General features: G+C 67.8%; 112 protein-coding genes, 1 pseudogene and 2 riboswitches (1 of these 115 only partly in view). Of the genes and pseudogenes, 56 read left to right on the top strand and 57 right to left on the bottom strand.

What is annotated here, in order from left to right; genetic code table 11:
* Positions 1 to 748 carry the 3' portion of an acetate kinase gene (locus tag ASD37_RS10470; protein WP_056550870.1) on the top strand. 401 nt of this gene lie to the left of the window's left edge, so only the last 748 of its 1,149 coding nucleotides appear in the window; its start codon lies off the left edge, out of view; the stop codon is at positions 746 to 748.
* On the opposite strand, the gene ASD37_RS32680 is transcribed toward ASD37_RS10470, so the two are convergent.
* Both ASD37_RS32680 and ASD37_RS32675 read right to left on the bottom strand, forming a co-directional pair.
* Positions 668 to 1,759, bottom strand: a complete 1,092-nt coding sequence (locus tag ASD37_RS32680; RefSeq protein WP_056550869.1) for an HNH endonuclease signature motif containing protein — start codon at positions 1,757 to 1,759, stop codon at positions 668 to 670. The genes ASD37_RS10470 and ASD37_RS32680 overlap by 81 nt on opposite strands.
* A 4-nt stretch (positions 1,760 to 1,763) precedes the next feature.
* Positions 1,764 to 2,430, bottom strand: a 667-nt coding sequence (locus ASD37_RS32675) for a DUF222 domain-containing protein (RefSeq protein ID WP_370072675.1), incomplete at its 3' end; no start/stop codon positions are given.
* Between the two features lie 198 nt (positions 2,431 to 2,628).
* On the opposite strand from ASD37_RS32675, the gene ASD37_RS10455 reads away from it, so the two are divergent.
* Positions 2,629 to 3,537, top strand: coding sequence for a cytochrome c oxidase assembly protein (locus ASD37_RS10455; protein WP_156720823.1), 909 nt, complete (start codon positions 2,629 to 2,631; stop codon positions 3,535 to 3,537).
* On the opposite strand, the gene ASD37_RS10450 is transcribed toward ASD37_RS10455, so the two are convergent.
* The 3 genes from ASD37_RS10450 to glnX are packed head-to-tail and all read right to left on the bottom strand — an operon-like array spanning position 3,534 to position 8,067.
* The gene (locus tag ASD37_RS10450) at positions 3,534 to 5,783 is read right to left on the bottom strand and encodes a serine/threonine-protein kinase PknG (RefSeq protein WP_056550866.1); all 2,250 of its coding nucleotides are present in this window, start codon (positions 5,781 to 5,783) and stop codon (positions 3,534 to 3,536) included. The genes ASD37_RS10455 and ASD37_RS10450 overlap by 4 nt on opposite strands.
* Positions 5,780 to 6,751: a glutamate ABC transporter substrate-binding protein gene (locus ASD37_RS10445; RefSeq protein ID WP_056550865.1), complete on the bottom strand. Its 972-nt coding sequence runs from the start codon at positions 6,749 to 6,751 to the stop codon at positions 5,780 to 5,782. The genes ASD37_RS10450 and ASD37_RS10445 overlap by 4 nt, the downstream gene beginning before the upstream one ends.
* Entirely contained in the window at positions 6,748 to 8,067 is a 1,320-nt protein-coding gene (gene glnX / locus ASD37_RS10440) for a protein kinase G-activating protein GlnX (protein WP_056550864.1), read from the bottom strand. Before glnX ends, ASD37_RS10445 begins: the two co-directional genes overlap by 4 nt.
* Before the next feature lie 132 nt (positions 8,068 to 8,199).
* Here glnX and ASD37_RS10435 point away from each other — a divergent pair, with 132 nt between their 5' ends.
* The gene (locus tag ASD37_RS10435) at positions 8,200 to 8,697 is read left to right on the top strand and encodes an NUDIX hydrolase (protein ID WP_056550863.1); all 498 of its coding nucleotides are present in this window, start codon (positions 8,200 to 8,202) and stop codon (positions 8,695 to 8,697) included.
* Here ASD37_RS10435 and thiE read toward each other — a convergent pair.
* Positions 8,681 to 9,346, bottom strand: coding sequence for a thiamine phosphate synthase (thiE, locus tag ASD37_RS10430; RefSeq protein ID WP_056550862.1), 666 nt, complete (start codon positions 9,344 to 9,346; stop codon positions 8,681 to 8,683). The genes ASD37_RS10435 and thiE overlap by 17 nt on opposite strands.
* A 33-nt stretch (positions 9,347 to 9,379) precedes the next feature.
* Positions 9,380 to 9,490: riboswitch (TPP riboswitch) on the top strand.
* Here thiE and thiO point away from each other — a divergent pair.
* The 5 genes from thiO to ASD37_RS10405 all read left to right on the top strand — a co-directional run bounded on the left by thiO (position 9,483) and on the right by ASD37_RS10405 (position 12,728).
* Positions 9,483 to 10,490, top strand: coding sequence for a glycine oxidase ThiO (thiO, locus tag ASD37_RS10425; RefSeq protein WP_056550861.1), 1,008 nt, complete (start codon positions 9,483 to 9,485; stop codon positions 10,488 to 10,490). It overlaps the preceding riboswitch by 8 nt.
* Complete coding sequence (gene thiS, locus ASD37_RS10420) at positions 10,487 to 10,684, top strand: sulfur carrier protein ThiS (RefSeq protein ID WP_056550860.1); 198 nt, start codon at positions 10,487 to 10,489, stop codon at positions 10,682 to 10,684. Before thiO ends, thiS begins: the two co-directional genes overlap by 4 nt.
* Positions 10,685 to 10,694: 10 nt before the next feature.
* Positions 10,695 to 11,453 (top strand): thiazole synthase, encoded by a 759-nt coding sequence (locus ASD37_RS10415; RefSeq protein ID WP_056550859.1) that lies wholly within the window; start codon positions 10,695 to 10,697, stop codon positions 11,451 to 11,453.
* 5 nt (positions 11,454 to 11,458) lie between these two features.
* A complete protein-coding gene (locus tag ASD37_RS10410) occupies positions 11,459 to 12,229 on the top strand; it encodes an SGNH/GDSL hydrolase family protein (protein WP_255354838.1) in 771 nt (256 codons plus the stop codon).
* 10 nt (positions 12,230 to 12,239) lie between these two features.
* Positions 12,240 to 12,728, top strand: coding sequence for a MarR family winged helix-turn-helix transcriptional regulator (locus tag ASD37_RS10405; RefSeq protein WP_056550858.1), 489 nt, complete (start codon positions 12,240 to 12,242; stop codon positions 12,726 to 12,728).
* On the opposite strand, the gene ASD37_RS10400 is transcribed toward ASD37_RS10405, so the two are convergent.
* Entirely contained in the window at positions 12,725 to 13,471 is a 747-nt protein-coding gene (locus tag ASD37_RS10400) for an SDR family oxidoreductase (RefSeq protein WP_056550857.1), read from the bottom strand. The two genes, ASD37_RS10405 and ASD37_RS10400, sit on opposite strands and share 4 nt — an antisense overlap.
* A 116-nt stretch (positions 13,472 to 13,587) precedes the next feature.
* Here ASD37_RS10400 and ASD37_RS10395 point away from each other — a divergent pair, with 116 nt between their 5' ends.
* Positions 13,588 to 15,075 (top strand): M28 family metallopeptidase, encoded by a 1,488-nt coding sequence (locus tag ASD37_RS10395; protein WP_056550856.1) that lies wholly within the window; start codon positions 13,588 to 13,590, stop codon positions 15,073 to 15,075.
* A complete protein-coding gene (locus ASD37_RS10390) occupies positions 15,072 to 16,508 on the top strand; it encodes a M28 family peptidase (protein ID WP_056550855.1) in 1,437 nt (478 codons plus the stop codon). The genes ASD37_RS10395 and ASD37_RS10390 overlap by 4 nt, the downstream gene beginning before the upstream one ends.
* 32 nt (positions 16,509 to 16,540) lie before the next feature.
* On the opposite strand, the gene ASD37_RS31410 is transcribed toward ASD37_RS10390, so the two are convergent.
* The 5 genes from ASD37_RS31410 to ASD37_RS10365 form a co-directional block, all read right to left on the bottom strand.
* Positions 16,541 to 16,735, bottom strand: coding sequence for a hypothetical protein (locus tag ASD37_RS31410; RefSeq protein ID WP_156720822.1), 195 nt, complete (start codon positions 16,733 to 16,735; stop codon positions 16,541 to 16,543).
* Positions 16,736 to 16,899: 164 nt separating this feature from the next.
* Complete coding sequence (locus tag ASD37_RS10380) at positions 16,900 to 18,081, bottom strand: SRPBCC family protein (RefSeq protein ID WP_056550853.1); 1,182 nt, start codon at positions 18,079 to 18,081, stop codon at positions 16,900 to 16,902.
* Positions 18,082 to 18,187: 106 nt separating this feature from the next.
* On the bottom strand, positions 18,188 to 19,069 hold the full coding sequence (locus tag ASD37_RS10375; protein WP_056550852.1) for an ABC transporter permease: 882 nt from the start codon (positions 19,067 to 19,069) through the stop codon (positions 18,188 to 18,190).
* Entirely contained in the window at positions 19,066 to 19,968 is a 903-nt protein-coding gene (locus ASD37_RS10370; RefSeq protein WP_235568051.1) for an ABC transporter permease, read from the bottom strand. The genes ASD37_RS10375 and ASD37_RS10370 overlap by 4 nt, the downstream gene beginning before the upstream one ends.
* A gap of 5 nt (positions 19,969 to 19,973) precedes the next feature.
* Positions 19,974 to 21,227, bottom strand: a complete 1,254-nt coding sequence (locus ASD37_RS10365; RefSeq protein WP_056550851.1) for a spermidine/putrescine ABC transporter substrate-binding protein — start codon at positions 21,225 to 21,227, stop codon at positions 19,974 to 19,976.
* 122 nt (positions 21,228 to 21,349) lie between these two features.
* On the opposite strand from ASD37_RS10365, the gene ASD37_RS10360 reads away from it, so the two are divergent.
* Both ASD37_RS10360 and ASD37_RS10355 read left to right on the top strand, forming a co-directional pair.
* A complete protein-coding gene (locus ASD37_RS10360) occupies positions 21,350 to 22,726 on the top strand; it encodes an aspartate aminotransferase family protein (protein ID WP_056550850.1) in 1,377 nt (458 codons plus the stop codon).
* Entirely contained in the window at positions 22,723 to 23,880 is a 1,158-nt protein-coding gene (locus ASD37_RS10355; protein ID WP_056550849.1) for an ABC transporter ATP-binding protein, read from the top strand. The genes ASD37_RS10360 and ASD37_RS10355 overlap by 4 nt, the downstream gene beginning before the upstream one ends.
* On the opposite strand, the gene ASD37_RS10350 is transcribed toward ASD37_RS10355, so the two are convergent.
* Positions 23,861 to 24,520, bottom strand: coding sequence for a TetR/AcrR family transcriptional regulator (locus tag ASD37_RS10350; protein WP_056550848.1), 660 nt, complete (start codon positions 24,518 to 24,520; stop codon positions 23,861 to 23,863). The genes ASD37_RS10355 and ASD37_RS10350 overlap by 20 nt on opposite strands.
* A 116-nt stretch (positions 24,521 to 24,636) precedes the next feature.
* On the opposite strand from ASD37_RS10350, the gene ASD37_RS10345 reads away from it, so the two are divergent.
* Positions 24,637 to 26,280: an NAD(P)/FAD-dependent oxidoreductase gene (locus tag ASD37_RS10345; RefSeq protein WP_056550847.1), complete on the top strand. Its 1,644-nt coding sequence runs from the start codon at positions 24,637 to 24,639 to the stop codon at positions 26,278 to 26,280.
* 11 nt (positions 26,281 to 26,291) lie between these two features.
* Positions 26,292 to 28,334, top strand: coding sequence for an acetate--CoA ligase family protein (locus ASD37_RS10340; protein ID WP_235568050.1), 2,043 nt, complete (start codon positions 26,292 to 26,294; stop codon positions 28,332 to 28,334).
* On the opposite strand, the gene ASD37_RS10335 is transcribed toward ASD37_RS10340, so the two are convergent.
* Entirely contained in the window at positions 28,236 to 29,426 is a 1,191-nt protein-coding gene (locus ASD37_RS10335) for an ROK family transcriptional regulator (RefSeq protein WP_235568049.1), read from the bottom strand. The genes ASD37_RS10340 and ASD37_RS10335 overlap by 99 nt on opposite strands.
* Positions 29,427 to 29,529: 103 nt before the next feature.
* Between ASD37_RS10335 and xylA the strand changes: the two genes are divergently transcribed.
* The 4 genes from xylA to ASD37_RS10315 all read left to right on the top strand — a co-directional run bounded on the left by xylA (position 29,530) and on the right by ASD37_RS10315 (position 34,002).
* On the top strand, positions 29,530 to 30,753 hold the full coding sequence (gene xylA / locus ASD37_RS10330) for a xylose isomerase (protein ID WP_056550846.1): 1,224 nt from the start codon (positions 29,530 to 29,532) through the stop codon (positions 30,751 to 30,753).
* 84 nt (positions 30,754 to 30,837) lie between these two features.
* Entirely contained in the window at positions 30,838 to 31,926 is a 1,089-nt protein-coding gene (locus ASD37_RS10325; RefSeq protein ID WP_056550845.1) for a sugar ABC transporter substrate-binding protein, read from the top strand.
* A 7-nt stretch (positions 31,927 to 31,933) separates the two neighbouring features.
* Positions 31,934 to 32,710 (top strand): ATP-binding cassette domain-containing protein, encoded by a 777-nt coding sequence (locus ASD37_RS10320; RefSeq protein WP_056550844.1) that lies wholly within the window; start codon positions 31,934 to 31,936, stop codon positions 32,708 to 32,710.
* 11 nt (positions 32,711 to 32,721) lie between these two features.
* Complete coding sequence (locus tag ASD37_RS10315; protein WP_056551057.1) at positions 32,722 to 34,002, top strand: sugar ABC transporter permease; 1,281 nt, start codon at positions 32,722 to 32,724, stop codon at positions 34,000 to 34,002.
* A 10-nt stretch (positions 34,003 to 34,012) separates the two neighbouring features.
* Here the strand turns inward: ASD37_RS10315 and ASD37_RS10310 are convergent, their stop codons facing one another.
* Complete coding sequence (locus ASD37_RS10310; RefSeq protein ID WP_056550843.1) at positions 34,013 to 34,348, bottom strand: cupin domain-containing protein; 336 nt, start codon at positions 34,346 to 34,348, stop codon at positions 34,013 to 34,015.
* Positions 34,345 to 35,547, bottom strand: a complete 1,203-nt coding sequence (locus ASD37_RS10305; RefSeq protein ID WP_056550842.1) for an FAD-binding oxidoreductase — start codon at positions 35,545 to 35,547, stop codon at positions 34,345 to 34,347. The genes ASD37_RS10310 and ASD37_RS10305 overlap by 4 nt, the downstream gene beginning before the upstream one ends.
* A gap of 48 nt (positions 35,548 to 35,595) precedes the next feature.
* On the opposite strand from ASD37_RS10305, the gene ASD37_RS10300 reads away from it, so the two are divergent.
* Positions 35,596 to 36,798, top strand: a complete 1,203-nt coding sequence (locus ASD37_RS10300; RefSeq protein WP_235568048.1) for an acyl-CoA dehydrogenase family protein — start codon at positions 35,596 to 35,598, stop codon at positions 36,796 to 36,798.
* On the opposite strand, the gene ASD37_RS10295 is transcribed toward ASD37_RS10300, so the two are convergent.
* The 5 genes from ASD37_RS10295 to ASD37_RS10275 form a co-directional block, all read right to left on the bottom strand.
* A complete protein-coding gene (locus tag ASD37_RS10295) occupies positions 36,771 to 37,031 on the bottom strand; it encodes a hypothetical protein (RefSeq protein WP_056551055.1) in 261 nt (86 codons plus the stop codon). The two genes, ASD37_RS10300 and ASD37_RS10295, sit on opposite strands and share 28 nt — an antisense overlap.
* Positions 37,032 to 37,044: 13 nt before the next feature.
* Positions 37,045 to 38,346: a uracil-xanthine permease family protein gene (locus ASD37_RS10290; protein WP_056550841.1), complete on the bottom strand. Its 1,302-nt coding sequence runs from the start codon at positions 38,344 to 38,346 to the stop codon at positions 37,045 to 37,047.
* 68 nt (positions 38,347 to 38,414) lie between these two features.
* The gene (locus ASD37_RS10285; protein WP_056550840.1) at positions 38,415 to 39,275 is read right to left on the bottom strand and encodes an LLM class F420-dependent oxidoreductase; all 861 of its coding nucleotides are present in this window, start codon (positions 39,273 to 39,275) and stop codon (positions 38,415 to 38,417) included.
* Between the two features lie 19 nt (positions 39,276 to 39,294).
* A complete protein-coding gene (locus tag ASD37_RS10280; protein WP_056550839.1) occupies positions 39,295 to 39,729 on the bottom strand; it encodes a MarR family winged helix-turn-helix transcriptional regulator in 435 nt (144 codons plus the stop codon).
* Positions 39,730 to 39,761: 32 nt separating this feature from the next.
* Positions 39,762 to 40,700 carry a LysR family transcriptional regulator gene (locus tag ASD37_RS10275; RefSeq protein WP_056551054.1) on the bottom strand — a complete coding sequence of 313 codons (939 nt, stop codon included), beginning with the start codon at positions 40,698 to 40,700 and terminating at the stop codon, positions 39,762 to 39,764.
* A gap of 187 nt (positions 40,701 to 40,887) precedes the next feature.
* Here ASD37_RS10275 and ASD37_RS10270 point away from each other — a divergent pair, with 187 nt between their 5' ends.
* A complete protein-coding gene (locus ASD37_RS10270) occupies positions 40,888 to 42,054 on the top strand; it encodes an NAD-dependent formate dehydrogenase (protein ID WP_056550838.1) in 1,167 nt (388 codons plus the stop codon).
* Between the two features lie 78 nt (positions 42,055 to 42,132).
* Positions 42,133 to 42,585 carry a cyanase gene (gene cynS, locus ASD37_RS10265; RefSeq protein ID WP_056550837.1) on the top strand — a complete coding sequence of 151 codons (453 nt, stop codon included), beginning with the start codon at positions 42,133 to 42,135 and terminating at the stop codon, positions 42,583 to 42,585.
* On the opposite strand, the gene ASD37_RS30910 is transcribed toward cynS, so the two are convergent.
* On the bottom strand, positions 42,554 to 42,715 hold the full coding sequence (locus ASD37_RS30910) for a peptide-methionine (S)-S-oxide reductase (RefSeq protein WP_235568047.1): 162 nt from the start codon (positions 42,713 to 42,715) through the stop codon (positions 42,554 to 42,556). The two genes, cynS and ASD37_RS30910, sit on opposite strands and share 32 nt — an antisense overlap.
* A gap of 261 nt (positions 42,716 to 42,976) precedes the next feature.
* On the opposite strand from ASD37_RS30910, the gene msrB reads away from it, so the two are divergent.
* Positions 42,977 to 43,510 (top strand): peptide-methionine (R)-S-oxide reductase MsrB, encoded by a 534-nt coding sequence (gene msrB / locus ASD37_RS10260; RefSeq protein WP_235568046.1) that lies wholly within the window; start codon positions 42,977 to 42,979, stop codon positions 43,508 to 43,510.
* A gap of 3 nt (positions 43,511 to 43,513) precedes the next feature.
* Here the strand turns inward: msrB and ASD37_RS31405 are convergent.
* Positions 43,514 to 43,594, bottom strand: a pseudogene (locus tag ASD37_RS31405) (fasciclin domain-containing protein); the annotation flags it as partial.
* 15 nt (positions 43,595 to 43,609) lie between these two features.
* Positions 43,610 to 43,822, bottom strand: coding sequence for a molybdopterin-binding protein (locus ASD37_RS10255; RefSeq protein WP_056550836.1), 213 nt, complete (start codon positions 43,820 to 43,822; stop codon positions 43,610 to 43,612).
* Between the two features lie 168 nt (positions 43,823 to 43,990).
* On the opposite strand from ASD37_RS10255, the gene ASD37_RS10250 reads away from it, so the two are divergent.
* From ASD37_RS10250 to ASD37_RS10235, 4 genes are read left to right on the top strand one after another with little or no spacing between them, the layout of a single operon-like run.
* Positions 43,991 to 44,395: a molybdopterin-binding protein gene (locus ASD37_RS10250; protein ID WP_056550835.1), complete on the top strand. Its 405-nt coding sequence runs from the start codon at positions 43,991 to 43,993 to the stop codon at positions 44,393 to 44,395.
* Positions 44,392 to 45,162 (top strand): molybdate ABC transporter substrate-binding protein, encoded by a 771-nt coding sequence (gene modA, locus ASD37_RS10245; RefSeq protein WP_056550834.1) that lies wholly within the window; start codon positions 44,392 to 44,394, stop codon positions 45,160 to 45,162. Before ASD37_RS10250 ends, modA begins: the two co-directional genes overlap by 4 nt.
* Complete coding sequence (locus ASD37_RS10240) at positions 45,159 to 45,971, top strand: ABC transporter permease (RefSeq protein ID WP_056550833.1); 813 nt, start codon at positions 45,159 to 45,161, stop codon at positions 45,969 to 45,971. Before modA ends, ASD37_RS10240 begins: the two co-directional genes overlap by 4 nt.
* The gene (locus ASD37_RS10235) at positions 45,968 to 47,050 is read left to right on the top strand and encodes a sulfate/molybdate ABC transporter ATP-binding protein (protein WP_056550832.1); all 1,083 of its coding nucleotides are present in this window, start codon (positions 45,968 to 45,970) and stop codon (positions 47,048 to 47,050) included. The genes ASD37_RS10240 and ASD37_RS10235 overlap by 4 nt, the downstream gene beginning before the upstream one ends.
* On the opposite strand, the gene ASD37_RS10230 is transcribed toward ASD37_RS10235, so the two are convergent.
* Positions 47,044 to 47,814, bottom strand: coding sequence for an SDR family NAD(P)-dependent oxidoreductase (locus ASD37_RS10230; protein ID WP_056550831.1), 771 nt, complete (start codon positions 47,812 to 47,814; stop codon positions 47,044 to 47,046). The genes ASD37_RS10235 and ASD37_RS10230 overlap by 7 nt on opposite strands.
* A gap of 49 nt (positions 47,815 to 47,863) precedes the next feature.
* Positions 47,864 to 48,727, bottom strand: coding sequence for a sugar phosphate isomerase/epimerase (locus tag ASD37_RS10225; RefSeq protein WP_235568067.1), 864 nt, complete (start codon positions 48,725 to 48,727; stop codon positions 47,864 to 47,866).
* A gap of 167 nt (positions 48,728 to 48,894) precedes the next feature.
* Here ASD37_RS10225 and ASD37_RS10220 point away from each other — a divergent pair, with 167 nt between their 5' ends.
* From ASD37_RS10220 to ASD37_RS10205, 4 genes are read left to right on the top strand one after another with little or no spacing between them, the layout of a single operon-like run.
* On the top strand, positions 48,895 to 50,229 hold the full coding sequence (locus tag ASD37_RS10220) for an MFS transporter (protein ID WP_056550829.1): 1,335 nt from the start codon (positions 48,895 to 48,897) through the stop codon (positions 50,227 to 50,229).
* On the top strand, positions 50,229 to 51,071 hold the full coding sequence (locus tag ASD37_RS10215) for a transketolase (protein ID WP_056550828.1): 843 nt from the start codon (positions 50,229 to 50,231) through the stop codon (positions 51,069 to 51,071). The genes ASD37_RS10220 and ASD37_RS10215 overlap by 1 nt, the downstream gene beginning before the upstream one ends.
* A complete protein-coding gene (locus tag ASD37_RS10210; protein WP_056550827.1) occupies positions 51,068 to 52,051 on the top strand; it encodes a transketolase family protein in 984 nt (327 codons plus the stop codon). The genes ASD37_RS10215 and ASD37_RS10210 overlap by 4 nt, the downstream gene beginning before the upstream one ends.
* A gap of 43 nt (positions 52,052 to 52,094) precedes the next feature.
* Complete coding sequence (locus ASD37_RS10205; protein WP_056550826.1) at positions 52,095 to 52,760, top strand: GntR family transcriptional regulator; 666 nt, start codon at positions 52,095 to 52,097, stop codon at positions 52,758 to 52,760.
* A 58-nt stretch (positions 52,761 to 52,818) separates the two neighbouring features.
* On the opposite strand, the gene ASD37_RS10200 is transcribed toward ASD37_RS10205, so the two are convergent.
* From ASD37_RS10200 to thiD, 7 genes are all read right to left on the bottom strand, one after another.
* Positions 52,819 to 54,048, bottom strand: a complete 1,230-nt coding sequence (locus ASD37_RS10200; protein WP_082570057.1) for an APC family permease — start codon at positions 54,046 to 54,048, stop codon at positions 52,819 to 52,821.
* 19 nt (positions 54,049 to 54,067) lie between these two features.
* Complete coding sequence (locus tag ASD37_RS10195; protein WP_235568045.1) at positions 54,068 to 54,943, bottom strand: polysaccharide deacetylase family protein; 876 nt, start codon at positions 54,941 to 54,943, stop codon at positions 54,068 to 54,070.
* A gap of 84 nt (positions 54,944 to 55,027) precedes the next feature.
* Positions 55,028 to 55,297 (bottom strand): hypothetical protein, encoded by a 270-nt coding sequence (locus ASD37_RS10190; protein WP_056550825.1) that lies wholly within the window; start codon positions 55,295 to 55,297, stop codon positions 55,028 to 55,030.
* A gap of 15 nt (positions 55,298 to 55,312) precedes the next feature.
* Positions 55,313 to 56,830: an NAD(P)/FAD-dependent oxidoreductase gene (locus ASD37_RS10185; protein WP_056550824.1), complete on the bottom strand. Its 1,518-nt coding sequence runs from the start codon at positions 56,828 to 56,830 to the stop codon at positions 55,313 to 55,315.
* Positions 56,831 to 56,872: 42 nt separating this feature from the next.
* Positions 56,873 to 57,481 carry a septum formation family protein gene (locus ASD37_RS10180; protein ID WP_056550823.1) on the bottom strand — a complete coding sequence of 203 codons (609 nt, stop codon included), beginning with the start codon at positions 57,479 to 57,481 and terminating at the stop codon, positions 56,873 to 56,875.
* An 18-nt stretch (positions 57,482 to 57,499) separates the two neighbouring features.
* Positions 57,500 to 58,117, bottom strand: coding sequence for an alpha/beta family hydrolase (locus tag ASD37_RS10175; protein WP_056550822.1), 618 nt, complete (start codon positions 58,115 to 58,117; stop codon positions 57,500 to 57,502).
* Complete coding sequence (thiD, locus tag ASD37_RS10170) at positions 58,114 to 58,953, bottom strand: bifunctional hydroxymethylpyrimidine kinase/phosphomethylpyrimidine kinase (protein WP_056550821.1); 840 nt, start codon at positions 58,951 to 58,953, stop codon at positions 58,114 to 58,116. Before thiD ends, ASD37_RS10175 begins: the two co-directional genes overlap by 4 nt.
* An 18-nt stretch (positions 58,954 to 58,971) precedes the next feature.
* Positions 58,972 to 59,084: riboswitch (TPP riboswitch) on the bottom strand.
* Between the two features lie 169 nt (positions 59,085 to 59,253).
* Here thiD and ASD37_RS10165 point away from each other — a divergent pair.
* Entirely contained in the window at positions 59,254 to 61,005 is a 1,752-nt protein-coding gene (locus ASD37_RS10165) for an MFS transporter (protein WP_200959826.1), read from the top strand.
* 8 nt (positions 61,006 to 61,013) lie between these two features.
* Here the strand turns inward: ASD37_RS10165 and ASD37_RS10160 are convergent, their stop codons facing one another.
* Genes ASD37_RS10160 through ASD37_RS10150 form a run of 3 tightly spaced genes read right to left on the bottom strand, consistent with a single transcriptional unit; the run spans position 61,014 to position 63,306 of the window.
* On the bottom strand, positions 61,014 to 61,811 hold the full coding sequence (locus tag ASD37_RS10160) for an exodeoxyribonuclease III (protein WP_056550820.1): 798 nt from the start codon (positions 61,809 to 61,811) through the stop codon (positions 61,014 to 61,016).
* A 4-nt stretch (positions 61,812 to 61,815) separates the two neighbouring features.
* Positions 61,816 to 62,703 (bottom strand): GNAT family N-acetyltransferase, encoded by an 888-nt coding sequence (locus tag ASD37_RS10155; protein WP_056550819.1) that lies wholly within the window; start codon positions 62,701 to 62,703, stop codon positions 61,816 to 61,818.
* Between the two features lie 9 nt (positions 62,704 to 62,712).
* The gene (locus tag ASD37_RS10150) at positions 62,713 to 63,306 is read right to left on the bottom strand and encodes a peptide deformylase (RefSeq protein ID WP_056550818.1); all 594 of its coding nucleotides are present in this window, start codon (positions 63,304 to 63,306) and stop codon (positions 62,713 to 62,715) included.
* 135 nt (positions 63,307 to 63,441) lie between these two features.
* Here ASD37_RS10150 and ASD37_RS10145 point away from each other — a divergent pair, with 135 nt between their 5' ends.
* From ASD37_RS10145 to ASD37_RS10125, 5 genes are read left to right on the top strand one after another with little or no spacing between them, the layout of a single operon-like run.
* Complete coding sequence (locus ASD37_RS10145; RefSeq protein WP_056550817.1) at positions 63,442 to 63,750, top strand: DUF3263 domain-containing protein; 309 nt, start codon at positions 63,442 to 63,444, stop codon at positions 63,748 to 63,750.
* Between the two features lie 52 nt (positions 63,751 to 63,802).
* A complete protein-coding gene (locus tag ASD37_RS10140) occupies positions 63,803 to 64,270 on the top strand; it encodes a LytR C-terminal domain-containing protein (protein ID WP_056550816.1) in 468 nt (155 codons plus the stop codon).
* A gap of 10 nt (positions 64,271 to 64,280) precedes the next feature.
* Complete coding sequence (locus ASD37_RS10135; RefSeq protein ID WP_056550815.1) at positions 64,281 to 64,988, top strand: superoxide dismutase family protein; 708 nt, start codon at positions 64,281 to 64,283, stop codon at positions 64,986 to 64,988.
* Positions 64,969 to 66,120: a glutamate--cysteine ligase gene (locus ASD37_RS10130; RefSeq protein WP_056550814.1), complete on the top strand. Its 1,152-nt coding sequence runs from the start codon at positions 64,969 to 64,971 to the stop codon at positions 66,118 to 66,120. Before ASD37_RS10135 ends, ASD37_RS10130 begins: the two co-directional genes overlap by 20 nt.
* Positions 66,121 to 66,160: 40 nt before the next feature.
* Positions 66,161 to 66,793 (top strand): LON peptidase substrate-binding domain-containing protein, encoded by a 633-nt coding sequence (locus tag ASD37_RS10125; RefSeq protein WP_056550813.1) that lies wholly within the window; start codon positions 66,161 to 66,163, stop codon positions 66,791 to 66,793.
* A gap of 60 nt (positions 66,794 to 66,853) precedes the next feature.
* Here ASD37_RS10125 and ASD37_RS10120 read toward each other — a convergent pair whose 3' ends face one another.
* Genes ASD37_RS10120 through ASD37_RS10090 form a run of 7 tightly spaced genes read right to left on the bottom strand, consistent with a single transcriptional unit; the run spans position 66,854 to position 74,440 of the window.
* Positions 66,854 to 68,305 (bottom strand): DUF222 domain-containing protein, encoded by a 1,452-nt coding sequence (locus tag ASD37_RS10120; RefSeq protein WP_056550812.1) that lies wholly within the window; start codon positions 68,303 to 68,305, stop codon positions 66,854 to 66,856.
* Positions 68,306 to 68,323: 18 nt separating this feature from the next.
* Positions 68,324 to 68,662 carry a monovalent cation/H(+) antiporter subunit G gene (gene mnhG / locus ASD37_RS10115; RefSeq protein ID WP_056550811.1) on the bottom strand — a complete coding sequence of 113 codons (339 nt, stop codon included), beginning with the start codon at positions 68,660 to 68,662 and terminating at the stop codon, positions 68,324 to 68,326.
* Positions 68,659 to 68,940, bottom strand: a complete 282-nt coding sequence (locus ASD37_RS10110) for a monovalent cation/H+ antiporter complex subunit F (protein ID WP_056550810.1) — start codon at positions 68,938 to 68,940, stop codon at positions 68,659 to 68,661. The genes mnhG and ASD37_RS10110 overlap by 4 nt, the downstream gene beginning before the upstream one ends.
* 31 nt (positions 68,941 to 68,971) lie before the next feature.
* The gene (locus ASD37_RS10105) at positions 68,972 to 69,511 is read right to left on the bottom strand and encodes a Na+/H+ antiporter subunit E (protein ID WP_056551049.1); all 540 of its coding nucleotides are present in this window, start codon (positions 69,509 to 69,511) and stop codon (positions 68,972 to 68,974) included.
* The gene (locus ASD37_RS10100) at positions 69,511 to 71,106 is read right to left on the bottom strand and encodes a Na+/H+ antiporter subunit D (protein WP_056550809.1); all 1,596 of its coding nucleotides are present in this window, start codon (positions 71,104 to 71,106) and stop codon (positions 69,511 to 69,513) included. The genes ASD37_RS10105 and ASD37_RS10100 overlap by 1 nt, the downstream gene beginning before the upstream one ends.
* Positions 71,103 to 71,570 (bottom strand): Na(+)/H(+) antiporter subunit C, encoded by a 468-nt coding sequence (locus ASD37_RS10095; protein WP_056550808.1) that lies wholly within the window; start codon positions 71,568 to 71,570, stop codon positions 71,103 to 71,105. Before ASD37_RS10095 ends, ASD37_RS10100 begins: the two co-directional genes overlap by 4 nt.
* Positions 71,567 to 74,440 (bottom strand): Na+/H+ antiporter subunit A, encoded by a 2,874-nt coding sequence (locus ASD37_RS10090; protein ID WP_056550807.1) that lies wholly within the window; start codon positions 74,438 to 74,440, stop codon positions 71,567 to 71,569. Before ASD37_RS10090 ends, ASD37_RS10095 begins: the two co-directional genes overlap by 4 nt.
* 140 nt (positions 74,441 to 74,580) lie before the next feature.
* Between ASD37_RS10090 and ASD37_RS10085 the strand changes: the two genes are divergently transcribed.
* Positions 74,581 to 75,030 carry an SRPBCC family protein gene (locus ASD37_RS10085; protein WP_056550806.1) on the top strand — a complete coding sequence of 150 codons (450 nt, stop codon included), beginning with the start codon at positions 74,581 to 74,583 and terminating at the stop codon, positions 75,028 to 75,030.
* A 2-nt stretch (positions 75,031 to 75,032) separates the two neighbouring features.
* Here the strand turns inward: ASD37_RS10085 and ASD37_RS10080 are convergent, their stop codons facing one another.
* Genes ASD37_RS10080 through ASD37_RS10060 form a run of 5 tightly spaced genes read right to left on the bottom strand, consistent with a single transcriptional unit; the run spans position 75,033 to position 80,950 of the window.
* Entirely contained in the window at positions 75,033 to 77,234 is a 2,202-nt protein-coding gene (locus tag ASD37_RS10080) for an AAA family ATPase (protein WP_056551048.1), read from the bottom strand.
* Between the two features lie 14 nt (positions 77,235 to 77,248).
* Complete coding sequence (locus tag ASD37_RS10075) at positions 77,249 to 78,106, bottom strand: phosphatidylcholine/phosphatidylserine synthase (RefSeq protein WP_056550805.1); 858 nt, start codon at positions 78,104 to 78,106, stop codon at positions 77,249 to 77,251.
* Positions 78,103 to 78,816, bottom strand: a complete 714-nt coding sequence (locus ASD37_RS10070; RefSeq protein ID WP_056550804.1) for a phosphatidylserine decarboxylase — start codon at positions 78,814 to 78,816, stop codon at positions 78,103 to 78,105. The genes ASD37_RS10075 and ASD37_RS10070 overlap by 4 nt, the downstream gene beginning before the upstream one ends.
* 20 nt (positions 78,817 to 78,836) lie before the next feature.
* Positions 78,837 to 80,030: a gephyrin-like molybdotransferase Glp gene (gene glp / locus ASD37_RS10065; protein WP_056550803.1), complete on the bottom strand. Its 1,194-nt coding sequence runs from the start codon at positions 80,028 to 80,030 to the stop codon at positions 78,837 to 78,839.
* Positions 80,027 to 80,950: an SDR family NAD(P)-dependent oxidoreductase gene (locus ASD37_RS10060; RefSeq protein ID WP_056551047.1), complete on the bottom strand. Its 924-nt coding sequence runs from the start codon at positions 80,948 to 80,950 to the stop codon at positions 80,027 to 80,029. The genes glp and ASD37_RS10060 overlap by 4 nt, the downstream gene beginning before the upstream one ends.
* Here ASD37_RS10060 and ASD37_RS10055 point away from each other — a divergent pair.
* The 4 genes from ASD37_RS10055 (at position 80,949) to ASD37_RS10040 (ending at position 85,281) form a co-directional block, all read left to right on the top strand.
* The gene (locus ASD37_RS10055) at positions 80,949 to 81,470 is read left to right on the top strand and encodes a PH domain-containing protein (RefSeq protein ID WP_235568044.1); all 522 of its coding nucleotides are present in this window, start codon (positions 80,949 to 80,951) and stop codon (positions 81,468 to 81,470) included. The two genes, ASD37_RS10060 and ASD37_RS10055, sit on opposite strands and share 2 nt — an antisense overlap.
* Before the next feature lie 38 nt (positions 81,471 to 81,508).
* A complete protein-coding gene (locus ASD37_RS10050; protein ID WP_056551045.1) occupies positions 81,509 to 82,975 on the top strand; it encodes a PH domain-containing protein in 1,467 nt (488 codons plus the stop codon).
* Positions 82,976 to 82,985: 10 nt separating this feature from the next.
* On the top strand, positions 82,986 to 83,798 hold the full coding sequence (locus ASD37_RS10045; protein ID WP_056550802.1) for an HAD-IIA family hydrolase: 813 nt from the start codon (positions 82,986 to 82,988) through the stop codon (positions 83,796 to 83,798).
* 115 nt (positions 83,799 to 83,913) lie between these two features.
* Complete coding sequence (locus tag ASD37_RS10040) at positions 83,914 to 85,281, top strand: NAD(P)/FAD-dependent oxidoreductase (RefSeq protein ID WP_056550801.1); 1,368 nt, start codon at positions 83,914 to 83,916, stop codon at positions 85,279 to 85,281.
* A gap of 1 nt (position 85,282) precedes the next feature.
* Here ASD37_RS10040 and ASD37_RS10035 read toward each other — a convergent pair whose 3' ends face one another.
* Both ASD37_RS10035 and ASD37_RS10030 read right to left on the bottom strand, forming a co-directional pair.
* On the bottom strand, positions 85,283 to 86,389 hold the full coding sequence (locus ASD37_RS10035; RefSeq protein WP_235568043.1) for a helix-turn-helix transcriptional regulator: 1,107 nt from the start codon (positions 86,387 to 86,389) through the stop codon (positions 85,283 to 85,285).
* Between the two features lie 173 nt (positions 86,390 to 86,562).
* A complete protein-coding gene (locus ASD37_RS10030) occupies positions 86,563 to 88,257 on the bottom strand; it encodes a DEAD/DEAH box helicase (RefSeq protein WP_056550800.1) in 1,695 nt (564 codons plus the stop codon).
* Positions 88,258 to 88,519: 262 nt separating this feature from the next.
* Here ASD37_RS10030 and ASD37_RS10025 point away from each other — a divergent pair, with 262 nt between their 5' ends.
* Entirely contained in the window at positions 88,520 to 89,311 is a 792-nt protein-coding gene (locus ASD37_RS10025) for a polysaccharide deacetylase family protein (RefSeq protein WP_056550799.1), read from the top strand.
* A gap of 9 nt (positions 89,312 to 89,320) precedes the next feature.
* Here the strand turns inward: ASD37_RS10025 and ASD37_RS10020 are convergent, their stop codons facing one another.
* Complete coding sequence (locus ASD37_RS10020; RefSeq protein WP_056550798.1) at positions 89,321 to 89,815, bottom strand: cupin domain-containing protein; 495 nt, start codon at positions 89,813 to 89,815, stop codon at positions 89,321 to 89,323.
* Between the two features lie 44 nt (positions 89,816 to 89,859).
* Here ASD37_RS10020 and ASD37_RS10015 point away from each other — a divergent pair, with 44 nt between their 5' ends.
* On the top strand, positions 89,860 to 90,606 hold the full coding sequence (locus ASD37_RS10015) for an acyl-[acyl-carrier-protein] thioesterase (protein ID WP_056550797.1): 747 nt from the start codon (positions 89,860 to 89,862) through the stop codon (positions 90,604 to 90,606).
* 6 nt (positions 90,607 to 90,612) lie between these two features.
* Here ASD37_RS10015 and ASD37_RS10010 read toward each other — a convergent pair whose 3' ends face one another.
* Together ASD37_RS10010 and ASD37_RS10005 are read right to left on the bottom strand one after the other, a co-directional pair.
* Positions 90,613 to 91,509, bottom strand: coding sequence for an SDR family NAD(P)-dependent oxidoreductase (locus ASD37_RS10010; RefSeq protein WP_056550796.1), 897 nt, complete (start codon positions 91,507 to 91,509; stop codon positions 90,613 to 90,615).
* Between the two features lie 36 nt (positions 91,510 to 91,545).
* Positions 91,546 to 92,451 carry an SDR family NAD(P)-dependent oxidoreductase gene (locus tag ASD37_RS10005; RefSeq protein ID WP_056551043.1) on the bottom strand — a complete coding sequence of 302 codons (906 nt, stop codon included), beginning with the start codon at positions 92,449 to 92,451 and terminating at the stop codon, positions 91,546 to 91,548.
* Between the two features lie 93 nt (positions 92,452 to 92,544).
* Between ASD37_RS10005 and ASD37_RS10000 the strand changes: the two genes are divergently transcribed.
* From ASD37_RS10000 to ASD37_RS09990, 3 genes are all read left to right on the top strand, one after another.
* Entirely contained in the window at positions 92,545 to 93,102 is a 558-nt protein-coding gene (locus tag ASD37_RS10000; protein ID WP_056551042.1) for a TetR/AcrR family transcriptional regulator, read from the top strand.
* A gap of 181 nt (positions 93,103 to 93,283) precedes the next feature.
* Positions 93,284 to 94,909 carry a chaperonin GroEL gene (gene groL, locus ASD37_RS09995; RefSeq protein WP_056550795.1) on the top strand — a complete coding sequence of 542 codons (1,626 nt, stop codon included), beginning with the start codon at positions 93,284 to 93,286 and terminating at the stop codon, positions 94,907 to 94,909.
* Positions 94,910 to 95,053: 144 nt separating this feature from the next.
* Positions 95,054 to 95,887, top strand: a complete 834-nt coding sequence (locus ASD37_RS09990) for a DUF559 domain-containing protein (protein ID WP_056550794.1) — start codon at positions 95,054 to 95,056, stop codon at positions 95,885 to 95,887.
* A 63-nt stretch (positions 95,888 to 95,950) separates the two neighbouring features.
* Here the strand turns inward: ASD37_RS09990 and ASD37_RS09985 are convergent, their stop codons facing one another.
* The gene (locus tag ASD37_RS09985) at positions 95,951 to 97,258 is read right to left on the bottom strand and encodes an MFS transporter (RefSeq protein ID WP_056550793.1); all 1,308 of its coding nucleotides are present in this window, start codon (positions 97,256 to 97,258) and stop codon (positions 95,951 to 95,953) included.
* Positions 97,259 to 97,470: 212 nt separating this feature from the next.
* On the opposite strand from ASD37_RS09985, the gene ASD37_RS09980 reads away from it, so the two are divergent.
* Complete coding sequence (locus ASD37_RS09980) at positions 97,471 to 98,859, top strand: hypothetical protein (RefSeq protein ID WP_056550792.1); 1,389 nt, start codon at positions 97,471 to 97,473, stop codon at positions 98,857 to 98,859.
* A 260-nt stretch (positions 98,860 to 99,119) separates the two neighbouring features.
* Entirely contained in the window at positions 99,120 to 100,457 is a 1,338-nt protein-coding gene (locus ASD37_RS09975; RefSeq protein ID WP_056550791.1) for a hypothetical protein, read from the top strand.
* A gap of 98 nt (positions 100,458 to 100,555) precedes the next feature.
* Here the strand turns inward: ASD37_RS09975 and ASD37_RS09970 are convergent, their stop codons facing one another.
* Positions 100,556 to 101,146: a TetR/AcrR family transcriptional regulator gene (locus ASD37_RS09970; protein WP_056550790.1), complete on the bottom strand. Its 591-nt coding sequence runs from the start codon at positions 101,144 to 101,146 to the stop codon at positions 100,556 to 100,558.
* A gap of 128 nt (positions 101,147 to 101,274) precedes the next feature.
* On the opposite strand from ASD37_RS09970, the gene ASD37_RS09965 reads away from it, so the two are divergent.
* Positions 101,275 to 102,777: an APC family permease gene (locus ASD37_RS09965; protein WP_056550789.1), complete on the top strand. Its 1,503-nt coding sequence runs from the start codon at positions 101,275 to 101,277 to the stop codon at positions 102,775 to 102,777.
* Entirely contained in the window at positions 102,777 to 103,739 is a 963-nt protein-coding gene (locus ASD37_RS09960; RefSeq protein WP_082570056.1) for a carbon-nitrogen hydrolase family protein, read from the top strand. The genes ASD37_RS09965 and ASD37_RS09960 overlap by 1 nt, the downstream gene beginning before the upstream one ends.
* Here ASD37_RS09960 and ASD37_RS09955 read toward each other — a convergent pair.
* A complete protein-coding gene (locus tag ASD37_RS09955) occupies positions 103,634 to 105,355 on the bottom strand; it encodes an amidohydrolase family protein (protein WP_056550788.1) in 1,722 nt (573 codons plus the stop codon). The genes ASD37_RS09960 and ASD37_RS09955 overlap by 106 nt on opposite strands.
* Before the next feature lie 47 nt (positions 105,356 to 105,402).
* On the opposite strand from ASD37_RS09955, the gene ASD37_RS09950 reads away from it, so the two are divergent.
* From ASD37_RS09950 to ASD37_RS09925, 6 genes are all read left to right on the top strand, one after another.
* The gene (locus ASD37_RS09950; RefSeq protein WP_056551041.1) at positions 105,403 to 105,786 is read left to right on the top strand and encodes a VOC family protein; all 384 of its coding nucleotides are present in this window, start codon (positions 105,403 to 105,405) and stop codon (positions 105,784 to 105,786) included.
* A 29-nt stretch (positions 105,787 to 105,815) separates the two neighbouring features.
* The gene (locus tag ASD37_RS09945; protein WP_056550787.1) at positions 105,816 to 106,340 is read left to right on the top strand and encodes a mycothiol transferase; all 525 of its coding nucleotides are present in this window, start codon (positions 105,816 to 105,818) and stop codon (positions 106,338 to 106,340) included.
* The gene (locus tag ASD37_RS09940; protein ID WP_056550786.1) at positions 106,337 to 106,915 is read left to right on the top strand and encodes a hypothetical protein; all 579 of its coding nucleotides are present in this window, start codon (positions 106,337 to 106,339) and stop codon (positions 106,913 to 106,915) included. The genes ASD37_RS09945 and ASD37_RS09940 overlap by 4 nt, the downstream gene beginning before the upstream one ends.
* Positions 106,916 to 106,924: 9 nt before the next feature.
* The gene (locus ASD37_RS09935; RefSeq protein WP_056550785.1) at positions 106,925 to 108,436 is read left to right on the top strand and encodes an aldehyde dehydrogenase family protein; all 1,512 of its coding nucleotides are present in this window, start codon (positions 106,925 to 106,927) and stop codon (positions 108,434 to 108,436) included.
* A gap of 69 nt (positions 108,437 to 108,505) precedes the next feature.
* Entirely contained in the window at positions 108,506 to 109,372 is an 867-nt protein-coding gene (gene ppk2, locus ASD37_RS09930; protein WP_056550784.1) for a polyphosphate kinase 2, read from the top strand.
* A gap of 32 nt (positions 109,373 to 109,404) precedes the next feature.
* The gene (locus ASD37_RS09925) at positions 109,405 to 110,259 is read left to right on the top strand and encodes a hypothetical protein (protein WP_056550783.1); all 855 of its coding nucleotides are present in this window, start codon (positions 109,405 to 109,407) and stop codon (positions 110,257 to 110,259) included.
* On the opposite strand, the gene ASD37_RS09920 is transcribed toward ASD37_RS09925, so the two are convergent.
* Positions 110,256 to 112,850: a LuxR C-terminal-related transcriptional regulator gene (locus ASD37_RS09920; RefSeq protein ID WP_056550782.1), complete on the bottom strand. Its 2,595-nt coding sequence runs from the start codon at positions 112,848 to 112,850 to the stop codon at positions 110,256 to 110,258. The two genes, ASD37_RS09925 and ASD37_RS09920, sit on opposite strands and share 4 nt — an antisense overlap.
* Between the last annotated feature and the right edge of the window lie 79 nt (positions 112,851 to 112,929).

Here is a 112,929-nt window from a genome sequence, read left to right as displayed (position 1 = left end):
GTACTTCCATGATCTGCCCGCCGCCGCCGCGCACTACGCCATTCCGCGAGACGTGGCCTCGCAGTGGCACATTCGCCGCTACGGATTCCATGGCACGTCGCACCAGTACGTCAGCGAGCAGGCGGCGGTGTTCCTCGGTGTTCCGTTGGAATCGCTCAACCAGATCGTGCTGCACCTTGGCAACGGCGCGTCGGCGTCGGCGATCGTGGGCGGCCGGCCGCAGGACACGTCCATGGGCTTGACGCCGATGGAGGGGTTGGTGATGGGCACCCGCTCTGGCGACGTCGACCCGGGCGTCATCATGTACCTGAACCGGACGGCGGGCATGAGCATGGCCGACATCGAGACGATGCTCAACCGGCAATCGGGCGTTCTTGGCCTTGGCGGGGAGATCGACTTCCGGCAGCTGCACCGTCTCATCGAGGCCGGCGACACGGATGCCCAATTGGCTTACGAGGTCTACATTCACCGGCTGCGCAAGTACATCGGCTCCTATCTGGCGCTGCTCGGCAACACCGACGTCATCACGTTCACCGCCGGGGTTGGCGAGAACGACGCCGCGGTCCGCCGGGATGCGCTCAGCGGTCTCGCACCGCTCGGCATCGAACTCGACGAGCATCTCAACGACAGCCCGGCGCGCTCACCCCGGCGGATCTCGTTCGAGACGTCACCCACGACGGTCCTCGTCATCCCCACCGACGAGGAGCTGGCCATCGCCAGGGCGTGCGCCGGCGTCGTCGACGGCTAGCTCCTGCTCGTTGAGTTCGCGGTCGCGTTGGATTCGGTTGGCGCGGTCTTCGGCGCGGGTGGTCTTGCGGCGTGGCATGGTCAGCCCGGCGGTGTGACTCACCGGAACACCGCTTGCCTGGACGCTTGCGGTGGGTTTGGACAGTTCGGGGAAGAGCAGGCGGCTGCCCGGTGTGGTGACGTACGTGCGGCCGTCGGGTGCGGTCCACACAATGGTGCCGTCATCGAGTTGCTCGTCGCGCCAACCCCTTTGGCCGCCCCAGAACGTTTTGAGCAAGTGGTGTCTTCGGCATAAACACTTCAGGTTGGACGCCGCCGTGGGCCCGTATGGCCACGGAATCGTATGGTCGACATCACAATTCGTCGCCGGCACGCGGCAGCCCGGGAAGCGGCAGGTCATGTCGCGGCAGCGGACGAAGTCGGCCAGCCTCTTAGAGGGGCGGTAGCGGGGTTCCGGTGGGGCTTGCCCGGGGTGGACGATCGCGGTGATGGTGGCTCCGACAGTGGCGCGGCAGGCGATCGCCCCGGGGAGGAACTGTCCACCCATCAGGGCGGCGGGTCGAAGCTGGGCGAGGCGTCCCGGGGTGGGGGTGAGGGCTTCGGTGAGGGTCAGTTCGCGCAGGGGCTTGGTGAACAGGGCTGGGGGTTCGCCGTCGAGGGCGGTGGGCTCGTTTGACTCCGCCGGTGCCGCGGCCTCATTCGGCTCGTCAGACGTCGGAGGCTCACTGGGTACGTCGGGTGTCGGCGCAGGCGGCGGTGAAGCGGGCGCGGGCCGTTCGTCGAGGGTGTCCGCGCTCGCGATCACGTAGACGACGACTCCGGTCGATGGCGGGTTCTCCCCGGCGGGGCAGTCGTCGCTTTCGCAGAGGCAGGCGAGACGATCAGCCCCGTGAGATATGACTCCGATGGCGTCGGCGCGGCGTTGGTCCTTGGTCCGGGGATCGGCGGGGCACACGGTCTTGGCGATCGCGCTCAACCGCGCGTCGAAGGCCTTCGCGTCGGTGGCGAACAAAGTNGGCGTTGGTCCTTGGTCCGGGGATCGGCGGGGCACACGGTCTTGGCGATCGCGCTCAACCGCGCGTCGAAGGCCTTCGCGTCGGTGGCGAACAAAGTCGCAAACACTGTGGCCATGCCGCTGCCGTCGTCCTCCCCGACGTCCACCGACCGGCCCCGCGCCCGAGTCTCGGTCCGGTGCACAGCCTGCGGGTCGACCTGGGCGACGAACGCATCCACGGTCTTCTCAAGAGTGCCCACCGACATCGGCTCCCGGGTGCTCAGCGCCTCGGACAACAACTTATCGAGTTCGTGCAGGGCTGAGGGGTCGACGACCAAGGCGCCGCGCTGCACCACGATCCGGACCAGTTGATGGGTGATGAGTCCTTCGGCGAACACCGCCGCAACCAGTGGGAACCGTTCGTGCAGTGCCACGGCGATGAGTAGTTGGTTGGACGCGGCGCCATGCGTGATGCGCTGGGCGGCGCCGATGTGGGCGGCTACGGCGTCCCAGTTGTCCAAGCACCACTGGTCGCGGTCCGTGGACCCGTCTACCGCGTAGGCGGCCTGGAGCATGCCGGCCATCGCCGCGACGCGACGGGCGCAGGCGGCAGATTCCACCCGTAACCACGACTCCACCGCACCGGCACCTGAGGTACCGTCCGCAGACGCTGACAGCAAATCGAACATAGTTTCGATTGTAGATCGCACTCTGGACAGAAACCAGGCTGGAGCTGCGGTCCTGTGGATAAACGGCAACCTGTGGACAACCTGCTCGCTAAGGGTGTGAAATGTCGGTGGTGCGTGCTAATTGGTGCCGGATGAATCTGCCTGTGAACAATTCAGCGCCACCGGCTAGTTCCCAGCTTCGAGACATAGCTTCGGCTGGTGCCGTCGCCCGCCCAGACTCCGCTGACCCTCCGGGTGGCGGTCGAGTCGTGGCAGCTGGACCCCGCCGCACTGCTGCTCATCGTCGCTCTCGGCTTCGGCTATGCCTGGTGTCGCCGCGCGGCACCCGCCGAACGCGCCCCCATGTACTGCTTCACCGCGGGCCTCGTCACGTGGGCCGTCGGCACGACCAGTGCGATCGCGGTGTACGCACCCGTCCTGTTCTGGATGCGGGCCGTGCAGGTGCTGGCGTTGTTGTTCGTCGTCCCCTTCCTGCTCGCGCTCGGCAAGCCGGTGACCACGCTGCGGGCGGCGCTGGCCGACGAGGGGCGCAGGCGGCTCGACCAGGTGCTGGCCTCGCGGGCGTGCCGGGTGGCCGCCTCGCCGTTGTGCACGTCGGCGGCGATGCTCGGCCTACCGTGGCTGCTGTACCTGACACCGTGGTACGTGGCGTCGATGGGCGGAGCGATCGGCTCGGCCACACGAATCCTGTTGGTAGTGGTCGGGTTCGGCTATTTCTACGCCAGGGTGCAGAGTGACCCCGTGCCGAGGCGCTATCCGCCTCTGCTGTCCGTCGGCATCAGCGTCGTCGAATCGCTCGGCGACGGCCTGCTGGGCCTGGTGTTGTGGCTCGGTCCGCTGATCGCCCAGTCCTACTACGCTGGTCTGCAACGCAATTGGGGTCCGAGCCTGAGGACCGACCAGTCCGTCGGCGCGGGTGTCCTGTGGGTCGTCGGCGACGTCCTCGGCGTTCCGTTCCTGGCCGTCCTCTTCAAGGGGCTGTCCACTCACGAGAAGAAGCGCGCACGCGAAGTCGACGCCGAAATCCAAGACGTGGAAGACGTGGTCGAACCCACCCTGTGGTGGGAAGCCGATCCTGAATTGAACCAGCGCTTCCGGCGAGGCTAGAACGTGCTCATCGGGCGCACGCTGTTGGCGAGATCGACCAGCGCGTAACGGTGTTCCTGCGTCGGCGCGACGCGCGACAGACCACGTAGGGACGCCTCGACGCCGAGTCGGAGGCCGTGTTCGGTGAAGGGAAAGCCAAGGATGTGATTGGTGCTCGCGGTGTTGTCGGCCAACCAGTCCATCGCCGTGCCCAGCACCAGAGCGCGGATCTGCAACACCCGGGGTTCGGTGTCGGGCAGCACTTCGACTCGTCGTGCGGCATCACGGATTTGCTGCTCGGTGATCTCGCTGCCCGAGCGGCCCGACAGCAGCGTGACGGCGCTGGTAAGCCGTGCCGTGGTGAAGTGCCTCGAGGTGGGCGGCACCTGGTCGAGTGTGGTGACCGCGTCGTCGCGTTGGCCGTCGGCGGACTGCGTGCGGGCGAGGCCGAAGCCGGCCGAGATGATGCCGTTGTCGGTGTTCCACACGGTCTTGTAGAACCGTCGCTCGTCCGCCGCCCCGCACAACTCGGCAGTCGCCGCCAGCGCCAACTTCGGCGCGAGTTCACCTGGCAGGGTGTCGAGCACCTCGGTGAAGTGCTTGGTGGCGGATTCGTAGTCCGCGGAGAGCAATTCGGCGACGGCGCGGAACCACACCAGGCGCCATTGCCACCCCACCCGCTCGCCGAGATCCTCGAGTTTGCGGTTGGCCTTGGCCACGTCTCCAAGGTCGAGCAGGGCCCGCACTTCCATGAGCGGGAGCTCGACGGACTCGGAAAGGTCAACGCCGCCATCGGAATCCAGCGAGCCATAGCGCGCCGCGCGTAGCGAGTCCAGGGTTTGGACCGGCTGGCTGAGCACCGTCGCCGACAACACCGCGGCACCGACGTCGGCGGGGTCGACCAGTGGAACCTGCAGTGCCCTGACGATTTCCTGCGCGGTCAGCTTCTCCGAATGCACCTGACCGTCGAGGTACACGTCGGTGTGCGCGACGAGCAGGTCGACGCCGAACGTCGAACGCGACGGGCTGAACACGGCCGACAGGCCCGGCCGCGGCATCCCCGAGTCCTGGGCGACCACTTCACGCAGCACGCCGATCAGCTGGCCGGACATCTCCTCGGCGCTGGCGAACCTCCGGCGTGGATCCGGGTCGATGGCCCGCTGCAGCAGACGTCCGAACGAATCATATTTGAGCAGAACGGGATCGCCCTCGGGCAAGCCGTCGTCGTAGCGACCGTTGCGGGTGCGCAGGTCCAGCGTCAGGGCGGCCAGGGTGCGGCCGACGGTGTAGATGTCGGTGGCCATCGTCGGCCCCGTCTTGACGATCTCGGGGGCCTGGTATCCCGGTGTGCCGTAGAGGAATCCGTAGGAGTTCAACCGCGACACCGCGCCGAGGTCGATCAGCTTGAGCTGCTCCTCGGTGACCATGATGTTCTCGGGCTTGAGGTCGTTGTAGACCAGGCCGACGGAGTGCAGGTAACCAAGGGCGGGCAGGATCTCGAGCATGTAGGCAATGGCCTGGGCGACCGGAAGCTTGTGTCCCTTGGCCTGTTTGAGCGACGTCCCGCCGACGTACTCCATCACGATGTATCCGACGGGGTCGCCGTTCTTGTCGTCGTGCTCGACGAAGTTGAAGATCTTCACGATCCCCGGATGAGTGACCTCGGCGAGGAACTGGCGTTCGGCCATCGCGATCGACTGAGCTTCGGCGTCACCCGAGTGGACCAAGCCCTTGAGGACCACCGGCCGGTCGTTGACGTTCTTGTCGAACGCAAGGTAGATCCAGCCGAGACCGCCGTGCGCGATGCAGCCCTTGATCTCGTACTGGTCGACCACCATGTCGCCCGGACTCAGCTGCGGCAGAAAGGAGTACGGGCTGCCGCAGTGCGGGCACCAACCCTCGGACAGGGCTTCGCCGTCGGAGGTCGAGCGACCCACCGGCTTGCCGCAGTTCCAGCAGAATCGCTTGACCTCGGCGACGACCGGGTCGGTCATCAACGCTTCCAGCGGATCGCGTTCCGGTACCCGCGGCACCTCCACCAGGCCGCCGCCGAGCCGCCGGATCGGGGACCACTGCCGCGTCATCTGGGTCATCTGTTCGTATGGATCGGTCTCGACGGTGCCCACCGAGAAGCCGTCGGAATCGTCGAAGTTCGGCCGGAACACGGCCTGGGTGGCCATCGGCCGCAGGGTCGCCAGCGAGTCGTAGGCCATGGCGTCGGCGGGCTGAGTGCCCGGGTAGGCCTCGTCCTCTTCTGGGGCGGTCATTCGGACTCATACCTCGGTGAGGGTGGGTAGGGCGCCGGGCCGAGCACCGTCAACCACTTGCGGTACAACGTGTTCCACGTGCCGTCGCGACGTATCCGCTCGAGGGTTCCGTTGACGAACCGCACAAGGCCGGTGTTCTCCTTGTTGATCCCGATTCCGTAGGGCTCCTTGGCCATCGACGGCCCGACGATGTGCAGATACGGGTCCTGGCTCACCAACCCGGCGAGGATGGAGTCATCCGTGCTGACGGCGTCGACTTGACGCTGCTGCAGGGCAACCAGGCAGTCGGCCCACGTCACCACCTCGACGATGACCGGCGGCGGGCTGACCTGCCGAACGCGATCGAGCGACGTGGTCCCCGACACCGCGCACACCCGCTTGCCGGCAAGGTCGGAGGCTTGGCTGATCGGCGAGTCGCGGGGCGCCAGGATGCGCTGGGTCGCCGCGAGGTACTCGGTGGAGAAGTTGACCAGTTCCTTGCGCGCGCAGGTGATGCTCATGGTCTTGACGACGATGTCGACCTGGTTGTTCTGCAGGGCCGCAATGCGATCGGCGGACGACAGGATGCGGTATTCGACCTGCGAGGGCGTCCCGAAGATGTCCCTGGCCACTTCGCCCGCGACGTCGACGTCGAAGCCGGTGATCTCACCGGTGATCGGGTCGCGGAAGCTGAACAGGTTGCTCCCGATGTCGAGGCCGACGATGAGCCTGCCCCGGTTGCGGATGTTGGTGACGGCGTCGTCGGCGTCGGCCTTCGAGGTGAACGGACGCAGGCTCGCCGTGCAGTTGTCGCCGTCGTCGTCGGGGTCGGGAGGCAGCGCGGGCTCCGGCGGGGCTTCCTGCATGCCCGCGGGCGTCGGCGGAGCCAGGGTCACGCTCGGCACGCTGACGACGGGCGCGGTCTGACTGCACCCGGCGACCGTCGTCACAGCCGCGAGTACCGCCAGGACCTTCACGAAAGCGCTCATCGGTACTCACTCAACCTCGGCCACAGCCCCAGCGCCACCGCGATCGCCGCGATGATGCTCAGCACCGCCGCGCCGACCGTCGCGCCGGACAGCACCCGGCGGGCGTTGACGATGTCGTTGCGCAGCTGCTGGCGACTCTCGCCGATGCCCTTCGTCAGCGCGGCGTCGAGCTTGTCGAAGGCCGGCGTCGAATCGTCCTCGCCGGTGCCGAGGGCCACCTGCGTGGCGGCCTGGTAGTTGCCGACCGCGATGTAGGCGTTGATCCGGTCGTCGGCGGCCCGCCAGCGTCTCAGCAGTTGTTCGGCGTCGGCAAGATCGGCCTTGTCGATGGCGTCGTCGCGGCCGAGATAGCCGGCGAGCTGCTGCTGCATCGTGTCGATGCGCTGGTAGTACGACTGCTTGCGGACGCCTTCGTCGCCGCGGCGGATCAGGGACAGCGTCTCGTCCGCGCGCGCCTGCTGCGCGGTAATGGCCATGGTGGTGACGGTCTTGAGGGATTCGGCCGCGGTGCTCTTGGCGCTGCGACTGTCCGCGGTCGAGATCGTCAGCGCGGTACCGACCCACACGATCATGATCAGGACGGCGAGGCCGCCGGCGACGAAGCCGACGTTGACGCGCCTGCGGGTGCGCCTGGCCAGCCACCGGTTCGCGAACGCGCCGAACATCAGGGTCGCGAGCACCACCAGGATGACGGGGGCGGGGATCCTGGTCGATGCGGTCGTCTCGGTGTCGACCTGTTTGCTCGTCTCCTCGTACAACCGCTGGGCGTTGGGGAGGATCTGCGTCTGCATGAGCGACGAGGCCTCCGACAGGTACGACGAGCCGACCGGGTTGCCTGCGCGGTTGTTGGTGCGGGCGGTCTCGACGAGGCCGGTGTAGACCGCGAGTTGGGCGTTGACGCGGCCGAGCAGCCGGACCATCTCGTCGTCGGTCAGGCCGCTCGACGCGCGCGTCACCGCGACGGACGCATCGGTGATGGCCTGCTCGTAACGCTGCCGGACCGCCCGGGGTTCGGCTCCCGAGATGAATGCGGTCGCGGCGGCGGCGTCGGCGACCGACAGGGTCGTGTAGAGCTGACCGGCCGCGAACGCCAGCGGCTCGGTGTGGTCGAGCACGGTGGTGAGCGCCTGCTGGCGGTTGTTGATGGTGGTCGACGTCGCGAAGGCGCACGCGATGACCATCGCGGCGAGGACGAATCCGATCGTGAGGATGCGGCCGGGGGTGGTCCAGAAGAACCACCAGCGTGGGTGCGCTGGTCTGGTTTGCGAGCGCGACGCAAGGGGCTCGGTGGAAGGGTGCGCCAACTCCACGGTCACCTGTGCGTGGACCTCTGCTTTCGGTCTGCTTTCCCGACTGCTCAACTGTAAAGGAATTCTAAGAGGAGGGGGCGGGACGCGCGGAACAATCGCCGACACCCATGTTCGTCGTCCCTTCCCTATCCTGGGTGCGTGCGTGGTGACGGGGACGGTTGGGTCAGTTCGACGGATGGCGCGCACTTCTGGGGCCTGCATGGCGCGGCTGGGCTGCTGCTGCGGGCGCCACGTCCGGACGGAAGCGCCGCCGTCCTGCTTCAGCATCGGGCGCCCTGGAGCCATCAGGGCGGTACGTGGGGCTTGCCGGGTGGAGCCCGAGACAGTCACGAAACCGTCGAGCAGGCCGCCGTCCGCGAAGCGCACGAGGAAGCTGGCCTGTCAGCGGACCAGTTGGTTGTGCGCCGGGAGGTCGTGACCTTCGAGCCGCGGGGCGTGTCCTGGACCTATACGACGGTCATCGCCGACGCGCCGGAGCCGTTGGAGACGGTGCCGAACCGCGAGAGCTCGGAGCTGCGCTGGGTTCCCGAAGACGAGGTGGCCGACATGCCACTGCATCCCGGTTTCGCCGCCAGCTGGGAGCGGTTGCGCACCGAGTCGGCGTCGCTCCCGTTCGAGGTCACCCCAGAGCGTTGAGTAGCGTCCTGGCCGCCGCGGCAGGATCCTCGGCGGCGGTGATGGCGCGCACCACGACGATCCGACGGGCCCCCGCGGCGAGCACCTCGGGCACCCGGTCCAGGTCGATCCCGCCAATGGCGAACCATGGTGTGTCGCCCTCCAGTGCGGCGGCCGTTCGGACCAGGTCGAGCCCCGGTGCCGTGCGTCCCGGTTTGGTCGGGGTCGGCCAGCAGGGGCCGACGCAGAAGTAGTCGACGGCCTCTCGTGTGGCGGCGCCGGCCTGTTCGGCGTCGTGGGTGGACCGCCCGATCAGCGGCTCGGGGCCGATGACGTCTCTGGCGACGGAGAGCGGCAGGTCGTCCTGGCCGAGGTGCAGGATGTCGGCTCCAGCGGCGCGTGCGATGTCGGCCCGGTCGTTGACGGCGAACAGCGCGCCGTGGCGCCGTGCCGCGTCGGCGAGCACCTCGAGGGCGGCGAGCTCGCCGCGCGCCTCCAAGGGGCCGAACTGTTTCTCGCCCGCCGAGCCCTTGTCGCGGAGCTGGATGACGTCGACGCCACCCGCCAGGGCGGCGTCGGCGAACTCGGCGAGATCGCCGCGCTCCCGCCTGGCGTCGGTGCACAAATAGAGCCGGGCGGTCGCGAGTCGCTGACGACGGTCGAAGGACATACCGCGAACGTTAGCGATTGGTGGGTACCCTTGAACACGCGACGCGGGAGTCCCGAGACCGGGGGCTGAGAGTGGGTGCGTTCACCCTTACCGTCACACCTGATCCGGGTCATGCCGGCGTAGGAAGGATGGAACCGTGCGTAGGCACTCTTTGGCGGTCATTGGCGGCGGTGTCATCGGCTTGTCGGTGGCCCGCCGCGCGGCCCTCGACGGCTGGACGGTGCGGGTGCACCGGTCCGACGTCCGCGGCGCCTCCTGGGTAGGTGGTGGCATGATTGCCCCGCTCGGCGAGGGCTGGCCTGGCGAAGAGCGACTGCTGGAGATCGGCCTCGCGTCGCTGGCGATGTGGCACGACGACTTCCTGGACGGGCTGCCGTCGGACGTCGTCACCGCTAGGCAGTCGCTGGTGGTCGCCGTCGACCGCGCCGATGCGACGGACTTGGCCACGATCGGGGAATGGCTTGCCGCCCAAGGGCATCCGGTGACGACGACCAGATCGGCGCGTGATCTCGAACCGCTGCTGGCACAGGGCATCCGGCACGGCTTCGTCGCCGATACCGAACTGGCGGTGGACAATCGGGCGCTGGTGACCGCGTTGGCGGATCAGTGTGAAGGTCTCGGGGTGACGTGGGCGGGCCCGGTGCAGTCGTTGGACGAGGTGCGTGACGCCGACGTCGCGGTGATCGCCAACGGCGTCGACGCGCCGTCGCTGTGGCCCGGTCTGCCGATCCGGCCGGTCAAGGGCGAGGTTCTGCGACTCCGGTGGCGACGCGGTTGTATGCCGCTGCCGCAGAGGGTGATTCGGGCCAGGGTGCACGGTCGACAGGTGTACCTGGTGCCGCGCGCCGACGGCGTTGTGGTGGGGGCGACGCAGTACGAGCACGGCAGGGACACCGCGCCCGCGGTGGCCGGTGTCCGCGAACTCCTCGACGACGCGTGCGAGGTCATGCCGGCGCTTGGCGAGTACGAGCTGGCCGAGTGTGCGGCCGGTTTGCGCCCCATGACCCCCGACAACCTGCCGGTGGTCGCCAGGCTGGACGACCGCACGCTCGTCGCCGCCGGCCACGGCCGCTCGGGTTTTCTGCTGGCTCCGTGGACTGCCGCCACGATTGCGGCCGAGTTGAAAGTTGGTGTGCCCGCATGAAGATTGAGGTCAACGACGAATTCGTCGACGTCGACGACGGAATGAGCGTCGCCGATCTGCTGGTGATGCTTGGCATTCCGGAGAAGGGCATCGCGGTCGCGGTCGACTGGACGGTGGTTCCGCGGTCGGACTGGCACCTCGGACTCGCCGACGGTGCAAAGGTGAAAGTGGTGACGGCGGTGCAAGGTGGTTGAGTCAAGTCCAGTGGTTGAGTCGAAGCTGACCATTGCGGGCCGTAGCTTCGGCTCGCGGCTCATTCTCGGCACGGGCGGCGCGGCCAACCTCGCCGTGTTGGAGGAGGCGCTCGTCGCCTCGGGAACCGAGCTGACCACTGTGGCGATGCGCCGGGTGGACGCCGAAGGGGGCACCGGGGTGCTCGACCTGCTGAACCGCTTGGGCATCACCCCGTTGCCCAACACCGCGGGTTGTCGCGGGGCGGCCGAAGCGGTGTTGACGGCCCAGCTGGCCCGCGAGGCGCTCGGGACCGAGTGGGTCAAGCTCGAGGTCATCGCCGACGAGCGGACGCTGCTGCCCGACGGCATCGAATTGGTCAGGGCCGCAGAGCAACTGGTCGACGACGGCTTCGTCGTGCTGGCCTACACCAACGACGACCCGGTGCTGGCGCGGCGGCTCGAGGACATCGGGTGTGCGGCGGTGATGCCACTGGGGTCGCCGATCGGGACGGGCCTCGGCATCGCCAATCCCCACAACATCGAGATGATCGTCGAGCGGGCGAACGTGCCCGTCGTCCTCGACGCCGGAATCGGCACCGCAAGTGACGCCGCGCAGGCGATGGAACTCGGTTGTGACGCGGTGCTTTTGGCGACCGCCGTCACCAGGGCGGCCGACCCGCCCATGATGGCGGCGGCGATGGCGTCCGCGGTCACGGCGGGCCGACTCGCGCGCCAGGCCGGTCGAATACCGAAGCGGTTCTGGGCGCAGGCGTCGAGCCCGGCCAACTGACGCGGGTGGGCAACCGGTACGTGGCTCTCGGTTCGTCGATGGCGGCAGGCCCGGGGATCAAGCCGAAGGCGGCGGGCGCACCCATGGGTTCGGGCCGGTCCGCGGTCAACTACCCGCACCTCGTCGCGGCGCGGCTGTCCTACGACCTGGTCGACGTGACGTTCTCGGGCGCCACCACGGCCAACGTCCTGTCCGAGCGCCAACGCGGCGCGCCGCCGCAGGTCGACGCACTCGACGGCACCGAGAGTCTGGTCACCATCACCATCGGCGGCAACGACGCAGGCTACGTCCCCCTGCTCTACGCCGCCGGCCTGCCGCGCTGGACCCGGTCGCTTCCGGTTCTGGGCCGGATCGTGCGCGGCCAACTGGACGGCGACGCGCGCGACGCGGCGCTCGCCGCGGTCGGGGACTCGCTGACAGCCGTCGGCGCGGAGGTGCGGCGCCGTGCCCCGGTGGCTCGGGTCATGTTCGTCGACTACCTGACGCTGTTGCCGCCGAAGGGGATACCCGCGGCTCCTCTGTCGGAGGACGACGCCGAGACGGGTCGTCGAATCGCCGACACGCTGGCGCGCTTGACCGCGGAGGCCGCCGCGGCGACCGGCTGCGAACTGGTGCGGGCGGCTGCCGCGAGCCGTGACCATCACCCGTGGTCGGCCGATCCGTGGACGACGAAATTCGGCGTTCCGCTGCCGGGCCGGGCGGCTCCGCTGCATCCCAACGCCGCCGGGATGCGGGCGGTGGCCGATCTGATTTGCGTGAAGTGTCACGGATCGTGATGATGACGGGATGACCGTGTGGTTGTCGCCGTCGCAGGGGCGGACGTGGTTGAGCTACATGAGCGTCTACCACCGGCTGGAATACGAGATGAACCGGCACCTGCAGGCCGAGTGCGGACTCTCGTTCGCCGACTACACGGTGATGAACGCGCTTTCCGTGGCGCCGGGGCGTCGGACGAGGCTTTCCCAGTTGGCCATCACCATCGGGTGGGAGCGCAGCAGGCTGTCGCATCACCTGCAGCGGATGGCCGGGCGCGGCCTGGTCGAGCGCGTGCAGTCCGACACCGACGGCCGGGCCACCGACGCCCTGCTGACCGATGCCGGTCTCAAGACGCTGCGGGTGGCTGCCCCCAAGCACGTCGCGTGGGTGCGCACGGTGTTCTTCTCCGACCTCGACGACGAGCAGGTCGAGGAGATGGGTGATCTCCTCGACCTGGTCTATCGCACGATCCTGCGCGAAGGCACGCTGCCGACGCCGGAGTGGCCCCCCGCGACTTAAGTCTGAACCTCGCCGCCGTCGACGAACATCTCGCTGCCCGTCATGAAGCTGCTCGCCGGAGAGGCGAGGAACACCACGGCCGCGGCGATCTCGGCGGGCTGTCCGATGCGTCCGAGCGTCACGTCGGCGGTCAGGTTCTTCAACAGTTCCTTCTCGCCACCGGCGGGGGCGAGGCCGACGAGTCCCGGGGTCTCCACCGGACCGGGGACCAGGGTGTTGACCCTGATGCCACGCGGCGCCAACTCCGCGGCCCAGGTGCGACCAAACGAGCGGACGGCGGCCTTGGACGCGGCGTAGACGCCAAAGGATGGGATACCCCGCGACGCCGCCGTCGACCCCGACAGGATGACCGACGCGCCCTCGTTGAGCAGTGGCAGCACCTTTTGCACGGTGAACATCGTGCCTGCGACGTTGCGGTTGAAGGTGTCGAGGTAGTGCTCGACGGTCACGTCTTCGAGGGTGGCGAACTCGCCGCCGCCCGCGTTGGTGAACACCGCGTCGAGACCGCCGCCGTGGGCGGTGATCGCGTCGACGACGGCGTCCAGCTGGGCCGGGTCGCTGATGTCGCTGCGGATGCCGGTCGCCGACGATCCGATCGACGCCACTGCGTTGTCGATCGTGTCCTGATTGCGGCCGGTCAGAAAGACGTGTGCACCCGCCTCGGCCAGTGCATGCGCCGCGGCGAGCCCAATGCCCGCGGTGCCGCCGGTGACGAGGGCGTTCTTGCCGTCCAGTGATCCCATGACTTCTCCTCTTGGGTGACTCTCGCGTGGTTCGAGAGTGCGCGTTTTTGCGTGACATGTCAATCAACTGGCATGGCATCGGAGGTATTCCGCCAAGCGTGACTAACGTTGGGGCGATGCGGCGGAGATCACGGACGGTAGGGGCTGCCTTGACGGCGGCGGTGTTGGCGGCGGGTGTCGCGGGATGTGGCAAGGAAGCCGCCGAGCCGGCGGCGACGACACCGTCGGACTTCGCGATCGCGCTGAAGGATCGCGTCTCGACCGACGCGATGATGGCGCACCTCAAGAAGCTGCAGGACATCGCCGACGCCAACGGGGGGAACCGCGCACTCGGCACACCCGGGTACGACGCCAGCGTCGACTATGTCGTCAAGACGTTGCGGGACAAGGGTTTCGACGTGAAGACCGACGACTTCGAGGTCCGCATACCGTTCGCCGACGAGCCCGTCGTGACCGTCGGAGGTCAACGGATCAAGGCCGCGCCGCTGATGTACACGGCAGGCACGCCGAAGGACGGGGTCGCCGGACGCCTGGTGCCCGCCCGTACCGGTCCCCGGCCGGGATGCAAGGCGTCGGACTACGACGGACTCGACGTCGCGGGTGCCGTCGTCCTCGTCGACCGCGGCGCGTGCCCGTTCGGTGACAAGCAGGTCGTCGCCGCCGAACGTGGCGCGGTCGCCGTGATCGTGGTCAACAACGAGGACGGGGACGACATCGGCGGCGGCACGCTGGGGGAGGACACCGAGGTGAAGATCCCGGCCGTCAGCATCTCCAAGGGCGACGGCGCGCGCCTGCGCGACGAGCCCGCCGAGACGAGGATCGCCCTCAACGCCGGTGTTCGCGTCGACCACACCCGCAACGTGATCGCGCAGACCAAGACCGGGGCGACCGACAACGTCGTCATGGCGGGCGCCCACCTCGACAGCGTGCCAGAGGGTCCCGGCATCAACGACAACGGATCCGGTGTGGCAGCAGTGCTGGAAACTGCTGTGCAACTTGGTAGTTCGCCTGACGTCAAGAACGCCGTGCGGTTCGGGTTCTGGGCGGCCGAGGAGGAGGGTCTCGTCGGGTCCACCGAGTACGTCAAGACCCTCGACGTCGAGGCGCTCAAGGACATCGCGCTCTACCTCAACTTCGACATGCTGGCCTCGCCGAACCCCGGCTACTTCACCTACGACGGCGACCAGTCGGCACCCCGCACGCCCGACGTGCCACGGGTCCCGGAGGGATCGGCAGGCATCGAACGCCTGTTGTCCGCCTACCTGGACGAGGCGGGTAAGGAACCGCGGGACACCAGCTTTGACGGACGCTCCGACTACGACGGCTTCACCCAGGCGGGTATCCCCGCGGGTGGGTTGTTCTCCGGCGCCGAGGACAAGATGAGCGCCGACGAAGCCAAGCTCTGGGGCGGTGCGGCCGACGAACCGTTCGACCCGAACTATCACAAGAGCTCCGACACCTACGAACATCTCGACCGCACTTCACTCGACATCCAGGGCAAGGGCGTCGCCTACGCGATCGGCGTCTACGCCAAGGACGACGGCGGGCGCAACGGCGTCCCCGGCCGCGAAGACCGCACCCGTCACGTGGTGTCGGGGTCGTGAAGGCGGTCCTGGTCGCCGCATGCCTGCTGCTGGTGGCCGGCTGCTCGTCGCAGACGACAGCCACTGCACCAGCGGCTCTCTCCGCCCGCGAGCTGGCGGACAAGGTGACCGCCGACGGCATGTACGCGCACCTGGAGAAGTTGTCGGACGTCGCCGCCGCCAACGGGAACAGCAGAGCCGACGGGACGCCTGGCTTCGACGCAAGCGTCGACTACGTCGCTCAGACGCTGCGTGACAAGGGTTTCGACGTCGAAATGCCGGAGTTCGACCGGCTTGCCATGACGTCACCGGGGCGGCCGACCCTGGTCGTCTCGGGCCGCAGCTTCTCCGTAACCCAAGCGTCGCCGTTGGTGACCACTGCGCCGGGCGGGCTCAGCGCCGTCACGCTGCGGCCGGAGAAGGCGTCCGGCTGTACCGCCGCCGCATACGGCTCGGTCGAGGTTCGCGGGGCACTCGCGATCGTCGACGACAAGGGCTGCTCGGTGGTCGACAAGCAGAACGCGGCCGTTGGCCGGGGTGCGGTCGGCGTGCTGGTCGTGAGCGATCCCGACGAAAACGGCAGTCCGGCAGGCTTGTTCACCCCGGGATACTACCAGCAGCTCACGTCGCCGGTCGCGGTCATCGACGAGACTGCCGACGCGGCGCTGCGCCGCACCACTGCGGACGTTCGGCTCACTCTCAACGCCAAGAACGCGGTCGTGAAGTCGCGAAGCGTTGTGGCGCAGACCAAGACCGGTGATCCGCACAACGTCGTCGTGGCGGGAGCGCATCTCGACTCGGCGATGGACAGTCCCGGCCTCAACGACAACGGGTCTGGTGTCGCCGCGGTACTGGAAACCGCGGCGCAACTGGGTAGTTCGCCGACGGTCACCAACGCCGTGCGGTTCGTCTTCTGGGGCGCCCAGCAAACCGGACTTCAGGGGTCGACCAAGTACGTGGCGGGCCTCGGCGACGCCGGGTTGAACGACGTCGCAATGTATTTGGACTTCGACCTGCTCGGCTCGACCAACGCGGGCTACTTCACCCTCGACGGCGACCAGTCCGGCCAACCCAACCCCGACGTTCCGGCCGCGCGGGTGCCCGCAGGATCGGCCGGGGTCGAACGGACGCTGGCCGGATACCTCAACCTCGCTGGTGTGCGGCCCGCCGATCTCCCTCTGGGCCTGGCGAGCGACTACAGCGCGTTCCTGCGCGCCGGAATACCGATCGGCGGCATCACCACCGGGTCGTCACAACGCAAGTCGGCGACTCAGGCGCGGCTGTGGGGTGGAACCGCGGGGGTGGCCTTCGACCCCAACTATCAACGGCGGGGCGACACCATCGCAAACGTCGACAGGGCTACCTTGTCAGTCACCGGTCCCGCGGTGGCCTTTGCAGTTGGCACCTACGCGCAGTCGACCGAGGGTCCGAACGGCGTGCCCGCGCGCGGTTGACAGCAGACGGTACGCCCATCCCCAACCGTGTCTCAGGCGATCTCACAGCTGGCGTGCGTAGGAATGTCGTTCGTGACCAATACTTCTCGACGCCTGAGCGCGACGGTTGGACTGGCGGCTGCGGTCGCCATGGGTGCGCTGACGGTGGCCTGCGGGTCCACCGGCACCACCTCTCCGTCGACCACCGCAACCACCACGACCAGCACCGCCCCGACTACCACCAGCACGACGCATCGCCAACATTCCTCGAGCGGCACTCAAGCGCCCGCCACGGTGACCAACACCGAGACCGACACCCAGACGGTCACCCCGTCGGTGACCCCGTCGGTGAGCACGTCCGTCGAGACCGACACCCAGACCTCGACTCAAACCTCGACTCAGACGGTGACGGTCACGCCGACGCGTCAGCAGCATGACTTCGGCCCTGGTACGAACGGGCAACACGGGTGACGAACTGGTAGACGCCGTCCTCGTCGGGAGCCAGCGGGCCCGGCCTGGCATGCGGTGAGCTCAGGCCGCGTTGGACCGACTCGCATGCGGCCCAGTCCTGTCGGTTGGTCAGATCCCAGAAGTCCACGGCGTAGGACGGATCGAAACCCTCTCGGGCCGCAACGTCCTTCGGGAAGGCCCACGCGCATTCCACGTGGGTGCGGTCGGCCGCGAGCGGAGTCATCAGATGCGTCATGACGTAGTCGGGGTGCAGGCTGACGAGGAGGTTCGGGAATCCGACCAGGTACATCACGGTGCTCAGCTCGTGCTCGGAGAGCCCCGTGATGGCCACGCCACCGCTCTTGCCGGTGAACGACATCGTCTCGGCGCCTTCGATCATCGACATCCAGCCGCCCATCCACGAACCCTCGAAGTGCAGGTTCTCCCCGCTGGTGGGTGGGCTGATCTTGGAGAGCTCGGGATGAATGGTCGAGCAGTGGTAGCACTCCTGGTAGTTCTCGGCGATCACCTTCCAGTTGGTGGCCAGCTCGTAGGAGTGGCGGTCGACGATCACCAGATCCTCGGGCCGGTAGCCACTCACCACGTCTTCGAGGCCGGCGACGTGGTCGGTGAACTCGACGTCGGTACCGCTGGCGTCGACGAACAACCAGCCGTGCCAGTCGACGAGCCGCAGTTCGGTGAGGCCGAATTGGCCGGGGTCGAAGCCGTCGTCGAATCCTGGTGCGCTACGCAGAGTCCCGTCGAGCCGGTATGACCAGGAGTGGTAGGGGCAGACGATGCCGCGCCGCTTCGCGGTGGTGCCGCACGCGAGTAGTTCGTGGCCGCGGTGTCGGCACGTGTTGGCGAAGGCGCGGATACCGCCGTTCTTGGCATGCGGGTCGTCCCCGTGGACCAACAGGATTCCGTCGGCGCCGGACCCGATCGCCCGCTGCGCGCCCGTGCCGGCCATGTCGGCGGCGTGGCCGACGCACTTCCAGCCGGAGAAGACGTTGCGCTGCTCCCACTCGAAGACCGCCGGGTCGACGTACGCCTCGCGGGGCAGCATGCGGGAGGCGCCGAACGGGGCCAGGCTCGCGGCGAGATCGTCGGCCGGAACGGGTGCCGGCTCCTGCTGTTTGAACATACAGTCAGGATACGGTGCCGCGGCCGGTCGGTCTAGCTGTCGGGATTGGCGATTTGTGGAGTCTGAGCAGTGCTGACCGCTGCAAAAGCTCCACAAATCGCGGGGCTCAAGCTTCGCCGGCGAATGCGGCGAGACCGCGGTCGGCGCCCGTGGCGTCGCCGCGCGTCATCCGGCGGTACACCAGGTAGCCGATGACGACGGCGGCCAGAGCGGCCAGCAGCAGCAGGGTGGCCAAAGCGTTGAGCGCAGGCGTCGGAGCGGCACGCGCGGTGTTGTAGATCTTCACCGACACCGGCTCGGTCGACGATCCCGCCGACAGATAGCGCACCAGCACGAAGTCGTCGATGACGTCGGCGAAGACCAGCACGGTGCTCGCGAAGATGGCCGGCATCAGCATCGGCATCGTGACCCGCCACAGTGATCCGAGCGGGGAGGCGCCGAGATCCGTTGCCGCCTCTTCGTATTGCTTGCCGATGGTCGCCAGGCGGGCGCGCACCAGCACCGCGGGATAGGCCACCTGGTAGGTCACCAGACCGACCACCTGCGCCGACGTGCCGAGGCCGATCGGCAGCGCCAGGTTCGTCATCACGAACAGCAGCGCGACGGCCAGCAACACTTCGGGGATGACGAAGGAGATCAGCATCAGCACGTTCGCCCCGGACGGCAGCCTGCCGCGCCAGCGGTCGACGCCGATCGCGAAGAGAACGCCGAGTGGAACGGTGACGAGGGTGGCGATCACGCCGAGCTTCAACGTCTGCAGCAGCGCCGTGTGGAGGCTGGCGTCGTGCCAGACCGACCGGGTCGGGTCGCCCCAGTACCACCGGAACGAGAACCCCTGCCAGTTGGTGCGCGACCGGCCGTCGTTGAAGGAGAACATCACGGCGATCAGCACCGGGAGCAGCGACCACACCAGGTAGAAGACCGTGATGCCGGCGAGAATGCGGGGCTGTCGCCACGGATCGCGGAACCAGCTGACCGGGCCCCTCACGTCCGAACCTCGTCTCCGCGCAGGGTGACTCGGACGTAGTAGAACATCGGGAGAACCGTGGCGAGCAGCACCAGCATCACGAAGGCGCCGGCCTGACCGGTCTGGCCGGGAGCCTGCACGCTGTCGTTGATGAGGTTGCCGACCATGGCGGTCTTCGGCGAGGCGGACAACAGGTCGTTGGTGAAGTAGTCACCGAGCATGGGCAGGCAGGTCAGCAGCACCGCAGCCAGGATCGTCGGCCTGCACAGCGGCAGCGTCACGCGTAGGAACGACGAGATACGGCTCGCGCCGAGGTCGCGGGAGGCCTCCAGCATCGGCTGCGACAGTCGGTCGAGCCCGGCGTACAGCGGCAGGATCATGTATGGGACGTAACCGTAGGCCAGGCCGAGGATCACCACGACGGGCTGCCCGGTGAGCCAGTCGACTGTGACGTCGAAGAGCCCGCCGAAGCCCAGCAGGCGGTTGACGAGTCCGTCGTTCTGAAGGAGGTTGACCCACGCCAACATTCGCATCATGTAGCTGATCCAGAAGGGCGCGATCAGCAACGCGATCAACAGACCCTTGCGCTTGCCGGCCAGACGGGCGACGAAGTAGGCCACCGGAAAGGCGATCGCCAGGCACAGGACGCTGGCCGCGCCGACGTACCCGACGGTGCGGAGCAATGCGGGGAAGTAGACCCCGTCCGGGCTGATCCTCGACAACACGTAGGTGAATTGAGAGGGGTTCCACTCCAACGGGTTCCAGACCGGAACGGCGGTGCGGAACAGCGGGTCGACGCGACCGAAGACGATCGCCAGCACCACGTACAGCGGGGCCAGGAAGAACAGCAGCAGCCAGCCGATACCCGGGGCGGCCAGCGCGGCCCACAGCCGGACGTTGGGTTCGCGCGTTCGCGCCACCGTTCTCAGGATCCCCCGGCGTTGAACGCGTTCCAGACGTTGTGCCACGCGGCGTCGTTGTCCGCGTCGAGTTCGAGCAGGCGATAGCCGCTGTCGAAGTACTCGGGTTTGACGATGGCCGACCGCAGGTTCTCGGGGATGAACTCCTCGGCGATCAAGGAGTCGGCGGTCAGGGTGTTCTGCGGCGGCTGGTAACCGATCGCGGAGAAGTTCTCCTTGGCGACGGCGGGATCCAGCATGTGGTTGAGGAACAGATGCGCCAGCACCGGATTCTTGCCGCCCTTGAGGGTGACCAGCATGTCGTTGTCGACGAGTCCCTTGCCGTCCTGCGGGAACCAGTACTGCAGAACGTCGGTCCCGACTCCCTCGGGCAGATAGGACTGCGCGTTGATGACGTCACCGGACCACATTTGGCACAGTCCGATCTGGCCGGACGGCATGTCGCTGTACATCGTGATGGTGACCTTGGGCGAGGTCGCCTTCACCAACGCGCTGAGCTGTTCGTCGACCATCTTCAGGTCGTCGGCCGACGACGTGTTGACGTCGGTGATGCCTTGCTTCAGCAGCACCATCGCCATGGCGGTGTGCCAGTCGTCGATGATGGCGGTCTTGTCCTTGTAGGCGGTGTCCCACAGTGATTCGTACGGATTCTTCAGCCCACCGATGTCGGCGGGCACTTGGTCACTGCGCCAACCCATTCCGGTGGTGTAGATCGTGTACGGCACGGTGTACTGCCAGCCCTGGTCGTACCAGGGGTTGGTGAAGCTCGGCCACACGTTGGAGATGTTGGGAAGATAGGTGTGATTCAGCGGGCGCAGCAGCCCACCCGTCACCAGCCTGCTCATCTCGGTGTAGTTGGCGTTGTAGATGTCGAAGTCCACTCCGCTGCGGAGTTTGGTGATCGCCTCGTCACCGTCGTTGAAGGTCGAGACCTCGACCGTACAGCCGTGCTCTGCTTCGAAGGCCTTGATGGCCTGGGGGCTGAGATAGTCGGCGTAGTTGTAGATCTTGAGGGTGGCGCCCTTCTCCGGCGCCAGCCCGTCCGCGATGGGTTCATTGCCGCTCGCGATGTCCCACTTGACCGGGTTGTCCGGCTTGGCGATCGTCAGCGTCGGCCCAGAGGAGGGTGGCGCGGACTTGGCGCAGGCGGCCAGGAATGCGCCGAGAGTGGGTGCCGCTGCGGCGAAAAGTGCAGCGCGCTGAAGGAATTGGCGACGATTTGGAGCGGGTCGACCGGGTATCGGCATCTGGGCTGGCATCCGGGCCTCCCGCACTAAGCGTCTTGTCGGTGATAGGACTCTCGCATAGACTGAATGCTCAGTCAACCGCTGATGAGCGCTGGCGCGAAGAAGAGACCAGACAAGCAGAGTGGAGGTGCGCCGTGCCCTCGACGGTGTTGCAGAGTGCGGTGTCCGACGCGGTCGACGATCTCATCGCCGCCGAGGAGCAGGTGTTCCTTGCCCGGCAGCCGCGAAGCTCGGAGATGATCGTCAGGGCGCGCGAGCACCTGGCCGGCGGTGCGACGTCCAATTGGCAGATCGCCGAACCGCAGGCCGTCTGGATGAGCCACGGCGAAGGGTCGAAGGTCTACGACGTCGACGACAACCAATACGTCGACATGCACGGCGGCTACGGCGCTTCCATTGCAGGACACGCACATCCGGCGATCGTCGCCGCGGTGAGCGACCGGGTGCGGCGGGGCACCCACTTCGCCCAGCCGACCGAGGACGCGATCTGGATCGCCGGCGAGTTGGCCCGCCGGTTCGGTCTGCCGCTGTGGCGATTCGCCAATTCCGGCACCGAGGCGACGATGGACGCGATCCACCTGGCGCGCGCACTGACCGGGCGCGACCTCATCATCAAGGTCGAGGGCTGCTATCACGGTCACCACGATTCGGTTCAGGTGTCGGTGCTGCCGGAAGCCGACGAGATCGGCCCCCGCGATCATCCCACCGGAGTGCCCGGCAATTCGGGGATTCCGGCGGCAATTCGGGATCTGGTGGTCGTCGTGCCGTTCAACGACGCCGACGCGGTCGCGAGGGCGCTGTCCGAAAACCGCGATCGGGTGGCCGCGATGATCCTCGAGCCCATCATGATGAACGCCGGCATCATCACCCCGGACGACGGCTACCTCGCGGCGATTCGCGACCTCGTCCACCAGGCCGGGGCCCTGCTCGTCTTCGACGAGGTGAAGACGGGCTTCACCACTGGGCCGGGCGGCGTGACCGCGCTTTCCGGAGTGGTGCCCGACATGGTCTGTCTGGCCAAGGCATTGGGCGGCGGCATCTCGGTGGCGGCGATCGGCGGTACCACCGAGGTGATGTCGGCGATCGCCGACGGCCGCTACGAACAGGTCGGCACCTTCAACGGCAACCCGTTGGCGATGGCCGCGACCAGGGCCACGCTGTCGGAGGTGCTCACCGACGACAACTACCGCCACCTCGACGCGATTGGCGCGCGCATGCGCCGGGGGCTGGAGGCGACCGTCGCCCGGTACGGCTTCGGCTGGCACGTCGTGTCGGTCGGGGCCAAGGGGTGTGTGACGTTCTGCGCCGACCCCGTCCGGGAGTTCCGCGACTTCCTGCGGGTGGACGCGCGTCTCGGCCATCTGCATTGGCTCATTCAGCACAATGGCGGCGTGTTCCTGCCACCGTGGGGAAAGGTGGAGCAATGGCTGCTTTCCGTTCAGCACGACGACTCCGACGTCGACCGGTTCACGACGAACTTCGCCCGGTTGGCTGAGGCCGTGGCGCCGTGACGGGCGGTCACATCGGGCTGCACCAGCTGGCCAAGTCCTTCGACGGCGTTCCCGCCGTCACGGGGATCGACCTCGACATCCCGGCGGGACAGTTCTATTCGCTGCTGGGAGCGTCGGGTTGTGGCAAGACCACGACGCTGCGGATGATCGCCGGCTTCGAGAAACCCGATTCCGGTCGGATCGAACTCGACGGTCGCGACGTGGCGGGCGATCCGCCGCATCGCCGCCCCGTGAACACCGTCTTCCAGACCTATGCGCTCTTCCCCTTCATGTCAGTCGCCGACAACGTCGCGTTCGGCCTGAAGTACCTGAAGACGTCGAAAGAGGACGCCGCGCGTCGGGTTGGGGAAGCCCTCGACCTGGTGCAGATGGGCAGGTTCGCCAAGCGGCGCCCCGCCCAGTTGTCTGGCGGGCAGCAGCAGCGGGTGGCGCTGGCACGGGCGTTGGTGCTGCGGCCGCGGGTGCTGCTGCTCGACGAGCCGCTCGGCGCGCTGGATGCCAAGCTGCGCAGGCAGTTACAACTCGAATTGCGCGCGGTGCAGCGCGAGGTCGGCATCACGTTCGTCTACGTCACCCACGATCAAGAGGAAGCGCTCACCATGAGCGACCAGATCGCGGTACTGGCCGACGGCAGGGTCGAGCAGGTCGGACCGCCGCAGGAGATCTACTCCTCGCCCGCGACGACCTTCGTCGCCGGATTCCTCGGCGCCGCCAACATCTTCGACGCCGACGTGGTCGACGTCTCCGGCACGTCGGCGGTCTGCCTCGCGATCGACACCCGACTCGGCGCGGTGGTCGACCATTCGGTGCCACGGGGCGCGGCTGCCATCGTGATTCGGCCCGAGCGCATCGCGCTTCATGGGGCCGACGAGCCGGTGCCCGCGGGACACAACGCGATCAACGGCACGGTGGCGCAGATCGTGTACCTCGGCGCCCAGACGCAGGTACACGTGGACGTCGGTGCGGCAACGACATTGGTGGTCGAGGTACCCAACGCCGCGGGTCCGACGTCGGTGACCCATCCACCGGGATCCGCGGTGGTCTGCGTCTGTTCGCACGACGCGGTTCGCGTGTTGCGCCGCAGCACGGCCACGCTGAGCACCGACCCGGTGGCGTCGAACGCCGAGGAGGAACTCAGCCCTTCTTCGGCTTGAGCTTCTTCTGGCCCTTCTTTGCCGGGGGCAGGTCCAGTTCGCGCTCACAGAAGCGCATGGCGATCGCGTAGGCCACCTCGGAGTCGACCTCGGGGTCTTCGAGTGCGACTTGAATCGACAGACCGTCCAGCAACGCGCCGAACTCGAGTGCGAACATCCGGGCGTCGACAGTGCCGTCGATCTCGTCGGTGGCTTCCCCGGACTTGACGGCGTCGACGATCATCCGGCGCCAGCGGGCGTCGAGTTCGACTCGGCCCGCCTTGACCTCCTCGTGCCGAAACGCCTGTGCCCACAGGTCGAACCACAACCCCCAGGCGCCGGGAATCTCGTTGTCCGCCTGCGGAATCACCGTCCACTTGATCAGCAGCGACAACCTCTCGCGCGTCGAGGTGACCTCGGCGAGCATCTTCTCGGCCGCTTCGTAGAACGACTCCTCGGAGTGGCGGAGTGCGTCGACCAGAAGTCTGTCGCGGGTGCCGAAGTAGTAGATGACGAGCGCCGAGCTGACCCCGGCCCGCTTGGCCACGTCGGCGATGCGCGTGTCACCGAAGCCGCGCTCGCAGATCAAGCTCGCTGCGGCGTGGAGCATTTCGACGCGACGGCCCTCGTTGTTCTCCGTCGCAGGCGCAGGTTCGGCCATGACCTTCCAAATCCCCCTCAAGTGGCGGCACTGCTACTTGTCGGCAAGCCTAACACTCGATTAGATTGAACAGTCAGTCAGGACGTCCCGCCGCACGACACGGAAGAAGGTCGCTAATGACCAATGCGTATGACGCCATCATCGTCGGCGGTGGGCACAACGGTCTCGTCTCGGCCGCCTACCTGGCCCGCTCCGGCGCGAAGACCTTGGTGCTGGAATCTCGCGGCAGCCTCGGCGGAGCGGCAACCACCGAAGCCCCCTGGAAGGACGCACCCCACCTGCGGGTCACGCGACTGTCCTACGTCGTGAGCCTGATGCCGCCCACCATCGTCCGCGAGCTCGGCCTGGAGCGCCACGGTTACAAGGTGCACCCCATGGGGCCCTACTACCAAGCGTTCCCCGAGGGCGGCTCCCTGACCATCTTCGAAGACGATCCGGCGCGCACTCACGAGCAGATCGCCAAGTTCTCCAAGCGCGACGCCGACGCCTGGCCACGATGGAACGAGTGGCTTGAGGGCATCGCCGAGGTGATGGGTCCGCTGCTCACCCAGGTGCCGCCCAACATCGGCTCGCACAAGCCGTCGGACCTGTTCGATCTCGCCAAGCTGGCGTGGAGCCAGAAGGGCATCACCACCCGGATGACCGCGGACGTCACGCGGCTGTTGACGATGAGCATCGCCGACCTCCTCGACGATTGGTTCGAGTCCCCTCAGATCAAGGGGGCGCTCGCCGTCAACGGCGTGATCGGTACCTGGGCCGGTCCGTTCGAGCCGGGCACGGCATACGTGATGGCACACCACTCGATCGGCGACGTCGGGGACGGGCAGCTCGGAAGCTGGGGCTACCCCGAGGGCGGCATGGGCGGAGTGTCGGACGCGATCGCCCGCTCGGCGCGCGCCTTCGGGGCCGAGATCCGAACCAACGCAAGGGTATCCACGCTCAAGGTGCGCGGCGGCAAGGTCGAGGGCGTCGTCCTCGAGAACGGCGAGGAGATCACCGCACCGCTGGTGGTGACCACGCTGCACCCGCGCACCGCATTCCTCGACCAGATCCCGCGCCACGAGCTGCCCGACGACTTCGTCCGCGACATCGAGCACTGGAAGACCCGCAGCGGCGTCGTGAAGATCAACCTGGCCCTTGCCGAGCTGCCCAACTTCACCGCCGACCCGAGCTCGGGCATCGCCGAGCACCACACCGGATCGGTCGAGATGGCTCCCACGATGGAGTTCATCGAGGCGGCCTTCCAGGACGCCCGCGGCGGCAAGCCGGCGCTGATGCCCTTCAGCGACGGCGTCATCCCCACGACGCTGGACAAGACGCTCAATCCCGATGGCACGCACATCATGTCGTTGTTCACCCAGTGGGTGCCCGCGGAGTGGGCCGACGCCCCGCACGCGCACGAGCTCGACGCCTACGCCGACCGGATGATCGATTTGTACGACCAGGTGGCACCGGGCTTCGCGTCCTCGGTCCTGCATCGCGACGTCGTCGGACCCCACGAGATGGAGCAGGAATACGGGTTGATCGGCGGCAACATCTTCCACGGCGAGCTCTCGCTGGAGCAGCTGTTCCACATGCGGCCCGCGCCGGGCTTCGCCGACTACCGCACGCCCATCGCCGGGCTGTACAACGGCAGTTCGGCAACGCACGCCGGCGGCGGCGTGTGCGGCATCCCGGGCTGGCAAGCCGCGAAGGCCGCACTGGCGGACAAGAAGCGGGCCAACGGGCGGTTGCGGTCCGTCCTGAGTCGCTCGTCGTAGGTCCTGATCCGGTGGGGGAGCAGCGCAAGTCAGCGGTCGCCGCCATGCTCGGAGCCCGATCGGTCGCGGTCGTCGGTGCCAGCGCGCGCCCCGACAGCTTCGGCGCTCGGATGATCGTCGAGGCGCAGCGCGGTTCGGCGCGGATGCACCTGGTCAACCCCCGTTACGACCGCATCGGCGACCTACCTTGCGCGGCCTCGCTTTCCGAGCTCGACGAGCCCGTCGACCTGGTGCTGCTCGGGGTGCCCGACGGTGCGCTGGTCGAGCAGGTGGCCGCTGCCGCAGACGCCGGTGCCCGGTCCGCCGTCGTGTTCGGCGCCGCGCTCGGGGTCCGCGACAAGGTGGCGGCCGTCGCGTCGCAGGCCGGGATGGCACTGTGCGGCGCGGGATGCATGGGCTTCGTCAACAACGCCATTGGTCTTCGCGCACTCGGCTACCTCGAACCCGAGGTGCTGCCCGCGGGCGGGGTCAGCCTGGTCACCCATTCGGGTTCGGCCTTCTCGACGCTGTTGCGGGCACGTCGCGGGTTCGGCTTTCGGCTCGCCGTCTCCTCGGGTCAGGAAATCGTCACCACCACAGCCGATTACGTCGACTACGCACTCGACGATCCCGGCACCGACGTGCTTGCGCTGCTGCTCGAAAGTCCACGCGAGGTGCCCCGACTGCGGCGGGCCTTGCGCCGCGCCCACGACGGGGGCATCCCCGCCGTGGTGCTCCCGGTCGGGGGTTCCCCGACCGGTCAGGCGATGGTCGCCGCCCACTCGGGAGCGCTGGCCGGAGGGGACGCGGCCTGGCAGGCGTTCTGTGACGACGTCGGAGCCGTCCGGGTGCGGGACATGGCCGAATTCGCCGACACCGTCGAGATCTTCAGCATGCGCCGGCGGGCCGGGTCCGGGGGTCGGGTCGCGACCGTGCACGACTCCGGTGCCGAACGCGCCATGATCGCCGACCTGGCACACGAAGTCGGCGTCGAGTTCGCCCAGTTGTCTCCGAGGTCGCTGTCGGCCATTACGGATCTCCTCGACGACGGGCTGATCGCCACCAATCCACTCGACGTGTGGGGGACCGGCGCCGACACCAGGTCGCTGTTCCGTGCCTGTCTGCACGTCATGACCCAGGATCCCGCGGTCGCCGTCACCGCGCTGGCCGTCGACCTGGTTCCCGAATTCGACGGCGACACGGCCTATCCGGACGCGGTGCTCGACGTGGCCGCGGAGACCGATGCCCCGCTGGCCGTGCTGACCTCCCTGCCCGGCGCCGTCGACCGCGACGCGGCAACACGGCTGCGTGACAACGGGATACCCGTCCTCGAAGGCTTTCGCAGCGGGGTGGTGGCGCTGGGTCACCTGGCCCGGTGGCCGCTGCACCTGGAGTCCGGCCCGCCTGCCGTCGACCGCGACCGGCGGCGACGATGGCAGGCGCGGCTGCCGGAATGGGACGGGTTCGAGCTGCTCGCCGACTACGGCATACCGGTCGCCCGGCCGATTCTCGCGCACACCCTCGACCAGGCCCTTGCCGCCGCCGACGAGGCCGGCTATCCCGTCGTAGTGAAAACCGCTGCCGCCGAGCACAAGAGCGACGTCGGCGGTGTCGCCCTCGACCTGGTCGACGCCACCGCGGTTCGAGCGGCGTACGCGGACCTGGCCCAGCGGTTGGGCCCCTCGGTGACGGTGCAACCGATGGTGCCCGGTGGCGTGGAGGTGTCGGTTGGCGTCGTGCGGGACGCCACGTTCGGCCCGCTGGTCGTGGTCGCCGCGGGCGGCACGCTGGTGGAGCTTCTCGCCGACCGTGTGTTGGCGTGCCCGCCGGTGTCCCACGGCGGCGCGATGCGGATGCTGGACGCGCTGCGCGTCCGGCGCCTGCTGGACGGCTGGCGTGGTGCCCCCGCGACCGACGTCGGCGCACTGGCCGACGCGATCGTCGGTTTCTCCGAGCTCGCAACCGAACTGGGCGACTCATTCGAGGCGGTCGAGGCCAACCCGCTGATCGTCTCGGTTTCGGGCGTGGTCGCCGTTGACGCGTTGGTGGTACAGCGCTGCGGGGTTGGCCAGTAGCGGCGCGAAGGCCAGCTCGGCCGCACCGATCATCAGGGTGTCCGCGTCGAGGCTGGCCGGAACTATCCGCAGCATCTCCCCTGGTGCGCGAAAACTGTGCCGCGCGATGGCCTCGTCGAGGGCGGTGGCCGCCACCGAGGGGAAGACCCGTAGGAATCCGCCGAGCACCACCAGTCCGGGGTTGAGCAGGTTGACGACGTTGCCGAGTGCGATGCCGAGGTAGTGCGCCTGGCGTTCGACGGTGCTGGCCCGCACGCTCGAATCCTTCTCGAAGGTCTGTGACTGGCTGACCTCGGTCTCGAGGCATCCCGTTGCCCCGCAATGGCATTGCTTCGCGCCGCCGACGAAGGTGTGGCCGAGCTCGCCGGCGTAGCCCGCCGCACCGTCGAACAGCTGTCCGGCAACCACGACGCCAGCGCCAATGCCACCCGCGCCTCCGTTGACGTACACCATGTGCTCGGCGTTGGCGTGCTGGCCGAAGATGTGCTCGGCGATGGCACCGAGATTCGCGTCGTTGGCGGCGAACGTCGGCAGACCCGTTGCCGCGCCCAGCATTTCGCCGATCCGAGCATCGTGCCAGTCGAGGTGCGGGGCCAGCCGGATGGTGGATCCCGCCGCGTGCACCAGACCGGGGACCGCGACCCCGACGGCGGTGACGGTGCAGTCCGGCTCGAGCCGACTCCGCAACCGGTCGATCATGTCGGCCGCGAGGTCGACGGTCTGCTCCGCGGTGAGGACACCGGGGGTGGCCCGTTTGGTCACCTCGAGAACGTTCCCGCCGAGGGTGACCAGGCCGACGGTCAGCGAGTCGACTTCCGGGTTGACGGCGATGGCCAGCATGCTCGGGTGCGGCCGCACGACGGGGCTGGGCCTGCCGACCTGGGCCGAGGCGGTGGGCCTGGTTTCTTCGATCAGCCGATGTTCCGCCAGTTCCTCGACGAGGTCCTTGACCGTCGACCGCGACAGCCCGGTTCTCCGGGTCAGCTCGGCTCGGCTCATTCCGCGGTGGCGATGGACCAAGGTCAGCACACCGGAGAGGTTGCGCCGACGAACGTCATCGGTGCTGGTCCCGATCCTTGCGGCGCGATTCACGGCTTTCCTCCCCTCGACGATCTGCCCGTTGACAGTGGCGTGGAACACACTATAAGTTCGGCGACTGAACAAATCTACAGTCTGATTCAACCAGGAGGCGGAGATGTCCGTAGCCCAATCCAGTGTCTCGCTCGCCGACGGCGTCACCCCGCAGCCCTCGGACAAGTTTTCCTTCGGATTGTGGACCGTGGGGTGGACCGCATCCGATCCGTTCGGCGTCGACACCCGCCCCGCGGTCGACGCGGTCGAGGCGGTCGAGCGGCTCGCCGAGCTGGGCGCCTACGGTCTGACCTTCCACGACGACGACCTGTTTCCCTTCGGCTCGTCGGACGGCGAGCGGCGACGGGCGGTCGACCGGCTGGTGTCAGCGCTGAAGTCGACCGGCATGGTGGTGCCGATGGTGACCACGAACCTGTTCTCCCAGCCCGTCTTCAAGGATGGTGGGTTCACCAGCAACGACCGCTCGGTGCGGCGCTTCGCCCTGCGCAAGGTGCTTCGGAACATCGACCTGGCTGCCGAGCTCGGCGCCGAGACGTTCGTCATCTGGGGTGGGCGCGAGGGCAGCGAATACGACAGCGCCAAGGACGTCCAGGCCGCCTTCGAGCGCTACCGCGAATCGTTGAACCTGTTGTGCCAGTACGTCCTCGACAACGACTACCCGCTGCGCTTCGCGATCGAGCCCAAGCCGAACGAGCCCAGGGGCGACATCCTGTTGCCGACGGTGGGCCATGCGTTGGCGTTCATCGAGACGCTGGACCACTCCGAGATCGTCGGCGTCAACCCCGAGACCGGTCACGAGCAGATGGCCGGCCTGAACTTCGTCCACGGCATCAGCCAGGCCCTGGACGCGGGCAAGCTGTTCCACATCGACCTCAACGGTCAGCGCGGCATCAAGTTCGACCAGGACCTGGTCTTCGGCCACGGCGACCTGGCCAACGCGTTCTCCCTGGTCGACCTGTTGGAGAACGGCGGCCCCAACGGTGGCCCTAGCTACCTCGGGCCGCGCCACTTCGACTACAAGCCAAGCCGCACCGAGGACGGCGACGGTGTCTGGTTCTCGGCGGCGGCCAACATGCGGATGTACCTGTTGCTCAAGCAGCGTGCCGCGGCCTTCCGTGCTGATCCCGAGGTTGCCGAGGCCCTGGAGATGGCTCAGGTCGCGGAGTTGCGACGGCCCACCCTGAACGCCGGCGAGACCTACCGCGACCTGCTGGCCGACCGGTCGGCAATGGAGGACTTCGACGCCGAATCGTATTTCGGAGCAAAGGGATTCGGCTTCGTGCGGCTCAACCAGTTGGCCATCGAGCATCTGCTGGGCGCGCGCTGACGCTGGCGCAAGCCAATCCCTAGACGTGATGCACGTCACGCTATATGTTGTCGTCAAGAACAAATCGAGAATGGGGAGCAATCCATGAACCGAGTGCCATCAATGGTGTGTGCCGTGCTCGCCGTCGCGGGGCTGGCCCTGTCGGGCTGCAGCAGTAGCGGGAGCGGCGGAAGCGGCGGCGGGGGAGGCGGTGACGCCAAGTCCGAAGGCAAGATCGGCGTGATCCTGCCCGACACCAAGTCGTCGGTCCGGTGGGAATCCAAGGACCGGCCCGCACTCGAGGAGGCCTTCAAGGCCGCAGGCGTGCCGTACACCATTCAGAACGCCGAGGGCTCGACCGACAGCATGGCGACGATCGCCGACGGCATGATCGCCGACGGCGTCACCGTGTTGGCCATCGTGAACCTCGACTCCGACAGTGGCGCCGCGATTCAGCAGAAGGCGACCAGCCAGGGCGTCAAGACCATCGACTACGACCGGCTCACCCTGGGTGGTTCGGCCGACGTCTACGTCTCGTTCGACAACAACACCGTCGGTCAACTCCAGGGTCAGGGTCTGGTCGACTGCCTGGCGGGCAAGCCGTCGAACGTGGTGTTCCTCAACGGTTCTCCCACCGACAACAACGCCACCCTCTTCACCGCCGGTGCGCACTCGGTGGTCGACAAGACCCCGAGCGTCAAGATCGTCGGCGAGCAGTCGGTGCCCGATTGGGACAACGACAAGGCCGTCACCATCTTCGAGCAGATGTACACCGCTGCTGACGGCAGGATCGACGGCGTCTACGCAGCCAACGACGGCCTCGCCGGATCGGTGATTTCGATCCTGGAGAAGAACGGTCGCGCGGGTCAGGTGCCGGTCACCGGTCAGGACGCCACCGTCGAGGGTCTGCAGAACGTGCTCGCCGGCACTCAGTGCATGACGGTCTACAAGTCCGCGAAGGAAGAGGCGGGCGCTCTGGCCAAGGCCGCCATCGCGCTGGCGAAGGGCGAGTCGGTCACCGCGTCGGGAACCTCGCGTGACGACAAGGGAAATCGCGAAGTTCCTTCGGTGCTGCTGACCCCGAAGGCGATCACCAAGAGCAACGTCGACGTCGTGATCAGCGACGGCGGTCAGTCCAAGGACGAGGTGTGTGCCGGGCAGTTCGCCGCTATGTGCAGCGCAGCGGGGCTCTGATCGGCTGATGACCGCGCCCATCCTCGAACTGCGGGGAGTCAACAAGAGCTTCGGCATGGTGCACGTGCTTCGTGACGTCGACTTCGCCGTCCGGCCCGGCGAAGTGACGGCGCTCGTCGGAGACAACGGCGCAGGCAAGTCGACGTTGGTGAAGGCAATCGCCGGAATCCATCCGATCGACAGTGGCGAGTACCTGTTCGAGGGTGAGCGCGTCACCGTGCACGGCCCCAATGACGTTGCCGCCCTTGGCGTCGAGGTGGTCTACCAGGATCTCGCCCTCTGCGAGAACCTGGACATCGTGTCGAACATGTTCCTCGGCCGCGAAATTCGGCAACGGGGGATGCTCGACGAGGCCCGCATGGAGACGATGGCGCGCCAAGCGCTGGCGTCGCTGTCGGTGAAGACGGTCAAGTCCGTGCGCCAGACCGTCTCCAGCCTGTCAGGCGGTCAACGTCAGACCGTCGCAATCGCCAAGTGCGTGCTGTGGAACTCGAAGGTGGTGCTGCTGGACGAACCGACGGCCGCACTCGGGGTGGCGCAGACGCGTCAGGTCATCGATCTGGTGCGGCGCCTGGCCGACCAGGGACTGGGCGTCGTTCTGATTTCGCACAACATGATGGACGTCTTCGAGGTGGCCGACCGGATCTGCGCGCTGTACCTCGGCCGGGTGGCCGCGGAGGTCAAGACCGCCGAGGTCACCCGCGGGCAGGTGGTCGAGCTCATCACCGCCGGGCACTCCGGCGACCTCGGCCTGGCCCCCGCCGACGCCGCCCAGTCGACGTGAAGGATCGCGACATGACAACCACCAACTCGCCGACCGCCAAGGCAGAGCTCGACGACACCGCCTTCGCGGCCGACAGCCACTCGGACGCCACGTTCGCCGACGCGGCCCGCGGCTATCTGCGCAGGGTGCGCGGCGGTGACATGGGCTCGCTGCCAGCCATTCTCGGACTCGTCGTGCTCTTCGTCGTGTTCGGATTGGCCAACGACCGGTTCCTCTCCGCGCTCAACCTGGCCAACCTGGTGACCCAGGCCGGCTCGATCTGCGTGCTCGCCATGGGCCTTGTCTTCGTGCTGCTGCTCGGCGACATCGACCTGTCGGCGGGGGTGGCGGGTGGCGTCTCGGCCTGCGTGATGGCGCTGACGATGACCGGTCAAGGCTGGCCGTGGTGGGCCGGCGTGTTGGGCGGCGTGTTCTGCGGCGCGTTCATCGGGCTCCTGATCGGGCTGCTCCGCGCCAAGCTGGGCATTCCGTCGTTCGTGGTGACGCTGGCGTTCTTCCTTGGCCTGCAAGGCGTCACGCTCAAGCTGATCGGCGAGGGCGGTTCGGTCCGAGTCGACGACCCGGTCATCCGCGGCATCACCATCGCCAATCTCCCGGTGGCCGTGGGATGGGCGTGCGCGCTGCTGATCGTCGTGGCCTTCGCCGGCTTCGAACTGCTCAAGCACCGCAACAAGGTCGCGGCCGGATTGCACCACGCCCCACTGGGAGTCGTGATCGCACGCATCGTCGGCGTGGCCGCGGTGACGCTGGGCGTGACCTTCCTCCTGAGCCTCAACCGCAGCGTCAACCCGAGGGTCGAGATCCGCGGCATCCCCTACGTACTCCCGTTGGTGGTGGTCCTGCTCATCGGCCTCACCTTCGTGCTGACCCGCACCCGCTACGGCCGACACCTCTACGCCGTCGGCGGTAGCGCTGAGGCAGCCCGTCGGGCAGGCATCAACGTCGACCGGATCCGGATTTCGGTGTTCGTGATCGGCTCGTCCCTCGCGGCCGTCAGCGGCATCATCGCTGCGTCCTACGGCGGCAAGGTGTCGGCGTCCTCTGGCGCGGGCAACGTCCTGCTGTACGCCGTCGGCGCAGCCGTCATCGGCGGCACCAGCCTGTTCGGCGGCAAGGGCCGCGCGGTCGACGCGGTGATCGGCGGCGTGGTGGTCGCTACCATCGCCAACGGCCTTGGCCTGCTTAACCAGTCGTCCTACATCAACTTCCTGGTGACCGGCGGCGTCCTGCTGCTCGCCGCCAGCGTCGACGCGATCTCGCGCCGCCGCCGGTCGGCGACCGGCTTGAGTTGACCGGGGTCACTCAGAAGATCGAGTAGACCTTTCGCACGGTCTCGTGGATGTCCCACGTGCCCGTCCAGCCCTTCGGGAACACCGCGACGTCGCCGACGCCGATCTCGGAGGCCTCGCCGCCGTCCGGGGTGACCGTCATCCGGCCTGCCACGAGGTAGATCACCTCGTGCGTCGCCAGCGTCCACCGGGACGGGCCGGGGGCGCACTGCCAGATGCCCGCCGACGAGTCGCCGTCCACCCAGACCTCGAGACCGCTGGTGGCCATCGGAGCTCCGGTGGCCTCGTCGAGGGGTCCCCAATCCTCGAGCTCGGCGTCGGCGGCGTTGGGCAGCATGCTGGTGATCATCGGGAGGCCCTTTCGGGGAACGGTAGTGAAATCGGTTCGGGGGCAACCCGACTGTTGCCGTCGGCGTCGAAGCGGTCGAGGCCTAGGTCGGTGAGGTCGAGCCAGTCGCAGCGGCCCGTCGTGGTCAGGTCGGCCGCCACCTGCGAGACGGCGGGACCCCACATCATGCCGTGGCCGGCAGCGCTGGCCACGACGGTGCCGTCGACCGGGCCGTCGTCGGTGAGCAGCGGACCGAGGATCGGGAGGTGGTCCGGGGTGTAGTCGATGGTCGCCGCCCACGCGCGCCGAAGCCCGAGGCCCTTGACCGCGGGGAACACCTGCTCCATGCGTGTCCGCGCCTTGAGGTAGTACGCCGTGTCGAAGTCGACTGCGGTGCCCGGCGGCTCGTCGGGATTGCTCATGCCCCACAGAAAGCCGCCGGCTTCGCCTGGGCGCCAGTAGATTCCGGAGGGGAGGTCGAAGACCATGGGCAGCTCGCGTACGTCGACGCCGGGTGGTGCGGCGGTGACGACGACCTGGTGACGCGCGCCGCCGGCGTGGATCCGGCCGCCGGCGGTGGTGCCCACCGCCGCGAGCTTGGGCCCGCCGGTCAGGACGACCCGTTCGGTCGCGATCGGTCCGTCGGCCGTGTCGACGCCAACTACCCGGCCTCCCTTGGTGCGCAGGCCGGTGAACGCGCAGTGCTCTCGAACGTCGACGCCGGCGGCCACCAGTGCGGCGGTGTAGGCCAGCACGTTGCGCGGCGCGTCGATGTAACCGTCCCCAGGGGCGTAGGACGCTCCCATCGTCACGCCGGGCGCCAGGCCCGTCGGGCGGGCGTCGAGGTCGTCGCTGCTGAGCCATTCCACGGTGAGGCCGAGGCTCTGCTGAAGCGCGATGCGGGAATGAGCCTGCTGCACTTCGGCTTCGGTGAACGCCGGCATCAGATAACCCTGGGCGACGAAGCCGCAGTCGAGCGGAAAGCGGTCACCGCTGGCGGTATAGAACTCCTGGGCCCGGAGGCCGAGCTTGATCGCGGGTTCGGTGCCGCCCTGGGCGCGGACCATGCCCGCGGCGCGGCTGCTTGCCCCGTCGCCGAGCGTAGCCGCCTCGAGAAGGACGACGTTGGCGACGCCGGATTCGGCGAGAAGCACCGCCGTCCAGGCGCCGACCGTCCCGCCACCGACGACCACCACGTCGGCACGAGTGGAACTAGTCATAGCACTGAACGCTGACATAGACTGAACGCTCAGTCAAGGGCGAGGAGCATGATGTACGGGCTATCCGAGGCCGATCGACTCATCCAGGACGCGGCGCGCGGATTCGTCGACTCGCTGATACCGCTCGAGCTCGAGGCCGAGCTGGCCGGCGGAATGCTGCCGAAGGAGGTGACTGCCGAACACCATTCCCGGGCAATAGAATTGGGTCTCTTCGCGACCAACATGCCGACGTCGGTCGGCGGTCGGGGCTGCTCTGCGCTGCAGCAGGTGCTGGTGCAGGAACAGTGCGGGCGGGCAACCAACGGGCTCGGCTGGGTGATGGCCACGCCGCCGCAGTGGTGGGTCGACGTCACCACCGATTACCAGCGGGAGCGTTGGCTGCTGCCCGCCGTGCGCGGCGAGAAGCACGAGGCGTATGCCATCACCGAGGAGTTCGCCGGGTCGGACGTCTCCGCGCTGACGACCACCGCACGCCGGGACGGCGACGAGTACGTGATCGACGGCGTCAAGTGGCACGTCACGTCCTACAACCTGGCCGACTATTGCTTCGTCCAGGCGGTGCTCGTCGGAGGGGAGTTCGAGGGCGAGCACGTGCTTCTAGTGGTCGACCTACCGTGGCCGGGTGTGGAAGTGGTTCGCACCCCGCACTATTCGCATCACATCGCCGACGAGCATCCGATCGTGGCGTTCAACGGCGTGCGGGTGCCGGTGGCGAACCTCGTCGGCGCGGAGGGGGAGGGGATGACCTTCACCCAGGACTGGTTCCGGTTCGAACGGCTGATGGTCGCCGCCCGCTGCGTCGGTGCGGCGCAGCGGCTACTCGACGACGTGACGGCGTTCGCCAAGGAGCGAGTGGTCGACGGCAAACCGCTCGGCGAGCTTCAACTGGTGGCGGGCATGCTGGCCGACTGCGCGACCGAACTCTTCGCCGCGCGCACCATGCTCTACGAGGTGGCCCGCTCGATCGACGGCGGCGCCGACCGAAAGACGTTGCACGCGCAGGCGTCCATGGCGAAGCTGTACTGCTCGGAGATGGCGGGCCGGGTGGCCGACCGCAGCGTGCAGATCTTCGGTGGCCGTGGCTACATGCGCGAGAACGTCGCCGAGCGGATGTACCGCGAACTCCGCGTCGAGCGGATCTGGGAGGGCGCCAGCGAGATTCAGCGCCTCATCGTGGCCCGCCAGCTGATGAACCGGGGTCCGTCAGCGGTGTTGGAGGGACGTCAGCAGGGGTCGCCGGGAGGCGTGTAGTAGGGCACTCCCTCGACGGTGTAGCAGGGCACCTCGCCCCAGACGTACGGGGTGTCGGCAGAGGCAATCGCCACGCCGCGCGCCACGTCACCCGCGACGTTGGTGCACCCGCCAACGGCCACGTGCCGCCCGCCTGCGCCCGCGCAGATGTCGGCCTGAGCCGCCGGCGCCATCGCAAACGGCAAAGCCCCCATCGCCGCAGACGTCAACAGCACTGCTGCAAGCTTCTTCATGTCGTGCATCCCCTCATTTGGCCGACTCGCCGTCATTGTCACGCACGTCAACCCGGGCGGACGGGGTTTCGTCGTTTTGGTTCGTGCGGAAGCCCAGCAAACGCATGCCGTGGTAGACGACGAGGGCGGCGATGGAGCCAAGGGAGATGCCGGTGAAGATCAACGATCCGGGTTGCCAGGTGAAGTCGGCGATGCCGATGATCAGCGGAATGGCGGCCGTCATCTGGTTGACCGGAAGGCCGAAGTCGACGTGGTTGGTCAGCCAGATGCGCACGCCGAGGATGCCGACCAGCCCGTAGAGGACGACGGTCGCGCCGCCAAGCACGCCGGGCGGGATGGCGGAGATGGTCGCACCGACTTTGGGGCACATGGCGAGAACGATCGCCACTGCGGCGGCGATCCAATAGGCCGCCGTGGAGTACACCCGGGTCGCGGCCATCACGCCGATGTTCTCGGCGTAGGTCGTCGTGGCCGATCCGCCGCCGAAGCCCGCAAGTGTGGTGGCGACGCCGTCCGCGGCGATGGCCCGGCCCATGACGGGGTTGGTGTCGGTTTCGGTCATCTGGCCGACCGACTTCACGTGGCCGATGTTCTCGGCCACCAGTGCAATCACCGCGGGCAGGAACAGAGGGAGAACGGACAGGCTGAAGGTCGGCGCCTGGAAGTCGGGCAGGCCGATCCACGGCGCGGCCGCGATCGCGGAGGTGTCGACGTCGCCGAGGGCCAGCGCCACCAGATATCCGATGACGACGGCGAGGAAGATCGCGAGCCTGCCGATGATGCCGCGGAAGAACGCCAGGATCCCGACGAGCAGCACCAGGGTGACGAGGCCGACGACCGGGCCCTTCTCGAAGTTGTTCTTGGCGGCGGGCGCGAGGTTGAACCCGATCAGCGCGACGATGGCGCCCGTCACCACCGGCGGCAGCGTTGCGTCGAGCCAGCCGGTGCCGACGACGTGGACGATTGCGCCGATGAGGATCAGCAACAGGCCCACCGCGACCAGGCCGCCAAGTGCGCTGCCGGTGCCGTTGGACGCCACCGCCGCGGTGACCGGCGCGATGACCGAGAAGCTCGAGCCCAGATAGCTGGGCAGCCGGTTGCCCGTGATGATCAGGAACAGCACCGTGCCGACACCGGAGAACAACAGCGTGGTGGCGGGCGGGAAGCCCGTCAGCACGGGCACCAGGAACGTCGCGCCGAACATCGCCACCACGTGCTGGGCGCCGATGCCGATTGTCCGCGGCCAACTCAGCCGCTCGTCCGGAGCGACGACGTCGGCGTCGGATGCGACGGGCTTCCAGTGCAGTGAGATCACGGTTGTCGACTACACACCATCGGCGGGCGTCGCGCGACTCAACCGCCGAACCCGGCGGGGGTGGGCTCCTAGTGGGGAAGCCGCGGGATGACCTCGTCGCCAAGCCGCGTCACCCAGCCCGCGGGATCGGGGTTGCCGGGCCACGGACCCGTGTTGACCGTGTCGAAGCCGAGTGCGGCGTACCGGTCGAGGGTGCGTAGGTAGGAGTCGACGTCGGCGAACGGGTCGTCGAAGTAACCGGCGGTCAGCCGGATCTCGGCGACGTCACGCCCGACCGCATCGCAGTGTGCTCGCAACACGTCGAGCTTGTGGGGGAGCTCGTCGAGCGTCGACGACGCGTTCCACACGTCGGCGTACTGCGCGACCATGCGCAACGTCTTCTTCTCGCCCGAGCCGCCGATGAGGATCGGTGGCCGGCGGATCGGCTGCGGTTGGCAGATGGTCTCGGCGAGCCGGTAGTGCTTCCCCTCGTAGGGCCCGTCGTCGTCGCTCCACATCTGCTGACAGATCTGCAGTGTCTCCTCGAGCATCTCGAACCTGTCCTTCAAGGTTGGGTAGGGGATGCCCAGCGCGTGGTGTTCGCGGTCGTACCAGGCCGCGCCGATGCCGAACATCGAACGGCCGCCGCTCAACACGTCGAGGGTGGTCATGGTCTTCGCAAGCACGCCGGGATGGCGATAGGTGACGCCGGTGACCAGCATCGTCAAGGTGATGCGGTCGGTCAGCGCGGCCAGATAGCCCATCGTGGTGTAGCCCTCGAGGAAGGGGTCCTCGGCGCGACCGAAGTTCTCCATCTGGAAGAAGTGGTCGGCGAGGGTGAACATGTCGACGCCACTCCCCTCGGCCGCCCTGACGGTCGCGGCGAGGGTCGGGGCGAGTCTCTCCGGCGCACCGGGGAGGAAGTCGATGTAGTGAACGGCCAATTTCATTGTGAGTCAGTACCCTTCGCTAGTCGGTGAGCCGGGTCAGCAGCGTCAGCGCCTCATTGACGACGCGGCGTTCCGGTTCGGTGTAGCGGTCCTGCAAGGCGCGCACCAGCCACTCCTCGCGCACCTTGCGGTCGTTCTCGCCGTGCCTGCGCCCGAGTGCGGTCAGGTCGACGAGTTGACGGCGTCCGTCATCGGGATCCGGTGTGCGCGCGATCATTCCATGACGTTCCAGGCCGGCGAGCGTGGTGGCCATGGATTGCGGGCGCACGCGTTCGGCGCCGGCCAGTTGGCTGGTCGACGCGGGGCCGTCCTTGACGAGTCGGATAAGGACCGCGGTCTGGGACGGGGTGAGGTCGTCGGCTGTCGCGACTTCGAGCAGTCGCCTGCGCAGCCTGCTGAAGAGCACGCGGAGATCCTGCGCTGCCACGACCGCCGACTCACTGACCCGTTCCATTTCAACAGCCTAAACTGAACAGTTGAAACTGTCTACATGGGCAGCCAACCGTCGAAGGCGCCCCGCAGAACGCCCGCGAAGTCCACGCCAGTCGCCGCCGTCACCAGTGCTTGGGCCACGATGGATTTGGGTTCGCGGTCCAGGACGATCAGACCGACCGCTGGGCCGTCCCCGGTTCGCGCCATGGGACGAGCCGTCAGCCCGCGCGGCACACCGAACGCATACAGCCAGGTGTGAGAGGCCACCGTCGCGAGTTGCCGTCCAGCAAGGTGGGCGAACAAGGCTCCGACGGTGTCGGCTTCGACGGCGGGCCGAAAGCGCGCGCCGTCGGCCGCCATGTTGGCGTCGATGATCCGACGGTTCCGCATCGTCGGTGTCAGCGCGCACAGCCGGAGCTTGGCGGCTTCTGACCACCGCACTTCGTCCTGGGCCATGATCGGTTCGTCGGCTGGCGCGAGCAGGACGAACTGTTCGCGGTAGAGTTCGAAACGCTTTGTGCCAGGAGGTGTTTCGCTGTCGATGTAGGTAAGTCCGGCATCGATTTCGAACTCCGCGAGGCGCACCGCGATCTCACGCGACGAGAGCGCTTCGATGCGCACCGAGGCCGCGGGGTTGTCACGCAGGAAGCGGTCGGTGAGGAGCGGACTGGCGGGCACCGACGTCGGAATCGCACCGACCCGCGCCATGGCGCTCAATCGCCCCTGCATGCGTTCCACGTCGGCCAGTAGTTCGTCACGCTCGGCCAGGATTCGGTGCGCCCACGTCACGACCCGGCTGCCCTCTTCGGTGAAACCCTCGAACCGATGCCCGCGTCGGACGATGACGACACCCAACTCGCTCTCCAAACGCCTGATCGCCACCGACAACGTCGGCTGACTGACGTTGCACGAGCGGGCGGCGCGGCCGAAGTGTCTGTCTCGTGCCAAGGCGACCAGGTATTCGAGTTGCTGGATGAGCACGTCACCGTGCATGTTCACACCCCCGCGTCATCTCGATAGGTTCAGACTATCGAAGCATGTCAGATCGCAAAGAAGAAACCCTTGTCCGCCATCGAGCGACGGCGCTACGGTCGAAATCGTCGACGACCGGCACCGTCCGCAGCCTGATCAGATGCGGGTGCACACGTCCCATCAATCACCTCGATGAGAGAAGACCACCATGGCCAAGATCCTCTGCGTTCTCTACGACGATCCCGTGACCGGCTACCCGAAGACCTACGCACGCGACGGCCTGCCGAAACTCGAGCGTTACGGCGACGGGCAGACCCTGCCCACCCCGTCGGCGATCGACTTCACCCCTGGTGAGTTGCTCGGCAGCGTCTCCGGCGAGCTCGGACTGCGTACGTACCTGGAGGGCCTTGGCCACGAACTGATCGTCACCTCCGACAAGGACGGCGACGGTTCGGTCTTCGACCAGCACCTGCCCGACGCCGAGATCGTCATCTCGCAGCCGTTCTTTCCCGCCTACCTGACCGCCGAACGAATCGCCAAGGCGCCCAACCTCAAACTGGCCGTCACCGCTGGAATCGGTTCGGACCACGTCGATCTCGACGCCGCGATCGAGGCGGGAGTCACGGTCGCCGAGGTGACCTTCTGCAACAGCATCAGCGTGGCCGAGCACGTCGTGATGATGATTCTGTCGCAGGTTCGCAACTACCTGCCGTCGCACCAGCAGGTGCTCGACGGTGGCTGGAACATCGCCGATTGCGTGGAACGTTCCTACGATTTGGAGGGCATGCAGGTCGGCACGGTGGCGGCCGGGCGCATCGGGCTGGCCGTAATGCGCCGGCTCGCACCCTTTGACGTGGGTCTGCACTACTACGACAAGCACCGCCTGCCGTCAGAGGTCGAGGCCGAACTGAACCTGACGCATCACGAGTCGGTTCAGGAGATGGTGCCGCACCTCGACGTCGTGACGATCAACGCGCCGCTGCACCCGGAGACGCGGGGACTGTTCGACGACGACCTGCTCTCGACGATGAAGCGTGGCGCATACCTGATCAACACTGCCCGTGCTCTCATCGTCGACCGCGACGCCGTGGTCCGCGCCTTGGAGAGTGGGCAACTCGCCGGATACGCCGGCGACGTCTGGTATCCGCAGCCAGCACCGGCGGACCACCCGTGGCGCACGATGCCGTATCACGGCATGACACCGCACATCTCGGGCTCGTCGTTGTCGGCCCAGACCCGCTACGCCGCCGGTACCCGGGAGATCTTGGAGAGCTACTTCGAGGGATCGCCCATCCGGGACGAGTATCTGATCGTGGACGGAGGCGCGCTGGCCGGCACCGGGGCACGTTCCTACACCGCCACCGCCAAGAGCTAGCAACCAGAACCTGCGTGCCCGGTTCGTCGACCGCGACGGACCGGGTGCGCCGCGCATCCCACCGATCCAGGAGTACCCATGTCTCGCAACGGAATCGACAAAGTCGCCGCCGGACAGATCGTCGACGAAGCACGCTTGGCGAAGGGCCTGAGCTGGCGTCACATCGCCGAACGCATCGACAAACCCCTCGTCTGGACGGTCGCCGCTCTGCTCGGCAAGCACCCGGTCCCGCGAGAATCCGCCGAACTCGTCGCCGAGACGCTCGACCTCGACCCCGACGTCAGCGTCGCCCTTCAGCGCCAGCCCTACCGGATCGCCGACGCCGGATTGGCCACCGACCCCACTGTGTACCGCTTCCACGAAGCGATCGACGTATACGGGCAAGCCTTGAAGGAACTGATCCACGAAGAGTTCGGTGACGGCATCATGAGCGCGATCAACTTCAACGTGGACTTCGCCAAACACGAAGATCCGCAGGGTGATCGGGTCGTCGTCACCTTCAGTGGGAAGTTCCTGCCCTACCAATGGTGACGGGAAACCGAAGACCCGTTGCCTCGCGAATCACCGCGGTGACGCATGGGACGGACTGCGCGAAGATCGCCGAGCGGTACTGCGTGCCGGTGTCGGGTCCTTGGCGATCTAGCTGGCTGGGGTCCTGCACCACGGAGAAGTAGATCTGCGGGAGTTCGCCGTAGGTGATGCGAACGGCCCCGCGCGTCCGGTGTCGCCGGTACTGACGGCCAAAGTCGCTGTCTCGCTATATAATTCGGTAGGCTACCAGTGCCAGCGTGAAGGCCAGGGTCCACCCATCTACGACCTGGCATCTTGCAGTGTCCTCTCGTTGCGGCCGTTGACGGCCCTGGAAGGCAGCGGTCACACAATGGTCAGCCCGGTTGGCGCCCCGCGGCAGTACCGTCGAAGGATGACCGCACAGTCGTCGCATCAGCCGCCGTCGATGTTGACCCGACGACACCTACTGCTCGGTACCGCTTTGGTCGGGGTGCTCGCCGGGTGCGGCACACTGCGCGGCGTCGCAGGGGCCGAACCCCCCAACGCGTCGACCGAGACCTTCGAGGTCTCCCACACCGACGCGGAATGGCGCAAACTCCTGACCCCCGAGCAGTACGACGTCCTGCGCAACGCCGGCACTGAAGCGCCCTACAGCAGTCCGCTCAACGACGAGCACCGTGCTGGTGTATTCGGTTGTGTGGGTTGCGCTCTGGACCTGTTCTCGTCGACCACCAAGTTCGACAGTGGTACTGGCTGGCCGAGTTTCTACCAACCGATGGACAATGCCGTCGACCAGCGGGAAGACGGAGGTCTCGGCATGGCGCGCACCGAGGTGCACTGCCGCCGCTGTGGCGGACACCTCGGCCACGTCTTCACCGACGGACCCCAACCGACCGGGTTGCGCTACTGCATGGACGGCTTAGCGCTGACCTTCCGGCCGACCTGACACCTACGCCGGCGGCATCATGACGGTGTCGACCATGTTGACCGTCGCGTTGGCAGTCTTGACGCCACCGCAGACGAGGCCGGACCCGGCTGAGTGTTTCTACTCGACGGCGAGGGTTACCTCGGTCGACTTCACCAACACCGTCGTGGGAGAGCCGACGGCCAGGCCCAGGTCTTCCACGGCCTCCTTGGTGATGGACGCCGTGATGATCTGGTCGCCTCCGTCGAGGCGCACCTTGACCGTGGCCATGACGCCGCCGACGTTTACTTCGGTGACGACGCCTGGCAGCTGATTACGAGTGGACAAACGCATTGAAAGCCCTTCCTTTTGTGCGATAACGACTTTCAGACGATACGCGGCCGTAGTGAAGACGGTGCATTGCGGTCTTTGCGGGAAGATTGGCGCGTACCACCCGCAAGAAGTCGTCGATTAGGCTAGTTTTGCCGCATACGCGGAGCAACGAGATAGAGGTGATGTGCCGTGCCGGCGATCCGGATCAGAGACGCGGCCGTGCTGCTCGGGGTCAGTGACGACACGGTGCGCCGCTGGATCGACGGCGGCAGCCTCGCCGCCCACAAGGACGACGCTGGTCGCAAGGTGATCGCCGGTGACGTGCTGGCCGCGTTCGCCCGTGATCATGCGACGCCTCCACCTGATCCGCTCGGCGGCTCGAGTTCCGCGCGCAATCGGTTCGTCGGCTTGGTCACCAAGGTGACGGTGGATCACGTGATGGCCGAGGTGCAGATGCAGTGCGGACCGTTCACCGTCGTCTCGCTGATGAGCAGTTCATCGGCGACCGAACTCGGCCTGGAGCCGGGTGTCGTCGCGGTGGCCGTCGTCAAGGCGACGACCGTGATCATCGAAACTGCAGGAGGAACCTCGTGAAATCGATTCTTGGCGTCGCCGTGGCCGCACTGAGCGCCGCGACTCTGATCGCCGGCTGCGCGTCGTCGAAGACCGACACCCCCGCGTCGTCGACCGATGACATCACGGTGTTCGCGGCGGCGTCGCTCAAGTCGACGTTCACCGAACTGGGAGAACAGTTCCAGAAGGACAACGCGGGCACCAAGGTCACCTTCAGCTTCGCGGGTTCCTCCGATCTGGTCACCCAGTTGACCCAGGGAGCTCCCGCGGACGTGTTCGCCTCCGCCGACGAGAAGAACATGACCAAGGCGACGGATGCGGGCATCGTCTCGGGCCAGCCGGTCGACTTCGCCACCAACACGCTGACGATCGTCACGCCTCCGGGAAACCCCAAGGGCATCAAAACCTTTGCAGACCTGGCCAAGCCGGGGACTCAAGTAGTGGTGTGTGCGCCGCAGGTTCCGTGCGGTTCCGCGACCGAGAAGGTCGAGAAGGCGACCGGGGTAGCGCTGGCGCCGGTCAGTGAGGAATCGGCCGTCACCGACGTGCTTGGAAAGATCACCTCCGGCCAAGCCGACGCGGGACTGGTGTACGTCACCGACGCCGCCGGAGCCGGGGACAAGGTCACTTCGGTTCCGTTTCCTGAGTCGAGCGGCGCCGTGAACACCTACCCGATCGCTCTGCTGAAGGACTCGAAGAACACCGCCGCCGCGCAGAAGTTCATCGATCTGGTAACCGGTCCAGAGGGCCAAAAGGTGCTCGGCGCAGCAGGTTTCGCTGCGCCGTGACAGCAAGGCGGCGGCCGGGAGGCCTGGTTCGAGCCGGTCTGCCGACCTGGATCTACGTGCCTGCCGCCGCCGGGGCACTATTCGTCATCGTCCCGCTGGTGGCGATCCTGCTCAAGATCGACTGGGTTCACTTCATTCCACTCGTCACCTCGGAATCATCCAGGGCAGCACTACTTCTGAGCCTGAAGACCGCGGCCGCAAGCACGGTGGTGTGCACCGTGCTCGGGGTGCCGATGGCATTGGTACTCGCCCGTGGACACTTCCCAGGCCAGTCGATCCTGCGAGCGCTGGTACTGCTACCGCTGGTGCTTCCTCCGGTCGTCGGCGGAATCGCCCTGCTGTACACCTTTGGCAGACAAGGGCTTCTCGGACAGCAACTCGAGGTTCTCGGTATCCGGATAGCGTTCTCCACCGCCGCGGTGGTTCTCGCCCAGTCGTTCGTGTCGTTGCCATTCCTCGTCGTCAGCCTCGAGGGTGCGCTGCGTAGCGCCGGTGAGGGATACGAGGGCATCGCCGTCACGCTCGGCGCACGCCCCACCACCGTGCTGCGCAGAGTGACTCTGCCGCTTGTCGTTCCGGGGCTGGTGTCTGGAGCCGTCCTCGCGTTCGCGAGGTCGCTCGGCGAGTTTGGGGCGACGTTGACCTTCGCGGGATCACTGCAGGGTGTCACCCGAACGTTGCCTCTCGAAATCTACCTGCAGCGCGAAACCGATCCCGACGCCGCCGTCGCACTGTCACTGCTGCTGATCGTCGTCGCCGCACTCATCGTCGTCGCCTCGGCGAGTCGGCGCCTGTCGGGTGCGTTGTGAGCAGCGTTCACGTGCAGGCGCGCCTCGAACAGCGTGACGTCGAGTTCGACCTCAGCCTCGACGACGGCAAGGTACTCGCCGTCCTCGGCCCCAACGGTGCCGGAAAGTCCAGCTTGCTGTTGCTGATCGCCGGCCTCCTGCGACCCGACGGCGGCAGGATCGCCCTGGGTGATCGGGTCGTCACCGACACCAGTGCAGGCGTCTTCGTTCCCCCGCACGACCGCGGCGTCGCCATGCTCTCTCAGCAGGCACTGTTGTTCCCGCACATGACGGTTGCCGCCAACGTCGCCTTCGCTCCTCGGTGTAGGGGCCACAGCCGCTCTGATTCCCGTGCGATGGCGCAGCGGTGGCTCGAAGCCGTCGACGCCGCCGCCTTCGCCGACCGACGTCCCGCCCAGCTCTCCGGCGGGCAGGCCCAGCGTGTCGCGGTCGCCCGCGCACTCGCCGCGGAACCGCACGTGCTGCTCCTCGACGAACCGATGGCCGCACTCGACGTCACCGCGGCACCCGCTCTCCGACGGTTGCTGCGCGACATCCTGCGCGACTCGCACCGCACCGCCGTCATCGTCACCCACGACCTGCTCGACGCCCTCGCCATCGCCGACGAGGTGATCGTGGTCGACGGCGGGCGCATCGTGGAAAGCGGTCCGGTCCGCCAGGTTCTGGCGTCCCCGCGCAGTGGCTTCGCCGCCCGGATTGCCGGGGTCAACCTCGTAGCGGGTGTCATCAGCGAACCCGGGGTCCTTCAGACTGCTTGGGCGGCAAGCATTGCCGGCATCGGTGGTCCGCCCCAGGGGGCCGCCGCGGTCGCCTTGTTCCGGCCGACGGCCGTGGCGGTCCACCGGACCGCACCGCACGGCAGTCCACGCAACGTGATTCCGGTGACCATCGCCGAAATGGACCTCCACGGCACCACGGTTCGGATCCGAGGTACCGACCAGGCGGACGGCGCTCCCGGCCTGGCCGCCGACATCACTGCTGCCGCTGCCGCGGATCTCGACCTCGCCCCTGGCCAGGACCTGTTCTTCGTCGTCAAGGCCCTCGAGGTCGAGTTGCTCCCGGCACTTGCGGCTCAGTGAATGTGGCTGCCGCCGTTGATGTCCACGGTGGTCCCGGTGAGGTAGCTGGCGTCCTCGCTCGACAGGAAGGTGATCACGGCGGCCACTTCCTCGGTGGTGGCGGTGCGTCCGACCGGGATCCCCGCGGCCAGGGCCGCCTCGGATTCGTCGGTGGCGCCGACCCGGATGTTGGTGTCGACGGCCCCGGGGGTGACGGCGTTGACGGTGACGCCGGTGTCGGCGATCTCGCGGGCCAGCGACTTGGTGAATCCGAGGATCGCGGCCTTCGCCGACGAGTAGGGCACCTTGCCGAACACGCCGCCGCCGCGCTGCGCGGACACCGACGACATGTTGACGATGCGTCCCCAGCCGTTGTCGATCATGGCGGGGAGGAAGGCCTTCGTCACCAGGTAGGTGCCGGTGGCGTTGACCGCCATGACCTTGTTCCAGATGTCGAGGGTGGTCTCGAGGAACGGCACGGGGCTGGTGATGCCGGCGATGTTGGCGAGCGCGCCGACGGGTGGCAGGTTGCCCGATGCGACCTCCGCGGCGACCGCGGCCTCGGCGGTCGTCACCGACTCCTCGGAGGTGACGTCGACGGCGTATCCGAAGGCAGGCACGGCGAATTGGTTGCCGATGTCCGCGGCGACCTTGGCGGACTTCTCGCCGTCCAGGTCAAGGATGACGACGGCCCAGCCCTCGCGGGCATACCGCTGGGCGAGGGTCATGCCGATGCCGCGGTCGGAGGTCGCTCCGGTGACGACGGCGGTGCGGGTGGTTGCCATGAGTGGTGCCTTTCGATGACGGGCGGGCGGAGCTGGGTGGGAGGTCGGGTCAGATGAGGTTGCTGATGACGTCGCCGGCCTTGGCGGCGGCCTCGGGTCGTTGGTCGTCGGTGATGTCGCGGGTCTCGAGTTCGAGTGCGTAGTGGCCGCCGTAGCCGGCGGTGGTGAGTTCCTTTATCCCGCGGGCGAAGTCGACGTGGCCGTTGCCGACCGAGACGTTGATGTTGCCGGGGGTGGCGTCGCGGATGTGGACGTGTGCGATGCGGGGTCCGAAGCGAGCGACGAAGTCGACCGGATCTCCGCCGGAGGCGACGACGTGGCTGAAGTCCATCACGATGCCGACGTCGTCGCCGAGGCGGTCGGCGAGCAGCTGCGCGCGCTCGGTGTTCCAGCACAGCCGGTGGAGATGCAGTGATTCCGTCCACAATTCGACACCGTGGGCGGCCGCGACTGCCGCCGCTACGGAGAGCTCGTCGGCCACCAGGGCGACGTCGGCCTCGAGCGTCGCGACCGGGGTGTGGTCCAGCGCCCCGCAGGGCAGCACCAGAGCGCGCGCACCGATGGCCGCTGCCAGGCTCGACAGCATCTCGAGATGTGCTCGGCGATCCGAACGACGCCCACCCCTCACGGGCGCGTTCAGATCGCCGACGTCTCCGTTGACCGAGCGCACGCGCAGGCCGGACGCCACGACGGTTCTGGCCACGTCGGCCACCGCGTCGGCGTCGAGCACGAACGGAACGTGGTCGCACACACCTGGCAAGGCCCCGAGGTCGATCTCGGCGAAGCCCAGCGAGGCGATCGTCTGGAGCGCCTGAGCCAGTGGCTGGTGTCGAAAGCTGATCGTGGAGCACCCCAGGCGGGCGGCGAAGCGGGTGTTCGGCACGGCGTACCTCGGAACAGTCGTCGGTGTGATGACAGCCACTCTAAGCAGTCGACTGTTAACAGTCAACTCCTGAAAGTGAGATGTGTCGACTGTTGACAATGAATGTGCGCGGGGTCACACTGGGTGACGCAACGGACTGTTGACCGTCAACAGTGACCGTGATTGCCCTGGTGGGATTGACTTGAAAGGATGAGCCCATGAGCGATGACGCTCTGGAGATGCGGGGTCCGGTGCGCGGCACCAAGGACGCCAGACGGGTCGCGATCGGTTCCGGCGTCGGCGCCGTCATCGAGACCTACGACTTCATCGGATTCGGCACCGCCGCCGCCCTCTATTTCGGCACGGCGTTCTTCCCGGGCGCAAGCCCGGTGGCCGGCACCCTGGCGGCGTTCGCCACTCTCGGTGTGGGCTTCGCCGCCCGTCCGCTCGGCGGCATCATCGGCGGCCACCTCGGCGACAAGGTCGGCCGCAAGCCGGTGCTGGTGGCGTCGCTCATTCTGATGGGTGTGGCCACCTTCGCCATCGGTCTGCTGCCCACCTACGAATCGGTCGGCATTGTCGCGCCGATCCTGCTGGTCACCGTCCGCATCATCCAGGGCTTGGCGTTCGGCGCCGAGTGGGGCGGCGCGATCCTCATGAGCTACGAGCACGCCCCCTGGAAGCAGAAGGGCCGCTACACCGGCATCGTGCAGGCCGGCTTCCCCGTCGGACTGCTGCTGGCCAACTTGGTCTTCCTCGTCAGCGTCCATCTCGACGGTGACTGGGCGTGGCGGGTGCCGTTCCTGTCGAGCATCTTCCTGGTCATCGTCGGCCTGATCATCCGGGCCAAGGTGCCCGAGTCGCCCGTCTTCGAAGACGTCAAGGACAAGGGCGACATCGTGAAGTCGCCGATCGTCGAGGTCGTCAAGACTGACTGGCGAAACATCGTGCGCGGCATCGGCCTTCGCATCGCAGAGACCGCCGGCTACGCGGTGTCCATCACCTACATGATCTCCTACCTCAAGGGTGCGCAGCTGGCGACCAAGACCGAGACGTTGCTGGCGCTGTGCGTCGCATCCGCCCTCGGCATCGTCGCGACCATGGCCTGGGCCAGGCTTACCGACAAGATTGGCAGGCGGCCGGTCTACCTGTGGGTCACCGCCTTTGGCATCCCGTTCGGCGTCATCATGTTCATGCTGGTGAACACCGGCCTGATGATGTTGATCGTCGCGACCTTCGTCATTGCCTACGGGGTGTGCCAGAACGCCCTGGCCGGTGCTCAGGGCGCCTGGTTCCCCGAGCTGTTCAACGCGAACACCCGCGCCTCGGGAGCCTCACTGGCATACCAGATTTCGGCCATGGTCTCCGGCTTCACGCCGTTCATCACCACCTTGCTGTTCGAGTGGATCGGCTGGATGGGCCCGGCGCTGCTGTTCAGCAGCTACATGGCGATCGGGCTGCTGGCGGCCGTCACGACGCGGGAGACGTGGGGGCCGCGTGAGCGACGGCTCGCCGACAAGGCCACCACCGAGTCACACGAGCTGGCCGTCTGATGCGCCGCCAGACCGTCGAAGCAGCCGCCTACCGCGCCAGGCATCACGCCCTCGACATGGGGGAGGCGCAGGGGCAGGGCTACGTCGGGCAGGCTCTCGGCGCTGCCGACATGTTCGCCTGCGTCTACGCCGACCAGCTGCGGTACCGCGCCGACGACCCGCACTGGGCAGAGCGCGACCGGTTCCTGCTGTCGACCGGCCATTACGCGATCGGGCTGTATGCCGCGCTCGCCGAGGCCGGCATCGTGGAGGCCTCCGAGCTCGACACCTACGGCAGTGACGACTCCAGGTTGCCGATGTCCGGAATGGCAAGCTACACACCGGGAATGGAAATCTCCGGCGGTTCGCTCGGGCACGGTCTCACCGTCGCGGTCGGCATGGCCCTCGGATTGCGACATCAGGGGTCGACGTCGCGGGTGGTCAACTTCCTCTCCGACGGAGAGCTCGACGAGGGCTCCACGTGGGAAGCGGCGATGGGAGCCAGCCATCACCGCCTCGGCCACCTGATCGCCATGGTCGACGTCAACGCACTGCAGGCCGATGGTCCCACTGCCGGCGTGCTGCGCACCGAGCCGATCGGCGACAAGTGGGCCGCCTGCGGGTGGTTCACCCAACGCGTCGACGGCAACGACGTCGGGGCGCTGCTCGAGGCCTTCGACGCGGTCGCGGAACGGTCGGCGCCGACCGGTCAGCCAGCAGTCATCGTGTGCGACACCAAGGTTGGCCGCGGGGTGCCGCTGCTGGAGAACAGGGAGAAGGCGCACTTCATGCGCATCGACGCCGACGAGTGGCAGATCTGCCGTGAGCAGCTGACCCTCGGCTACGAAGGAGTACCCGCATGACAGCTCAAGCGCCACTGCGCACCTCGGCGATGATCGCCTCGTTCGCCGATCCCGGTCAACGCACCACCTCCGCGCCGTTCGGCCATGCCCTGGTCGCCGCGGCCCGCGCCGACGAGCGCATCGTCGGGATGACCGCCGACCTCGGCAAGTACACCGACATGCACGTCTTCGCCCAAGCGATGCCGGACCGCTACTTCCAGATGGGCATGGCCGAGCAACTGCTGTTCGGCGCCGCCGCGGGAATGGCGGAGACGGGGCTGATTCCGTTCGCGTCGACCTACTCGGTGTTCGCCACCCGACGGGCCTACGACTTCATCTGCCTCGACATCGCCGAGCCAGGCCTCAACGTCAACATCGTCGGCGGATTGCCCGGTCTGACAACAGGTTACGGCCCGTCGCACCAGGCCACCGAGGACATGGCCATCTTCCGCGGCATCCCGGGGCTGACGATCGTCGACCCCTGCGACTCGGTGGACATCGAGCAGGCAGTGCCCCAACTCGCGGAGACCCCGGGACCGACCTACCTGCGGCTGCTGCGCGGCCACGTGCCCACCGTGCTCGACGAGTACGACTACACCTTCGAACTCGGCAAGGCCAAGGTGGTGCGTCCAGGAACCGACGTCGTCTTCGTCTCCAGCGGGCTGATGACGATGCGGGCGCTGCTGGCGGCCGAAGAACTCGCCGCCCACCGCGTCGACGCCGCCGTCGTCCACACGCCCACCATCAAGCCGTTCGACGAGGAGACGGTGCTGCGTGAGATCGACACCGACCGCCTGGCCGTGACGCTGGAGAACCACACCGTCGTCGGCGGCCTGTTCGAGACGGTGGCGTCGGCCATGGTGCGCCGCGGGCTCGGCAAGCAGGTCACGCCCATCGCGCTGCCCGACGAATTCCTCGCCGCGGGTGCGCTGCCCACCCTGCACGATCGGTACGGCCTGTCGACGTGTCGGATCGTCGCCTCTGTCCTGGACCGGCTGTAGCATCGATGTCGACATTCAAGTGTTGACACTCGAAGGGCGACGAATGACGGCCGAACCCGGATTCCTGCGCCTGGAGAAGACCAGTCTGCGGGAACAAGCGCTCTCGGCGTTGCGCAAGGCCATCACCACCGGACAGATTCAGCCCGGCACGCATCTGGTCGAAACGGAACTGTCCGAGGCGCTGCAGATCAGCCGCGGCACGTTGCGCGAGGCCATGCGTCAACTCCAGCAGGAGGGTCTGATCTCGGCGGGCGCCAGGGGCAGGCTCTCGGTGCGGCACCTCGACACCAAGGAGATCCGCGACATCTTCGGCGTCCGCGCGGCGTTGGAGGCCTTGGCCGCAAGCGAATTGGCGTCGCAACCGGACCGCGCCGACGTCGTCGCCGAACTCCGCGGAGCCGTCGAGGGCATGGAGCGCTGGGCGGCCTCCAACCTCGAGGACCGCATCGAGGCGGACCTGCGCTTTCACCGGACGCTGTGCCGGCTGTCGGGCAACGAGACGCTGATGCACTCCTGGTCGTCGCTGGAGGGCAGCATCCGGATGTCGATCATGTACGCCGGAGTGGAACGGGCACTGAAGAACATGGACGCCAAACGTCACCTGGAGATCGTCGACGCGATCGAGTCTGGCGACGGTACTGCGGCGGCCGACGCGGTGCGCGCGCACATGGCCGGCGCGGCGTCGGTGCTCGTCGACGGCGCGGTCTAACTTCGCGTGCCGAGTGTGAAGTCGTGTACGACCTTTCGGCGGTTCTTCGCCAACGACTTCACGCTCGGCGCGAGCGGCTGACTGCGTACAGCGCCGCGCCGAGAAGCACGACGGCGACCCCGGTGAGCACCGATGCCACCGGCAGGGTGAACGCCAGCACGAGACACCCGACGAGTCCCGCGAGCGGAATGATCCTGGCGCCCAACGTGAATGCCGAGGCGTTGGCGATCGCGTAGTACACCAGCACGGCGAACGACGAGAACCCGATGGCGCCCCGTAGGTCGAGTACGCCTGCGAGCACGGCGACGACGGCTCCGACGACGAGCTCCGCGCGATACGGCGTTGCGAATCGCGGATGCACGGCGGCCAGGGCCTGCGGCAGATGGCGATCGCGCGCCATGGCCAGCGCGGTGCGCGACACCCCGAGGATCAGCGCGAGCAGTGAACCGAGCGCCGCGATCGTCGCACCCACCCGCACCACCGGCGTCAGCCCCGGGTAACCCGCGGCCGTCACCGCGTCGGCCAAGGGTGCCGTCGCGGAAGCCATTTCGGCACTGCCCAATTGGGCAAGCACGGCAACCGCGACCGCCGCGTACACCACCAGGACGAGACCCAGCGAGATACGAATCGCGCGCGGGATCGTCGCCACCGGATCCCGCACCTCCTCGGCCAGCGTGGCGATGCGCGCGTACCCGGCGAACGCGAAGAAGCACAGTCCGGCCGCCTGCAGCACCCCGAGCGCGCTCGCGTCGCGCAACGCCAGATGCGACGCGTCGGCGCGCCCCGAGGTGGCGATCGCGACGACGACCGTCGCCAGCACCGCGAGCACGACGGCCACGATGATCCTGGTGACCCACGCCGACTTCTGCACCCCGACGGTGTTGACCGCGGTCAGCGCCACCACCGCGCCGACCGCCACGGCGTGGGCGTTGGCGGGCCACGCGTAGACGCCGACCGTGAGGGCCATCGCCGCACACGACGCGGTCTTGCCGACGACGAAGCTCCACCCGGCGAGGTAGCCCCAGAACGGGCCGAGCCGTTCCCGGCCGTAGACGTAGGTGCCGCCGGACCGTGGGTAGAGCGCGGCAAGCCGGGCCGACGACGTGGCGTTGCAGTACGCCACGACCGCGGCGACGGCGAGTCCGACCAGCAGCGCCGATCCCGCGGCAGCCGCGGCGGGTGCGAGCGCAACGAAGACGCCCGCACCGAGCATCGAGCCGAGTCCGACGGTGACGGCGTCCGCGGTGCCGAGGGTGCGTCGCAGGGCAGGCGGTTCTGGCACGGCCACGCGTGACAGCGTAGATCGCTCAGGTGGGATAGGCCGACGTCAGGCGGCTGGCCTCGGGCTTGGAGAACACGTCGTTGAGGGTGACCGTGCGCAGGCGGCGGTCATGGATGATGTCGACCAGTTCGCGGTAGACGCCCGTGACCGGCGGGTGGTTGAGGTGTCCGATGACGATCTTCTGCGGCACGTAGTACTTGTCGGCGTTGACGACGATGTCCCTCGGCGCCAGGATCTGGTCGTCGCCGATGTTGCCGTCCCACAGCGCGGTCTGGGTGTAGCCAAAGTCGGCGGCCACCGACTGGACCAGATCGTTGTACGCGCCGTAGGGCGGTCGGTAGTAGGGCGTGGCGTCCACGCCGAAGGTGTCCCTGATGAATTGGTCGGTGTGCCGCAGCTCGTCGGCGATCCGGCTGCCGGTCAGCTTCGTCAGGTCTGGATGAATCCAGGTGTGGTTGCCCAGCTGGATCTGACCAGATTCCACCAGGGGCAGCAACAGGTCGTGGTTGTCGGTCCACGACGCGTACACGCCGGTGACGAACATCGTCAGGCGGATGCCGGTGTCCTTGGCCAGCTGGGCGTACGCCCGCACCACCCCGGAGTCGACGCCGTCGTCGAGGGTCAGTGACAGCAGATCGCCGGGGCCGGGCAAGGCGCTGAGCACCCCGCCGCCGGGAAGCGCGATCCGCGTCTGCGGTGGCGGAGCGGGAAGCAGCTCGGGCCACGGCGGTGGCGTCGGCAGTCCAACCGGTGGCGGGGGCGCGGCTGCCGGTGCGGCGTGGCTCGAGCCACCCGCGCCGCAGCGGACCAAGGCGATGCCCGCCACCGATGCGACGACGCCCATGAGGACGTTGCGCCGGGACAGCATCGTCCCATCCGTCACTCTGGTCACATCGGGCACGTTGAGCAGGTTAACTGCCGCGTGACCGAAACCCTGGGACGCTGGGCTGACAGTTAGCTGAGCGCCGGTGCTAGCTGTCGCGCGTCAGCGATTACGGATGGCGTTGACGACCAGGTAGCCGCCATACCCGAGCAGTCCGACCAGGGCCAGCTTCCTGGTCTGTGGCAGGGCCACACCGAGACCCAGTGCCGTCTCGAGTCCGCCGTTGATCTTGAGGAAGCGCGCCGTGTCGTTGGGAAACGCCGACTTCGTGATGCCCTCGAACAGCTCAGGTCGGACGAAGTGCGCTACACCCGTTCCGGCCAAGGCCAATCCGGCGAACGTGGCTGACTTCGAACTCTGCTCTTTCGGCACGTACCGATCCTCTCGTCAGGCAATCTGGTAGTCGGTCAACGGAAACTCGGATGCTTCCTTGATGGCCGTCTCGGTGGATGACGGCCGAAGCAGGGTCGGTTCACCCGCCGGGTTGAAGTAGTACGAATGAGCGCTGCCGCAGTTGCCGTTGGTGAACAGCGAGTCGCCGAGCAGCTCGGTCATCCGGTCGAGGAACGCGGCGTTGGCTTCCTCGGTCACCTCGAACGTCGTCGCACCGCGGCGCTTCACCTCGGTCAGCAGCCGGCCCATCAGCTGCATCTGGTATTCCATCGTGTTGAAGAAGTTCAGTCCGAGGAACGCATACGGGCTCGCCAAGCTCAAGTAGTTCGGGAAGTACGGCATCGACACACCCTGATAGGCCTGGAACCTGGTGTCGCGCCACCACTTTCCCAGATCCCGACCCTCACGACCGATGACCTCGATGGCGGGGAAGTTGGCTTCCCAGAGGTCGAAGCCGGTCGCCAGCACCAGGGTGTCTATGACGTTCTTCGTACCGTCCTTGCCGACGATGCCGTCGGCGACGATGTGGTCGATGCCCGCGTCCTGCAGGTGCACGTGCGGTTTGGTGAACGCCCGGTAGTACCCGTTGGAGAACGTCGGTCGCTTGCAGCCGAAGTCGTAGTCCGGGGTCAGCCTGCGGCGCAGATCGGGATCGCGGATCACCGCGAAGCGATGCATCCGGGACAGGTCGGCGGCCGAGATGTTGAATCGCCCGCGGAAGGTGCGATAGTGCCGCACCCCGACCGAGACCATCACCTCGTAGATCGAATCGGTCAGCCAACGAAGGACGCGCTGGGTCAACGGGATTCGCGCGAACAGCCGCTTGGTCCGCTCGCTGAACCGCACGTCGATCTTCGGCACCACCCAGATCGGGGTGCGCTGGTAGACCGTGACGTCGGCGGCCTGCTTGGCGAGTTCGGGGATCAGCTGCACGGCGGTGGCGCCGGTGCCGATCACCGCGATGCGGCGTCCCTCGGGGTCGAAGTCGTCCTCCCACTGAGTGGTGTGGACGACCTTGCCCGCGAAGTCGGCGATGCCCGGAATGTCGGGCATCGCGGGCTGGGACAGGAATCCCGTGGCGGTGACGAGGTAGCGGGCGGTCAGCGTCGCGCCGCCGGCCAGGGCGATCCGCCAGTGGCTGGCGTCCTCGTCCCAACGCGCACCCTCGACGACGGTGTTGAAGCGCATGTGTTTGCGGACGTCGTACTTGTCGGCGACGTCGTCGGCGTACTGCTTGATCTCCGGGCCCGGGGTGAACAGGCGTGACCAGTTCGGGTTGGGCTCGAAGAAGTACGAGTAGGTCGTGGTCGGCACGTCCACGGCAAGGCCGGGGTAGTGGTTGACGTACCAGGTGCCGCCGAGGTCGTCCTCGCGGTCCAGGATGACGAAGTCGTCGACGCCGTTGCGCTTGAGCTGAATGGCTGCGCCGATTCCCGCGAACCCTGCTCCGACGATGACTGCGTCGTAATTTCCCCCGTCGCTTCGCTCGCCCCAGGCATGCTCCGAAGTCATGGCAAGACGGTACCTCAGGTATCGGTAGTGCCAGTTCGGCCGTCAGCCCTTGATCGAACCGGTGCGCTTGTCCTCGGTGGTGGCGATGCAGACGATGGCCCGGTCACCCTGACCCCACGTCTCGGCCGTCGGGTAGAGGACGAACACGCCGACCGACGAGTCCTCCATGGCGGACGGGGAGTACGACTCCAGTTCGGCGGGGCACTTGTTCTGCCAGTCGGTGATGACCGTTTCACCCGGGTAGGCGCCGTCGGGCATGGTCAGGACCGCGTATGCCTCACCGGCATGCGGCTGGCTGCAGTCGGTCTTTGGCACCAACTGGACCAGTGAGGCGTCCGGGATCTCGGTGAGGCAGTCGCCGACGGCCAGATCGGTGGCGATGACCTTGTCCTTGGTGGCGACGATGAAGAACACCGCGGCCCCCACGACGCACGCGGCCAGCAGGAAGGCACCCACCGACAGCCCGATGATGAGGCCCTTGCGGGACTTCTTCGGTGGCGGGGCATAGGGGTAGCCGGGCTGCGGCTGGCCGTACTGCCCCGGAGGACCGTACGGATTCTGCTGATAGGGCAGTGGCGGCGGCGGCGGGTACTGCGGAGCGGGGTGCTGGTACGCAGGCGGCTGATTCGGGTCTCCCGACGGCCAGGTCATCCCCGGAAGATAGCAGGATCAGGGCCGCAATGACCGGAGTGCGGCGTCGACGGCCAAGGCGGGGACGTTCAGTGTCTTGGAGCCGAGATCGTGGCGGGCGCCCGTCACCTCGACGACCTCGGTGGGACCAGCGACCAGGGCGGCGGCCGATCGAATTTCTTCGATCGTGCCGAACGGGTCGGAGGTGCCGTGGGTGAACACCGTCGGAACGGTGATGCGGGGAAGGTGTTCGGTGCGTGCGCGTTCGGGCTTGCCCGGCGGATGCAGCGGATAGGAGAACAGCGTCAACACCTCGACGGCCAACCCGTCGGCGACCGCCATCGACGTCATCCGGCCACCGTAGGAATGACCGCCGACGAGCACGGGTCCCGTGGTCAGCGAACGGGCCAACGCAACCGCCTCACCGACGCCGGCCTGATCGGAGGCCGCCGAGCCCGACGGCGGACCCTTGGGGCGACGCCGACGGAACGGGAGGTCGTAGCGCACCGCCAGCCAGCCGCGCGCCGCCCACTCGTCGCACAGCCTGATCAGCATCGGCGACTCGCGGTTGCCGCCCGCGCCGTGGGTCAGCAGGACGATGCCGGTGGCGTCACCCGCCGGTGCGTGGGCGACGCCGGCGATGGCCTCGAAGCTCACGTGGTGAGCCGGAAGAGTGCCGACACCGGGCCGTGCCCATGCCCCAACGGGTATGCGGCGCGCAGACATTCGGTGATCCAGCGCTTGCCGAAGGCCACCGCATCGGGCACCGAGTGGCCGTGGGCCAACGCCGTGGCCGTCGCGGCGGCCAGCGTGTCACCCGCGCCGTGATCGTGGGGGGTGTCGATGCGCTCGGCGTCGAATTCGTGAAAGGCGGTGCCGTCGAACAGAAGATCGGGGCTGTGCGACGACGACCGAAGGTGCCCGCCCTTGACCAGCGCCCACTTCGGCCCGAGGGCATGAAGGGCCTTGGCCGCGTCGCGCTGGGTGGTGGCGTCCACGACCTCGATTCCGGTGATGAGGAGCACCTCGTCGAGGTTCGGGGTGACCAGCGTGGCCAACGGGAAGAGCTCGTTGCGCATCGCGTCCAGCGCCGACGGGTGCAACAGCGGATCGCCGTGCATCGAGGCGCAGACCGGATCCACGACCAGCGGTGGCGCCAAGCCCTCGGCGGACAGGTCGCGCCACGTCTCGGCGACGGCGCCGATGATCTCCGAGGACGCCAACATGCCCGTCTTGGCGGCCTGGATGCCGATGTCCTCGGCGACGGCCCTGATCTGCCCGGCCACCACGTCGACGGGGATTTCGTGAAAGGCCTTGACGCCCACCGAGTTCTGCACCGTGACGGCGGCGACCGATACGCAGCCGTGCACGCCGAGCAGCGCGAACGTGCGCAGGTCGGCCTGAATGCCTGCACCACCACCGGAGTCGGTGCCGGCGATGGTCAACACACGCAGCGGAGCCTGCCCCGGCGGGGTCAGCGGAAGGAAGTTCACGTGCTCAAGGGTAGGTAGATGCGATCCATCTCAATACTCCCTACGCCGGCATTACCCGGTCAGGTTCATACGGTCGACGGCGCTCTAGCCGTCCTCTCAGCGCACTTGCGTGCGCTCCCGCGCGGACGGAAGTCAACGTACCTCAGGATCTGGCCGGTACGCGAGGGGAGTGGGGAATAGGAATTGCCATGAGATGTTTTGTATAGCTAACATATGTGTTTTGGGCAATGTGGCCCGCTGGAGCGGATGTCGCCGCCGGGGCGGCTCCGTGCACCGCCTGTCGATACGTGAAGCGAACTGATGACGACTGAGATCGAGATGACGAAGACCGACGAAGCGCTCGCCCAAACCGCCACCCGACGGCGTCGGATGGACCACGACCACCCGCACTACAAGTGGGTCGTGTTGTCCAACACCACACTTGGCACGCTGCTGGCCACCATCAACGCCTCCATCGTGCTGATCTCACTGCCCGCGATCTTCCGCGGCATCGGTCTCAACCCCCTAGCGCCTGGCAACGTCAGCTACCTGCTGTGGATGCTGATGGGCTACCTGGTGGTCACCGCGGTGCTGGTGGTCCCCTTCGGTCGGCTCGGCGACATGTTGGGCCGGGTCAAGATCTACAACTGGGGCTTCGTCGTGTTCACCGTCGCCGCGGTCGCGCTGTCGTTCGACCCGTTCCACCTCGGCAGTGGCGCCTTGTGGCTGATCGGCTGGCGTGTGGTCCAAGGCGTCGGCGGCGCGATGCTGATGGCCTCGTCGTCGGCGATCCTCACCGACGCGTTCCCCGCCAACCAGCGAGGCATGGCCCTCGGCGTCAACATGGTCTCGGCCGTCGCCGGCTCGTTCCTCGGCCTGCTGATCGGCGGATTCCTGTCCGAATGGCACTGGAAGGCCATCTTCTGGGTCGGCGTGCCGATCGGCATCGCGGGGACGATCTGGAGCGTCCGGTCGCTGCGCGAGCTCGGTGCCCGCACCCCCGGCAAGCTGGACTGGCCCGGCACGTTGACCTTCGGGCTCGGGCTGACGGTGCTGCTCGCAGGCATCACCTACGGCATCCAGCCCTACGGTGACAACACCACCGGTTGGACCAACCCAATGGTGCTCGGCGCCATCGGAATTGGCCTGCTGCTGCTGGTGGCATTCTGCTTCATCGAACTGCACGTCGACTCGCCGATGGTCGACATCCGGTTGTTCAAGTCCGCCTCGTTCGGCATGGGCAACCTCGCCGGCCTGATGTCGTCGATGGGCCGCGGCGGCCTCCAGTTCATGCTCATCATCTGGTTGCAGGGCATCTGGCTTCCGTTGCACGGCTACAGCTTCGAGTCCACTCCCCTGTGGGCGGGTATCTATCTGCTGCCCATCACCGTCGGCTTCCTGGTGGCCGGACCCATCGCGGGTTCGCTGTCGGACCGCTTCGGCGCCCGACCGTTCACCGTCGGCGGCATGCTGCTGATGGCCGCGACGTTCATCGCGCTGGTGCTGATCCCCGTCAACTTCGACTACTGGGTCTTCGCATTGCTGGTGTTCCTCAACGGTCTTGGCGGCGGCATCTTCACCGCCCCCAACACCGCGGCGATCATGTCGAGCGTGCCCGCCGCCCAGCGTGGCGCCGCCTCCGGGGTGCGCGCCACGTTCTTCAACGCGGGCTCATCGCTGTCGATCGGCGTCTTCTTCTCGCTGATGATCGTCGGCCTGGCCCACACCCTGCCCTCGGCGATGAGCACCGGCCTTCAGGCGCAGGGGGTCTCGGCCTCGGTCGCCAACGACGTGGCCAACCTGCCGCCGGTGGGCAGCCTCTTCGCCGCGTTCCTCGGCTACAACCCGATGGGCGAGTTGCTCGGGCCGTCGGGCGCGCTGACCCAGCCCGGCGTGAACGCCGACGTGCTGACCGGAAAGACGTTCTTCCCGCAGCTCATCACCGAACCGTTCCACTCCGGGCTGAGCGTGGTGTTCATCGCCGCCGCGGTGATGATGCTGCTCGGTGCGGCGGCGTCGCTGTTCAACCCGGGCCGCTACGGTTCGGAGGCGGGCGCCGACAACGCGGCGTGACCTAGGCGTCAGCCGCCGATATCCACCCACACCGGTGCGTGGTCACTCGGTGCTGGCGTGCCCTTCTTGCCGGGCTTGCGTTCGTCGCGCGCGATCTCGGCGTGGGTCACCCGGGCGGCCAGCGCTTCCGATCCGAGGATGAAGTCGATGCGCATGCCTTGGCGCTTGGGGAATCTCAGCTGCGTGTAGTCCCAGTAGGTGAAGTTGCCCGGCGGTGGGGTGAACGGCCGGACCACGTCGGCGAACCGACCCTCGATGGACCGGAACGCCGCCCGCTCCGGTTCGGTGACGTGGGTGCTGCCCTTGAACACCTCGACGTCCCACACGTCGTCGTCGGTCGGCGCGATGTTCCAGTCCCCGACCAGCGCGATCGGCGCCGTCGGATCGTCGGCTAGCCACCCGGAGGACGTCTTGTCAAGTGCGGCAAGCCATTCCAGCTTGTACGTGTAGTGCGGATCCTCGACCGTGCGGCCGTTGGGCACGTAGAGACTCCAGACCCGCACCCCGCCGCACGTGGCGCCGATAGCCCTGGCCTCGTCGGCGTCGTTGAACGCGGGCTGGCCCGCGAAGCCGAGTTCGACGTCGTCGAGCCCGACCCTCGACGCGATCGCCACACCGTTCCACTGGCTGTGCCCGACGTGCGCCACCTCGTAGCCCAACGCGGCGAACGGCATCGTCGGGAACTGGTCGTCCTTGCACTTGGTTTCCTGCATGGCCAGCACGTCGACGTCGGCGCGCTCCAGCCAGCTGGTGACCCGATCGATTCGGGAGCGGATGGAGTTGACGTTCCAGGTGGCGATTCGCACGCGGTTACCCTAGCGACACGTAGCGGGAGCGGTGATGCTCGCCGAACCCCATGGACAGGTAGAGGCTCGTAGCAGCCGCATTCTCCGACAAGACCTGCACGTAGGCGCGGGTCGCGCCCTGTTCGAAGGCCCACCCCAGCAGTCCGTCGCACAGCGTCCGCGCCAGCCCGCGACGACGGGCGTCCTCCGCGACGTGGACCGACGACAGCCCGGCCCACCGGGTGCCGTCGGGCGCCACGGTGACGGCCACCCGACCGACCGCGGCGTCCTCGAGTGTCCCGAACGCAACCACGCCGTCGACGACTGCGGTGAGCACCTCCACCGGAACCTGCCGGGGATGCAGGCGCAACCACGCGTCGCCCGGCCTGGACGTCGTCGACACCGAGGCGCTGGCGGCGCGATCGGTCAATTGCCGTGCCATCACCACGTTCTCACCGTCGGTCGGCTGATCGGGCGGCAGGCGGAAGAGCCGGTCCGGCACGGCAAGTAGCGGAGGCACCCCGCGGGCGGCGTACCAGTCGGCGATCTCGTCGAGGTGCTCGCCGGGGGTGGGCAGCAGCGGCACCGCCGAATTCGCCCGCCGGGTGACGCCGTGTCCGAACCGGAGCAGCCAGCCGTCGAGCCACTCGTGCTCGACCCCGGGCCAGCCCAGTGCCGCGGCGTGTTCGAGGTTGCGGATGTCGCGGTTGCGCACCGGCGCGGCCGACAAGGGCCTGATCGACACGATGTCGGCCGTCGAGACGGTCACCACGTCGCCGGCCTTCGTCTCGACCAGCAGCGTCGGTCCGACCTCTCGCAGATGCCCGACGACGTCGCTCATCGGCGGCACCGAACCCGCGGGCAGGCGGTATCGCAGGCTGACCCTGGTGCCGACCTCGGGAAGCTCAACCACGGCGGAACATCAGTGCCCGAACGGGTCGGGATCCTCGCCGGGCGTCCACGACAGCCCCGGCACGCCCCAACCGTTGGACTTCACCGCCCGCTTTGCCGCACGGGCATGCCTGCCGATCAACTTGTCGACGTAGAGGAACCCGTCGAGGTGTCCCGTCTCGTGCTGCAACATCCGGGCAAACAGGCCGTTGCCCTCCAGCGTGATGGGCGTCCCGTCGGCGTCGAGTCCCGTCACGCGCGCCCAGCTGGCCCGGCCGGTCGGGAACGACTCGCCGGGAACCGACAGACAGCCCTCGTCGTCGTTGTCGGGATCGGGCATCGTCTCGGGAACCTCGGAGGTCTCGAGCACCGGGTTGACGATCACGCCACGACGGCGGGTCGCGCGACCGCGCTCGTCGGCGCAGTCGTAGACGAACACGCGCTTGGAGACCCCGATCTGGTTGGCGGCCAACCCGACACCGTTGGCTTCGTCCATCGTGTCGTATAGATCTTCGATGAGATTCGCCAGATCGGCGGGCAGCGATCCGTCGTCACCGACGGGGATCGGACTGGTCGCAGTGTGCAGGACTGGATCTCCCACGATGCGGATGGGTACGACGGCCATGCGGAGAAGATTAGTGGGCGGGCTCTCGGCTGCCGACTCGCGGGCAAGGGTCACGGCTCTGACGGGTCTGCCGTGGTTGAATGTGGGCCGTCACCACCGGAATGTCTTGAGTGTTTGGAAGGGTCCACAGAGCAAATGGACGGCGCCATTGCGCGGACTGAAAAGTCCGGGGACGACGAGGCTCTCGCCGACGGCCTGAACCGCCGCGAACATGACATCCTTGCGTTCGAACGGCAGTGGTGGAAGTACGCGGGTTCCAAGGAAGACGCAATCAAAGAACTCTTCTCCATGTCGGCGACGCGGTATTACCAGGTGCTCAACGCACTGGTCGACCGTCCCGAAGCCCTCGCCGTCGATCCCATGCTGGTGAAGCGACTCCGACGCGTGCGGGCCAGTCGCCAAAAGGCCCGGGCCGCGCGCCGCCTCGGCTTCGACGTGACGTGATCGGTACCTAACGGTTTTCGCCCTACGGGGGCGGCTCGATACAGTGAGTGCGATGAATCAACGAGACTCCTCCGGGTTGCCGCTGCGCGCCATGGTCATGGTGCTGCTGTTTCTCGGTGTCGTGTTTCTGTTGGTCGGCTTCCAAGCCCTCGGCTCAAGCGATGACGACGACGCCAGCTCGGCGGGTGCCACCACCACCGCGACCACCACCGCGGCTCCGACGTCTGAGACGACTGAACCGGCCGCCGCCAAGCCCGACGTCCGGGTGTTCAACACCTCCGAGATCGCCGGCCTGGCCGATCAGACCGCCACCCGACTGCGCGACGCGGAGTGGAACGTCACCGAAACCGGGAACCTCACCCTGGAGGGTGTGACCGCGACGACCGTGTACTTCGGCGAGGCGCCGGGGGAGAAGGAAGCGGCCGACGAGATCGGCACGCTGCTCGGCGCGCCCGTCGAACCCAGGACACCCGCGGTCGCAGAACAACCGCCCGGCGTGATCGTGGCGGTCACCGGTTAGGCTTTCCGGCATGCCGATCTCTGCCCCGCTCCGCCTTCTCGCCGCCGCGGCACTCATCGTTCCCATCGCGGCCGCGTGCTCCCCATACGAGCCCGTCGCCACGCAGCCTGGAACCACCCCGCCGGTGTGGACCGGTTCGCCGCCGCCGGCAGGCGCTGGCGAGGCAGGAGAGGGCGCCGAAGCTTCTGCGACGGCGACCGGCGAGACGCTTACCGCCGATCTGAAGACCGCCGACGGCACCTCGGTGGCAACCGCGGAGTTCGTATTCTCCGGCGGGTACGCCACGGTCACCGTCAAGACCACCGCGTCGGGGCAGTTGACGCCCGGTTTCCATGGCATGCACATCCACTCGGTTGGCAAGTGTGAGCCGGCCTCGGTCGCACCGACCGGCGGCGCGCCCGCCGACTTCAACTCCGCGGGTGCGCACTTCCAGGTCGGCGGCCACTCCGGGCATCCGGCCAGCGGCGACCTCTCCTCGCTGCAGGTGCGTGCCGACGGTTCGGCGATGTCGGTGACCACCACCGACGCCTTCACCGCGGCGGATCTGGAGGCCGGCACCAAGACGGCCATCATCATCCACGAGAAGGCCGACAACTTCGCCAACATCCCGCCGGAGCGCTACCAGCAGGTGAACGGTACGCCCGGCCCCGACGAGATGACGATGGCCACCGGCGACGCCGGCAAGCGGGTGGCGTGCGGTGTCATTTCCCCCGAGTGAGTCGACGGTCGGTCCGCGGCCCCAACGGATCGACTTCAAGGGGTCGGCCCGGCCGACCATCGGGGTTGAGTGGGAGTTCGCGCTCGTCGACCCCAGCACGCGTGAGCTGAGCAACGAAGCGGCCGCGGTGATCGCCGAAATCGGTGAGAGTCCGCACGTCCACAAGGAATTGCTGCGCAACACCGTGGAAGTCGTCACGGGAATCTGTGACAACTCTGCCGAGGCGATGGACGATCTTCGGGCGACCCTCGCCCCGGCCCGCCGGATCGTGCGGGCCCGCGGGATGGAGCTGTTCTGCGCGGGCACCCATCCGTTCGCCAAGTGGTCGGCCGAACAGCTGACCGACGCGCCGCGCTACGCCGAGCTGATCAAGCGCACCCAGTGGTGGGGCAGGCAGATGCTGATCTGGGGCGTGCACGTGCACGTCGGGGTTTCGTCGGCGCACAAGGTGATGCCGATCATCACCTCGCTGCTCAACCACTACCCGCACCTGTTGGCGCTGTCGGCCTCGTCGCCGTACTGGGACGGTAGCGACACCGGCTATGCCAGCAACCGGGCGATGATGTTTCAGCAGTTGCCGACCGCGGGCCTGCCATTCCACTTCCAGGAGTGGTCGCAGTTCGAACAGTTCGTTCACGATCAGAAGAAGACCGGCATCATCGACCACATGAACGAAATCCGTTGGGACATACGGCCTTCGCCTCATCTGGGCACCATCGAGGTGCGCATCTTCGACGGTATCTCCAACATCGCCGAACTCGGTGCGTTGGTGGCGCTGACCCACTGCTTGATCGTCGACCTGGACCGCCGCCTCGACGCGGGCGAACACCTGCCGACGATGCCGCCGTGGCACGTCCAGGAGAACAAGTGGCGGGCCGCGCGATACGGCCTCGACGCGGTCATCATCCTCGACGAGGACAGCAACGAGCGTCTTGTCACCGAGGATCTCGACGACCTGCTGAACAAGTTGGAACCGGTTGCGAAGTCGCTTGGCTGCGCCGACGAGCTGGCGCAGGTGTCCAGCATCTACCAGACGGGCGCGTCGTATCAGCGCCAGCGGCAGGTCGCCGACGACAACGACGGCAATCTTCGGACCGTGGTCGACGCGCTCATCGCCGAGCTGGTTCTGTAGGTTCGCGGGCGGGTAAGCGATACCAGTGACGATAAGTCCGATGTTCCCGCTGGAGTCCGTACGCCTACCGGGTGAGGACCTGCCGCTACGCATCTTCGAGCCCCGCTACGGCGCACTGGTGCGCGAATGCCTGGATGGGTCACGCGAGTTCGGCGTCGTCCTGATCGCCGCGGGGCGTGAGGTCGGGGGCGCGGACGCCAGGTGCGACGTCGGCTCGATGGCGCACATCGTGGAGTACCGGGATCTTGGCGACGGCCGCTACCTGTTGGAATGCGAGATGCGGGAGCGGATCCGCGTGGCGTCATGGCTCGACGACGACCCGTACCCGCGCGCCGACGTCGAGGTGTGGCCCGACGAGCCGGGCCCGACCGTCACCGGTGACGACATCGCCGTGGTCGAGGACCGCCTGATGTCGATCTTCGACCGGGTCGCCGCCGCGCAGGAGGCGACACTTCCGTCTCGTTCCGAGATGCTCGGCGAGCCGGAACCCGGAGACGACGCCGGAAAGCGGTTGTACGCGTTGTCGTCCCGCGTGCCGATGGGCCAAGCCGACCGGTACGCGGTGCTCGAAGCGCCGTCGGCGTCTGCCCGGCTGGACGCACTGCGGGACGCCGTCGAGACCGTCGCCGCGATGATCGAGTTTCAGCTCGCCGACGGTGGAGCGCCGGACTAGCCTGCCGGCGGGCCAGAGGGCACGGCCGTACCCCGGGCCTGCTCGACGGCCCGGATGCACTCACGCCACCTGGTCAGCGGGCGGTGCCGGTCCACCGGGTTGCTCGGGATCGTCGTTGTGCCACAGCGCTTCCGCGTCGTCTGGCGGGTACAGCAGCCGTTCGGGGCGATGGTAGTGGTTGATCCGCGCCTGGCCGGTGTCCAGCTGCGGCGGCGGTGCCCACTCGACGTCCCCGCGGGCGTTGACGGTGGTGGTCCACCCACCCTTGGCGTCGACCATGCGGTTGTCGGGCCCACACGCCAGGGCGAGATCGTCGACGTTGGTGAGCCCGCCGGCCGCCCAGTCGCGCCGGGCGTGATGGATCTGCGAGCCGTACGCGCCGACGGTGCAGCACGGTTTTGTGCAGCCGCCGTCGCGGGCGATCAACATGATCCGTTGCGCCGCCGACGCCACCCGGCGGGTGCGGAACAAGTCCAGGGCCGACCCGGTGGCGCCGTCGAACACCGCCAGGTAGTGGTTGGCATGGCCGGCGAGCCGGACGACGTCGCCAATCGGCATCACCGTGCCACCGCCAGTCACGCCCACTCCAGCGCGGGACTCCAGGTCTTGCAACGTGGTTCGGATGATCACCGACACCGGCAGCCCGTTGAGCCGACCGAGATTGCCGCTCATCAAGGCGATGCGGCCGACGACGACCATCGCGTCGTGCTGCCGTTGGGCGAGGCTGCGGTGGTCGTTGTCGATCTGCTCCTGTGACGGTGTTCCGGAGGTGCAGGGTTCGGCGTCGGCGGGATTGCACATCCCGGGTGCGGCGTACTTCGCGAAGATCACCTCCCAGACGGCCCACGCCTCGGGGGTGAGGTTGGCGGTGATCGGCGTCATTCCGTCGTGGCGTTGTTTACCCTTCGACATCCCACGCTTGCGGTCGCGCTCGGTCTCGTCGGGTGGGGGACCGTCCTGGTCGAGCAGGAACAGTGTCAGGTCGGCGGAGTCCTTCAGTTCCTTGGGGCCGACACTGGTTGCCGTACGAACCAGGTCCACTTCGATCTGTCCGCGGGTGATCGGGTCGACGAAGCCCGGCATCCGCGCCATCGCCTTGCGGATCACCTCGACGTGTTCGTCGTTGAGAAGCCCCAGCGCTTGCCCCTTGGCGGTCGCGGGGAGCACCGGCTCGAGCGGCTCACCGCTCAGTGCGCCCCGAGGTCCCAGCAGCGCGGCGTCGGTCAGTCGACGCCCGGCTTCTGCGCTCGAGATGCGCCACCGAATCCTGAGCGCGTCCCGCCATGACTTGGCGCCGAGCTCCTTCGCCGTCGTCTCCAGCTGGAGCCGGGCCAGCAATCGGTGCGTCTGCGTGGGCAGCTGGCAGGTCAGCGTCTCGAGTTCGTCGAGGGTCTCCAACAGTTCTTGGCGGGTGAGCAGGTCGACGTCGCAGGCCGCCAGCGCGTCGTAGGCGGCGCGCACCGCCGCCAACGCCTCTCGCACTGCCGCTCCGGACATGATTCGAACATACATTCGACCACTGACAAGTCGTCAGTCCTCGGGGCGGTCCGCCATGTCGTCCTTGGTCAGCAAGTCGTCGCGGAAGCTCTGCTCCCGATACGCGAGTTGCCCGACGCGGTTGGCCACCACCGGCGCGGTGATGAGGGTGAAGAGCCCGGCCAGGATCAACATTCCGACGTCGGGATGGCCGCGCAGCCGCAGGGCCGCACCCATCAGCACCAGCAAGAGCCCGAGGACCTGCGGTTTGGTGGCGGCATGCATCCGCGACAGGGTGTCGGGGAACCGCACCACGCCGATCGCCGCGGTCAGGGCCAAGGTCGAACCGGCCAGCACCAGCACGCCTGCCAGTACGTCGAGGATGCCGCTCATTGGGGCTCCCCGTCCGCCCGGTCGGTGTCTCGAACGCGGAAGCGGGCGACGCTGACCGAGCCCACGAAGCTGATCAACGCCAGCGCCGTCAGGCTGTAGGTCACGGTGGTGTCCAGGCTGTAGGCCGCCCACGTCCCGATCGAGCACATCGTGACCGCGACGAAGGTATCCAGCGCGACGAGGCGGTCCAGCGTTCCAGGGCCGGCGAGCAGTCGGAACATGGTGATGGCGATGGCAGCGATCAGCATCACCGCCGAGATGGTCCACACGGTGTTCATGCGCGATCCCGCTGCGCTTCTCGCTCGGTGTTCACGAGTCAGCCTCCCTCTCCGCGCTCGCCCGCCAGTCGGCGTCCTTCTCGAACGCCGCGATCATCAAGCGCTCGATGTCTGCGACCTGACGGTAGAAGCGCGCGACGGACTTCTCCGTGCCCGCGTCGATCACGTGGACGTAGATCATGCGTCGCGTCTGGTCGATCTCCAGGACGATGCCACCGGGGATCAGGTTGAGCACGCTTACCGTCAACGCCAGAACCAGGTCGGACTTGATCGCCACGTGTGCGCGCAGCACGGCGCTGCGCGGTGGCGGCCCCGGCTTGATCGCCAACCACGCCACCTGAAGCGACGACAGCACCAGGTAGTAGGCGATCAACGCGACCAACCGGACCAGCGACAGCGGATGCAGCTTGCCCTCGACGGGCACCGGCGGCAGCGGCAACAGCAGCGTGATCACCAACGCGACGGCGACGCCACCCAGCACGTTGGCCGCAGACACGTTGCCCCACAACAGCACCCACACCAGCGTCAGCCAGCACACCACCCAGACCCGCAGCAACACGGTTCGCCTCATCACGGCCGCAACACCGCCGATACGTACTGACCACGGTCGAGCACCTCGGCCGCCGCTCGCTCACTGAAGGCGAAGATCGGACCGGCGAACACCGTCAGCGCCAAACCGACGGCGATGAGCGCCGCGGTCGGCACCAGCATGCCGACCGGCATGCGTCCGACGTCGTCACGGTCGGCGTGGGCGATGTCCTCCACGGAGTCGTCGATCAGGGAGGACGGCGAGACGTCGGCGAGATCGCCTTCAGGGGCGTCGGCGCGGGCACGCCAGAACGCCTTGGTCCACACCCTTGCCATCACGTAGAGCGTCAGCAGGCTCGTCACGACGCTGCCCCCCACCAGAATCCAGGCGAGCACCGAAGCGTCCTGGGTGCCGGCCTCGAGCAGGGCGACCTTGCCGATGAAGCCCGAGAACGGCGGGATGCCACCGAGGTTGAGTGCAGGAATGAAGAACACCAGGGCCAGCAGCGGGCTGGCTGCCGCCAAACCGCCGAGCCGCTGCAGAGTCGACGCCCCCGCCTGCCGCTCGATCAGGCCGACGACGAGGAACAGCGTGGTCTGCACGACGATGTGATGCGCGACGTAGTAGATCGCGCCGGACATGCCGAGCGCACTGCCCAGTGAGATGCCGAACACCATGTATCCGATGTGGCTGACCAGCGTGAACGACAGCAGACGTTTGATGTCGCTCTGGGCGATCGCGCCGAAGATGCCGACCAGCATCGTCACCAACGCCGCGACCATCAGCACGTTGTCGAGCGCGCCACCGGGGAACAACAGCGAGTGCGCCCGGATGATCGCGTAGACGCCGACCTTCGTCAGCAAGCCCGCGAAGACGGCGGTGACCGGCGCGGGTGCGGTGGGGTAGGAGTCGGGGAGCCAGGTCGACAGCGGGAACACCGCGGCCTTGATGCCGAACGCGACCATCAGCACGGCGAACATCGCGTTGCGGGTGCCGGACGGGATGTCCTCCAGCCGCAGTGAGAGCTCGGCCATGTTCAGGGTGCCGGCCGCCGCGTAGATCATGGCGAGGCCGATCAGGAAGATCAGCGACGACACCATCGACACCATCACGTAGGCGATGCCGGCCCTGACCCTGTCGGTGCTGGCGCCGATGGTCAGCAGCACGAAGCTGGCGGACAGCAGCACCTCGAAACCGACGAACAGGTTGAACAGGTCACCGGCGAGGAACGCCGTGCACACGCCCGCCGACAGCACCAAGTAGGTCGGCAGGAAGATCGACACCGGCTGCCGCTCGTCACCGTCGCGGATGCCTTGGCCGATGGCGTAGAACACGACGGCGAGCAGCACGATCGCCGAGACCAGCAGCATCAGCGACGAAAGCCGGTCCACCACCAGGGTGATGCCAAGCGGTCCCATGCCGGGCACCGACTGACCCCACCCGCCGACGTGGACGGCGATGGTGCCGTCCCGGTCGGCGAGGTAGACCAGCGCCGCGCAGACGGCGACGACCGCGGACAACGCCGCCACCGCGATGGAGCGTTGCAACCGTGGCGTGCGGCCCGCGAACAGCGTGACCGCCGCGGCGAGGGTGGGGATCAGGACGGGAAGCGGGGTGAGCACCGCAGACAGGTTCATCGGGAGCCCTCGTGTCCCGGCAGCGCGTCCAGTTCGTCGGGCGCGTCGGTGTCGCGGTGCGGGTCGTGGGTGACGAGGTCTTCGTCGATGGCGACGGCCGACTTGTCGGACAGCTCGGAGACTCTGGTGTCCTCTGGGTCGTTGGCGACGTCCTCGTCGCGCGACAAGCGATACGAGCGGTACGTCAGCGCAAGCACGAACGCGGCGATGCCCATCGAGATCACGATCGCGGTCAGGATCATGCCCTGCGCCAACGGGTCTGCGGTGGCGGTCTGACCGTCGGAGACTCTGCCGCGGATGGGTGGATTGCCGGCTGGCCCGCCGACGGTCAGGATCAGGATGTTCACGGCGTTGCCAACGAGCAAGAGCCCCAACAGCATTCGCGTGAGATTGCGTTCGAGCAGGAGATAGACCCCTGCCGTGGTGAGTCCGCCGATGAGGATCAGCGGCACGATGGCGGTCATCGGCGTGCCGCCTGATTCTGCTGCGCCATCTCCACGTCGACCCGCGCGCCGAGGCTACGCAGGACGTCCAAGACCAGACCGACGACGATCAGATACACCCCAAGGTCGAAGAACAGTGCCGTGACGAGCTTGATGTGGCCGAGCACGGGGACGTCGAATTCGAAGACCGCGGAAGACAACACCGGCGCGCCCAAGAACAGCGACGTGACGGCGGTACCCGCCGAGAGGGCCAGGCCCACCCCGAGCACCTTGCCCGCGTCGACGGGAAGCGCCTCGCCGAGCTCGAATCGACCACCGGCCAGATAGCGCAGCACCAACGCCAAGCCGGCAGTCAACCCTCCGGCGAAACCGCCGCCGGGGGTGTTGTGGCCTGCGAAGAAGAAGTAGAACGACAGCACCATGATGAGCGGGAAGATGATTCGCGTCGCCACCTCGAGCACCAGCGACCGGTACCGGGGGTCGCGGAGCTCGCTGCCGCGCAGCCAGGTGATGTCGCCGACGGCAGGGCTGGTCGGCAGCACCGGGATGCGTCCGATGTCGGGCTGGCCAGCATCGGCCACCCGAGGTGCCGAGCCGAACCGCCTGTTGCGGAACACCATTGACGCCACACCGGTGGCCGCCACCAGGAGCACCGAGATCTCGCCCATGGTGTCCCAGGCGCGGATGTCGACCAGCAGCACGTTGACGGTGTTGGAGCCCTGGCCGCGGTAGTAGGCGGCGTCGGGAAGGAGGTCGGCGATTGGCCGGGTGGTGCGCGCCGCCATCGCGAACACGGCGAGCGTGCTCACCGTGGCGCCGACGGCGAGCGACAGCGCCAGGCGTGGCAACCGATGCCGGTTGATGTTGCCCTGATCGGCTTCCGCGGGAAGCGTCCGCAGCACCAGGACGAAGATCACCAGCGTCAACGTCTCCACCAGGAACTGGGTGAGGGCGAGGTCGGGTGCGCCGTGAAAGACGAAGATCGCGCCGCAGCCGTACCCCGTCACGCCGACGACCAGCACGGCGGCCAGCCGGTTGCGCAACACCGTCGCGCTGAACGCCGCGGCCAGGATGATCAGGCCGACGACCGCCTGCAGCGGTGAATCCCACAGCTTCAGCTCCGGACGATTGCGTGCGCCGAGCACCAGCATGGCCGTCGGCAGCAGCACCAACGTCGACAGGATGACGGCCTGGGTGGCGGGGATCGAGCCGCGCTGCGTGAGCGCGGTGAGCCGGACCGCGAAGACGTCGGTGCCGCGGATCACCGAGTCGTAGATGCGGTCGGCGTTGCCAAGTGGGAGGTATCCCAACCGCGCGCGCCGCAACCGGTTCCTGGCGAAGAACGCGACGACGCCCGCGGCCAGCACCAGGATCGACAGCAGCAGCGGGACGTTCACGCCATGCCACAGTGCGAGGTGGTAGTCGCCGCCGCCGGGAAGCGTGCCCGAGTAGTCGTCGAGCACGTCGTCGAGCCCGGTCGGCCAGACGCCGAACGCCAGACCCGCCAGCGCCAGGATTGCCGGCGGTACGAGGAACGTCATTGGCGGACGGTGCATTTCGGCGACGCGCTGACTTGGCTCGGCCCTGCCCTTGCGCGCAAATGCGCCATAGATGAAGCGCAGGCTGTAGATGGTGGTGAACACCGACCCGAACACCACGCCGCCGACGACCCAGGGGGCGGTGGCACCCAGGGCCGCGCTCTCGGCCAGCGTGGCGAGATCGGCTTCCTTGGCGACGAACCCCAGGAACGGAGGCAGCGCAGCCATGCTCGCCGTCGCGCAGACGGCCACGATCAGCAGCGGTCGATGGCGATCGCCGAGCCAGGCCAGGCGGCGGATGTCGCGCGTACCGGTGGCGTGGTCGACGATGCCGACCACCATGAACAGCGCCGCCTTGAACATCGCGTGGGCACAGAGCATCGCCAGGCCGGCGAGCATCACGTCGCGCCCGCCGACGCCCACCATCAGGGTGATGAGCCCGAGCTGGCTGACGGTGCCGAACGCGAGGATCAGCTTCAGGTCGTACTCCCGCACGGCCCGCCACCCGGCAAGCAGCATGGTCCCAAGACCGAGAGTGACGATGATCGGCCGCCAGGCGGGCGAGTCGGCGAAGCCGGGGGCCAAGCGCGCGACGAGATACACGCCCGCCTTGACCATGGCCGCGGCGTGCAGATAGGCGCTGACCGGTGTCGGCGCGGCCATGGCGCCGGGCAACCAGAAGTGGAATGGCACCAGGGCGGACTTCGACACCGCGCCGATCAGGACGAGGACGACGGCGACGCTCGCGGCCAGGCCGGTGGGCGGCGCCTCGACGAGTTCGGAGAGGCGGTAGGTGCCCGCCAGCTCACCGAGCATGATGATGCCGACCAGCATGGCCAAGCCGCCGGCGGTGGTGACCAGCAAGGCCTGGGTGGCGGCTCGTCTGCTGGTGGCGCGCTCGGCGTAATGACCGACCAGCAGGAACGACAACACCGTCGTCAGCTCCCAGAACAGGTAAAGCATCAGCATGTTGTCGCTGATGACGAGCCCGAACATGGCGCCGGAGAAGGCGACGAGTTCGGCGGCGAAGCTGGGCAGCCTGCGTTCGGTGTGACCGTCGTGGTGGTGGAAGTACTCGGCGCAGTAGAAGAGGACCAGCGCGCCGACGGCGAGGACGAGCACGCTCATGATCGCGGCCAGCGCGTCGAAGCGGAACGTGATGTCCATCGACAACTCGGGGACCCACTGGACGTGGACGGTCTGCTCGCCTCGACCCGGCCAGTTCATCGCGACCCACGGCAGTGACCCGAGCGGCACCAGCGCCAGACCGTAGAAGGCGTGTCGTCCCCAACGCTGCACGAGAACGGGCGCCACGAGGGCGGCCACCGCGTGGGCGTAGAGAATGGCGAGCATGGCACTCCGGTTCTGGCGGGCGCCAACGAGCGCATCTGCCAAGTGGGGTGTCAGCCGTCTAAGGCTATGTCTTCGCCTAGTTTACGTGGGCGACCCCGGACCCCGTTCCACCGGTCGAGACGACCCGGTTGAATGGACCCATGGGACAGGACGACAGAGTGGCCAGCGCCAGCCTCGACATCTCCGCACCGGCCGACCGGATCTTCGAGCTCATTGCCGACCCGGCCGAGCAACCGAGCTGGGACGGCAACGACAACCTCGCCGAGGCGGCGACGGGCCAACGCGTGCGCAGCGTCGGGGACGTCTTCCTGACGACCATCAGCCAGGGCGGGGTTCGGGAGAACCACGTCGTGGAGTTCGAGGAGGGGCGGCTCATCGCCTGGCGTCCGTCTGAGCAGGGCTCGCCACCACCCGGGCAGCTCTGGCGGTGGGAGCTGACACCAGTCGACGACGCGCACACCCGCGTCACCCACACCTACGACTGGACGCAGCTGACCGACGAGAAGCGGATGGTGCGGGCCCGCGCCACCGGCGAGGACGCGCTGATGTCCTCGCTGACGGGTCTTGCCGCGGTCGCCGAACGGGCGTGAGGTCAGCGCTTGTCGGCGAAGGCGCGGAGCGCGTCGACCTGCGCCGGATCGAGTGACGGCCGCACGGTCGCCCTGGCCTTCGCGACGTCGGCGGCGGTCACGTCGGCGGTGTCGATCGAGCGCCGCATCGCCGTCAGGGCCGACTCCCTGAGCAGCGCAACGCAATCGGCGGCGCTGTAACCGTCGAGGGTGTCGGCGAGTTCGTCGAGGTTCACGTCGGCGCTCAGCGGAATGTTCTTCCCTGCGGTGCGCAGAATCGCGCGGCGCGCGTCGGCGTCGGGTGGCTCGACGAACACCGACTTCTCCAGCCGTCCCGGCCGCAGCAGGGCCGGGTCGATGAGGTCAGGCCGGTTGGTCGCACCGAGGACGACGACGTCGCGCAGCGGGTTGATGCCGTCGAGCTCGGTCAGCAGGGCGGCCACCACGCGATCGGTGACGCCGGAGTCGAAGCTCTGCCCGCGCCGTGGGGCGAGGGCGTCGATCTCGTCGAGGAACACCAGCGACGGTGCGGAATCCCGTGCGCGGCGGAACAACTCGCGCACCGCCTTCTCTGACGAGCCCACCCACTTGTCCATCAGCTCGGCACCCTTGACGGCGTGTACCGACAGCCGTCCGCTACTGGCCAGCGCCCGGACGACGAAGGTCTTTCCGCAGCCGGGCGGACCGTAGAGCAGGACGCCGCGCGGAGGCTCGACGCCGAGCCGTTCGAAGGTGTCTGGATGCTGCAGGGGCCACAGCACCGCCTCGGTGAGCGCCTGCTTGGTTTCGACCATGTCGCCGACGTCGTCGAGCGTGATCGACCCGACCGCGACCTCTTCGGTGGCCGACCGCGACAGCGGGCGGATCACCGAAAGCGCGCCGGTCAGGTCGTCCTGCGTCAGCGCCGGGGTCTGGCCGTCCGAACTGGCGCGCGCGGCGGCCCGCAGGGCGGCCTCCCGCACCACGGCGGCGAGGTCGGCGACGACGAAACCCGGTGTGCGATCGCCGATTTCGTCCAGGGCAAGATCCTTGGCGGGTACGCCGCGCAGCAGAACCTCGAGCAGCGCCTTGCGCGTCGCACCGTCGGGGAGGCTCAGCCCCAGCTCGCGGTCACACAGATCGGGTGCCCGCAGCCGGGGATCGACCGCGTCGGGCACCGCTGACGTCGCGACGAACGCCACCCCTGGCGTGTCCACCGCGGCGCGCAACTCGGTGAGGATCAGGGTCGCGACGGGTTCAGCCGAGCCAGGTAACAGAGCGTCGACGTCGGTGATGAGCAGAACGCCTCCGCCGTCGCGGAGGGTCGCAACCGCAGACGCCACCCTGGCCAGTCGGTCCTCGGCACGCAACGAGCCGACCTCGGGGCCGTCGAGTTCGACGAGGCGCCGCTCCGCGCACACCGCACGCACCAGCGTGGCCTTGCCGACGCCCGCGGGACCGGAGACCAGAACGCCGAGACGTGGCTTCGCGCCGAGTGTTTCGAGAAGCTCGGGTTGGTCGAGGGCAAGCTTCAACCACTCCGCCAGGCGACCCGCCTGGGTGTGGGCGCCGCGGAGATCGTCGACCGACACGGTCGCCCCGGCGGACTGCTTCGGGCGGGGCTCGGAGATCGTGTGTGCGCCGGAGGACGCGTCGGAAAGCGCCGTGCCGTCACCCCAGGCCACCACCGAATTTGGCTGCACGCTCACCGGCCCGGCCGGATCGACGCCGGTCACCGTCAGCAGCTCCGAGGTCCAGGTGATGCCCACCGACGACGTCAGCGCCGACGACGCCTGCGACGTCGACGTGCCTGGGCCGAGGTCACGCGGCAGCAGCGACACCGTGTCGCCGACCGTCATCACCTTGCCGAGCAACGCCAGCCGCAACGTGGCCGACGAGATGGACTGGGTGGCCAGCTTCGAGCCGCTGACGGTCACCGACCGCGCCCCGTACACCGTCGCCGGGGCGACCAACACGATGGTGTTCTCGCGGAGACCGGCGTTGGACAGCGTGACGTCGTCGAGCAGCGCGGTGCCCGCGGGCGTGTCCGGCCCCGCGACGCCGACGACGGCGGAGGTGGTGCGCGAACCGGTCAACGTCACCGCGTCCCACTCCCGAATGCCCAGCGCGGCCAGCGCCTCGGGATGGAGCCGCACCACCCCGCGCCGCGAGTCCGTCGCCGAGGTGTTGAGCCTGGCCGTCAGTGGAAGCCGACCCCGCGGCGGTTCGTCGAACGCGTCGGTCACGAGATCGGTCACGCCTAACCCCGGGAGCCGGGCTTGCGCAGCCCGAGGCGAGCCACCGAGCGCCGGTTGGGTGCCGCCCGCCGCGCCGCGCGGCGGACCGCCCGACGTTGTCCGGGTTTGGCGTCCCAGGCCTCGGGGCGCGCTGCCACCCAACGCTGACTGCGGATGGTGAACGGCATCATGCAGACGTATCCGACGATGATCAGCAACACCAGCACGTACGGGAAGAGCAGAAGTCCGGCGGCCGCGGCCGCCACCAGGATCAGCAGAATCGGCGCGGCGTTCTCCGGGACCGAGATCGCCTTCAGCGCCAACGTCGGCACCCGGCTGACCAGCAGCGCCGCGTTCGCGGCCAGCCATGCGCAGACGAACCAGTGCGACGTCCACCAGCCGTGCCCGAACTGCATGAAGGCGACCAGCGGGCCGAGCGCCCCCACGGCGCCGCACGGTGCGGGCACGCCCGTGAAGAACTCGCGGGTGTACGCGGGCTTGGTGTGGTCGTCGAGCAGCGCGTTGAACCGGGCCAGCCGCAGCACGACGCAGACGGCGTACAACAGCACGAAGATCCAGCCGAGCTGAGAGTTCGGCAGCAGCGTCAGGTAGACGACGAGTGCCGGTGCCACGCCGAAGTTCACCGCGTCGGCCAGGGAGTCGATCTCGGCGCCCATCCGAGACTGGGCGTTGAGCGCACGGGCGATGCCGCCGTCGATGCCGTCGAGGATGGCGGCGGCCCCGATCAGGGCCAGCGAGATCCACGGCTTCTCGTCGAGGGCGAACTTGATGGACGTCAGACCCGCGCAGATCGCCAGGACGGTCGTCGCGCTTGGGAGGATGCGTAGACCACGGGCGGGTTGGCCCTCGGGACGGCTCACGACAGCTCCGCGAGAACCGTTTCGCCGCCGATGGCGCGCTGGCCCAGCTCGACCATCACCCGGGAGTCCTGCGGAAAGTAGGTGTCGAGGCGCGAGCCGAAGCGGATCAGCCCGTAGGTCTCACCGAGGCCCACCTTGTCCCCGGCGTTGACCGAGCAGACGATGCGGCGGGCGATCAGACCGGCGATCTGGACCGCGGCCACGTCGACTCCGTCTGCGGTGCGGAACCACACCGCGTTGCACTCGTTGACCTCGCTCGCGCTGTCCTTGTCCGCGGACTGGAACTGACCGGGCCGGTACTTGACGGTGAGGACGTCGCCGCCGACGGGCGCCCGCTGCACGTGGGCGTCGAAGATCGACAGGAAGATGCTGACCCTGGTCATCGGCACGTCGGGCATGTTGAGCTCGGCGGGTGGGCGGACCTGTTCGATCAGCGTGACGACTCCGTCGGCGGGGGCGACGACGACGCCGGGCCTGGTCGGCGGCACCCGCGGCGGGTGCCGAAAGAACAGGGCACAGGCCCCGGCAGCAGTCAGGCCCGCATTGCGCAGCCACCGGTGCTTGCGACCGGCGGCGGCGACTCCCAGCCCACCTGCGATGAACGGCAGGCCAGCGGAATGGACGGGCGGAACGGTGGAACGGACCAACTCAACGAAACGGGAGAACTCGGACTCGTTGGCGGCATCGGCGGGTCGCGCGGGTCTGGCCATGGGGTTCCGATTCTACGGGGTCAGCTCAGGTCCCAAACCTGCACGGGTGATCCGGCCGCCAGTTCCGTGACGTCCTCGCCGATTTCCAACAGGCAATCCGCCGACGCCAACCAGCGCAGATGATGCGACGCGGGAGGCCCGTAGCTGGTGACCGTCCCGCCGTCGTGGTCGAGGACCCCGCGGCGAAACTGCCGCCGCCCGGGCGGTGACTTCAGATCCTCGAGCAGGGTGGCCGGACGACGGGGTCGGCCGGGGTGCGGCAATCCCATCGCCGCCCGCAAGGGGGCCCGGATGAACACCTCGAACGACACCAGGGCGCTGACGGGATTGCCAGGCAGGGTGACGATCGGCGTTCCCCACACGACACCGGAACCCTGCGGCATGCCCGGCTGCATCGCGACCTTCACGAACTCGACCTCGTCGGCCAGAGAGTCCTTGACCACCTCGTAGGCTCCCGCGCTGACCCCGCCGGTGGTGATCACCAGGTCGGCGTTGCCTGCGTGCTTTTGCAGCTCGCTTCGGAACAGGTCGACGTCGTCCTCGGTCATCGACGACGTCACCACGTCGGCGCCGGCGTCGCGCACCGCCGCGGCGAGCATGACGGCGTTGGACTCGTAGATCTGCCCCGGCTGCAGCGGAATGCCGGGAGCCACCAGCTCCGACCCCGTCGACATCACCAGAACGCGTTGGCGTGGAATGACTTTCAACGAGCCGAGGCCAAGCGCGGCGGCGAGCCCCAGGGCCGCGGGGGTGAGGACCTGGCCGGTGTGCAGCACCGTCGTGCCCGGTGTGACGTCCTCGCCAGCGCGTCGCACGTGTTGGCCCGGCACCACGCTGGCGCGGATCGACACGATCTCCGTCGAGCCGTCGGTGGCCTCCACCGGAATGACCGCCGTCGCCCCGGTTGGCAGTGGTGCGCCCGTCATGATCCGGTGCGCGGTGCCGGGTTTCAGTATGAGCGCATCGGTGCGGCCAGCGGGAATGTCTTCTGCCACCGGCAGTTTCACCGGGTGATCCTCGGAGGCGTCCGCGATGTCCTCGGCGACGACGGCGTACCCGTCCATCGCCGAGTTGTCGAAACCGGGAAGGGCAAGCGGCGCAACGACATCGGCCGCGAGAACGAGGCCGAGCGCGTCACCGATGGCGACGTCGACCGGCGCGCGCGCCGTGATCAGGCCTGCGACCGCCCGCTGGTGCTCCTCGACGGATCTCATAGCGGATAGGTGACGCCGGTGAGCTCTTCGGACACCGTCCACAGTCGCCCCTGGACGTCCTGGTCGTGTGACTGCTTGCTTGACTGGACCCGCTTCGGGTGGCCGCGCAGTTCGCGGAAGCCGTCGGGCCCGTAGTACTCGGCGCCCCGCACGCCTCCGTCGGTGGCCGCCCGCAGTGTGGCCAGCGCACCCACCTCCGCGCTGTTGGTGACCAGACCGGCCAGTGCGCTGAAGCCCGGCAGGCCGGAACCGGGGACGTGGCGCATCAGTTCGGTGTTGGAGATGCCCGGATGGGCTGCCACGGCGATCGTCGCCGCGTCGCGCGCGGCCAGCCTGCGGTTGAGCTCGTAGGTGAACATGAGGTTGGACAGCTTCGACTGACCGTATGCGGCGACGCGGTTGTACTTGCGCTCCCACTGCAGATCGTCGAAGTGGATGGCGGCCTGGATGGTGTGGGCGATGCTGGCGACCGCGACGACGCGAGACCCCTCGACGGGCAGCAGGTTCTCGAGGAGCAGGCCGGTCAGGGCGAACGCGCCGAGGTGGTTGGTGCCGAACTGGAGCTCGAAACCGTCGGCGGTCAACTGCTTCGGCGGATACATCACGCCGGCGTTGTTGATCAGCAGGTCGACACGCGGGTAGGCGCTCTTCAACTCCTCGGCAGCCGTCCGGACGGACTGCAGCGACCCCACGTCGAGCGACTGCACGGTGACGTCGGCCCGCGGCACCTGCCCCTGGATCCTGGCCGCCGCGGCCTTGCCCTTGTCGACGTCGCGCACCGCCATGACGACGTGCGCGCCGCGGGTCGCGAGAACCAGCGCAGTCTCGTAACCCAGGCCGGTGTTGGAGCCGGTGACGATGGCGACGCGGCCGGTCTGATCGGGTACGTCGGCGGCCGTCCACTTGGTGTTGGCGCTCATGGGCACGACCATACTCAGGGTGATGGTGACACTCGTCGACCCCGCCAACCCACCGAGCCGCAAGGCGCCGATGGTGTGGGCACTGGCGGCGGCGATCCCGTGGGCCGTGCTCTCGGTGGCCCAGGTGGCGTGGCTGGTGTTCGACTCCAGCCGCGGGTGGTGGCACGTTCTCGCGGCCGTCGTCACCGTATTCGGAATCGTGACGTTCGTCGTGGTGGCGCCGCTGTGGCGGTACCGGGTGCACCGCTGGGACGTCTGCGTCGACGTGCCGACGCCCGCGGTCTTCACCAGAACCGGCTGGCTGGTGCAGGAACGCCGCATCGCGCCGATCTCCCGGGTCCAGACAGTCGACACCCACCGCGGCCCGCTCGACCGCATCTTCGGACTGGCCAACGTCACCGTGACGACCGCGTCGTCGGCGGGCGCGGTGCGCATCGTCGCGCTGGACGTCGACGTCGCCGACCGGATCGTCGCGCAGTTGACCGACGTCGCCGCGATCGGCGACCGGGACGCCACGTGACCTCGCCAGACGTGCAGTGGCGCAGGCTCAGCCCCCGCATGCTGCTCGTCCACCCCGCACACGAACTGCTGCGGCAACTACCCCTGCTGATCGGCTCCGTGGTGCTCGGGTCGGCGACGGGCAACCAGATGTGGTCGATCGCCGTGCTGGTACTGCTGATCGTGTTCGGCGTGGCGCGCTGGTTCACCACCACCTACCGCATCGACGGCGAGCAGATCCAGCGCCGCGAAGGAGTGCTGCAGCGCACGGTGTCGTCGTTGCCGCGCAACAGGATTCGCTCGGTGTCCACCGACGCCCGGCTACTGCACCGGCTCCTGGGGCTGACAGTCGTCAAGGTCAGCACCGGCCAGGAAGTCAGGGGCGACGCAGAATTCGCACTGGACGCCGTTCGGTCGAGCGACGTGCCGGGGCTGCGGGCGATCCTGCTGGCCGACTCGCTGACGGCGGACCCGCAGGAGGGGCCGCCGCTGGACCGGGTGATCGCCAGGTGGCAGCCGTCGTGGTTGCGCTACAGCCCGTTGAGCTTCACCGGTCTCGCGATGATCGCCGCCGCCGTCGGGCTGGTGTATCAGACGGGAGCTGCGGTGGCACTGCAGGATTCGACGCTTGCCAGGGAGGGGTTCGACGCCGCGGAGCGCGTCGGGATCGTGGTCACCGTTGCGGTGGCCGTCGTCGTGGTGCTGGTGCTCTCGGTCGTGCTGTCGGTCGTCCGGTCCCTTCTGACGTTCGGCAACCTGGTCCTGTCGCGGCGCGACGACCACGGCGGCGCGGGCGTCCTGCACCTCGAGCACGGCCTGCTACGAGCCCGCGAACACACCTTAGACATGCGCAGGCTGCGCGGCGGCACCATTCGGGAACCCCTGCTGGTGCGGATGTTCGGCGGCGCCCGACTGGATGCGGTGATGACCGGGGTCAACGGATCGGGTGAGGCGTCGCTGCTGCTGCCGCCCTGCCCGGCGGCCACGGTCTCAGGCGTGCTGACCGAGCTGATCGGACGGCCCGACGTCGTCGGAGGTGACCTGCTCGGGCACGGTCCGGTCGCGACCCGTCGGCGGTGGACGCGAGCGCTGGCGCTTCCGCTGGTGCTTGGCGTCGGCATGGCCGGGGCGGCGTTCGTCGTCGCGATACCGCCGATCGCCTGGGTGGGTTGGATGGTGGCGACGGTCGTCGCCGCGTTCCTGGCCGCCGATCGTGCGCGTGCACTTGGTCACCGCGCAGGCGGTGGCTGGTTGGTGGCGCGGGCCGGGAGCCTCGAGCGGCGCCGCGACTGCATCGCCACGGCGGGCATCATCGGTTGGACGGTGCGTCAGACGTACTTTCAGCGGCGCGCTGGCGTTGCGACGCTGGTGGCGGCGACCGCGGCGGGCGTGAAGGGATACCGGGTGCTCGACGTCCCCGCGGAGCTGGCGTGGTCGGTGGCGGCGTCGGCGTCACCGTGGCTCTGCGACAACGATTGGGCCCGCGATCAACGGGGCCCGAGTTGCGCTGACACGTTTGCCGTTTAACCTCGGCACCATGGCTATCGGTGGAGTGCTGTTCGACATCGATGGCGTCCTGGTGACGTCGTGGAAGCCCATTGACGGTGCGGCGGACACGCTGCGCGTGCTCGCCGACCACCAGATCGCCAGGACGTACCTCACCAACACCACCACCAAGACCCGCGCTCAGATCGCCGAACTGCTCAGCGACTCCGGCATGGAGGTCGCCGCGGACGAGGTCATCACCGCGGCGGTGCTGACCGCCAACTACGTCCGAGACCGCTATCCGGGAGCCAAGTGCCTTCTGGTCAACAGCGGCCAGATCGCCGAGGACATGCACGGCGTCGACGTCGTCTACCCCCACGAGGTGACCGGCTCCGACCCGGACACCCCGGACGTCGTCCTACTCGGCGGCGCCGGATCGGAGTACGACCACGTCACGCTGAGCCGGGTCTACGACTGGATGGCACGGGGCGTTCCGGTCGTGGCGATGCACCGGAGCACGGCGTGGAACACCACCGAGGGGCTGCGCGTCGACACCGGCATGTACCTCATCGGCATGGAGCAGACCTCCGGTCGCAAGGCCGCCGCCGTCGGCAAGCCCGCGCCGGAGGGCTTCCTCGCCGCGGCGGGCCGGCTCGGCGTCGACCCCGAAGAGATGTACGTCGTCGGCGACGACCTCAACAACGACGTCCTCGCCGGGCAGGTGGTTGGCATGGCCGGCGTGCTGGTACGCACCGGGAAGTTCCGGCAGGACACGTTGGATCGTTGGGCCGCAGACGAATTCGCCATGCAGCCCAACTACGTCATCGATTCGGTGGCCGACCTGCCGGAGTTGCTCGGCCTGTAGTCGGTGTTCCCACCGCGCCAAGATCATCCGTTTGGATGACGTTTCGCTCTCCCCACACTGGTTGGTTGAAGGCAGGCCAACCGGGGGGTGTGGCCTCGACACGGGGAGCGACGCAATGCAAAGACGTGGAGAACACGCGGTAGTCCTTGGCGCGAGCATGGGTGGGCTGCTCGCCGCGCGCGTGCTGAGCGACTTCTACGACCGGGTGACCGTGGTGGAGCGCGACGAGCTGACCGATCAGGCGACGCCGAGACGCGGGGTTCCGCAGAGCCGTCAACCCCACGTGCTGATGTCCCGCTGCGGCGAGATCGCCGAGGAGCTGTTTCCCGGTCTGCTGGACGAACTCGTCGCCGACGGTGCGCACTGCTGGAACGACGGCGACCTGTCCCGATTCCACGTCTTCTTCGGCGGTCACCTCGTCACGCGCAGTGGCTCGATCCCGAATCCGGGGTCGCTGATCACCCACCACGCCAGCCGGCCGTTCATCGAATGCCACGTCCGGCGCCGGTTGCGGCGCATCCCGAACGTGTCGATGCTCGACCGTCACGACATCGTCGACCTCACCTCGTCCGACGGTCGGGTCACGGGCGCCGTGCTCCACCGTCATGCCGACCACAGCGCCGTGGTCCTGGAAGCGGACCTGACCGTCGACGCGACGGGCCGCGGATCGCGTACGCCCGCGGTGCTGCAGCGGCTCGGCTACGGCCGACCCGAGGAGCAGGAATTGGCCGTCCACGTCACCTATTCCAGTGTGCCGGTTCGTATTCCGGACGGAACGCTGCGGGAACACACCTTCGCCAGGCTGTTCGAACCGGGGCGTCCCCACGGATTCGTGATGTTCCGGGCGGAGGACGAGAGGTGGATCCTCTGTGCGGGCACCTTGGGTTTGGTCGAGTCGCCGACCACCCAGGCCGAGATCGTGGACTTCGGCGCCGACTGGGCGCCCCCGCATGCGCTGGCCGCGGCCCGGGCCGCCGAGCCACTGGGCGAGGTGTGCAGGCATCGCTTTCCGGCCAACCGATGGCGACGGTACGACCGGATGGAACGGATGCCCGACGGCTTGCTGGTCCTCGGCGACGCGGTGAGCAGCTTCAACCCGATCTACGGGCAGGGCATGACGATCGCGTCGATGGAGGCGCTGGTCTTGCGCGACTGCCTGCGGCACGGCGAAGTCGAACTGCCGCAACGCTTTCACCGCGCGTCGGCGAAGAAGATCCGCGTGGCGTGGCAGACCGCCGTCGGCTCGGATCTCGCGTTGCCGGAGATCCCCGGTCCGCGACCGATGATGACGCGACTCACCAATGCCTACGTGGGCCGGGTTCTCGCGGCGGCGGAATCGGATCCGTTCGTAGCCCAGGAGTTTCTGAGGGTGACCGGAATGTTGACGACGCCAACGCGACTCCTGAGGCCGGACTTCGTGGTCCACGTCGCGCGGGCCGTCCGTCGGCAGCGGGCGCATCCGGTGCTGGCGGTGACCCGATGAATCACGGTGTGACAGACAGCAGCAACCGGACCAGTTCGGCCTGCCGGTGCGTGCCCGTCTTCATGAAGACGTGCTGAAGATGGGTCTTGACCGTCGCGAGCGACAAGGTCAGCTCCTCGGAGATGGGTCTGAGTCCGTCGCCCCGAAGGACCCGCAGCGCGATCTCGGCTTCGGCTCGGGTCAACCCGAACAGGTGGATCAGCAGGTTCCGGTTCGGCTCGGTCTGCCGCTCCGGGTCGACGACGATCACCAGGGCGCGGGGTTGGCGTCCATCGGGTGGCACAGACGTGAAGGGGACGACGTGGATGACGTAGGGGCGCAGTTCCCCGGCGCGGGGGCACAGCAGGGAATTGCCGCGACGGGCATCAGAGCCGTTGCGGCCGAGCGCATCTGCGATGCAACGCTGAAGTGTGGCGTCGGCGGTGGGCACGCCCAGCCCGACGCGGCCCGCTCGGACCACCGGCCCGTCTCCGGTCGCGACGATGTCCTCGGCGACCCGGTTGGCGTGGACGACGACGGAGGACGGTCCGACGACGAAGACCCCATGCCGCATGTTGTCGACGGCCTCGGCGGCGTCGCGGGCGCTGTGCACCAACCCGCTGAGGTGATCCTGGGTGCGCAGCGCTTGCTGCAGGTGGGGGATGAGGGCGTTGACGAGGTCGACCCGCTCGGGGGTGGTGAAGGAATCATCCTGCTTTGGTGAGGCGACGAGGAAGCACGTGGGCTGCGCGCCGTCGGTGAGCCGCACGAAGAGGCCGTCGTCCATGTGGTGTGGTCGCATCCAGTCGCTGCAGAACTCCGACCGGGGTTTGAGCGCGATCAAAGCCTCTCCCGTGTGTATCGCACCGACCGGCCCGTGCTCGACCGCGTCGAGGACGTAGTCGAACTCGCGGTAGTACTCCAGGTACGTCTGGCGGGCGTCGGGCGCCAGGTTGGCGCTCTTGATGTCGCGAGTTCTGTTCTCGGCGATGATCAGTGCCGCGCTGATGCCACCCACACTGGCCCGCACGGCGGCCATGGCGGCGTTCCAGTGATCCGGGGTGACGGCGGCGTCGTGGATCGCCGAGACCAGACGCGAGTACTCCTCGAGCGTCACCAAAGTGCCCATCGCAACCCCCTGCTGCGAGCGCCGACCCGTCGCCAACCCCATCCGCGGCCGGCGGCCTCGACATCAAGTGAGACTCGTGCCGACGGCACTGTCAAGGCATTTAGCGCACTTCGCCATAGCCGCCCGACGTCCAGTCGCGTCTGCTCGGGCTGTCGGCTGCCACGCCGAAACCCCTAGGCCCGCAGCGAGCGGACCGCTTCGATGCGCGCCGTGATCTGATCTGAGTTGGCCGCGGCCAACACCGGGCCGCCGCAGATCCGGCGAAGCTCGTTGTGAATCCAGCCGTGCGGCTTGCCCGTGCGGTGATGCGCCAGGGTCACCAGTGCGTTGAGTTCGCGACGCAGATCACGAAGCTGACCATGGGTGGTGGACCGCACCGGCACCGTTCCGCCTGCGGCCGTCCGCTTGTCGAGCTGCTCTTCCTGCCTGCGCCGCAACAGATCTCGCATCTGCGTTGAGTCGAGGAGGCCCGGGATGCCGAGGTAGTCGGCCTCCTCGTCGCTGCCCGACGGCGTCGCCGTGCCGAACGACGAACCGTCGAAGATGACCTGATCCAATTCGGCTTCCGCGCCGAGCATCTCGAAGCCGTTGTCCATCTCGCTCGGCTCGTTTTTTTGTTTTTCTTCGTACTCCTCGTCCCACTCGTCGCCCTGCGACTCGCGGTGCGGCTTGCCGAGCACGTGATTGCGCTGCGCCTCCATCTCGCTGGCCAGCTGCAACAAGTTGGGCACCGACGGCAGGAAGATGCTCGCGGTCTCGCCGGGCCGGCGGGAGCGCACGTACCGGCCGATGGCCTGGGCGAAGAACAGCGGGGTCGATGCGCTGGTCGCGTAGACGCCCACCGTCAGGCGGGGCACGTCGACGCCTTCGGACACCATGCGCACCGCGACGAGCCAGCGGCTGGTGCCCTGGGAGAACGCCGTGATGCGATCCGAGGACCCGGGGTCGTCGGACAGCACGACCGTCGGCGCCTCGCCGGTGATGGTGGTCAGCAAGCCGGCGTAGGCCCTGGCCGCCGTCTGGTCCGAGGCGATGATCATGCCGCCGGCGTCGGGCACGTGCTGACGCTTCTGCTGCAGTCGTTTGTCGGCCGCGGCGATCACGGCTGGCATCCACTCACCAGCCGGGTTGAGCACGGTGCGCCACGCGCGGGCGGTCTGCTCGGCGTTGAGAGGCTCGCCGAGGCGGGCGGCGTGTTCCTCGCCCGCGCTGTCGCGCCACCGCGACTCACCCGAGTAGGCCAGGAAGACGACCGGCCGCACCACTCCGTCGGCCAGCGCGTCGGCGTAGCCGTAGACGTGATCGGCCTGCGAACGTTCGAGACCGTCGGGCCCCCGCTCGTAGTTGACGAACGGGATGGGACTGTCGTCGCTGCGGAACGGCGTACCGGTCAGCGACAGCCTGCGCGTCGCGTCGTCGAACGCCTCGCGGATCGCCTCGCCCCAGCTCTTGGCGTCGCCGCCGTGGTGGATCTCGTCGAACACCACGAGGGTCTTGCGGTTCTCGGTGCGCACCCGGTGGCGGCCCGGGTGGCTGGCCACCTGGGCATAGGTGACGACGACGCCGTGATACTCGTCGGAGTTGTGGGCCGAGCTGTTGCTGAACTTGGGATCCAAGTTGATGCCGAGCGTGGCGGCAGACTTCGCCCACTGAATCTTGAGGTGTTCGGTAGGCACCACGATCGTGATGCGTTCGACGGTGCCGTCGCCGAGCAGTTCGCCGGCAATGCGCAGCGCAAAGGTCGTCTTGCCCGCGCCAGGGGTCGCCACCGCGAGGAAGTCCCGAGGCGCTGCCGTCAGATACTTCACCATGGCCCGACGTTGCCAGCCCCGCAACGCTTGGGTGCTGGGCGCTGCATAACCCTGCACCCGGAGACTCCTATCTGATCGAAGGGCAGTCTAGGGCAAGGGGTTCCGGGATCGCATTCCCGCAGGGCGTGTCCTGTGGATACGCAGGCGTGTCACCGTTCGAACGCCCACGTGAACCCTGCTCGAGGCAATGCGACTGCGACAGTCGTCACGGCGTGTCCGACGATGCCGAGCAAATCAGGGCGAGCGCGCAAAACCGTCGCCCAGGGGTTTGCCACCTCGCTGGCATCGAGGGCTCAGGCTGCACGCCTACGGTTCGCCCATGGTCACCCGCAGGACGTTCCTAACGACGCTGACGGGCGCGGCCGTCGTGGTGGGGGCGGGCGTCCGGATGCCCGCGGCGGCGGCTGCGGCCGGTATGGGCCCCAGTGCGGTGCCCGCGGCGGACCTCGCCCGCCAACCCACGCAGTGGGGGATGTCCCTGCCGGGGATCGTCACGACGTTCACCCCGGCAGGGCGCCAGCTCGCCCTGACCTTCGACGCGTGCGACCGAGCGTGCGACGAGGGGTTGCTGGACACCCTCCAACGCAACGGCGTCCCTGCGCTGCTGTTCGTGTGTTCGAAGTGGATCGACGCAAATCCCGGTCGAACCGAGCAGCTGGCCGCCAATCCACTGTTCGAGATCGGGAACCACGGCACCCGACACGTCCCACTGTCGGTCACCGGGCGGTCGGCCTACGGCATCGCGGGCACGGCGTCGGCGAGCGAAGTGGTCGACGAGGTGTCGGGCGAACAGGCCCGGCTGACGGCGCTCACCGGAAAGGCGCCGGCCTTCTTCCGCACGGGCACCGCGCACTACGACGACGTCGCCGTGCAGATCGTCGGTGACCTGGGCCTGACCCCGGTCGGCTTCTCGGTCAACGCCGACGCCGGTGCGACGGCGCCTGCCGCCGCGGTGAGCGCGGCGATCTCTCGTGCGGCGCCGGGGTCGATCGTGCTGGCCCACATGAACCACCCCCGGGCGGGCACCGGCGCCGGCGTCGCCGCCGCGGTTCCGGCGATGCTGGCGGCCGGATGGCAGTTCGTCCCGCTAGCCGGCCAGTCGCTCCGTTGAGTTGACTGCTCAGACGAAGTGGTTGTCGTTGGCGACGAACCACGCCGCGCGTTCCTCGTCGGTCAGCTCGCCGAGGTGGGCCAGCCCCTCGAAGTAGTGTTCCCGCGGCGCGCCAGGGGCGAACAACATCAGGATCGACGCCGGCTCGTCGGCCTCGTTGCGGAACCCGTGGATGCCACCGGGCGGCACGTAGAGGAAGTCGCCCTGGTTCCCGTCGACCCAGTCCTTGCCGTCGTGGAGCCGCATCCGCCCGGACAGGACGAAGAACGATTCCGACATGGCGCGATGGAAGTGCGGCCCCGGTCCGCCCGCCTTGGGGGCGAGGTCGACGCGGTACAGCCCGTAGTCGCCGTCGGTCTTCGTCTGGTCGGCAAGGTAGTGGTACTGAACAAGCCCGAAGGAGTCGTAGTCGGCGGGTTGGTCGGCGCGTCGCAAGGACGCGGAGACCTCCGGTTCGTCCTCGGTGTAGCGGGCCGGGGGATAGGGCGGCACGATCAGCGACACGCCTGCCAGTCTGCTTCATCGCCGCCGGGGGTAGACAGGATTCGATGACCAACGCCGAACGACCGCTGAGCCCGTTCCCCGCCGCCGGCTACGTCTACCAAACCTCGTGGCCGGTGGCGACCGGTGACGTCGACGACCAGCTGCGGCTCCGCTTGGACGGGGTGGCCCGCTACATCCAGGAGGCTGGCGCGGAGAACCTCGTCGACGCCGGCGAAGCCGAAGCCCACCCGCACTGGATCGTCAACCGCACCGTCATCGACGTGCACGAGGCAATCGAATGGCCCACCGAGGTCACCTTGCGGCGGTGGTGTTCGGCGCTGTCGTCGCGGTGGTGCACCATGCGGGTCGACCTCGTCGGCGCCGAGGGAGGGCGAATCGAGACCGAGGGATTCTGGATCGCGATCAACGAGAAGACCCTCACGCCGTTACGGGTCTCGGACAGCCTGATCGCGAAGTTCGCCACCACGACCACCGAACACCGGCTCAAGTGGGGCAAGTGGCTGGCCGACCCCGACGACGTGGACACCCGCATGGCGTTTCCGTTGCGCCGCACCGACGTCGACGTCTTCCAGCACGTCACCAACACCGCCTATTGGCACGCGATCCACGAGGTGATGGCGATGGAGCCCGACGTCTGCGTCCCGCCTTACCGGGCGGTCGTCGAATACCGCCGACCCATCAAGTACGGGGAGGACGTGACCATCGGCTACGTGCGGCACGGTGACGACGTCCACGTCGGGTTGAGCGTCGGCGGGGACGTGCGCGCCGCGGCGTTGTTGCGCAAGCTGTAGGCGGGGTTAGACCGGGAACGTCACGCCCGTCAGCTCCTCCGACACCGCCCACAGTCGGCGTTGCATGGCGAGGTCGTGGGACTTCTCGCTCGACGCCACCACCTTCGGGTAGCCACGCTGTTCTCCGAAGCCGTCGGGGCCGAAGTACTGGCCGCCGAGTACGCCGGGGTCGGTGGCGGCGCGCAGGGTGGGCAGCGCTCCCATCGCGGCGCTCTGGCCGAGCAGTGGGCTGAAGGCGCTGACCACGGGTTGCAGGACGTTCGGCAGGTTCCGGCCGAGTTCGGTGCTCGAGAAACCGGGGTGCGCGGCGACGGCGACGGCGGCGTGGCCGTCGGCCAGCCGGCGCTGCAGTTCGTAGGTGAACAGCAGATTGGCGAGCTTGGACTGGCTGTAGGCGCGCATCCGGTTGTAGCCGTGCTCCCACTGCAGGTCGTCGAAGTGGATGTCGGCGAGCATCTTGTGTCCGTTGCTGCTCACCGTGACCACGCGGGCCCCCGGCACGTCGGCGAGATGGTCGACCAGCAGCCCGGTGAAGGCGAAGTGGCCGAGGTGGTTGGTGCCGAACTGCAGCTCGAAGCCGTCGGCGGTGGTGGACTTCGGCGTCGTCATCACCCCGGCGTTGTTGATCAGCAGGTCGAGGTGGTCGAACCGGGACTTCAGTTCGTCGGCGGAGGTGCGGACCGAGGCCAGTGACGTCAGGTCGAGCTCGACGACCGAGACGTCGCCGCCGATGCGTGCGGCGGCCTGCTTGCCCTTCTCGACGTTGCGCACGGCGAGGACGACGTGGGCGCCGTTGGCCGCGAGCGCCGCGGCGGTCTCGTAGCCCAGGCCGGTGTTGGCTCCGGTGATGACGGCGATGCGGCCGGATTGGTTGGGGATATTGGCGGTGGTCCAGTTGATCACGAGTGGTTCCTCAAAGTCGTTGTGGATGTAAGGGTTTCAGGCCGCGGGCGGCAGGTCGAACGTCACGCCGGTGAGTTCCTCGGACACCGTCCACAGCCGGCGTTGCACCGCGGCGTCGTGGGAGCGGCGGTTCGACGACACCAGCTTGGGGTTGCCGTGCAATTCCATTAAGCCGCCGGGGCCGACGTACTGGCCGCCGGTGACGCCGAGGTCGGTCGCCGCGCGCAGGGACGGCAGGGCTCCCGTCTCGGTGTCCTGCTCCAGCGCCCCGAATGCCGCCTTCAGTGGGCCGGGGAGGTGGCGGCTCAGTTCCGAACTCGAGCCGCCGGGATGGGCGGCGACGGCGACGGCGTCCCGACCGGCCAGCCTGCGCTGCAGCTCGTAGGTGAACAGAAGATTGGCCAGCTTGGACTGCCCGTACGCGCTGACGCGGTTGTAGCCGCGTTCAGATTGCAGATCGTCGAAGCGGATGCGACCGAAGCGATGGCCGATGCTGCTCACGGTGACGACCCGGGAGCCGGGGGTGGCCAGCAGCATGTCCATGAGCCGGCCGGTGAGTGCGAAGTGGCCAAGGTGGTTGGTGCCGAACTGGAGCTCGAAGCCGTCCTTCGTCGTCCCCTTCGGGGTGAACATCACGCCGGCGTTGTTGATCAGGAGGTCGACGTGATCGTGCGCGGCGTGCAGTTGGTCGGCCGCGTCGCGCACGGAGGCGAGCGAGGTGAGGTCGAGCTGCTGCAGGGTGACGTCGGCTCCGGGGGTGCGCCGTGCGATCAGGTCGGCGGCGGCCTTGCCCTTGTCCAGGTTGCGGACCGCGAGCACGACGTGGGCGCCCTTGGCGGCGAGCGCGGCCGCGGTCTCGTAGCCGAGGCCGGTGTTCGCGCCGGTGACGACGGCCGTACGACCTGTCTGGTCGGGAATGTTGTCGATGGTCCAACGCATGATGGCCTCCTGGGTAGGATCGAAGCGGAACGTGCACTCCGGTTGTCGAGAACTATACGGAACGCACACTCCGTTTTGTCAACCGAAGGAGGCATGATGACCGAAACTGCTCGGCCGATGCGTGCCGACGCCGCCCGCAACCGGGCGCGGGTGCTCGAAGTGGCCTACGAAACCTTCGCCGCCGAAGGGGTAGCCGTCCCCATCGACGAGATCGCCCGTCGCGCGGGCGTCGGCGCGGGCACGGTCTACCGGCACTTTCCGACGAAGGAAGCCCTCTTTCAGGCCGTCTTCGACGACCGGGTGCGCCGCATCGTCGACGACGGGCGGGCGCTGGTGGCGTCCGAGGGTCCCGGCGAGGCGCTCTATGCCTTCATGCGGGGCATGCTGCAGACCGGCACCGCCGACCACGGCCTTTTCGACGCGCTGGCCAGTTACGGCTTCGACGTCGAGGCCGCCACGACGGGCGCGGAGATGGAGTTCCTCGGCGTTCTCGACGAATTGTTGGTCGCCGCCCAGCGAGCGGGCACGGTGCGGACCGACGTCGGCGTGCCGGAGGTCAAGGCGCTGCTGATGGTGTGCAAGGCGGGCCCTGACTACGGCGACGGGGTAGCGGACCGGGTCGTCGACGTCGTCATCGACGGTCTGCGGGCGTAGGCGAACCTTGCACTCGCCATGGGCGAGTGCTAAAAATGACGTTGGCACTCGCGATCGGTGAGTGCTAGGTCGGGACGGTGAGACTGGGGCCGCAACTGCGGTCGCACACTCCAGTCGTCCGTCGCGGGCACTGAGCCCGACCGAGATACGTGCCATCCCCAATCCGGAGGAACACTTCGCAATGGCCAAGACAATTGCGTATGACGAAGAGGCCCGCCGCGGCCTCGAGCGGGGCCTCAACGCCCTCGCCGACGCGGTAAAGGTGACGCTCGGCCCCAAGGGTCGCAACGTCGTCCTGGAGAAGAAGTGGGGCGCCCCCACGATCACCAACGATGGTGTTTCCATCGCCAAGGAGATCGAGCTGGAGGACCCGTACGAGAAGATCGGCGCAGAGCTGGTCAAGGAAGTCGCCAAGAAGACCGACGACGTCGCAGGCGACGGCACCACCACCGCCACCGTGCTGGCCCAGGCGCTCGTGCGCGAGGGACTGCGCAACGTTGCGGCAGGCGCCAACCCGCTCGGCCTCAAGCGCGGCATCGAGAAGGCCGTCGAGAAGGTCACCGAGACCCTGCTGGCTCAGGCCAAGGCCATCGAGACCAAGGAGCAGATCGCTGCTACCGCCGGCATCTCCGCCGGTGACCAGTCCATCGGCGACCTGATCGCCGAAGCCATGGACAAGGTCGGCAACGAGGGTGTCATCACCGTCGAGGAGTCCAACACCTTCGGACTGCAGCTCGAGCTCACCGAGGGCATGCGCTTCGACAAGGGCTACATCTCGGGCTACTTCGTGACTGACGCCGAGCGTCAGGAAGCCGTCCTGGAAGAGCCGTACATCCTGCTGGTCAGCTCCAAGGTCTCGACCGTCAAGGACCTGCTGCCCCTGCTGGAGAAGATCATCCAGTCCGGCAAGCCGTTGCTGATCATCGCCGAGGACGTCGAGGGCGAAGCCCTTTCCACCCTGGTGGTCAACAAGATCCGTGGCACCTTCAAGTCCGTCGCCGTCAAGGCGCCCGGCTTCGGTGACCGTCGCAAGGCCATGCTGCAGGACATCGCCATCCTCACCGGTGGTCAGGTCATCAGCGAAGAGGTCGGTCTGTCCCTCGAGACCGCCGACGTCGCGCTGCTCGGCAAGGCCGACAAGGTCGTCATCACCAAGGACGAGACCACTCTCGTCGGTGGCGCCGGCGACGCCGAGGCCATCGCTGGCCGCGTCTCGCAGATCCGTGCCGAGATCGAGAACAGCGACTCCGACTACGACCGCGAGAAGCTGCAGGAGCGCCTGGCCAAGCTGGCCGGCGGTGTTGCGGTGATCAAGGCCGGAGCTGCCACCGAGGTGGAGCTCAAGGAGCGCAAGCACCGCATCGAGGACGCCGTTCGCAACGCGAAGGCTGCCGTCGAAGAGGGCATCGTCGCCGGTGGCGGCGTGGCCCTGCTGCAGGCGGCCCCGTCGCTGGACGAGCTCAAGCTCGAGGGTGACGAGGCAACCGGCGCCAACATCGTGCGCGTCGCGCTGTCGGCACCGCTCAAGCAAATCGCCTTCAACGGTGGTCTCGAGCCCGGTGTCGTCGCCGAGAAGGTCTCCAACCTGCCCGCGGGTCACGGCCTCAACGCCGCGACCAACGTGTACGAGGACCTGCTCAAGGCCGGCGTCGCAGACCCGGTCAAGGTGACGCGCTCGGCGCTGCAGAACGCAGCCTCGATCGCGGCACTGTTCCTCACCACCGAGGCAGTCGTCGCCGACAAGCCGGAGAAGGCGTCCGCTCCCGCGGGCGACCCGACCGGTGGCATGGGCGGCATGGACTTCTAAGTCCCCGTTACGAAAGAGCCCCGGTGCGCGCCGCGCACCGGGGCTTTTTCGTGTCGATCCCCAGTGTGGGTCTCGTGCACAGCCAGGGCGCGATTGGCGTATGCAGGGCCCACTGTCGTCGGGGGCCACCGCGACGGTGTCGCCATGGAACCCTTTCTCGGCAGCGCGGCCATTCATACCGGCAGGCTGACCCGTCGCTCGCTCGTCCGCGAGAACGTCGCCATTCATCGCGACGTATACCTTCCGCGCGACGTCGAGATGACTGCCCTGATCAGAGCTCGTGCCGTATGGCTGGCGACGGGTGCGACGCTGTGTGGGTCGTCTGCTGCCGCCGTCTTCGGTACGAAGTGGCTCGACCCGTCTGCGCCGGCGGCGATCATCCGCGCGGACAGACACGCCCCGCCGGGCATCGTCGTGCACACGTGGCAGCTCACCTCTGCCGAGGTCTGCCGCGTCCGCGGCGTCGACGTGACGACACCTGCGCGCACCGCGTTCGACATCGGTCGCACGCGTCCAGTGAATCAAGCAATTGCAGCCGTCGACGCCTTGCTCAACGCCACACGCATCACATCGCCTGAGATCATCGCGGTCGCCGACGCACACCCTGGCGGTCGCGGCGTGGCCCGACTGAGAGGTGTACTCGACCTCGTCGACGGCGGCGCGGAATCGCCTCAAGAGACCAGAGTTCGGCTTCTGATCGTCCGCGGCGGGCTACCGCGGCCCGAGACACAGATCGAGTTTCCGACACTGCACATCCGGGTCGACATGGGGTGGCGTCAATGGAAGGTGGCGGTCGAATACGACGGGGTGCAGCATTGGGCCGACAGCCAGCAACGGGCCTGGGACATCGAGCGCATCGCCCTGCTGGAAGCGGCGGGCTGGGTGGTGATTCGGATCAGCGGCGGCATGTTGGCGCGGCCTGACGCCATCCTCGATCGAATTCGACGCGCGCTGCGCGCCCGCGGCTGTCCCGTCTGACGCCGACCGTGGGCCTTGCGTACGCGCACGGCGCGATCCGCGTACGCAACGCCCACAGTCGAGCTAGATGTCTACCAGCGGTGTCGGTTTGAGTAGCAGCGTTGCCACGACGGCGATCGCCGCCGTCGCGACGAGGTAGCCGCAGGCGAGCCACGGCGTGCCGCCCGCCACGCCGATCAACGCGGTGAGGATCAGCGGCGTCAACCCGGAGGCGTACACGCCGGAGAGCTGATAGACCGTCGAGAGGCCGGTGTACCGGATCCGGGCCGGAAACAGTGACGCGTACAGCGTGCCCTGCGCCCCGTAGAAGATCGCGTGGACGACGCCGAACACCAACACCATTCCAAGCGCGTACAGCCAGATGTCCCTGGTGTCGAAGAGGGCGAAGACCGGAAACACCGCGAGACCGTAGGCGGCAATTCCGATGGCGTAGAGACGTTTCGGGCCGAATCGATCGGCCAATAGGCCCGACACCGGGATGAGGACCGCCATCAGCAGCGCGGCGACGGTCACGGTGACCAAGACCGGAATCTTGTCGAGCTTCAGGGTGCCGGTCGCATAGGAGATGGCGAATACGCCCCAGGTGTTGAAGGCGGCACCCTCACCCCAGCGCGACAGCATTCCCAAGACGGTCGACCGCAACGCCGGTGGCTTGAAGACCTCTTTCAGCGGCACTGCGACCCGATCGTCGCTGTCGCGCACCTTCTCGAAGGCGGGCGTCTCGGTGGCCTTCAGCCGGACCACGATGCCGAAGACGACGAGCACGATGCTGAACAGGAACGCGATCCGCCACCCGTACGCCAGGAAGGCGTCGTCGGGCAGCACGTATTGCAGGAGCGCGAAGACGCCTGTGCCCAAGGCCAATCCAAGGGCGAGCCCAACCTGCGGGATGCTGCCGAACAAGCCGCGCCGCCGTGGCGGGCCGTGCTCGACGGCGAGAAGGACCGCACCCGCCCACTCGCCGCCAAGGGCGAAGCCCTGCACGATCCGCAGGAGGAGCAACAGGATTGGCGCGAGGACGCCGATCTGGGCGGCGGTGGGCAGCAGGCCCATCAGCGCGGTCGCCCCACCCATCAGGAACATGGTGAACGCCAGCGTCTTCTTGCGTCCGATGCGGTCACCGACGTGGCCGAAGACGAAGCCTCCGATGGGGCGAACCAGGAAGCCGACCGCGAAGGTGGCGAACGACAGCATGGTGCCGACGAAGGTCGTCTGATCCGGGAAGAAGGCCTTGTTGAACACCAGGCTTGCTGCGGTGGCGTAGAGGAAGAAGTCGTACCACTCGATCGTGGTGCCGACCAGGCTGGCCCACAGCGCAGTGCGAGCCTGCGGTGAGATGGCGGGGGCCTCGTCGTCGGCCGGGGCGTTCATGACAGTCACGGGTGTCAATCACCTCACGCCTGACGCTCGGTGGCCACCGTTGCGCGCGCGATGATTCAAACTCCTCGGGAAGTTCCGGACGCACCGGCTATTTACGAGAACGTCAATCAAACGGCGCAGGCGTCATATACTCCCGTCGGCGGCAGGGTGCCGCCAACTTGCGGTGTGGGGCCGCGCCTGACCTTTTCCGGGGGATATTCGTCGTGAACGCATCCAGTCGTCCGTTGCCTACCAAGCTTGCCGCCGCGTTTCTGACAGCGGGCGTGATCTCCACCGGCGCGCTGGTCGCTCCTCACACCGCACCGTTGCCGGCCGTCTCGGTCGACGTGGCCAACGCATCGGTCGTCACCGACACGCTGCACCGCCTCGGTGACGTCGTCGCCGGAGCGGCGTACGGCTACAGGGTCATTCAGGAAGCTGGTGCGTCACTGCCATTCGACGTGACTGCTGCGTTGACCATCGCCGCGCAAAACCCGACGCTGGCGCCGAGCCTGCTGAGCTGGCTGGTCAACCGATACGCCAACCCGTCGGTGGATTACCAGACATGGACCTACCCGATGGGTCTGAAGGTCGGCGGTATCGGAGTGGTCGTGAATGCGCTGTCGCACCTGTTGGGCCCGGCGGGCGCCGATCTTGGGTTGATAACCAACTCCGTCAACGCGATCGCCGACGCGATCAACGGGGTGCTGAGCGGCGTGCTACCCGACTCGACGGCTGGCATCAATGCGACGGACGCGTTCTGGACGACGGATGTTGGCAAGTCGATCAAGGCCGCCAATCTCGCCGTCACCGCGCCGGTTTTGGCGATTTACCACACTGTCCACTACCTCGGATACCTGCCGGCCCATCTCGAGGCGACGTTCGAATCGGCGCTCCGGGATCCCTCCGAACTGCCCGGTCTGGTGAGCACCCTCATCGTCGGACTGATGGCGAGCCACGGCCTCGTCGGGCATTTGATTGACACCTTCACCGACCCGGTGGCAGCGCTCCCGGGTCCGATCGGAGCGCTGGGCGAGGCCGTGTCCGAGTCGTTGAAGAACACCATCGACACTCTGCTGTCGGGATTGCCCCCGCTGGTTCTGCCGACGCCGTTCATCAGGGAGGCCTCCGAGATGGGCAGGGTCGCGAAGACGACCGTCGCGGACACGACCGCCGAGCGGCAGGTGACCTCGATTCCGGACCCGACGGTGACGCTCGACAACGTCGTGACGCTTAATACGCCTGAGCCGGTGGACAATCCGGTGGCATCCTCGAGTGAGGATTCGCAACTTCCGAACGCGGGCGGCACGACGACCGGGCTCGTCAAGACCAACGACTCGGGGCCGCTGACCAACGTGGTGCGGGACTCCGTGAAGGTGAAGCCCGGTGATACCTTCGCAGGTGCGGGCGGCACCGTGACGGGGTCCGACCCAGAGCCCGGGACCGTCACCACCGGCGCTGGCACCGTCACCACCGGTACCGACTCCGCTCCGGGTGGGACGACCGCGCCGAGCGATCCGCAGCAGAGTCCCGCGGGTGCCGGTGCGGGCACGGGCAACTCGACTGCCGGCGGCGCCGGCAACACAGGGGAGTCGTCGGAAAGCGCTGCCTGACCGGCGCGCCGACGTCGGCACGCCGTTTTCTGCGATGACCTCACCGGACGCCACGGTCGCGACGTAGCTGGCGGTGTGGTCGGGTCGACGACCGCCCGTCGCGCCCGAAAAGACAAGATCAAAAAAACTTGCAGGAACGTCAGAATTCGACTCGGAACCGTCTTACACTCCGGATGGCGGCAGGGGGCCGCCGGCTTGCGGTGTGGGGCCGCAAGTGATCTTTATCGGGGGAAACCAGCATGAATGCAACAGTTCGTCCTTTGCCAACCAAGCTTGCCGCCGCGTTCTTGGCCGCCGGCGTGATCTCGACCGGCGCCCTCGTTGCGCCGGACAAGGTGCCGCTGCCCGTCGTCTCAGCCGACGTGGCGAACGCGTCGGTGATCACCGACGCGCTGTACCGACTCGGCGACGTCGTCAACGGCGCGGCCTACGGTTACGCGATCACGCAAGACGCCGGTTCGTCGCTGCCGTTCGACGTGGCAACGGCCTTTACCATCGCCGCGCAGAACCCGACTCTGGCGCCAAGTCTGCTGAGTTGGTTGGTCAACCGGTACGCCAACCCGTCCTACGACTACGGATACCCCTCCGAGTCCGGGTACTTCACTTACCCGACGTATTTCCGGGAGTACTCGCTCGAGGTGATCGCGGGCGCGTTGCCGTTCCCATTGGGCCCGGCCGGCGCCAATCCGGGCCTGATCAACAGTGCCGCCAACGCGATTGGCCAGGCGGTCGGCGGATTCCTCAGCGGCGTGCTCCCCAACCCGGCGGGGGGTCTCGCTGCGACGGACGCGTTCTGGGCAACAGACATCGGCAAGACGATCGTCGCCGCCAACCTCGCCGTCACCGCGCCGGTATGGGCTTTTTACAGCACCGCCTTCTACCTCGGTTACCTACCGGCCGATCTCGAAGCGACGTTCGAATCGGCGATCCAGAATCCCACCGAGATACCGGGACTGCTGAGCAACCTCGTATACGACTTGGTGGCGTCCGACGGGCTCCTTGGTTCTCTGATCCAGGACCTGTCGGCGCCACTACGCGCGCTGCCCGGTCCGATCGGAGTGCTGGCCCAGAACGTCGTCGCCTCGTTGAACGCCGGCATCGACAACCTGTTGTCGGTTCTGCCTGCGCCGATCGAGCCGACACCATTCCCGTCGGCGACGTCCAATGTGAACAGGGTCGCGGACACCAGCGCCGAGCGGCAGGTGACCTCGATCCCGGACCCGTCGATCACGATGGACAACGTCGTAACGCTGAATACGCCTGTGAAGCTCGACAACCCGGTGGCGCCTTCGAGTGATTCACCACCGCCGAACGCGGGCGGCACGACCACCGGGCTCGTCAAGACCAACGACTCCGGACCGCAGCTCAACGTCGTGCGGGACTCCGTCAAGGTGACGCCCGGTGACACCTTCGCAGGTGTGACAACCGGAACCGGCACTGGCACTGGCACCGAAACGGAATCTGCCACGACGGTCGACGAGACCGTTTCGGGAGCCACCACCGCGTCACCTGCCGCGGCGAATGATCCGTCGGATGCCGCTGCGGGAGAGAATGTTTCGCCTTCTTCAGGTGCCGGCGACCCGGGCGCCGCTGCCTAACACCAGCGCGACGAGCCCGGCCTCCTCGGGGGCCGGGCTCGCTCGGGCCGGCACCCCGTAGTCTGCGAACCAACGTGCCGGCCCTGAGCGGTCGGTGGTCAGATGTCACAGCCCGTGACCGCGCGGGCATAGGAGTGCAGGCACAGCTTTACCTCGTCTCGGCCGCGGCGCCCGGACAACACCTCCATCTGGTAGCCGTCCTCCATGGCGACGACGTTGCCTGCGAGCAGCCGCGGGGGATCGCTCAGGGTGAAGTGCCCTTGGGTCTCGCCGAGAGTGAAAATTGCGCTGTAGACCGCGATCTGGCGTTCGGAGAGAGACGAGTCCAACGCGGCGGCTTTGGGATCGCGCAATGAGCGTGGCCAGAATTCGAACAGCAACCGCACCAGTTCGTCATCGGGTCCCGTGGCCACTCCGTGGTCGATGCTGGCGCGCAGCCGGTCGCGCGCATCGGGGAACCGTTCGGCGACGCGTTCGCGTTCCTGGCTGAAGCGTTCGATCGCCTGCTTGTAGGTGTCGTATGTCAGCGCGTCCACGTCGCCGTAGTAAAGGACTGCCGCCGGAGTGACACCCGCCTGCTCGGCGATGTCGCGCAGGCGCACCCCCTCCAGGCCGCGTGTCAGCACGGCCCGCCGCACGGCATCTCCAAGCTCGACCCGACGGGCTTCCTGATCCTTCTTCCGTGCCACCGACAGTGTCCTTCGCCGCAGGATTCGTTATAACGAGATTCAAAGCATACCTGCCCAGCTCTTGACACCGAGATCGCGGTTTAGTTAAATCAAAATTTAACGAATACTTTGCTCGCAAGGAGCGCCAAATGTCCCTTCATCCGTCTGCCGCCCGCGCGGAATCCTCGTTGGACCCAACTGGTAAGGGTCTGCGCACCAATTCGGTCGGGCTGCTCGCCGTCGTGGCGCTGGGCCTGGCCTCGGTGGCGCCCGCCTACAGCATCGCGGTCACGCTCGGCTTCGTCGTCATGGTCGTCGGGCACCTTGCGCCCGCCGCCCTGCTGGTCGGCTTCATACCGATCCTGTTGACGGCGTTCGCGTTTCGCGAATTGAACAGCGAGATGCCAGACTGCGGCACCGTGTTCGTGTGGAACACCAGAGCCTTTGGCCCATATGCGGGCTGGCTGTCCGGTGGTTGGGTCGTGCAGGTTGCGACACTGATCGCGATGGCCGCACTCGCCCGCGTCGGTGCCGGCTACTTGCTAACGCTGTTCGGCTTGGATTCGTTGGCAGGCAACGACGTTGCGGTGATCGTCACCGCCGTGCTGATTCTCGCCGCCGTCACGGCGATTGCCTACCGTGGTCTTCAGATTGCCGCCGAAGTCCAGTATGTGCTGCTCGGTCTGCAGCTTGTCGCGCTGTTCGGTTTCGGGGCGGCGGCATTCCTCCGCCCTGGAGCCGAGACGCCCAGCCTGTCCTGGCTCAACCCGCTGGCGTTCGACGGCTTCGGCCCGTTCGCCGAAGCCGTGTTGCTGTGCTTGTTCATCTACTGGGGTTGGGATGCGCTCATCACGGTGAACGAGGAGACGAAGGACAGTGATCGGACCCCTGGCCGAGCAGCAGTGCTCTCAACCGTGCTCCTGCTGGGTACCTACCTGTTCACCGCCTTCGCGGCGATCAGTTTCGCGGGCACGGGAACCGACGGTCTTGGCCTCGGCAACGCTGACAACGCAGCCGACGTGCTCAAGACACTCGGACCGCCGGTGCTTGGCGCCACGCTGGCGAAGGTCGTCGAACTGGCCATCTGCGTGTCGGCAATCTCGGCACTGCTCACCTGTGTGATCAGCAGCCCGCGCACCACGCTGTCGATGGGAAGCCACGGAGCACTTCCCAAGGCGTTCAGTCGAATTCACCCCAGGTTCCGCACCCCCGCCTTTGGCACGGTGTTCTTTGGTGCGGCCGCCGCGGTGCTGCTCACGGTGTTGGCGACGGTGTCCGACAACTTCCTCGGCGACGCCATCCTCTCGGTCGGGCTCCTCATCGCCTTCTACTACGGGGTCACCGGTATCGCCTGCGTCTGGTACTTCCGCCGCCGGTTGACGGCATCCGTGCGCGACCTGTTTCTACGGGGCATCCTGCCTGCCGTGGGCGGCCTCATCATGCTGGCCGCGTTCGGCCGCAGCGCGCACGACATGCTCTCGCCGACCTACGGCTCGACGTCGTTCCACGGCGTCGGCGGGGTCTTCCTGCTCGGTGTCGGCGCCATCGGCGTCGGGGTGGCGGCAATGCTCGTGGTGCGCACCCGATTTCCCGGCTTCTTCCACGGCGGACGCGAGGCCGTCACCAATCTGACCGTAACCGAGGACAACTGATGCGAACACTCACCATCGCCGCCATCCAGACCGCTCCGGTGGCATATGACACCGCGGCCAGCTGGGAGCGGTTCCGCGACCAGGTCCATGCTGTGCGCGACACCTTCCCCCACGTCGAGCTGGTCGTGGTGCCCGAGCTGATGCTCGCTGCGGAGGCTCCGCTGCTGAAGGCGCGCGCGGGGTGGATGCAGGAGGCGGCCGAGACCATCCCCGGACCCACCACCGACCGAATGTGCCAGCTGGCCAAGGAAACCGGACTGTGGCTGATACCCGGCACGCTCTACGAGCGTGGTGACGACGGCGACGTCTACAACACCGCGGTCGCCGTGTCCCCGCTCGGTGAGATCGCCGCGACCTACCGCAAGGTGTTCCCCTGGCAGCCGTACGAACAGACGACCCCCGGTGGCGAGTTCGTGGTCTTCGACATCCCCGGCGTTGGCCGGATCGGTCTCGCGATCTGTTACGACGGTTCGTTCCCCGAAACCTCAAGGCAACTGGCCTGGCTCGGTGCCGAGGTGATCATTCAGCCCACCTTGACGACGACGCGCGACCGCGAGATGGAAGTGGTCTGCGCCCGTGCCAACGCATGGACCAACCAGCTGTTCGTCGTGAACGTGAACGCGGCGGATCCCGCAGGTGTCGGAGGCAGCTGCATCGTCGATCCCGAAGGCACCGTGCGTCAATCGGCCGGGAGTGGCGAGGAGGTGTTGATCGACTGTCTGGATCTGGACACCGTGACCCGGGTACGGACTCACGGCTCCTTCGGGCTGAACCGGCCGTGGGATCAGCTCGCCCGTCACGGCGCGGACATCCACCTGCCGATGTATGGAGGGGCCATCTCGACCCCCGCGTGGCATCAGGCTGGTTCGGACTGTCTGCCTCGCACCAGCTTGCCCGGGCGCGCCGACGTCGGCACGCCGTTCTCCGCGATGACCTCGCCGGACACCACGGTCGCGACGTAACCGTCGGCGGTCTGGTCGAGTCGGCGACCACCAGCGGGCAGATCAGAGACGATCACCGGCTTGTGCAGTGTCAGCGCCATGTGGTCGACGACGTTGAGGTCTGCCTTGTAGCCGACGGCGATCCGGCCTCGGTCGTCGAGCCCCGCGACCCTGGCCGGCGCCGACGTCAACTCGCGCACTGCTTCGGCCACCGTCAGTCGGCCCGACGGACGGTCCCTGGCCCAGTGGGCCAGCATGTAGGTGGGAAAGCTTGCGTCGCAGATCATTCCGTAGTGCGCACCGCCGTCACCCAGGCCAAGCACGACGTCGTCGCGCTTCATCAGCTCGGCAACGGTGTCCAGTGAGCCGTCGCGAAAGTTGGCAAGGGTGATCAGCAGCATGGCGTGCCCGTCGTCGTCGAGCACCCGGTCGTAGGCCTCTTCGAGCGGGCTGACGCCACGGGCCCGCGCGCGTGACGCGATGCTGTCGGCGCGGTCGGGCTCGTAGTTGGGCGGCTCGCCGAGCGGGAACATCCACTCCCAGGCCTGCGCGGCGAACATCAGCGGATGCCCGTCGGATGCCGGCGTATCGGCCAGAATGCGTTCCCGCACTTCGGGTTTGCGCATCTCGGCGACCCGCTCGGCGAGAGGCAGTGGCGCCAGCTCGCGATAGCTGGGATAGAGGATGAACGGGTTGCCGGACAGTTCAAGGCCGATCACGAGGCCGATGGGTCGCGGAAAGACCTGCGCCGACACGTCACCACCGCCGGCGTTGGCCTTCTCGACCAGATCGAGGCCGTCGAGGAAGAACGGGTCGCCCGCGTTGCCGATCGCCAGCGTGAACGTCACCGGAAGACCGACGTCCGCCGCGACGCCGAACACCGTCTCCAGGGCAGGGCCGAAGTCCCCGGCGATCAGGTCGGGCACGAACTGGATCAGTCCCCCTCCGGCGTCCTTGAGGCCGCGGGCGATCGCCTCGATCTCGTCGCGTCCGGCGTTGAAACTCGGTATTGGCTGGCCACTTTCGCTCTTGTGCAGCGTCAACCGCGACGAGGCGAACCCGAGGGCTCCGACCTCGACGGCCTCGGCGGCGAGCGTGCGCAACTGGGCGAGGTCGTCGGCGGTGGCGGGCTCGCAGTCGACCCCGCGCTGCCCCATCACGTAGACCCGCAGCGGTGAATGGGGAAGAAGCGCGGCGACGTCGATGTCCCTGGGATGGCCGTCCAGTGCGTCGAGGAACTCGGGGAAGGTCTCCCACGTCCACGGCAGGCCATCGGTCATGACGACGCCAGGAATGTCCTCCACACCTGCCATCAGGTCGACGAGGGTGTCGTGGTCCTCCGCGCGGCACGGCGCGAAGCCGACGCCGCAGTTGCCCATCACGGCGGTGGTGACGCCGTGCGCCGAGGACGGCGTCATGCGGTCCGACCAGATCGCCTGGCCGTCGTAGTGAGTGTGAAGATCGACGAACCCGGGCGTGACGAGCAGGCCGGTCGCGTCGATCTCCCGCGTCGCGTCGCCGTCGACCGCGCCGATTGCGGCGATCACACCGTCGGACACCGCGACGTCGGCGACGAACGGCTCACCGCCCAGACCGTCGACGACCGTGCCGTTGCGGATGATCAAGTCGAAGCTCATTGGCCGAATCTACGGCGGTGTCGGTGGTTCGTGCCACGATGAAATCCATGATCGACCACTTCGGAATCGTGTGCGCCGACTACGAGAAGTCCACGTCGTTCTACGACGCGGTACTCGGGACGCTGGGCTACACCCGGCAGATGGAGTTCGGGCCTGCCATCGGTTACGGCCGTGGCGGCAAGCCGGACTTTTGGATCGAGGACGGCGCCGACCGGCAGGTGGGTGCCGCCATTCACTTCGCGTTTCAAGCCGCCGGCGTCGACGAGGTCGCGGCCTTCTACGACGCCGCGACGGCGCTTGGCGCGGAGTCCCTGCATGCGCCGCGCGTCTGGCCCGAGTACCACCCCGGGTACTTCGGCGCCTTCGTCAGGGACCCCGACGGCAACAACGTCGAGGCGGTGTTCCACGGGGCGCCGCCGGCGGACGGCTGACGTCACCGGTACCGGGTAGCGTCGCAACCATGTCTGATGCCGACATCTCCGTTGCCCGTGAGCTGCTGCGCGATTCGTTCACCCGGCTGGCCGAACACGTCGACGATCTGGTCGACGGATTGACCGACGAGGTCGCCTACTACCGGCCCACACCGAACGCCAACACCGTCGCCTGGCTGCTGTGGCACAGCGCCCGGGTGGTCGACGCCCAGCTCAGCGAGATTGCAGGCGCCGACCAGGTGTGGTTCCGCGACGACTGGGTGGGCAGGTTCGACCTGGACCTGCCGAAGGACGCGAGCGGCTACGGCCACGACGCCGACCAGGTCGCCAAGGTGCGCGCGTCGGCGGACTTGCTCGGCGGGTACTACCGAGCCGTGCACTCGATGGCCCTGTCGTACGTTGCCTCGGCCACCGCGAAGGATCTGGAGGCCGTCGTCGACAAGCGGTGGACGCCTGCGGTGACGGCAAGCGCGCGCATCGTCAGCATCATCGACGACTGCGCGCAGCACCTGGGTCAAGCCGCCTATGTCCGGGGTCTCGTCGGCGACGGATGACGCCCGCGCTGAAGTGGTGGCCGGCCGTCGGTCTTCCGCTGATGGTGGCGCTTGGGCTGGTGGTCGGCGACCGTTCGACGCGCGTCGACGACTGGTTCATCCGCAACGGGTGGAACGCGCACCCCGTTCTGGGCAAGCTGCTGTTCTTCACCGAACCACTACTGCTTCAACTCCTGTTGATCGCCGCCGTGGCGGTGGCGCTCTACCGGCGGCGCTGGCGGCTGGCCGCGGTGGCGGCGCTGACGCCCCTAGCGGGTGTCGTCGCGGTGCGAGTGCTCAAGCGTCTGTTCGGCCGCGAGCGTGAGGGCGCGCTTGCCTACCCGAGCGGGCACGTCACGGTGATGATGACGGTGCTCGGTGTGGTCGTCTTGGTGTGGGGGGTGCGACGGTGGTTGCTGCTGGCGGCTGCGGTGTTCGTCACGCTTGGCGCCGCAGGTCAGGCGCTCACGTACCACTACTTCACCGACGCGATCGGCGCCGTGCTTCTCGGCAGTTCCCTGGTGGTGCTGGCCGCCACGGCGGCCAAACTTGACGGGTGTCAACCCCGCTGCGATCTAGATCACAGCAACGGTTAGCATGAGGTCATGACAGCTACGCCCGAAGTCGACGCCGTTGCGAAGATCCTCAACCCCGCCACCGGTGCGGTCGCCGGCACGGTCCGCTGGTCGGACCCCGCCGACGTCGCCCGCGTCGCCGCCGGACTGCGCCAGTCGCAACGCGAATGGGAAGCCCGCGGCGCCGCCGGCCGCGCAAAGGTGATCGCCCGTTACGCCGTATGGCTCGGCGACCACCGCGAGGAGATCGAGTCGCTGCTGATCGCCGAAACCGGCAAGTCGGCAACCGACGCGGCGCAGGAAGTGCCGCTGCTGATCATGATCGCGTCGTACTACATCAAGATCATGGAGAAGGCGCTGGCGCCCGAGACCCGGCCTGCGTCGCTGCCGTTCCTCTCGGTCAAGAAGATCGCCGTGCACTACCGGCCGCGTCCGATCGTGGGGATCGTCGCGCCGTGGAACTACCCGGTCGCCAACATGCTGATGGACGGCATCGCCGCACTCGCCGCAGGGTGCGCGGTGCTGCTCAAGCCGTCCGAGCGCACCCCGCTGACCGCTGAACTGCTGCTGCGCGGCTGGCTGGACTCCGGCGCCCCCGAGGTGATGGCGGTCGTCCAGGGAGCGCGCGAGGCGGTCGAGGCCGTCGTCGACAACTCCGACTACATCCAGTTCACCGGCTCCAGTGCCACCGGCGCCAAGGTGATGGAGCGCGCCGCCCGCCGGCTCACCCCGGTCAGCCTGGAACTCGGCGGCAAGGATCCGATGATCGTGCTCGAGGACGCCGACGTCGACCTCGCCGCGCACGCCGCCGTCTGGGGCTCGATGTTCAACGCCGGTCAGACGTGTGTGTCGGTCGAGCGGGTCTACGTGCTCGAGCAGGTCTACGAGAAGTTCGTCGAGGCCGTCGTCCGTGACGTGAACAACTTGAAGATGGGCGCGGGGGAGGGCTTCGACTTCGGCGCGCTCATCGACGACAGCCAGGTGGACGTCACCGCGCGGCACGTCGACGACGCCCTGGCGAAGGGGGCACGGGCACTGACGGGTGGCAAGCGACCGACCGGGGTCGGCAGCTTCTACCCCCCCACGGTGCTGGTCGACGTCGACCACTCGATGGCCTGCATGACCGACGAGACGTTTGGTCCGACGCTGCCCATCATGAAGGTGGCCACCGTCGCCGAAGCGGTGCGGCTGGCCAACGACAGCCCGTACGGACTGAGCGCGGCGGTGTTCTCCCGCGACGTCGAAAGGGCCAAGGACGTTGCGCTGGAACTGGATTGCGGTGCCGTCAACATCAACGACGTGATCTCCAACCTGATGTGCACGACTGCCCCCATGGGCGGTTGGAAGACCTCGGGCATCGGCGTGCGCTTCGGCGGCGCGGAGGGCTTGCGCAAGTTCTGTCGCCAGGAGGCCATCGTCGCGCCGCGCACCAGTGCGGGCGCGGGCGGCAACTACTACAACAACTCGCTCAAGTCGACGAAGCGGATGAACGCGATGATGACGAAGTTCGCGCTGATCCGCCCGAAGCGCACGGCCAAGTAGCGGGGCGGCGGCACCTTCCGTTCACGTTGCCGTCACCCCCGATTAGGTCTGGGTCGCTACGTTGCGCCGGTGACCCTGGACGCCCATGCCCTCAACGGCTACACCGTGCGCGATGACGACGACGACGATCCGCAGCTGATCATTCAGCCCACCGGCGAAGTCGTCGACACCTGGCGTGAGAACTACCCGTACGACGAGCGCATGCGGCGTGAGGACTACGAGGAGCAGAAGAGGCTGCTGCAGATAGAACTGCTGAAGCTGCAGAAGTGGAGCCAGACCAACGGGCTCCGGCACGTCATCGTGTTCGAGGGGCGCGACGCCGCGGGCAAGGGCGGCACCATCAAGCGGTTCATGGAACACCTCAACCCGCGTGGTGCCCGCGTCGTGGCGTTGGAGAAGCCCACCGAACGCGAGACCACGCAGTGGTACTTCCAGCGGTACGTCAAGCACCTCCCGGCCGCGGGCGAGATCGTCCTGTTCGACCGGTCCTGGTACAACCGCGCCGGCGTCGAGCGCGTGATGGGCTACTGCACCGGCAAGCAGCACGCCGAGTTCATCAGGCAGGCGCCGCTGTTCGAGCAGATGCTCGTCAACGACGGCGTCAGCCTCACCAAGCTGTGGTTCTCCGTCACCCAGGCCGAGCAGCGCACGCGGTTCACCATCCGCCAGGTCGACCCGGTCCGGCAATGGAAGCTCTCGCCCACCGACCTCGCCTCGTTGGACAAGTGGGAGGACTACACCGCGGCCAAGGAGGACATGTTCGCCTGGACGGACACCGAGATGGCGCCGTGGACCGTGGTGAAGAGCAACGACAAGAAACGCGCCCGCATCAACGCGATGCGCTACGTCCTGGGTAAGTTCGACTACGACAACAAGGATCACGAGGTGGTCGGCCGCGCCGACCCGCTCATCGTGGGACGCGCGCTAGCCGACTGACCGGTCCGCGCGCCGGACGGAAGGACGCACGCATGCGGTTGCTCGCGGCCTTCCTGCTGTGGGTTCTCGCCACCGTGACCCTGGCCGTCGCGGTTCCTGCGACCTGGGCCCAGCACAACGTCGTCGACCGGGACGGCTACTCGGCGCTCGCCACGTCTGCCGCCAAGGATCCAGCGGTGCAGCAGGCGATGGCCGCCGCGCTGACCTCACAGCTGATGACGTTGTCCGCCAACGCCGGTTACTCGAGCGCCGACGTCAACGAGACGCTGCTGAACGGAGCGGCCAGGGCCTACACCAGCAGTGACGCGTTCCCCGGCCAGTTCGCACTGGCCAACCAGGTCGCACATCGCTGGCTGTTCACCGACTCCGTCGGCGTGTCCGACGCATCGGGGCGATGGGAGATCGACCTGTCACCGATGTTGGCGGACAGCTCATTTCAGCAGACCCTCGCCGACTTCGGTATCAAGGCGCCCGAGACGCTGCAGATACCACTGACCGAGAACGTCTCCCAATCGTTGCGCCCCGGCAAGTTCCGCGAGGTGGCGAAGTGGGGGCCGTGGGTGAGCGTCGGCACCGCCGTCCTGGCCGGCGTGTTCGCGCTGTTGACGTTGGCCGTGGCCAAGCGGCGAGGTAAGGCCCTTGGCGCCCTTGGTGTTTCGGGGCTCGTCGTGGGGGCCGCCGGTTGGGCCGGCATCGAGGTGGGCCGGCGGTACGTCGACGAGGGGCTCGCCGCCACCTCGGCCGACGTCAGGAACGTGGCCGGCGCGATGGTGGACCACGCGATCGGCAGCCTGCACCTGTGGCTGAACCTGACCATCGCCGCCGGCGCCGCGCTCGTGTTGTTCGGCGTGCTGGTGTCGATGCTCGGCGGATTGCGGCGCACCTAACCGTCGGGCCGGACGATCCTGCCCAACTCCTCGCGATCGGTGACGTCGAGTTTGATGCAGGCGCGGTAGATGTGACCCTCCACCGTGCGCACCGACACCACCAACCGGTCGGCGATCTCGCGGTTGGTCAACCCCGCCGCGACCATCGCGGCGATCTCGCGTTCCCGCGACGTCACCGGCAGCGGGGCGGCCGCGGCGCGGACGGCGGGGGTGACGGCACCGCCGCACTGCGCCGCGAGACGAAGCGCCCGCGCGGCGGACTCCGAGTTGCGGCGACGGTCACCGGCGCGATGGTGCACGGCCGCCGCCTGGGCGGCCGAATCTGCAGCGGACAACAGGAATCCGGCGTCCTCGAAGGCCGCGCTGACCGAGTCCAACGCCGCTCCGTCGGAGGTGGCAACGGCTGAGGCGTGCCGGGTGTACAGGTCGGCCAGCGGCCCGGCGATGCGGCTCTGAAGCGAGCGCAACCGTCCGGCGACTCCGCGGTCACCGAGCCGGGCGAGGTGGTGCAGCGCCTCACCCTCGACGGCGTACTGACCCACCCCGTGCGCCAATTCGGCTGCGGCCCTTGCCAAGTCCAGTGACGATCGTTCGGATCCCTCGGCGGCGGCCAGCCACGACCTGGCGATCAACGCCTGCGGCTCGTGGATCGCGACGCTCGGGCCGCCGTGCTCTGCCGCCTCGGCGAGGACGCGGGTGGCCCGCTCGACGTCGCCGAGCGCCGAATGGCACTTGACGAGCAACAGCCGAGCGGGCAGCCGCCACGGCAGCGAGGCTTCCGCCGCCAGCGCCGCGAGTGCCTGCTCGATTGCGCTGATGGCGTCGGGAAATCGCCCGCGGTAGGTGGCGACGACGCCAGCGGTGATCCTGGCGATCGCCCACCCCAGCCGCTGGCCCGACGACGAGAAGGTCGCGTAGTCCGCCGCCCGCTCGTCGGCCAGGTCGAGCTGGCCGACGGTGGTCAGTGCCAGCACGTCGCCGTAGCGCACCATCACCTTGATCATGCCGTCGGTGGACTTCAGCTGCGCCCGACTCGTCGCCGCGATCGGTTCGAACTCGTCACCGCGGCCAGCGACGGGCATGGCCAATCCCGCACTAAACGCGGCGAACTCGAACGCCTGCTTGGGTGCGTCGGGATCGGACAGCACCGCCTCGGCGATGGCCAGCCCCTCGTTGATTCTGTTCTCGTGGACGGCAAGTGCGGCCGACGTCGCCTGGACGACGAGGCGCAGCGCGGGGTGCTCGATCCGGTCGGCGAGGATACGCATCACCGAATGTGCTTCTGCGACAGCACCCATGGACCAGAACAGGATCGACACCCGCGGAATGCCCCACTGAACCAGCTCGAGTTCGTCGAGGCCGTCGGGATCGAACCCGGCCAGAATGGCATCGGCCTCGGCGGGGCGGCCCTGCCACATCAGTGCCCGCGACAGCACCTCCGCGGCTCTGAGCCCGCCGTCGTGCTCCAGTGCGGTGCGGGCGAGCTGCTCACCGAGCGGAATGTTGGACAGCGAAATGGCGTCCTTGGCGGCGGTGATCAACAGGTTCGTGTCCGGCACCTGATCGCTGCCGACGAAGAGCTGGGCCAGCTTGATTCGGGCGGCGGTGGTGTCGGCCGGGCGATCCCGCAACGCGGTGACGATGGTGCCGCGCAGCCGCCGGGCCGACGCCGTTCCGGTGCGCTGCCGGACGACCTCGCCGTACAGCGGGTGGCTGAAACGGGCGTTGAGCTGAACACCGTCGCGCGTGATCCGGATCAGTCCCTGCTCCTCGGCGGCGTCGACCGCCGCTTCGCCTGCCAGTGTGCACAGGGTGTCGATGTCGCATGGCTCGCACAGCGACAGCAGTTTCAGGGTCGTCATCACCTCGGCGGTGGCTCGGTCGAGGCGGTTGGCGAGCAGAGATGCCAGGCCAGAGGAAATGACGGTCGAGCCTCGGAGCTGCCAGACGCCGGACACCTCGGTCAACGTGCCTGCCTCGACCGCCCCCTCCACCAGGTGGCGCAGGAACAGCGGATTGCCACCCGAGGAGTTCCACATGACGTCGGCGCTGAGCCCTTCGAGACGACCACCGAGCACCGTCTCGACCAGGGCGACGCTTTGTTGCTTGGACAGCGGGGCGAGTTCGAAGCGCTTGAGGTAACCGTCCTTCCACAGCGACGTGACCGCGTCGGGGACGGGCTCACCGCTGCGAACCGTCGCGACGAACCGGGCGGCCCCCTCGACGGCGAGCTGGTGCACCAGGGTGGCCGACAGGTCGTCGAGAAGGTAGGCGTCGTCGACCCCGATGGTCGTGTTCGGTTGTCCGAGAAGCGATTCCCGGGCCGACGCGATCAATGCCAGTGGGTCACGCGAGCCCGAGGGGGGAACCTGATGGGCGAACACGCCGAGCGGGATGCTGCGGGCCGATTCGGTGCAGGCGATCCAGTGCACCTCTGAGGGCAACGTGGCGACCACGCTGCGGGCCAGGGTGGTCTTGCCGACGCCGGCTGGGCCGACGAGCACCACACCGCCACTGCCCGGGTCGGTGAGCGCACGGCTGATCGCGTCGAACTCGGCGGGGCGATCCAGCATCTGCCATTGGCGCCCCATGCACAGCGAGTCTAAGTGCCAGGTCTGCGGCGCGTCGCCTATTCAGCAGGTCGCGCCCTATGCCGCCGCGGCACTGAGA

Origin of the sequence: Mycobacterium sp. Root135, from assembly GCF_001426545.1 — a bacterium.
In the GTDB taxonomy this organism is placed as follows: Bacteria; Actinomycetota; Actinomycetes; order Mycobacteriales; family Mycobacteriaceae; genus Mycobacterium.
Note: the sequence above shows the minus strand (reverse complement) of the source record. Positions and strands in the feature narration are given on the sequence as shown.

Coding starts and splice junctions, on each gene's coding strand:
- ASD37_RS10450 (WP_056550866.1), bottom strand. CDS start 5,783: ATGACCGCCCCAGAAGAGGACGAGGCCTACCCGGGCACTCAGCCCGCC.
- ASD37_RS10445 (WP_056550865.1), bottom strand. CDS start 6,751: ATGAGCGCTTTCGTGAAGGTCCTGGCGGTACTCGCGGCTGTGACGACG.
- thiE (WP_056550862.1), bottom strand. CDS start 9,346: ATGTCCTTCGACCGTCGTCAGCGACTCGCGACCGCCCGGCTCTATTTG.
- thiS (WP_056550860.1), top strand. CDS start 10,487: ATGAAGATTGAGGTCAACGACGAATTCGTCGACGTCGACGACGGAATG.
- ASD37_RS10405 (WP_056550858.1), top strand. CDS start 12,240: ATGACCGTGTGGTTGTCGCCGTCGCAGGGGCGGACGTGGTTGAGCTAC.
- ASD37_RS10400 (WP_056550857.1), bottom strand. CDS start 13,471: ATGGGATCACTGGACGGCAAGAACGCCCTCGTCACCGGCGGCACCGCG.
- ASD37_RS10395 (WP_056550856.1), top strand. CDS start 13,588: ATGCGGCGGAGATCACGGACGGTAGGGGCTGCCTTGACGGCGGCGGTG.
- ASD37_RS10380 (WP_056550853.1), bottom strand. CDS start 18,081: ATGTTCAAACAGCAGGAGCCGGCACCCGTTCCGGCCGACGATCTCGCC.
- ASD37_RS10365 (WP_056550851.1), bottom strand. CDS start 21,227: ATGCCAGCCCAGATGCCGATACCCGGTCGACCCGCTCCAAATCGTCGC.
- ASD37_RS10350 (WP_056550848.1), bottom strand. CDS start 24,520: ATGGCCGAACCTGCGCCTGCGACGGAGAACAACGAGGGCCGTCGCGTC.
- ASD37_RS10345 (WP_056550847.1), top strand. CDS start 24,637: ATGACCAATGCGTATGACGCCATCATCGTCGGCGGTGGGCACAACGGT.
- xylA (WP_056550846.1), top strand. CDS start 29,530: ATGTCCGTAGCCCAATCCAGTGTCTCGCTCGCCGACGGCGTCACCCCG.
- ASD37_RS10325 (WP_056550845.1), top strand. CDS start 30,838: ATGAACCGAGTGCCATCAATGGTGTGTGCCGTGCTCGCCGTCGCGGGG.
- ASD37_RS10320 (WP_056550844.1), top strand. CDS start 31,934: ATGACCGCGCCCATCCTCGAACTGCGGGGAGTCAACAAGAGCTTCGGC.
- ASD37_RS10315 (WP_056551057.1), top strand. CDS start 32,722: ATGACAACCACCAACTCGCCGACCGCCAAGGCAGAGCTCGACGACACC.
- ASD37_RS10310 (WP_056550843.1), bottom strand. CDS start 34,348: ATGATCACCAGCATGCTGCCCAACGCCGCCGACGCCGAGCTCGAGGAT.
- ASD37_RS10305 (WP_056550842.1), bottom strand. CDS start 35,547: ATGACTAGTTCCACTCGTGCCGACGTGGTGGTCGTCGGTGGCGGGACG.
- ASD37_RS10300 (WP_235568048.1), top strand. CDS start 35,596: ATGATGTACGGGCTATCCGAGGCCGATCGACTCATCCAGGACGCGGCG.
- ASD37_RS10295 (WP_056551055.1), bottom strand. CDS start 37,031: ATGAAGAAGCTTGCAGCAGTGCTGTTGACGTCTGCGGCGATGGGGGCT.
- ASD37_RS10285 (WP_056550840.1), bottom strand. CDS start 39,275: ATGAAATTGGCCGTTCACTACATCGACTTCCTCCCCGGTGCGCCGGAG.
- ASD37_RS10280 (WP_056550839.1), bottom strand. CDS start 39,729: ATGGAACGGGTCAGTGAGTCGGCGGTCGTGGCAGCGCAGGATCTCCGC.
- ASD37_RS10275 (WP_056551054.1), bottom strand. CDS start 40,700: ATGCACGGTGACGTGCTCATCCAGCAACTCGAATACCTGGTCGCCTTG.
- ASD37_RS10270 (WP_056550838.1), top strand. CDS start 40,888: ATGGCCAAGATCCTCTGCGTTCTCTACGACGATCCCGTGACCGGCTAC.
- cynS (WP_056550837.1), top strand. CDS start 42,133: ATGTCTCGCAACGGAATCGACAAAGTCGCCGCCGGACAGATCGTCGAC.
- msrB (WP_235568046.1), top strand. CDS start 42,977: ATGACCGCACAGTCGTCGCATCAGCCGCCGTCGATGTTGACCCGACGA.
- ASD37_RS10255 (WP_056550836.1), bottom strand. CDS start 43,822: ATGCGTTTGTCCACTCGTAATCAGCTGCCAGGCGTCGTCACCGAAGTA.
- ASD37_RS10230 (WP_056550831.1), bottom strand. CDS start 47,814: ATGGCAACCACCCGCACCGCCGTCGTCACCGGAGCGACCTCCGACCGC.
- ASD37_RS10220 (WP_056550829.1), top strand. CDS start 48,895: ATGAGCGATGACGCTCTGGAGATGCGGGGTCCGGTGCGCGGCACCAAG.
- ASD37_RS10215 (WP_056550828.1), top strand. CDS start 50,229: ATGCGCCGCCAGACCGTCGAAGCAGCCGCCTACCGCGCCAGGCATCAC.
- ASD37_RS10210 (WP_056550827.1), top strand. CDS start 51,068: ATGACAGCTCAAGCGCCACTGCGCACCTCGGCGATGATCGCCTCGTTC.
- ASD37_RS10205 (WP_056550826.1), top strand. CDS start 52,095: ATGACGGCCGAACCCGGATTCCTGCGCCTGGAGAAGACCAGTCTGCGG.
- ASD37_RS10185 (WP_056550824.1), bottom strand. CDS start 56,830: ATGACTTCGGAGCATGCCTGGGGCGAGCGAAGCGACGGGGGAAATTAC.
- ASD37_RS10180 (WP_056550823.1), bottom strand. CDS start 57,481: ATGACCTGGCCGTCGGGAGACCCGAATCAGCCGCCTGCGTACCAGCAC.
- ASD37_RS10165 (WP_200959826.1), top strand. CDS start 59,254: ATGACGACTGAGATCGAGATGACGAAGACCGACGAAGCGCTCGCCCAA.
- ASD37_RS10150 (WP_056550818.1), bottom strand. CDS start 63,306: ATGGCCGTCGTACCCATCCGCATCGTGGGAGATCCAGTCCTGCACACT.
- ASD37_RS10145 (WP_056550817.1), top strand. CDS start 63,442: ATGGACGGCGCCATTGCGCGGACTGAAAAGTCCGGGGACGACGAGGCT.
- ASD37_RS10140 (WP_056550816.1), top strand. CDS start 63,803: ATGAATCAACGAGACTCCTCCGGGTTGCCGCTGCGCGCCATGGTCATG.
- ASD37_RS10135 (WP_056550815.1), top strand. CDS start 64,281: ATGCCGATCTCTGCCCCGCTCCGCCTTCTCGCCGCCGCGGCACTCATC.
- ASD37_RS10125 (WP_056550813.1), top strand. CDS start 66,161: ATGTTCCCGCTGGAGTCCGTACGCCTACCGGGTGAGGACCTGCCGCTA.
- ASD37_RS10120 (WP_056550812.1), bottom strand. CDS start 68,305: ATGTATGTTCGAATCATGTCCGGAGCGGCAGTGCGAGAGGCGTTGGCG.
- mnhG (WP_056550811.1), bottom strand. CDS start 68,662: ATGAGCGGCATCCTCGACGTACTGGCAGGCGTGCTGGTGCTGGCCGGT.
- ASD37_RS10110 (WP_056550810.1), bottom strand. CDS start 68,940: ATGAACACCGTGTGGACCATCTCGGCGGTGATGCTGATCGCTGCCATC.
- ASD37_RS10105 (WP_056551049.1), bottom strand. CDS start 69,511: ATGAGGCGAACCGTGTTGCTGCGGGTCTGGGTGGTGTGCTGGCTGACG.
- ASD37_RS10100 (WP_056550809.1), bottom strand. CDS start 71,106: ATGAACCTGTCTGCGGTGCTCACCCCGCTTCCCGTCCTGATCCCCACC.
- ASD37_RS10095 (WP_056550808.1), bottom strand. CDS start 71,570: ATGACCGCCATCGTGCCGCTGATCCTCATCGGCGGACTCACCACGGCA.
- ASD37_RS10090 (WP_056550807.1), bottom strand. CDS start 74,440: ATGCTCGCCATTCTCTACGCCCACGCGGTGGCCGCCCTCGTGGCGCCC.
- ASD37_RS10085 (WP_056550806.1), top strand. CDS start 74,581: ATGGGACAGGACGACAGAGTGGCCAGCGCCAGCCTCGACATCTCCGCA.
- ASD37_RS10070 (WP_056550804.1), bottom strand. CDS start 78,816: ATGGCCAGACCCGCGCGACCCGCCGATGCCGCCAACGAGTCCGAGTTC.
- glp (WP_056550803.1), bottom strand. CDS start 80,030: ATGAGATCCGTCGAGGAGCACCAGCGGGCGGTCGCAGGCCTGATCACG.
- ASD37_RS10055 (WP_235568044.1), top strand. CDS start 80,949: ATGGGCACGACCATACTCAGGGTGATGGTGACACTCGTCGACCCCGCC.
- ASD37_RS10060 (WP_056551047.1), bottom strand. CDS start 80,950: ATGAGCGCCAACACCAAGTGGACGGCCGCCGACGTACCCGATCAGACC.
- ASD37_RS10050 (WP_056551045.1), top strand. CDS start 81,509: ATGCTGCTCGTCCACCCCGCACACGAACTGCTGCGGCAACTACCCCTG.
- ASD37_RS10045 (WP_056550802.1), top strand. CDS start 82,986: ATGGCTATCGGTGGAGTGCTGTTCGACATCGATGGCGTCCTGGTGACG.
- ASD37_RS10040 (WP_056550801.1), top strand. CDS start 83,914: ATGCAAAGACGTGGAGAACACGCGGTAGTCCTTGGCGCGAGCATGGGT.
- ASD37_RS10035 (WP_235568043.1), bottom strand. CDS start 86,389: ATGGGCACTTTGGTGACGCTCGAGGAGTACTCGCGTCTGGTCTCGGCG.
- ASD37_RS10025 (WP_056550799.1), top strand. CDS start 88,520: ATGGTCACCCGCAGGACGTTCCTAACGACGCTGACGGGCGCGGCCGTC.
- ASD37_RS10015 (WP_056550797.1), top strand. CDS start 89,860: ATGACCAACGCCGAACGACCGCTGAGCCCGTTCCCCGCCGCCGGCTAC.
- ASD37_RS10000 (WP_056551042.1), top strand. CDS start 92,545: ATGACCGAAACTGCTCGGCCGATGCGTGCCGACGCCGCCCGCAACCGG.
- groL (WP_056550795.1), top strand. CDS start 93,284: ATGGCCAAGACAATTGCGTATGACGAAGAGGCCCGCCGCGGCCTCGAG.
- ASD37_RS09990 (WP_056550794.1), top strand. CDS start 95,054: ATGGAACCCTTTCTCGGCAGCGCGGCCATTCATACCGGCAGGCTGACC.
- ASD37_RS09985 (WP_056550793.1), bottom strand. CDS start 97,258: ATGAACGCCCCGGCCGACGACGAGGCCCCCGCCATCTCACCGCAGGCT.
- ASD37_RS09965 (WP_056550789.1), top strand. CDS start 101,275: ATGTCCCTTCATCCGTCTGCCGCCCGCGCGGAATCCTCGTTGGACCCA.
- ASD37_RS09960 (WP_082570056.1), top strand. CDS start 102,777: ATGCGAACACTCACCATCGCCGCCATCCAGACCGCTCCGGTGGCATAT.
- ASD37_RS09955 (WP_056550788.1), bottom strand. CDS start 105,355: ATGAGCTTCGACTTGATCATCCGCAACGGCACGGTCGTCGACGGTCTG.
- ASD37_RS09950 (WP_056551041.1), top strand. CDS start 105,403: ATGATCGACCACTTCGGAATCGTGTGCGCCGACTACGAGAAGTCCACG.
- ASD37_RS09945 (WP_056550787.1), top strand. CDS start 105,816: ATGTCTGATGCCGACATCTCCGTTGCCCGTGAGCTGCTGCGCGATTCG.
- ASD37_RS09940 (WP_056550786.1), top strand. CDS start 106,337: ATGACGCCCGCGCTGAAGTGGTGGCCGGCCGTCGGTCTTCCGCTGATG.
- ASD37_RS09935 (WP_056550785.1), top strand. CDS start 106,925: ATGACAGCTACGCCCGAAGTCGACGCCGTTGCGAAGATCCTCAACCCC.
- ASD37_RS09925 (WP_056550783.1), top strand. CDS start 109,405: ATGCGGTTGCTCGCGGCCTTCCTGCTGTGGGTTCTCGCCACCGTGACC.
- ASD37_RS09920 (WP_056550782.1), bottom strand. CDS start 112,850: ATGGGGCGCCAATGGCAGATGCTGGATCGCCCCGCCGAGTTCGACGCG.